Annotated in this window: 97 protein-coding genes, 1 tRNA gene and 1 pseudogene (2 of these 99 only partly in view); 43 read left to right on the top strand and 56 right to left on the bottom strand. The window is 50.5% G+C overall.

Features of this window, described 5'->3' with window-relative positions:
- The 7 genes from DZK30_RS12465 to ruvC form a co-directional block, all read right to left on the bottom strand.
- Positions 1-861: the 5' portion of a PKD domain-containing protein gene (locus DZK30_RS12465; protein WP_118974456.1), read on the bottom strand. It extends 1,494 nt beyond the left edge of the window; only the first 861 of its 2,355 coding nucleotides appear in the window; its start codon is at positions 859-861; its stop codon lies off the left edge, out of view.
- A 54-nt stretch (positions 862-915) separates the two neighbouring features.
- A complete protein-coding gene (locus DZK30_RS12460; protein ID WP_118974455.1) occupies positions 916-1,314 on the bottom strand; it encodes a hypothetical protein in 399 nt (132 codons plus the stop codon).
- Between the two features lie 192 nt (positions 1,315-1,506).
- On the bottom strand, positions 1,507-1,803 hold the full coding sequence (locus DZK30_RS12455; RefSeq protein WP_118974454.1) for a putative quinol monooxygenase: 297 nt from the start codon (positions 1,801-1,803) through the stop codon (positions 1,507-1,509).
- On the bottom strand, positions 1,800-2,582 hold the full coding sequence (locus DZK30_RS12450; protein WP_118974453.1) for an SAM hydrolase/SAM-dependent halogenase family protein: 783 nt from the start codon (positions 2,580-2,582) through the stop codon (positions 1,800-1,802). The genes DZK30_RS12455 and DZK30_RS12450 overlap by 4 nt, the downstream gene beginning before the upstream one ends.
- Before the next feature lie 70 nt (positions 2,583-2,652).
- Positions 2,653-4,014 carry an efflux RND transporter periplasmic adaptor subunit gene (locus DZK30_RS12445; protein WP_118974452.1) on the bottom strand — a complete coding sequence of 454 codons (1,362 nt, stop codon included), beginning with the start codon at positions 4,012-4,014 and terminating at the stop codon, positions 2,653-2,655.
- 90 nt (positions 4,015-4,104) lie between these two features.
- Complete coding sequence (gene metG, locus DZK30_RS12440; RefSeq protein ID WP_118974451.1) at positions 4,105-6,192, bottom strand: methionine--tRNA ligase; 2,088 nt, start codon at positions 6,190-6,192, stop codon at positions 4,105-4,107.
- Between the two features lie 126 nt (positions 6,193-6,318).
- Positions 6,319-6,888: a crossover junction endodeoxyribonuclease RuvC gene (ruvC, locus tag DZK30_RS12435; RefSeq protein WP_240432916.1), complete on the bottom strand. Its 570-nt coding sequence runs from the start codon at positions 6,886-6,888 to the stop codon at positions 6,319-6,321.
- Positions 6,889-6,923: 35 nt separating this feature from the next.
- Here ruvC and DZK30_RS12430 point away from each other — a divergent pair, with 35 nt between their 5' ends.
- Together DZK30_RS12430 and DZK30_RS12425 are read left to right on the top strand one after the other, a co-directional pair.
- Positions 6,924-7,886 carry a lysylphosphatidylglycerol synthase domain-containing protein gene (locus DZK30_RS12430; protein ID WP_118974450.1) on the top strand — a complete coding sequence of 321 codons (963 nt, stop codon included), beginning with the start codon at positions 6,924-6,926 and terminating at the stop codon, positions 7,884-7,886.
- 95 nt (positions 7,887-7,981) lie between these two features.
- The gene (locus DZK30_RS12425) at positions 7,982-10,246 is read left to right on the top strand and encodes a C25 family cysteine peptidase (protein ID WP_162903052.1); all 2,265 of its coding nucleotides are present in this window, start codon (positions 7,982-7,984) and stop codon (positions 10,244-10,246) included.
- Between the two features lie 122 nt (positions 10,247-10,368).
- On the opposite strand, the gene DZK30_RS12420 is transcribed toward DZK30_RS12425, so the two are convergent.
- Positions 10,369-11,139, bottom strand: coding sequence for a LuxR C-terminal-related transcriptional regulator (locus tag DZK30_RS12420; RefSeq protein ID WP_118974448.1), 771 nt, complete (start codon positions 11,137-11,139; stop codon positions 10,369-10,371).
- Positions 11,140-11,335: 196 nt separating this feature from the next.
- Between DZK30_RS12420 and DZK30_RS12415 the strand changes: the two genes are divergently transcribed.
- Complete coding sequence (locus DZK30_RS12415; protein ID WP_118974447.1) at positions 11,336-12,586, top strand: alpha/beta hydrolase family protein; 1,251 nt, start codon at positions 11,336-11,338, stop codon at positions 12,584-12,586.
- A 153-nt stretch (positions 12,587-12,739) separates the two neighbouring features.
- On the opposite strand, the gene DZK30_RS12410 is transcribed toward DZK30_RS12415, so the two are convergent.
- Together DZK30_RS12410 and DZK30_RS12405 are read right to left on the bottom strand one after the other, a co-directional pair.
- Positions 12,740-14,143, bottom strand: coding sequence for an MBL fold metallo-hydrolase (locus tag DZK30_RS12410; protein ID WP_118974446.1), 1,404 nt, complete (start codon positions 14,141-14,143; stop codon positions 12,740-12,742).
- A 107-nt stretch (positions 14,144-14,250) separates the two neighbouring features.
- Positions 14,251-15,012: a formyltransferase family protein gene (locus tag DZK30_RS12405; protein ID WP_118974445.1), complete on the bottom strand. Its 762-nt coding sequence runs from the start codon at positions 15,010-15,012 to the stop codon at positions 14,251-14,253.
- A gap of 209 nt (positions 15,013-15,221) precedes the next feature.
- On the opposite strand from DZK30_RS12405, the gene DZK30_RS12400 reads away from it, so the two are divergent.
- Together DZK30_RS12400 and DZK30_RS12395 are read left to right on the top strand one after the other, a co-directional pair.
- Entirely contained in the window at positions 15,222-15,806 is a 585-nt protein-coding gene (locus DZK30_RS12400; RefSeq protein WP_118974444.1) for a peroxiredoxin, read from the top strand.
- Positions 15,807-15,934: 128 nt separating this feature from the next.
- Positions 15,935-16,510, top strand: a complete 576-nt coding sequence (locus DZK30_RS12395; protein WP_118974443.1) for a carboxymuconolactone decarboxylase family protein — start codon at positions 15,935-15,937, stop codon at positions 16,508-16,510.
- Between the two features lie 141 nt (positions 16,511-16,651).
- On the opposite strand, the gene DZK30_RS12390 is transcribed toward DZK30_RS12395, so the two are convergent.
- Positions 16,652-17,371 carry a pyridoxine 5'-phosphate synthase gene (locus tag DZK30_RS12390; protein WP_118974442.1) on the bottom strand — a complete coding sequence of 240 codons (720 nt, stop codon included), beginning with the start codon at positions 17,369-17,371 and terminating at the stop codon, positions 16,652-16,654.
- Positions 17,372-17,494: 123 nt separating this feature from the next.
- The gene (locus DZK30_RS12385) at positions 17,495-17,992 is read right to left on the bottom strand and encodes an RNA polymerase sigma factor (protein WP_118974441.1); all 498 of its coding nucleotides are present in this window, start codon (positions 17,990-17,992) and stop codon (positions 17,495-17,497) included.
- A gap of 179 nt (positions 17,993-18,171) precedes the next feature.
- Between DZK30_RS12385 and DZK30_RS26585 the strand changes: the two are divergent.
- From DZK30_RS26585 to ruvB, 5 genes and pseudogenes are all read left to right on the top strand, one after another.
- A pseudogene (locus DZK30_RS26585) lies at positions 18,172-18,309 on the top strand (J domain-containing protein); the annotation flags it as partial.
- 177 nt (positions 18,310-18,486) lie between these two features.
- Positions 18,487-18,813, top strand: a complete 327-nt coding sequence (locus tag DZK30_RS26425; RefSeq protein ID WP_240432914.1) for a hypothetical protein — start codon at positions 18,487-18,489, stop codon at positions 18,811-18,813.
- A gap of 80 nt (positions 18,814-18,893) precedes the next feature.
- Positions 18,894-20,381, top strand: coding sequence for a glycoside hydrolase family 10 protein (locus DZK30_RS12375; protein ID WP_240432913.1), 1,488 nt, complete (start codon positions 18,894-18,896; stop codon positions 20,379-20,381).
- Between the two features lie 53 nt (positions 20,382-20,434).
- Positions 20,435-21,004, top strand: a complete 570-nt coding sequence (locus DZK30_RS12370) for a thymidine kinase (protein ID WP_118974440.1) — start codon at positions 20,435-20,437, stop codon at positions 21,002-21,004.
- A gap of 645 nt (positions 21,005-21,649) precedes the next feature.
- Positions 21,650-22,678 carry a Holliday junction branch migration DNA helicase RuvB gene (gene ruvB / locus DZK30_RS12365; RefSeq protein ID WP_118974439.1) on the top strand — a complete coding sequence of 343 codons (1,029 nt, stop codon included), beginning with the start codon at positions 21,650-21,652 and terminating at the stop codon, positions 22,676-22,678.
- Positions 22,679-22,757: 79 nt separating this feature from the next.
- On the opposite strand, the gene DZK30_RS12360 is transcribed toward ruvB, so the two are convergent.
- Entirely contained in the window at positions 22,758-23,255 is a 498-nt protein-coding gene (locus DZK30_RS12360) for a gliding motility lipoprotein GldH (RefSeq protein ID WP_118974438.1), read from the bottom strand.
- A gap of 24 nt (positions 23,256-23,279) precedes the next feature.
- Positions 23,280-24,170: a YicC/YloC family endoribonuclease gene (locus DZK30_RS12355; RefSeq protein WP_118974437.1), complete on the bottom strand. Its 891-nt coding sequence runs from the start codon at positions 24,168-24,170 to the stop codon at positions 23,280-23,282.
- A gap of 275 nt (positions 24,171-24,445) precedes the next feature.
- Here DZK30_RS12355 and DZK30_RS12350 point away from each other — a divergent pair, with 275 nt between their 5' ends.
- The 3 genes from DZK30_RS12350 (at position 24,446) to DZK30_RS12340 (ending at position 27,068) form a co-directional block, all read left to right on the top strand.
- Positions 24,446-25,078: a TylF/MycF/NovP-related O-methyltransferase gene (locus DZK30_RS12350; RefSeq protein ID WP_240432912.1), complete on the top strand. Its 633-nt coding sequence runs from the start codon at positions 24,446-24,448 to the stop codon at positions 25,076-25,078.
- A 102-nt stretch (positions 25,079-25,180) separates the two neighbouring features.
- A complete protein-coding gene (locus tag DZK30_RS12345) occupies positions 25,181-26,032 on the top strand; it encodes a hypothetical protein (protein ID WP_118974436.1) in 852 nt (283 codons plus the stop codon).
- A 136-nt stretch (positions 26,033-26,168) separates the two neighbouring features.
- Positions 26,169-27,068 carry a LysM peptidoglycan-binding domain-containing protein gene (locus DZK30_RS12340; protein WP_118974435.1) on the top strand — a complete coding sequence of 300 codons (900 nt, stop codon included), beginning with the start codon at positions 26,169-26,171 and terminating at the stop codon, positions 27,066-27,068.
- On the opposite strand, the gene DZK30_RS12335 is transcribed toward DZK30_RS12340, so the two are convergent.
- The 4 genes from DZK30_RS12335 to DZK30_RS12320 are packed head-to-tail and all read right to left on the bottom strand — an operon-like array spanning position 27,065 to position 34,919.
- Positions 27,065-29,695, bottom strand: coding sequence for a T9SS type B sorting domain-containing protein (locus DZK30_RS12335; protein WP_118974434.1), 2,631 nt, complete (start codon positions 29,693-29,695; stop codon positions 27,065-27,067). The genes DZK30_RS12340 and DZK30_RS12335 overlap by 4 nt on opposite strands.
- A 32-nt stretch (positions 29,696-29,727) precedes the next feature.
- Positions 29,728-30,321: a YceI family protein gene (locus tag DZK30_RS12330; protein ID WP_118974433.1), complete on the bottom strand. Its 594-nt coding sequence runs from the start codon at positions 30,319-30,321 to the stop codon at positions 29,728-29,730.
- A 19-nt stretch (positions 30,322-30,340) separates the two neighbouring features.
- Entirely contained in the window at positions 30,341-32,509 is a 2,169-nt protein-coding gene (locus DZK30_RS12325) for a gliding motility-associated C-terminal domain-containing protein (protein WP_118974432.1), read from the bottom strand.
- A gap of 37 nt (positions 32,510-32,546) precedes the next feature.
- Positions 32,547-34,919 (bottom strand): T9SS type A sorting domain-containing protein, encoded by a 2,373-nt coding sequence (locus tag DZK30_RS12320; RefSeq protein WP_118974431.1) that lies wholly within the window; start codon positions 34,917-34,919, stop codon positions 32,547-32,549.
- Positions 34,920-35,174: 255 nt separating this feature from the next.
- Between DZK30_RS12320 and DZK30_RS12315 the strand changes: the two genes are divergently transcribed.
- The 18 genes from DZK30_RS12315 to lipB all read left to right on the top strand — a co-directional run bounded on the left by DZK30_RS12315 (position 35,175) and on the right by lipB (position 51,377).
- Complete coding sequence (locus DZK30_RS12315; protein WP_118974430.1) at positions 35,175-37,262, top strand: tetratricopeptide repeat-containing sensor histidine kinase; 2,088 nt, start codon at positions 35,175-35,177, stop codon at positions 37,260-37,262.
- A gap of 2 nt (positions 37,263-37,264) precedes the next feature.
- Positions 37,265-37,906: a response regulator gene (locus DZK30_RS12310; RefSeq protein ID WP_162903051.1), complete on the top strand. Its 642-nt coding sequence runs from the start codon at positions 37,265-37,267 to the stop codon at positions 37,904-37,906.
- 85 nt (positions 37,907-37,991) lie between these two features.
- Positions 37,992-38,073 (top strand) — tRNA-Leu (locus DZK30_RS12305).
- A gap of 99 nt (positions 38,074-38,172) precedes the next feature.
- The gene (locus DZK30_RS12300; protein WP_118974428.1) at positions 38,173-39,546 is read left to right on the top strand and encodes a trigger factor; all 1,374 of its coding nucleotides are present in this window, start codon (positions 38,173-38,175) and stop codon (positions 39,544-39,546) included.
- Positions 39,547-40,053: 507 nt separating this feature from the next.
- The gene (locus DZK30_RS12295) at positions 40,054-41,472 is read left to right on the top strand and encodes a S41 family peptidase (RefSeq protein ID WP_162903050.1); all 1,419 of its coding nucleotides are present in this window, start codon (positions 40,054-40,056) and stop codon (positions 41,470-41,472) included.
- Complete coding sequence (locus tag DZK30_RS12290) at positions 41,469-42,536, top strand: sensor histidine kinase (protein WP_118974426.1); 1,068 nt, start codon at positions 41,469-41,471, stop codon at positions 42,534-42,536. Before DZK30_RS12295 ends, DZK30_RS12290 begins: the two co-directional genes overlap by 4 nt.
- Positions 42,537-42,547: 11 nt before the next feature.
- On the top strand, positions 42,548-43,255 hold the full coding sequence (locus DZK30_RS12285; protein WP_118974425.1) for a LytR/AlgR family response regulator transcription factor: 708 nt from the start codon (positions 42,548-42,550) through the stop codon (positions 43,253-43,255).
- 258 nt (positions 43,256-43,513) lie between these two features.
- On the top strand, positions 43,514-43,747 hold the full coding sequence (locus DZK30_RS25835) for a hypothetical protein (RefSeq protein ID WP_162903049.1): 234 nt from the start codon (positions 43,514-43,516) through the stop codon (positions 43,745-43,747).
- Between the two features lie 80 nt (positions 43,748-43,827).
- Positions 43,828-44,940, top strand: coding sequence for a hypothetical protein (locus tag DZK30_RS12280; protein ID WP_162903048.1), 1,113 nt, complete (start codon positions 43,828-43,830; stop codon positions 44,938-44,940).
- Positions 44,888-45,862 carry a grasp-with-spasm system ATP-grasp peptide maturase gene (gwsG, locus tag DZK30_RS12275; RefSeq protein WP_118974423.1) on the top strand — a complete coding sequence of 325 codons (975 nt, stop codon included), beginning with the start codon at positions 44,888-44,890 and terminating at the stop codon, positions 45,860-45,862. Before DZK30_RS12280 ends, gwsG begins: the two co-directional genes overlap by 53 nt.
- Positions 45,843-46,040, top strand: coding sequence for a hypothetical protein (locus DZK30_RS12270; RefSeq protein WP_118974422.1), 198 nt, complete (start codon positions 45,843-45,845; stop codon positions 46,038-46,040). The genes gwsG and DZK30_RS12270 overlap by 20 nt, the downstream gene beginning before the upstream one ends.
- The gene (gene gwsS / locus DZK30_RS12265; RefSeq protein ID WP_118974421.1) at positions 46,033-47,115 is read left to right on the top strand and encodes a grasp-with-spasm system SPASM domain peptide maturase; all 1,083 of its coding nucleotides are present in this window, start codon (positions 46,033-46,035) and stop codon (positions 47,113-47,115) included. The genes DZK30_RS12270 and gwsS overlap by 8 nt, the downstream gene beginning before the upstream one ends.
- A 145-nt stretch (positions 47,116-47,260) precedes the next feature.
- A complete protein-coding gene (locus tag DZK30_RS12260; protein WP_118974420.1) occupies positions 47,261-47,614 on the top strand; it encodes a hypothetical protein in 354 nt (117 codons plus the stop codon).
- Positions 47,615-47,744: 130 nt separating this feature from the next.
- Positions 47,745-48,086 (top strand): hypothetical protein, encoded by a 342-nt coding sequence (locus DZK30_RS12255; protein WP_118974419.1) that lies wholly within the window; start codon positions 47,745-47,747, stop codon positions 48,084-48,086.
- 645 nt (positions 48,087-48,731) lie between these two features.
- Positions 48,732-49,301: a Crp/Fnr family transcriptional regulator gene (locus DZK30_RS12250; RefSeq protein WP_205529426.1), complete on the top strand. Its 570-nt coding sequence runs from the start codon at positions 48,732-48,734 to the stop codon at positions 49,299-49,301.
- A gap of 75 nt (positions 49,302-49,376) precedes the next feature.
- Positions 49,377-49,808: an inner membrane protein YiaA gene (gene yiaA / locus DZK30_RS12245; RefSeq protein ID WP_118974418.1), complete on the top strand. Its 432-nt coding sequence runs from the start codon at positions 49,377-49,379 to the stop codon at positions 49,806-49,808.
- Positions 49,809-49,983: 175 nt separating this feature from the next.
- A complete protein-coding gene (locus tag DZK30_RS12240) occupies positions 49,984-50,493 on the top strand; it encodes a calcium-binding EGF-like domain-containing protein (RefSeq protein ID WP_118974417.1) in 510 nt (169 codons plus the stop codon).
- Positions 50,494-50,645: 152 nt separating this feature from the next.
- Entirely contained in the window at positions 50,646-51,377 is a 732-nt protein-coding gene (gene lipB / locus DZK30_RS12235) for a lipoyl(octanoyl) transferase LipB (RefSeq protein WP_118974695.1), read from the top strand.
- Between the two features lie 15 nt (positions 51,378-51,392).
- Here the strand turns inward: lipB and DZK30_RS12230 are convergent, their stop codons facing one another.
- From DZK30_RS12230 to proS, 14 genes are all read right to left on the bottom strand, one after another.
- Complete coding sequence (locus DZK30_RS12230) at positions 51,393-52,268, bottom strand: ChaN family lipoprotein (RefSeq protein WP_162903047.1); 876 nt, start codon at positions 52,266-52,268, stop codon at positions 51,393-51,395.
- A gap of 269 nt (positions 52,269-52,537) precedes the next feature.
- The gene (locus DZK30_RS12225) at positions 52,538-54,367 is read right to left on the bottom strand and encodes a cytochrome c oxidase subunit I (RefSeq protein WP_118974415.1); all 1,830 of its coding nucleotides are present in this window, start codon (positions 54,365-54,367) and stop codon (positions 52,538-52,540) included.
- A gap of 119 nt (positions 54,368-54,486) precedes the next feature.
- Positions 54,487-55,569, bottom strand: a complete 1,083-nt coding sequence (locus DZK30_RS12220) for a cytochrome c oxidase subunit II (RefSeq protein WP_118974414.1) — start codon at positions 55,567-55,569, stop codon at positions 54,487-54,489.
- A 93-nt stretch (positions 55,570-55,662) separates the two neighbouring features.
- Positions 55,663-56,871, bottom strand: a complete 1,209-nt coding sequence (locus DZK30_RS12215; RefSeq protein ID WP_118974413.1) for a quinol:cytochrome C oxidoreductase — start codon at positions 56,869-56,871, stop codon at positions 55,663-55,665.
- A gap of 79 nt (positions 56,872-56,950) precedes the next feature.
- A complete protein-coding gene (locus DZK30_RS12210) occupies positions 56,951-57,622 on the bottom strand; it encodes a c-type cytochrome (RefSeq protein ID WP_118974412.1) in 672 nt (223 codons plus the stop codon).
- 42 nt (positions 57,623-57,664) lie between these two features.
- Positions 57,665-58,249, bottom strand: coding sequence for a DUF3341 domain-containing protein (locus DZK30_RS12205; RefSeq protein ID WP_118974411.1), 585 nt, complete (start codon positions 58,247-58,249; stop codon positions 57,665-57,667).
- 76 nt (positions 58,250-58,325) lie between these two features.
- Positions 58,326-59,639, bottom strand: coding sequence for an NrfD/PsrC family molybdoenzyme membrane anchor subunit (nrfD, locus tag DZK30_RS12200; RefSeq protein WP_240432911.1), 1,314 nt, complete (start codon positions 59,637-59,639; stop codon positions 58,326-58,328).
- A gap of 210 nt (positions 59,640-59,849) precedes the next feature.
- The gene (locus DZK30_RS12195; RefSeq protein ID WP_118974409.1) at positions 59,850-62,987 is read right to left on the bottom strand and encodes a TAT-variant-translocated molybdopterin oxidoreductase; all 3,138 of its coding nucleotides are present in this window, start codon (positions 62,985-62,987) and stop codon (positions 59,850-59,852) included.
- 106 nt (positions 62,988-63,093) lie between these two features.
- A complete protein-coding gene (locus tag DZK30_RS12190; protein WP_240432910.1) occupies positions 63,094-64,368 on the bottom strand; it encodes a c-type cytochrome in 1,275 nt (424 codons plus the stop codon).
- Positions 64,369-64,622: 254 nt separating this feature from the next.
- Entirely contained in the window at positions 64,623-65,966 is a 1,344-nt protein-coding gene (gene tilS / locus DZK30_RS12185) for a tRNA lysidine(34) synthetase TilS (RefSeq protein WP_162903046.1), read from the bottom strand.
- Positions 65,967-66,040: 74 nt separating this feature from the next.
- Positions 66,041-68,338, bottom strand: coding sequence for a T9SS type B sorting domain-containing protein (locus DZK30_RS12180; RefSeq protein WP_118974407.1), 2,298 nt, complete (start codon positions 68,336-68,338; stop codon positions 66,041-66,043).
- A 90-nt stretch (positions 68,339-68,428) separates the two neighbouring features.
- A complete protein-coding gene (locus DZK30_RS12175; protein WP_118974406.1) occupies positions 68,429-69,310 on the bottom strand; it encodes a T9SS type A sorting domain-containing protein in 882 nt (293 codons plus the stop codon).
- Between the two features lie 197 nt (positions 69,311-69,507).
- The gene (locus tag DZK30_RS12170; RefSeq protein ID WP_118974405.1) at positions 69,508-71,451 is read right to left on the bottom strand and encodes a gliding motility-associated C-terminal domain-containing protein; all 1,944 of its coding nucleotides are present in this window, start codon (positions 71,449-71,451) and stop codon (positions 69,508-69,510) included.
- Between the two features lie 176 nt (positions 71,452-71,627).
- Positions 71,628-73,106 (bottom strand): proline--tRNA ligase, encoded by a 1,479-nt coding sequence (gene proS, locus DZK30_RS12165; RefSeq protein ID WP_118974404.1) that lies wholly within the window; start codon positions 73,104-73,106, stop codon positions 71,628-71,630.
- Positions 73,107-73,272: 166 nt separating this feature from the next.
- Here proS and DZK30_RS12160 point away from each other — a divergent pair, with 166 nt between their 5' ends.
- Entirely contained in the window at positions 73,273-74,499 is a 1,227-nt protein-coding gene (locus tag DZK30_RS12160) for a hypothetical protein (protein WP_118974403.1), read from the top strand.
- Positions 74,500-74,691: 192 nt separating this feature from the next.
- On the top strand, positions 74,692-78,009 hold the full coding sequence (locus tag DZK30_RS12155) for a vitamin B12-dependent ribonucleotide reductase (RefSeq protein ID WP_118974402.1): 3,318 nt from the start codon (positions 74,692-74,694) through the stop codon (positions 78,007-78,009).
- A gap of 58 nt (positions 78,010-78,067) precedes the next feature.
- Here DZK30_RS12155 and DZK30_RS12150 read toward each other — a convergent pair whose 3' ends face one another.
- The 6 genes from DZK30_RS12150 to DZK30_RS12125 form a co-directional block, all read right to left on the bottom strand.
- Positions 78,068-79,606 (bottom strand): c-type cytochrome, encoded by a 1,539-nt coding sequence (locus DZK30_RS12150; protein WP_118974401.1) that lies wholly within the window; start codon positions 79,604-79,606, stop codon positions 78,068-78,070.
- 36 nt (positions 79,607-79,642) lie between these two features.
- Positions 79,643-81,412 (bottom strand): amino acid permease, encoded by a 1,770-nt coding sequence (locus tag DZK30_RS12145; protein WP_118974400.1) that lies wholly within the window; start codon positions 81,410-81,412, stop codon positions 79,643-79,645.
- A 104-nt stretch (positions 81,413-81,516) separates the two neighbouring features.
- Positions 81,517-81,984, bottom strand: a complete 468-nt coding sequence (locus tag DZK30_RS12140; protein WP_118974399.1) for an RDD family protein — start codon at positions 81,982-81,984, stop codon at positions 81,517-81,519.
- Positions 81,985-82,026: 42 nt separating this feature from the next.
- Positions 82,027-82,827, bottom strand: a complete 801-nt coding sequence (locus DZK30_RS12135) for a T9SS type A sorting domain-containing protein (protein ID WP_118974398.1) — start codon at positions 82,825-82,827, stop codon at positions 82,027-82,029.
- Between the two features lie 115 nt (positions 82,828-82,942).
- Entirely contained in the window at positions 82,943-83,698 is a 756-nt protein-coding gene (locus tag DZK30_RS12130; protein ID WP_118974397.1) for a hypothetical protein, read from the bottom strand.
- Positions 83,699-83,761: 63 nt separating this feature from the next.
- Entirely contained in the window at positions 83,762-85,045 is a 1,284-nt protein-coding gene (locus DZK30_RS12125) for an immunoglobulin domain-containing protein (protein ID WP_118974396.1), read from the bottom strand.
- A gap of 426 nt (positions 85,046-85,471) precedes the next feature.
- On the opposite strand from DZK30_RS12125, the gene DZK30_RS12120 reads away from it, so the two are divergent.
- The 5 genes from DZK30_RS12120 (at position 85,472) to DZK30_RS12100 (ending at position 91,502) form a co-directional block, all read left to right on the top strand.
- Positions 85,472-87,157 carry a sensor histidine kinase gene (locus tag DZK30_RS12120; protein WP_118974395.1) on the top strand — a complete coding sequence of 562 codons (1,686 nt, stop codon included), beginning with the start codon at positions 85,472-85,474 and terminating at the stop codon, positions 87,155-87,157.
- Positions 87,158-87,209: 52 nt separating this feature from the next.
- Positions 87,210-87,932, top strand: coding sequence for a LytR/AlgR family response regulator transcription factor (locus tag DZK30_RS12115; RefSeq protein WP_118974394.1), 723 nt, complete (start codon positions 87,210-87,212; stop codon positions 87,930-87,932).
- A gap of 235 nt (positions 87,933-88,167) precedes the next feature.
- A complete protein-coding gene (gene hutH, locus DZK30_RS12110) occupies positions 88,168-89,643 on the top strand; it encodes a histidine ammonia-lyase (RefSeq protein ID WP_118974393.1) in 1,476 nt (491 codons plus the stop codon).
- Between the two features lie 35 nt (positions 89,644-89,678).
- Complete coding sequence (locus DZK30_RS12105; RefSeq protein WP_118974392.1) at positions 89,679-90,962, top strand: UDP-N-acetylmuramoyl-tripeptide--D-alanyl-D-alanine ligase; 1,284 nt, start codon at positions 89,679-89,681, stop codon at positions 90,960-90,962.
- A gap of 15 nt (positions 90,963-90,977) precedes the next feature.
- A complete protein-coding gene (locus DZK30_RS12100; protein WP_118974391.1) occupies positions 90,978-91,502 on the top strand; it encodes a hypothetical protein in 525 nt (174 codons plus the stop codon).
- Between the two features lie 24 nt (positions 91,503-91,526).
- On the opposite strand, the gene DZK30_RS12095 is transcribed toward DZK30_RS12100, so the two are convergent.
- The 4 genes from DZK30_RS12095 to DZK30_RS12080 all read right to left on the bottom strand — a co-directional run bounded on the left by DZK30_RS12095 (position 91,527) and on the right by DZK30_RS12080 (position 95,846).
- Complete coding sequence (locus DZK30_RS12095) at positions 91,527-92,183, bottom strand: VIT1/CCC1 transporter family protein (RefSeq protein WP_118974390.1); 657 nt, start codon at positions 92,181-92,183, stop codon at positions 91,527-91,529.
- Positions 92,184-92,230: 47 nt separating this feature from the next.
- Positions 92,231-92,965 carry a sterol desaturase family protein gene (locus tag DZK30_RS12090; protein WP_118974389.1) on the bottom strand — a complete coding sequence of 245 codons (735 nt, stop codon included), beginning with the start codon at positions 92,963-92,965 and terminating at the stop codon, positions 92,231-92,233.
- 178 nt (positions 92,966-93,143) lie between these two features.
- On the bottom strand, positions 93,144-94,376 hold the full coding sequence (rocD, locus tag DZK30_RS12085) for an ornithine--oxo-acid transaminase (RefSeq protein WP_118974388.1): 1,233 nt from the start codon (positions 94,374-94,376) through the stop codon (positions 93,144-93,146).
- 138 nt (positions 94,377-94,514) lie between these two features.
- Positions 94,515-95,846, bottom strand: a complete 1,332-nt coding sequence (locus DZK30_RS12080) for a glycosyl hydrolase family 28-related protein (RefSeq protein WP_162903045.1) — start codon at positions 95,844-95,846, stop codon at positions 94,515-94,517.
- Positions 95,847-96,305: 459 nt separating this feature from the next.
- On the opposite strand from DZK30_RS12080, the gene DZK30_RS12075 reads away from it, so the two are divergent.
- Positions 96,306-96,722: a nucleoside-diphosphate kinase gene (locus DZK30_RS12075; RefSeq protein WP_118974693.1), complete on the top strand. Its 417-nt coding sequence runs from the start codon at positions 96,306-96,308 to the stop codon at positions 96,720-96,722.
- A 248-nt stretch (positions 96,723-96,970) separates the two neighbouring features.
- Here DZK30_RS12075 and DZK30_RS12070 read toward each other — a convergent pair whose 3' ends face one another.
- Genes DZK30_RS12070 through DZK30_RS12060 form a run of 3 tightly spaced genes read right to left on the bottom strand, consistent with a single transcriptional unit; the run spans position 96,971 to position 99,465 of the window.
- Positions 96,971-97,684 carry an SIMPL domain-containing protein gene (locus DZK30_RS12070; protein WP_162903044.1) on the bottom strand — a complete coding sequence of 238 codons (714 nt, stop codon included), beginning with the start codon at positions 97,682-97,684 and terminating at the stop codon, positions 96,971-96,973.
- 32 nt (positions 97,685-97,716) lie between these two features.
- Complete coding sequence (locus tag DZK30_RS12065; protein ID WP_118974385.1) at positions 97,717-98,274, bottom strand: rhodanese-like domain-containing protein; 558 nt, start codon at positions 98,272-98,274, stop codon at positions 97,717-97,719.
- Between the two features lie 21 nt (positions 98,275-98,295).
- A complete protein-coding gene (locus DZK30_RS12060) occupies positions 98,296-99,465 on the bottom strand; it encodes a vWA domain-containing protein (protein WP_118974384.1) in 1,170 nt (389 codons plus the stop codon).
- 141 nt (positions 99,466-99,606) lie between these two features.
- On the opposite strand from DZK30_RS12060, the gene DZK30_RS26265 reads away from it, so the two are divergent.
- The gene (locus DZK30_RS26265) at positions 99,607-101,421 is read left to right on the top strand and encodes a tetratricopeptide repeat-containing sensor histidine kinase (RefSeq protein ID WP_205529425.1); all 1,815 of its coding nucleotides are present in this window, start codon (positions 99,607-99,609) and stop codon (positions 101,419-101,421) included.
- The gene (locus tag DZK30_RS12050) at positions 101,418-102,173 is read left to right on the top strand and encodes a LytR/AlgR family response regulator transcription factor (protein WP_118974383.1); all 756 of its coding nucleotides are present in this window, start codon (positions 101,418-101,420) and stop codon (positions 102,171-102,173) included. The genes DZK30_RS26265 and DZK30_RS12050 overlap by 4 nt, the downstream gene beginning before the upstream one ends.
- A gap of 154 nt (positions 102,174-102,327) precedes the next feature.
- On the opposite strand, the gene DZK30_RS12045 is transcribed toward DZK30_RS12050, so the two are convergent.
- The gene (locus DZK30_RS12045) at positions 102,328-104,352 is read right to left on the bottom strand and encodes a S9 family peptidase (RefSeq protein ID WP_118974382.1); all 2,025 of its coding nucleotides are present in this window, start codon (positions 104,350-104,352) and stop codon (positions 102,328-102,330) included.
- 102 nt (positions 104,353-104,454) lie between these two features.
- Positions 104,455-104,805, bottom strand: coding sequence for an ArsC family reductase (locus DZK30_RS12040; protein WP_118974381.1), 351 nt, complete (start codon positions 104,803-104,805; stop codon positions 104,455-104,457).
- A 198-nt stretch (positions 104,806-105,003) separates the two neighbouring features.
- Here DZK30_RS12040 and nadB point away from each other — a divergent pair, with 198 nt between their 5' ends.
- Both nadB and DZK30_RS12030 read left to right on the top strand, forming a co-directional pair.
- Positions 105,004-106,602: an L-aspartate oxidase gene (gene nadB / locus DZK30_RS12035; protein WP_118974380.1), complete on the top strand. Its 1,599-nt coding sequence runs from the start codon at positions 105,004-105,006 to the stop codon at positions 106,600-106,602.
- A gap of 187 nt (positions 106,603-106,789) precedes the next feature.
- Positions 106,790-107,212, top strand: a complete 423-nt coding sequence (locus DZK30_RS12030; protein WP_118974379.1) for a hypothetical protein — start codon at positions 106,790-106,792, stop codon at positions 107,210-107,212.
- Between the two features lie 108 nt (positions 107,213-107,320).
- Here DZK30_RS12030 and DZK30_RS12025 read toward each other — a convergent pair whose 3' ends face one another.
- The 9 genes from DZK30_RS12025 to DZK30_RS11980 form a co-directional block, all read right to left on the bottom strand.
- Positions 107,321-108,487 carry a 3-hydroxyacyl-CoA dehydrogenase NAD-binding domain-containing protein gene (locus DZK30_RS12025; RefSeq protein WP_118974691.1) on the bottom strand — a complete coding sequence of 389 codons (1,167 nt, stop codon included), beginning with the start codon at positions 108,485-108,487 and terminating at the stop codon, positions 107,321-107,323.
- 111 nt (positions 108,488-108,598) lie between these two features.
- A complete protein-coding gene (gene dcd / locus DZK30_RS12020; protein WP_118974378.1) occupies positions 108,599-109,135 on the bottom strand; it encodes a dCTP deaminase in 537 nt (178 codons plus the stop codon).
- Positions 109,136-109,198: 63 nt separating this feature from the next.
- Positions 109,199-109,717: a hypothetical protein gene (locus tag DZK30_RS12015; RefSeq protein WP_118974377.1), complete on the bottom strand. Its 519-nt coding sequence runs from the start codon at positions 109,715-109,717 to the stop codon at positions 109,199-109,201.
- A gap of 77 nt (positions 109,718-109,794) precedes the next feature.
- Positions 109,795-110,751, bottom strand: coding sequence for an ion channel (locus tag DZK30_RS12010; protein ID WP_118974376.1), 957 nt, complete (start codon positions 110,749-110,751; stop codon positions 109,795-109,797).
- A gap of 43 nt (positions 110,752-110,794) precedes the next feature.
- Positions 110,795-111,388 carry a GNAT family N-acetyltransferase gene (locus DZK30_RS12005; RefSeq protein WP_118974375.1) on the bottom strand — a complete coding sequence of 198 codons (594 nt, stop codon included), beginning with the start codon at positions 111,386-111,388 and terminating at the stop codon, positions 110,795-110,797.
- A gap of 144 nt (positions 111,389-111,532) precedes the next feature.
- Positions 111,533-112,309, bottom strand: coding sequence for a (Fe-S)-binding protein (locus DZK30_RS12000; RefSeq protein ID WP_118974374.1), 777 nt, complete (start codon positions 112,307-112,309; stop codon positions 111,533-111,535).
- A gap of 140 nt (positions 112,310-112,449) precedes the next feature.
- Positions 112,450-112,821: a four helix bundle protein gene (locus DZK30_RS11995; RefSeq protein WP_118974373.1), complete on the bottom strand. Its 372-nt coding sequence runs from the start codon at positions 112,819-112,821 to the stop codon at positions 112,450-112,452.
- Between the two features lie 191 nt (positions 112,822-113,012).
- Positions 113,013-114,341, bottom strand: a complete 1,329-nt coding sequence (locus tag DZK30_RS11990; protein ID WP_118974372.1) for a (Fe-S)-binding protein — start codon at positions 114,339-114,341, stop codon at positions 113,013-113,015.
- A 241-nt stretch (positions 114,342-114,582) separates the two neighbouring features.
- Positions 114,583-115,343, bottom strand: partial view of an FAD-dependent oxidoreductase gene (locus DZK30_RS11980; protein ID WP_118974370.1) — the 3' portion only. It continues 595 nt past the right edge of the window; the window shows 761 of its 1,356 coding nt (coding positions 596-1,356); the start codon falls outside the window, past its right edge; the stop codon is at positions 114,583-114,585.

Raw genomic sequence — 115,343 nt, 5'->3', positions numbered from 1 at the left:
ATCGGTGCTGGCCTTACAGGTATCGTCCTCGTCTGATACGGCAGTTACATTGAAGGTGAAGTTGCCTGGCGTGGTAGGATGGAACGTTACATTCCGCCCGCTGGCAGCGAAGCCGTTGGGTCCCGTCCAATAGTAAGTAAATGAGGTAGTCGTATCGCTATTGGCAGCTGTAAGCTGGATCGGGTCGCCAAAACATTTAGGTCCGTTATTGCTGGCGCTGAGGCCACACACGATACCGCAGTCGGCCGAGCCGGTGCCGGCGGTCTGGCTGAAGGCGATGGTGCCCGGCTGATTGGAATAGTTGGTCAGGATAAGGATATACACCTCGCCAGCTACTGCAGCCGGCGGTGTGGTACCACCCGGAGGAAAGGGTGGAAGCCCCTGGCCTACCTGGCTGCCGCCCGGAAGGCCCAAACCGGCTACCTCGGTTACGCCACCACCATCGTAGCTGGCTTGTATGGGGGCGGCTCCGGCCATAATCGCCGCACAGCCTGTGGCCAGGTCGGTAAAAGGTCCCCACATGGCAAAGTCCACATCTATTCCGCCACCACCGCCATTAGTCTGATTGATCGTAAGCTGTATCGTGCCCGAAGTGCCTATCTGCATCCAATACCATACCGGATTGGGCTGAGATAGCAGCACCGTACCGTAATTGACCGGCGGAGCAGGAGGCGCGGCAAAAACGTTACCGCTGGAATTGGGGAAGGTATAGCTGCTGTCGCTGCAAAACGGGTTAGCATCACAGGGAGAAAGGACGGTAGGCTGCGCCCAGGTTTTTGTTCCTATCGACAGAAAAAGCAACATAAAGAGCAGGCTGCTGCAAATTTTGCCGGTAAGCTTGTGTAATTTATTGGAAGTCATCTAAAGAAAATTAAAACGACAATAAAAAAGATTTATGCTACAAATCAGGGCGCCTTATGGTTTGGGATGTACCAGGATCACATAATTGCTGTTATCAACCCTGTATTTGGTGTCCACTTTGGGATAATAATTGAGAAAATATTTCAGTGGATTGAAATGGGAAGGACTAAAGTTGCTTTCGTCCCGGGTCATTTGCGGGTTGCACTTATTCTTGAGCATTACCGTAGAAAGCCTGGAATAGCTCTCCTGAGCGGCCTGCGGCTCGGTGATAACCGATATCCGGCTGATAATCTCCGCATAGTCAGGGATGTAGGAAGGTCCTGCGAAGATGGTGCAATTGGCAAAAACCTCGTCGGCGTAAGCTTTTGCTTTAACCAGATCCGGAGCAGCAGTGGTCTGGGCATAACTGCCATAGCTGAGCGCAGATAGCAGTACAAACAGCACTTTTTTCATATTAAAAGCTTGATTCTATAGTAAATACAACAATAGCAGCCGCAGGGCTGCGGTTGGTAACAGGACATTCTCATAGACCCTTTCTCAACCCAAAAGGCTGGGTAAGTGTTTAAAAAAATCCTTTGATTCGCAAATATAACCAATCTCGATTAAAAGCCCTACGCGTATTTAACGTTTTGGTAATAGCGCCGTTCAGGGGAGAATATGGCGTTGCGTTAGGCTCCAGGCCTGCGCTTTGTCTGCAAATAGTGCACGGGTATGGCCCCAGGTATCTTTAAAAAAGGCAGAAAAGCGGTAGTGGTCCAACGCGGCTTCATTGGTCCAGTGACTATAGGTAAAAAACACGGTCTCGCTACCGGCCTCCTGCCATAGCTCCAGGTGCCGGCAACCTTCAAAATGCCGGATCTGCTCTTTTCGCTCCTCAAAAAGCGCCAGAAAGGCGGGAACAGCCTCTGGCCGGAAGGTCATTTTTACAATACGGACGATCATAGAAACTCAATCTTTATATTCTGGTAAATCAGCTGGCGTTCGTTATGCAGGCGCAGTCCCAGCAGCGAGGAGGCTTTACCCTGGTTGATCGCGATCTCCATATACCCGGCGCTGTTGAAAAGGCATAGCTTTTCACTTACCGGCACATCGGAATAGTCGTTGCTGATATGGGTAAGAATGTCCCTTATGATCTGGATACGGAACTTTCGACCGCGACGCTGGGCCTCAAACTCATCGCGGGTAAGGTTAATGACCACATTTTCGTAGCGATCGATATGGATCACCTGGCACTCTATTGAATTATCTTTTACCACAGCCTGCAGCCGTGCCGGATGTACTTTGGGCGTCACGGTACTGAGGCCGGCTATATTAAAATCATTTTGTTCCAGCCCTGCAATAAAGTCGGCGGCGAGGGTCAGCCATTCCAGGTAGGAGCCCACGATACGGTCGTGCACATGTACCTTGCCCAGCCGGGCATTGAAGGTAAGCGGCAGCAGCCCGTTGTCGGCGCTGACGATATACTGGTTGTCGATTTCCGTCACGAGGAGCGATGCCGGGTTCCGGTGCATAATATCGAAGAGGGATAAATGCACGGTGCGGGCCGGGAAATTGGCGTAGGCGCTCTTCAGCAGGTAGCTGCACTGCAGCAGGTGAAACGGCTCTACTTCGTGATTGAGATCGATCAGCCGTGCCACCGGTAAACGTTGTAGTAAAACACCTTTCGCTACGCCTACAAAATTATCCTGGTATCCAAAATCTGACAAAAGGGTTATGATCATCTGAAGATAGCAATGAGATGGCAACCGGCGCCGTACCGGCGGCGGTTGCTATCTGGTTAGCATCGGTAAATTATTCTTCTTTCACTTCGTAAAGCTGGTTGCGCGGCACCACCTTTACTTTCGACTTGTCCTGGAGGGTACGGGCCACCACGCCGTAGGGAGCAACAATAACCACATCCCCTTTCTTCAGGCCCGAAGTGACCTGTATAAATTCGTTGTTCTGTATACCGGTCTTCACATCACGCAGGATCACTGTTTTACTGTCTTTATTATAGACAAATAATACCTGGCGTATATCGTTGCTCACATCGGTCATTGATGAGGCATTCTTTTTCTTCAGGGAATCGGGCAAGTCGCGCGTCGTTACCGCATTGATGGGCACAGAAAGGATACCGTTCTCTTTGCGGGTCTGTATCTCCACACCGGCGCTCATTCCTGGCTTGAAAGGGAATTGGCCCTTGCCCAACTCTGTACGCAGGCCAGCGTAAGATTCGGGCAATATAAAGATGTGCACGGTATAATTGGTTACCTGGTCGGTAGAAGAGCTGGTTGCGGCCGTAGTTGTAGCAGAATTCAATTGTACGCTCGACACCGATATCTTGGATACGATGCCTTTAAATTTACGTCCCCTGAAGGCATCCACTTCGATTAAGCTGGTGTCGCCAACGCTCACCTTAGGAATATCCGTTTCGCTCACATCGACGCGAACCTCCATACGGCCCAGGTTGGCAATGGTAAGGATCTGCGTACCGTCCATCTGTGCGGTACCGACCACCCGCTCCCCTTTTTTGACGAGCAGTTGGGAAATGATGCCGGAGGTCGGTGCGGTAATGGTGGTACGGCGAAGATTTTCCTGGGCCTGGGTCAGATTGGCCTGGGCACCCGTCACACCATAGTTACCACCGGCGACATTGGCTTGCGTCGCCTCGTAGTTCGCTTTGGCCGACAAGTAGTCGGCCTCCGCCTGCTCGTATTCCATCCTGCTGATCACCTTGCCGGTAAACAGCTCTTTGTTGCGGTCAAAGTTGGCTTTGGTCCGCTCCATCTGTGCTTTGGCCTGGGCTACCAGCTCCCTGGCGTTGTTCACGCCGGCACGGCTCTGGAACATGGAGGCCTCAGCCTGTGTTACTGCTGAATTGTAGATGATCGGGTTGATCTTGATCAGCAGCTGCCCCTTCACTACAGAGTCGCCTTCCAATACCGGCAGCTCAACGATCTCGCCACTGACATCTGGTTTTATCTTTACTTCCGTTTCCGGGTATATTTTGCCGCTGGCGCTTACCGTTTCGATAATCGTCCTGTCATTGGCGGTATCCACGGCCACGCGGGTACCTTCGCCGCCGCCAAGCGCCCCTGTGCCTTTGAGCACCAACAACAGAATAACGATAAGGATCAGGATGCCGGTAAGCCACCACAGGGTTTTCTTTTTCATAAAGAAAAGAAGGATGAATTGGGTTAAAAGTACTGATTTATATGATTCTGAATATGAATATAGTATGCTTTGCGGTAACGCAGCAGCCTGTTACCGCACCTCGCTGCCGGCCTCAACAGCCTCAACGGGCGCTACAAATACCAGCTTGCCGGTAACATCTTCCGCCATCAGGATCATACCGGCGCTTTCGATGCCTTTCATCTTACGTGGCGCCAGGTTGACCACTACGGTCACCTGCTTCCCGACAATGGCCTCCGGTGCATAATGCTGGGCGATGCCCGATACGATCGTTCTCTTTTCGGTTCCCATATCTACTTCCAGCCGGAGCAATTTGTCGGCCTTCGGCACCTTTTCGGCTGCCAGTATTGTTCCGGCACGCAGCTCGACCTTTGCAAAATCATCGAAGGCGATCAATGGTTTCGGTTCGGCAGCCACGGCCTGCGGCGGAGCAGGCTGGGCGGCTTTCACCGCTGCGCTGCGTGCTTCAAGCTTTTGCTTTTGCTGCTCTACTTCTTCATTCTCGACCTTACGGAATAGTAGTTCCGGCGCGCGCAAGGGATAGCCTGTACGCAGCAGGTCCATTTTACCGGCATGCTCCCAGTCCAGCATTTTATCCACCACTTTCAGCAGGTGGCATATTTTCCGGGCGGTAAAGGGCAGGAAAGGATGGGACAGGATGGCCAGGTTAGCGGTCAGCTGCAGGCATATATGCAGGCAGTTGTCGATCAGCAGCTGGTTCTCAGCCTGCATTTCCGGTGTTTTGGAGAGGTTCCAGGGCGCTACCTCCTGCAGGTATTTGTTCCCTTTGCCAGCCAGCTCGATCACTTCAAATAAAGCATCTCTGAATTTGTATCCTTCGATCAGCTCTTCTACTTTCTTTTTGGAGGCCATGATCTCCCGGATCAGCTCCAGATCGCGCTCCTCCTTTACTTCATCATGGAATGCCGGCACCCGTCCGCCACACAGCTTATGCATCAGCACCATGGCCCGGTTCACAAAATTGCCGAACTTGGCCACCAACTCGCTGTTGTGCCGATCCTGGAAGTCCTTCCAGGTAAAGTCATTGTCTTTGGTCTCGGGAGCATTGGCGCAGAGCACATAGCGCAGCGTATCCTCCATTCCCGGGAAATCTTCCACATACTCATGCACCCACACCGCCCAATCGCGTGATGTGGATACCTTCTCTCCCTCGATATTGAGGAACTCATTGGCCGGCACATTGTCGGGCAGCACAAAGCCGCCATGCGCCTTTAGCATAGCGGGGAAAATGATGCAATGGAATACGATATTGTCTTTTCCTATAAAGTGGACCAGCTTGGTATCGTCCTGCTTCCAGTAGTCATCCCATCCCTGCGGCAGCAGCTCCTTGGTGGCGCTGATATAGCCGATGGGTGCATCAAACCATACATACAGCACCTTGCCTTCGGCATCTTCCAGCGGTACGGGTACACCCCAGTTGCTGTCGCGAGTCATGGCACGGGGCTGGAGGCCACTATCGAGCCAGCTTTTACATTGACCGTATACATTAGGTTTCCACTCGTCTTTTTTTCCCTCTACGATCCATTCTTTAAGAAAGGCCTCATAATGATTGAGGGGAAAATACCAATGCTTGGTAGCCCTTTTTACCGGGACGGCATTGCTCAGCGCGCTCCTTGGATTCTTTAGCTGTTCGGGTGAAAGCGAAGAGCCACACCGTTCGCACTGATCGCCGTAGGCATTCTCATTACCACACACGGGACAGGTACCAATAATATAACGATCGGCCAGGAACATCTTCTTTTCCTCGTCGTAGTATTGCTGTGTTTCCCGCTCCTCGAACAAGCCCTCGTCGTAAAGCTTTTTAAAGAAAGCCTGCGAGGTTTGGGCATGCACTTTAGAAGAGGTACGGGAGTAGATATCGAAGGATATGCCCATTTTGCCGAAGCTCTCGGAGATCAGCGCATGATATTTGTCTACCACATCCTGTGGTGTAACACCTTCTTTCATGGCGCGGATCGTAATGGGCACGCCATGCTCGTCGCTGCCGCAAATAAATTGCACATCGCGACGCTGCGCGCGCTGGTAACGCACATAAATATCTGCCGGCAGGTAACAGCCCGCCAGGTGTCCTATATGAACAGGCCCGTTGGCATAAGGCAATGCCGCCGTGACCAGAATTCTTTTATAATCTTTAGCCATAGTATTTTTACAGTCAGCAAAAATCGGAATTAATTAATTAAAACCGCAACAAGAGGGGGATTATGTATCTTTCTGCCAGAAAGGGTAAGCCTGACAGCTGCTCTACGGGCATTCAGGCAGGTAGTTTTATTTAATCCTGTCCGGATTAGCCTCCAAAAAGGCCGCCCAGCCCTTAGCACGTTTACCGGATGAAGCAGGCTTCTGCCTGCCGGCATCCAAACCGGACCGGCATTCAAAATGATGACAAAGCGCCGCGGCCACGGCGTCGGTCGCATCGAGAAAACCGGGATCTTCCTTAAAGACCAGTTGGTGCTGCAACATTTTCCATACCTGCTCTTTCGAAGCGTTGCCATTGCCGGTGATCACCTGCTTGATCTTACGCGGGGCATATTCGACCGTAGGGCTGCCGTGTGCCATGGCAGCTGCCATAGCTACTCCCTGAGCCCGGCCCAGCTTGAGCATACTTTGCACATTCTTGCCAAAGAAAGGCGCTTCCAGCGCAACCACTTCCGGCCGGTGGATCTGCACCAATGCGCTTACCCTTTCGAAGATGAAATGCAGGCGTTCGGAGTGGTCTTTGTACTTAGACAAGTGCAACACACCCATTTCGACAAGGGAAAGGTTACTTTTGTCGGCGGAAATGATACCGTATCCCATAAGGAGGGTACCCGGGTCAATACCAAGGATGATCGACAAGACAAATGGTTTAGGCCAGAAAGCAATACAATTACGTGAACAAAATTACCAAAAAAAAGTGGCTTAATTACGTGCTCGCCCCTGCCCTGATGCTCCTGTTGCTCTGGCTCATCTACCGGCAGATACAGGCCAAAGGGGATTTCACCGGGCAATGGGCCGACTTTAAACGGCACTGGCAGGAGGGTAGCAAGTTCCTGCTGCTGGCTGTGATGCTATTGGCGCCAGCCAATTGGATGCTTGAGGCTGCCAAGTGGAAAATGCTGCTGCAGAAGATAGAGCCGGTGCCCTTTCGCAAGGCCTTCGCTTCGACACTCACCGGCATTGCCTTTTCGCTGGTCACGCCCAATAAGATCGGCGACTTTGCCGGACGTATCCTTTATCTCGACGACAAGAACAAGCTGCGTGCCGCCATTGCCACACTTATCAGCAACCTGTCGCAAACCCTCATTACTTACGGCTTCGGCATCGCAGGGCTTGTTTATTTTAACTTTACCTATCCAGGCAGCTGGCCACGGATAGCCCTGGGCGCTGCATTGCTTTCCGCTGCTTTGCTGCTGCTGCTGTACCTGCGTATTGACCGCGTTGCGGGCTGGGCCGAGCACCGCCCCTGGCTGCGCAAGGTCATCGTGTCGGTGCGCATTCTGAAAAGGTATTCCCGCAAAGAACTGCTGCAGCTGCTGGCCATCTCCTTTATCCGCTTTTGCGTATACAACCTCCAGTTCCTGCTGCTGGCCAATGTGCTGGGCGCCGGTCTGCCCTGGGGCGCGGGCTTCCTGTTGTCGGGACTTATGTTCTGGCTCATTACGGTGATCCCCTCGTTTTTCCTGGCCGACCTGGGTGTGAGGGGTTATATCGCAGGCTTACTGTTTACCGACACCGGCCTTGCCGCCAACAGTATGGCCGTGCTGGCCGGCAGCTATATGATCTGGCTGCTCAACCTGGTAGTACCGGCCATTATCGGTAGCCTGCTGCTGATCACGATCCGCATCGCGCGCTAACCCTTTCATGTGATTTTATGCGTTTTCGCGGCGCCAATCATATATTTCTTTCAAAAATGCATATTTTTAAACTTCAAACCTGAAAGCTTATGCATATGCGTCTTTATTTGCTGTCTTGCCTGCTCCTGTCTTTATTTTCCTTCACAATGCATGGGCAGCAAGCCGCCGGCGATGTGGTGCTGGGAGAAGGCGCCACCAGGATTACTGCCACTACGGTAAGCCCTGGCCTGCTAAGAATAGAGCTGTATACCGGTAAGGTAACGCTTCGCTACGACGAAGCATCCGGCGCTTATCTCGCCGGCCTTGATAAAGGTGTAAAGTTGCTGAAGCAGGGCGCCCCCGACCTCCAACGGCTTAGCTACGCGATACAAATACCTTCGGGCAAACAAGCGGAGGTGAACCTGCTCCAGTCCGAGACCAAAACATACGAAGGCTATCTGCTGGCGCCTTCCCTCGGCAATATCAGCCGCGACCGCAAGCCCGGTCCAAGGGTACAGGGAGCCGAATACAGCCATAATGAGAACTATCCTGCTTCGACCATGGCGCTGGGCCCCGTTTACCAGGTGCGTGAGCAATATGGCCAGGCGCTGGCTATAGCCCCGCTGCAATACAATCCGGTAACCCGTAAACTTACGGTACATACCCACATGATCATTGAAGTGCGCTTTGCCGAACCGGGACAAAAAAAAAGCGCCGCAAGCGCTGAATGGGAAAGCATCTTCAGGAATCATTTTCTTAATTACGGACAGGAACCGGCCAGTACACAGGAGACCCGCTTTGCCGCTATTCCGGCCAGTGGCCGCATGCTGATTGTTACACCGGACAAGTACCTCGAAACCCTGGCGCCCTTTATCCGCTGGAAAAACATGCTGGGCATCCGTACCCACATATTAAAGACAGATACCTTAACCGGCGGCCCTTCTGCCGCCAACATACAACAGTATATCAAGCGCCAGTACATTCCGTTTAACCTGAGCTATGTGGTGCTCGTGGGCGACAATACCGACATCGCTCCCATGCATGCGGCCAACCTGGCAGGGCCTTCCGACGCCGCTTTCGGCTATGTATCGGGCAATGATCATTATCCCGACCTTATGGTCGGCCGCCTTTCTGCCAATACCAATAATGAGCTTAAAGTACAACTGGACCGTATCCTGGCTTATGAAAAGACACCTGTCCAGAACCAGCCCTGGTACAAATATGCGGCCGGTGTAGCTTCCAACGAAGGGCCGGGCGACAATAATGAATTTGATTGGGAACACATGCGCAATATCCGCAGCAAGCTGATGAATGCAACCGGCGCTTATACGCAGGTAGCCGAACTGTATGATGGCAGCCATGGTGGCGCCGATGCCGCCGGCGACCCCAATGCCGGCAACCTGAAAGATCAGCTGAATGCCGGCACAACGATCGTCAATTATTGCGGTCATGGCTCCTACGATTTCCTGGTGACCTCCGGCTTCAGCGTCGGTGATGTACCACAACTTACCAACGATAATGGCGCCTGGCCGCTGGTATGGGGCGTAGCCTGCGTTTCCGGCGAGTTTGAAAACCAGACCTGCCTCGGCGAACAATTGCTGCGCCAGGCGCATGCCACATCCGGTAAGCCGACCGGCGCTATCGCGGCTTTCTTCAGCACCATCAACCAGTATTGGGATCCGCCCATGCTCGCCCAGGACGCCTATGTCGACCTGCTTACAGATGGAACAGATACCAGGCAAAAACCCATCGGATCGCTCACTACCACCAGCGTAATGGCCATGAACGATGCCTATGCCAGCGGTGGCGAAGATATGACCGATACCTGGGTGCTTTTTGGCGACCCATCGGTGAAGCTGCATACCAAGGCCCCGGCTTCCCTTGTCGTTACCCACCCGGCAACCATTAACCGCAATGCGACCCAGCTTGACCTGAATATCAATGTCGCCGGCGCCAAAGCAGTGCTTTACTATCCCGATAGTATTCTTTCCGTTGCAACCGCTGCGGGTGGCAGCAGCACGCATGCTTTCCAGGCCCTTACTGTACTGGATACAATATGGGTAACCGTTTCGGCCGATGACTATAAACCCTATACCGGCTTTATCAGGGTGATCGATGGCGTAGGCGTTGACGAAACAAAGCAGCAACAGGAATCCGTTTACTTATACCCAAACCCGGCAAGCACTATGCTGAATATTGCACAGCTGAAAGAAGATTGCCATTACTCCTGCTATAGCGCTACCGGGGTCTTGATACGGGAAGGCATCGTAAAACCGGGACATAGTGCCATAAGCCTTTCAGCACTAGCTAACGGCACCTATTTCCTGCGGCTGGCTGGCAAGCAGACAACGGCCAGTCTTCCTTTCCAGGTGATGCGGTAAGCTTCTCGTATCGGAAGAATGTCAGCAAAAAATGACGGCAAGGCAACACTATCGTAGCAACAAGCGCTATACAAAAATGAGTTGCATGTACTGGCAGTTGGCATATCCGTACAATCACCAGCTCAACCGAGCAGTCCCCTGTCCCGGCCTGCATTGATAGCTTCTATCGCATTACCCGCGCCCAGCTTGGCCAGTATGCGCTGCCGGTGTGTATGTACGGTATGAATGCTGATCCCCAGGTGAGCGGCGATCTCCTTGCACAGGCAGCCGTTATGCATCAGCTTCAGGATGGCGTGCTCCCGCCGCGTGAGCTGGGCTTCCGGCGCTGCCGACAGATGAGGGACGACCTCACCGCTCCTCGAATTGACTACCCAGCCTTTCACACCTGAGGCGCCGGCCCTACCGGGCAAAAGATCCAGTATACTCAATGCCAGCCAGGGATTACCCCTACTGTCCAGCTCCAGTAGCTGCCAACGTTCGGTCACCAGTACATAGCCGGCCGTACTGGTCGCCAACCGGTATTCGCTAAGGAGCTTATAGTCCTTCCGGTATTGCTCTTTTATACCATTAAGGAATTTCAGCGTATCGACGCAAAGGCGCATCAAAGCGGGGTAATCATCTGCATGTACCAGCCCGTACAGCTGCCCGCTGCCCGTCGTGCGGCTATGGGGATCCAGGCCTGTTATGTCGCGAAAATTGGCAGAGGCATATACATAAGCCCCCAGCTGAATATCAAAGATCAAAATGCAATAGTTACCAACCTCCGACAGGTAAGCGAGGTAGCCCAGGTGATGATCCAGCCGGCTGTTATCCCGGCTTCCTGCCGTCCATTGCTGTTGTCGTCGCATCAACCGGTATTGCAGATGCAACGCATCCATTTCTTCTTTTTCCATAAGGCACTGTAATGGTAGTTCAGTATTGCTCGCTGCATCGGCCTGGGTTTACTTTGTATTGATAAGATAACGGAACTGCCACTTCCCCTCATTAGCGTTTTGCCAAAACATCTGCTTTTTATCTCTGCTTAAACAATGCCCATGATCTGAATTTTAAAGCATAGCATTTGGTATATAACGTCTAAAAAGGAACAAGATGAGAAAGATAAAAAAAGAGAGCGGGAACAGGGAACAACAGCAATCCTGGTATCCCCTTGGCATTTTTGAGAACCCGGTGCTGGAAAGTGTTTTTCTTTTCTACCTGGGCAGTGCCTGGCAACGCCTGTCCGACATTGGAGAATGCTTCGATACTGCCAGCCGTATCGATGAAAGCAGGGAGGGCAGCTGGGCCGAAGAATGGGTCAAAACCGGCGACCGGCTGAATGCCCTGGGCCATTCCTGCCTTCAAAAGCATCATCGGCTTACCGCCGGTGAGTCGTACCTGAGGGCGGCTACCTATTACCGGGCAGCGCTTCACCACCACCCCGACCCCACTGCCCCAGAAGTAAAGCAACTGACACTTAAAGAGATCAAAAACTTCAAAGATGCCATGCAATACCTGGATATCCCGGTGGAGGCGGTCGAGATCCCTTATGAGCGTACCCACATTCCGGGATACTGGTTCAAATCGCAGGTGAAGGGTCGTAAAAAGAACCCGGTGCTGATTTTCCATTCGGGAAGGGATTCCTGGGCCGAGGATTATTTATGGATCGCGCAGCAGGCCACCCTCCGGGGATACCATTGCCTGCTGTTCGACGGCCCGGGACAGGGCAAGCTGCTACGATTACAAAACCTCCCCTTCCGCTATGATTGGGAAAAGGTAGTAGGCCCTGTGGTGGACTTTGTGATCAAAGACAGGAGCGTGGACAAAGAACGGATCGCCCTTACCGGCTTCAGCATGGGCGGCTTCCTGGCGCCGCGGGCCGCGACGGCCGAGAAACGCATTAAACTATGCATCGCTAATCCCGGTGTGCTCAGCTGGGTAGATGGTGTGTATACCTTCCTCAACCAGTTGAACCCAGAGCTGATGCAGCTCTTTCACGATGGTGCATATGAGCGATTCGACAAGGAAATGGCCGCCTACATGGAGACGAATGCTTTCTTCCGCTGGGGTATCGCCGATACTATGTGGAAGCACGGCGCCCGCACACCCTCGGAGATGATGCAAATGCTCCAGGAGTATACGATAGAGGATAAGGTAAGACAGATTAAATGCCGTATGCTGGTGATTGATGGCATGGGCGAGGAATACTCGGCAGGCCAGGCCAGGAAGCTTTATGATGCGCTTCGTTGTCCCAAGGATTTTATCCTGTTCACCGAGGAGGATACCGGCTTTCTTCATTGTCAGCCGGGTGCTTTATCTATATCCTATACCCGTATCTTCAACTGGCTGGACGATCATTTGTAATGCTGGTATGCTAACTGCAAAAGCCCGTCGCTGCGTGCTCCGGGCTTCTTGCAGTTAGCCTGCTGTTAATCCGGGTGGGCAACTATGATGGCTGCCAGGGCAAAAAAAAGCCGCTCCTGCAGAGAGCGGCAAATTCATTTGATTGAGCAGGGATCAGGCTCCCGCGGCCGAGGGCTTCACCACGGGCATTCCTTTCACTTCTTTCATCTTGCCAAAGCCGCCCAGCACATTACGCAGATTGTGAAAGCCTTCGCGTTTCATGAGCGAACAGGCGATCACGCTACGGTAGCCACCCGCGCAGTGTACGTAGAGATTGGCATCATCATCGATCTGCGCCATATGCAGGGGATTGCCCAGCTCGCTGAGCGGAATATTTTCGGCGCCTTTTACATGCCCGCTTTCAAATTCAGAAGGCTTACGTACATCTATCACCTGAAGCTTGTTGTCGAAAGGGATATCCATCGCCAGTTCTTCGGGCTCTACGTCTATAATAAGGTCGATTGTTTTACCGGCTTGCTGCCAGGCATCAAAGCCGCCGTCGAGGTATCCGGCTATCTTATCGAGACCAACCCGGGCCAGCCGGATCACGGTTTCCTCTTCTTTGCCCGCTTCGGTTACCAGCACCAGTTCCTTATCGAATGGCAGCAGGCTTCCTGCCCATTCGGCAAAGCGTCCGTCGAGACCGATACTGATGGATTCGGGCACAAAGCCTTCTGTAAACAGGGAAGAAGGGCGACTGTCCAGTATCCAGGCGCCGGCTTTTGCTTTCTCTTCAAACGCTTCCACGCTCAGCGCCTGCAGCGCCCCCGCCCTCACTTTATCCAGGCTTTCGTAGCCCTGCGCATTGAGCTGCGCATTGATGGGGAAATAGGCCGGTGGTGTATTGAGCCCCGAGGTTACTTCAGTAACAAAGTCTTCGCGGCTCTGCTCTTTCAGGGCATAGTTCGTTGCTTTTTGCGTAGCTATTGTGCTGAAGGTCTCCTTACCCAGGTTTTTGCCACAGGCCGAACCGGGACCGTGCGCCGGGTATACGATCACATGGTCGGGTAAGGTCCTGATCTTGTTGTTCAGCGAATCGTACAGCATTGAAGCCAGCTGCTCCTTGCTCAGGTTGCCGCTGAACAGGTCGGGGCGGCCTACGTCCCCCACAAATAAGGTATCGCCTGTAAACACACAGTGCTCGCGGCCTTCCTCATCAAACAGCAGGTAGCAGGTACTTTCGAGGGTATGTCCCGGTGTATGCAGTGCTTTCAGCCTGAGGTTGCCCACGCTGAATATTTCACCATCTGTAGCCAAGTGAAATTTGAAAGCAGCATTGGTTTGCGGACCATACACGATCGTTGCCCCGGTGGCCCTGGCCAGATCCAGGTGGCCGCTCACAAAATCGGCATGAAAATGGGTCTCGAAAATATATTTGATCTTCGCGTTGTGCTTTGCTGCGAGGTCGACATAGGCCTCGATATCACGTAAAGGGTCTACCACTGCCGCTTCGCCATCATCGGCGATGAAATAGGCGGCCTCGCTGAGACAATTAGTATATAGTTGTTCTACGATCATAAAATATCGGTTGTAGCGGCAAATAGCTTACCGGCAATCCATAAAGCAAAATTAAGCATATTCGCCGGCAAGGGGGTTAATAAGCGCATAGACAAAGCAAATGAAGTTTAATTGCCACCATGCGCTTCATTTTCCAGCGAAAAGTGCACCTTTTTACCGTCAATGAGTAGGTACGGCGGCTCAAATCCCGGCATATAAGTAGCCCGGATGGTCTTTTGGACCAATGCCGCCCCTTTCCCAAGGTCAATTTGCTTCAGCGCACCGATCTCCTCTCTGAAATGCAGGCTGGTAGACCGGAACCTGGCCAGTTCCGATTGCGGCGTACGCTTGTAATCGCCGTCAAGCAAAGGTTTTAGCGATTCGCGAAATAAAGAAAGGGCGGCACTGAACGTAAGCTCATACAGGTCGTTTACCCAACAATTTTCAGGAACAGAAAACCGTTGCTCAAACAGCACATCACCGTGATCGATGCGGGTATCGATGGCATGGAGGGTTGCGCCAAACTCGGTGGCTTCGTCCATGATGGCAAAGGAAAACTGGTTGCAGCCCCTGTACTCCGGAAGCGGCGCCAGGTGCAGGTTTACAGCAATCCTTTTCGCTTTTTGAATATGAGCAGCCTTAAGTAGCTCATGATGCTGTACAGAATAAATAATATCGCATTCCGGCAGCTCATCCAGCGAAGATAATAGTGGTATATCATACTGTGCCGCCAGGCCGGCCAGGTCGTTGCCAACGGCGCCAAATTCTTTACGCATGCGGGTACGCACTGCCACGATCTCCAGGCCAAGCGCATCTTTCTTTTCCAGCAGATACTGCAGGCATTGATAGCCTATGGGTTTGGAGCCCAGGAACACCATACGGATTGACATGCCGCAAATGTAGGAATTCGCCGCGAGGAACGGAGCGGCATCTCTAGGAGTTTCCAATTAAGAAAATATCATGGTAAAGTCAAAAAGAGCATTGAAAATCCCTATTTTTTAATAGTCAAAATTGTGAGGGTATAACAAAAAGGATGGCGACCTTTGCTCCGCAAAAAACAAAAGATCATTTATTCAAAATCAAAAATTAAAAAAAAGCGATGAGCAACAAAACAGTTTCTGTAGGCAGCCAATTCCCTGAGTTTAAGAAAAAGGCAGTAGTAGCATCTGCATTGAATGCCGATGCACCAGGCAAAGAATTCACAGAGCTTACCAACGCGATCCATACCGAAGGCGGTAATTGGATGGTAATGTTCTGGTGGCCGAAGGATTTCACCTTCGTATGCCCAACCGAAATCGCCGCTTTCAACAACGCATATGGTGAATTTGCAGACAGGGATACTGTATTGATCGGCGCTTCTACCGATTCAGAATTTGTACACCTGGCCTGGAGAAGAGAGAACAACGACCTGCGCGACCTGAAATTCCCCATGCTGGCCGATACTTCCAAGTCACTGGCCGAGGAGCTGGGCATCCTTGAAGCCAATGAAAAGATCGCTTACCGCGCTACTTTTATCGTAGATCCCCAAGGCATTATCCGTTGGGTAAACGTAAACGACCTGAGCGTAGGCCGCAATGTAGAAGAAGTGCTGCGTGTGCTGGATGCCCTCCAAACCGATGAGCTGTGCCCTTGCAACTGGAAAAAAGGTGAAGAAACCCTGACTGCCCAGCTGCAGGAAGCTTAATTTATTTTTTCCGGGATGTGAATACCGTACCCTGTGCGGGATTCACATCTCTTCCTTCACCCGGATACAAGCCGCCGCCCGGCATTTCTTTTGCTTGTATTGTTTACCCATTTAATACTGACCATTATATGAATGAGACCATCCAGAATCTCTATACTGATCTGCATATCCCTGCCGGTCATCAAAGCGCAGGGCTGGAAAAGCTGGCCGCTGCCGATAACCGCTTCTTAAAGGACCTGAAGCTCAATATTGGCGCCGTGCTGAAAAGCCCCAATATGGACAAGAAAGAAGCCGTACTGCTGGCTTTGTCTGTAGCCGTAAATGAAAGATCGGAGGTGCTGATCGCCGCATTGGAAAGCCTGGCCCGCCAGGAAGGCGCTGACGATGCCGCCATTGCAGAAATACATGCCTGTACCGCCTTGATGAATACCAACAATGTCTTCTACCGTTTCCGCCACTACCTCCCGCAAAACCAGTACTATAACAATACGCCGGCAGGCCTGCGTATGAGCATCATGATGAATCCCGTGCTGGGCAAGGGTCTTTTTGAGCTAGTGAGCCTCGTGGTTTCTGCATTGAACGGATGTGAGCTATGCGTTACCTCGCACGAGGCGTCTGTAAAACAGCATGGCGCCAGCGAAGCCCGCATCTACGATGCGATACGGCTGGGTTCTGTATTCAAAAGTCTTGTGGTATTGCTGTAACTACGATCGTTGAGGGGCTAACAGATTTATTGGTCCTGTAGAGAGGTTGCATGCATTTATGTTGCATCTGTAGAGACGTTGCGCGTATTATGTTTTGCCCCTGTAGAGACGTTGCATGCAACGTCTCTACAGGGGCAAATGTTATTGCAACAGCCGTTTATACAATTGTACCGTATTCTGTAGACCATAATACAGCGCATCGCTGATGAGGGCGTGACCTATGGATACCTCGTCGAGATTGGGCAATTGCTGCGCCAGAAATTGCAGGTTGTCCAGGTCAAGGTCGTGTCCGGCATTAAGCCCCAGCCCTACCCTGGCTGCCTCCTGCGCCGCAGCTACATAATCCTTTGCCGCGGCATCCCTGTCCTTGTGGTAATCGCGGGCATAAGCTTCGGTGTACAGCTCCACGCGGTCGGTGCCGCAATCTTTTGCACCGGCGACCATGGCGGCCACGGGGTCAACGAAAATGGATACCCTTATCCCTTTTTCTTTAAACAGGGCTATGGTCTTCTTCAGGTAGCCGGCTTCCTTTATGGTATCCCATCCATGATTGGATGTAAGCTGGTCGCGGCTATCGGGCACCAGGGTTACCTGCGCCGGCAACGTTTCCAATACCAGCTGCACAAAACTCTCTTCTACGGGATTGCCTTCGATATTAAGCTCTGTAGCGATCACCTTTTTCAGTTCCCGTACATCGGCATAGCGTATATGGCGTTCGTCGGGACGGGGGTGCACCGTGATCCCGTCGGCGCCGAAACGTTCGATATCCAGCGCGGCTTTGATCACATCGGGATTATTGCCACCGCGGCTGTTGCGCAGCGTGGCTATCTTGTTTATATTGACTGAAAGTTTTGCAGGCATAGCATTCCTATTTGGAACAAAATTAAGTAAAGCGGAGGACTGCATTTCCTATTGGGCACATAGATAAAAAAACTGCCAGCCTTACGGGGCTGGCAGCATCGGATACAGGTATTCACTTATCACTTATCTTGTCAATTTGCTGGCCAGCATCTTCCTGGCGAAGTGGATACGGCTCTTGATGGTACCCAGCGGCTCCTGGAGCGTATCGGCAATTTCCTGGTATTTGTAGCCAAGATAATGCAACTCAAAAGAAAGCCTGAATATATCGGGCAGGCGGTTGATCGCCGCTTTGATCTCGCGGATACCGGCATTAATAATACCATCGTTGTGCGCTACTTTATCGGTTTGGTACAGGAAGTAATCCTGGGGCACATCTGAGGTCACCTTAGTGAACTTCTTCTTGCGACGATAGTTATTGATAAAGATATTGCGCATGATGGTATACAACCATGCTTTGATATTGGTCCCGGTCTGGTACTTTTCCCGGTTGGCCATGGCCCGATACAAAGTTTCCTGGATGAGGTCCTTTGCCTCTTCGGTATCATGGGTAAGCGAAACAGCTACCGGCTGAAGGAAATCGCTGTTGCTGATGAGCATGTCGTTAAAAGCTTTTTCTGTCATGATATATCGGTTTTGATTGCTGATGTAAAATTACTGTGCTTTGCCACAAAAAAGCCTCATTATCTGATATTTGTGCCTTCATAAACACATTTTTAAACTATTCTTTAGCTTTGGGCAATATATTACCCATATTCCCGGTGAATTCCACAATAAATTCCACAACAATTCATTAATTATCAATCATAAAAGATCATTATCAAACCTTAGAAATAGGTCCGGAGGCCGGAACGGAAGAGATCAAAAAGGCTTTCCGGAAGCTGGCGCATGAATTTCACCCCGACAAGAACCCTTCCAATGTTTTTGCCGAAGCTCGTTTCCGCGAGATACACGAAGCGTACACCATACTGTCCAACGAAGGGAAAAAGGCTCTGTACGACTACGAACGGTGGCTTTCGGGCCGGTTTTCGAAGCAGGCTGCGGTCATTACACCAGACTATCTTTACCTTGAGCTCCAAAAGCTCAACGCGCATATCGCCCAGGTAGACATTCACCGGATGAACAAGCAATTGCTGCATCAGTACCTGCTTTTTTTGTTTTCAGATGATAAGATCGGGATCATACAGTTGAAAGCGGCGGAAGCAACCCGTTCCGGGCTCATCGAAGAGGCGACGAAAGCATCGGTACATCTTCCATCCTATTATGCAGGGGAAATACTGGAACGGCTGTTGCTCGTAGCTGCCAGCGAAGAAGAACGCAGCGCGTTGCAGGCAATGCTGACCGGCATAATGCGCAAAGCCCGTTGGCAAAAGCTTTTTCCCTGGCTGGCTGCCCTGGCGGCTGCCTTACTGTGCATTGCCATGTATTGGTTCGGCAGGAAATAAAATGTTGATAAAAATAAGGAGCGCCTCCCTGTATCAGATCGCATATATTATCTTTGCCCCGAACCGTAAACAAAGACACATTGCGTTATATCTGCTTCCTGCTTATGCTCCTGATGGGCTTTCCCCTGTTGCTTCAGGCAAAGCCCGATGCACCCAAAAGAGAAATGCGGGCCGTATGGATCGCTACAGTAGGTAATATCGACTGGCCCTCGCGACCAGGCTTGTCGGCCCAGCAGCAGCAGCAGGAATTCGTTAACCAGCTTAATTTTTTTCAGCGGAACGGGTTCAATACGGTAGTGGTGCAGGTGCGGCCTGCCGCTGACGCTTTTTATCCTTCGCCTTATGAACCATGGAGCAAATACCTGACGGGTAAGCAGGGACAACCGCCTTTCCCCCAATACGACCCGCTGGAATTCATGATCAATGAAACGCATAAGCGCAATATGGAATTCCATGCCTGGTTCAATCCTTACCGCGCTCTCGTCAACAGCAGCAGCAATCCCAATCCGCCGGGACATGCCACCCGCCAGCATCCCGACTGGATCATCAGCTATGACGGCAAATCTTATTTCGATCCCGGCAATCCCGATGCCCGCGAGTATATCCTGAAGGTGATCCTGGATGTAGTAAAGCGCTACGATATCGACGCCGTACATATCGACGATTACTTTTATCCCTATCCGGCCGGCCGGCCTTTCCCCGACCAGGCCAGCTATACCCGCTACAACAATGGGCAAAGCAGGGAAGACTGGCGCCGCGACAATGTGAACCTGTTTGTATCGCAGCTCAATACCAATATAAAAAAAGAAAAGTCCTGGGTCAAGTTCGGTGTGAGCCCTTTCGGGATATGGCGCAATATCAAGGACGATCCGGAGGGATCCAACACACGCGGCTCCAGCTGCTACGACGACCTGTATTCCGATATACGCCTCTGGATCGACCGGAAGTGGGTAGATTATGTGGCGCCGCAGCTCTACTGGGAACATGGCCACAGAGCGGCGCCTTATGATGTGCTACTGCCCTGGTGGAAGGGGCATAGCGGCCAGCGGCAGCTGTACATAGGGTTGGGCGTTTACCGTATGCTGAATGCTACGGCTTATCCCTGGAACAGCCCCAATGAAATATTGAAGCAGATACGCGCAGCACGCCAGGCCGGCACCGATGGCTTTATTTTCTACAGCTCCTCCAGCTTCAATAAGATCAAGCCGGGACTGGCCGACAGCCTGCAGCAGCACTATTTTGGCACGATCGCCATTCCACCGGCTATGCCCTGGCTCGATCATACGGCGCCTGCAGCGCCCGTACTCTCTGTATCGGGCACCAATAGCGGCGCCTTGCTGCAATGGGAACGCAGCGGCAATCGCGAGCCACAACGATACCTGGTATACCGCTTCGACGAAGATGAAAAAACGGACCTGAGCGATGCGGGTCATATTATTGCGCTCACAAAGAACAATACCTTCCTGGACAAGGACGGCGCCAAAGGTTGTCGCTATATCGTTACGGCGCTCGACCGGCTCTGGAACGAGAGCGCGCCCAGCAATACTGCTACGGCCGCTACACCCTGATGGAAAAAAACTGCGGCAACCATTGCCGGCAATAACCCTATTTTTGCAGCCAGATGTTTATAGAACCTTTTAAGACCGGAGTTGACTCGGGCTGGATTGAAGTGATCTGCGGCTCTATGTTTTCCGGTAAAACGGAAGAGCTGATCCGCCGGCTGAAGCGTGCGCAAATCGCCAATCAGCGTATCGAGATCTTCAAACCTGCCATCGATACCCGCTACCATGAAACGGACGTGGTATCGCACGACGAAAGCCGTATCCGCTCTACACCGGTAACAGCTTCACAGAATATATTATTGCTGGCCGAAGATGCCGAAGTGATCGCTATCGATGAAGCCCAGTTTTTCGACGCCGAGCTGCCCAATGTGGCCGAGACCCTGGCCTCCAAAGGCATGCGGGTGATCGTGGCCGGCCTGGACATGGATTTCCAGGGCCAGCCTTTCGGCCCTGTACCGGCCCTGCTGGCCAAGGCCGATTACATTACCAAGCTCCATGCCATTTGCGTAGTCTGTGGCAATATCGCCAATTATTCTTACCGCACCAGCGCCGAAGCAGGCCGCCTGGTGCTGGGCGAAAAAGACAAATATGAGCCCCGTTGCCGTAAGTGTTATCATAAGGGTGGCTAGATGTGAGATATTAGATGTTAGACGTTAGATATTAGATGTTAGATATTAGACGTTGGATATTAGATGTGAGATTCGGGTATTAGGTATTAGGTATCAAGTATTAGGTATTAAGTATCAAGTACAAGGTAGCGGGTAGCCATGCAGTGGCATGAATAAGTGTAAGTGATTAAGTATTTTGAATTCTTGCTACAAGGTACTTAGGCAAGCATTTTTAAGGAGAGCGATGTGGTTAACCGCTGAGGGCGCTAGGTTGTACGCAAGGACACAAAGAATCGACATGAAATGCTTCATTTGGAAATCTTTCCAGCTAAAGGATATTACCGGCAACTAATAAACCGATCTGATCATCCACACCTTTCAACGAGAATTAAAGTTCTAAGAATACCTCTTTTTTTCTCTAAACAACCTTGGATTCCTGCCACCTGAATCCTGATAGCTTACCCACATTGCCTTATACGCAATACCGACACCTGACATGGTTCCTGATTCTTAATACTTGGTTCCTGATACCTAATACTTGATACTTAATACTTCATACCTGATACCTGGTACTTAATACTTGATACCTAATACCTAGTACTTGATACCTGGTACTTAATACCGGAACTTGATACTTCATACCCGATTCCCCATTAATTTTACCTTATGGAACCATCGCACATCCGTCCGAAAGACAGCCTTAGTTCGGGAGAGAAGGAATACGAGAATAGCATCAGGCCGCAATCGATCGAGGACTTTTCCGGTCAGCCGCAGCTGATCGAGAACCTGCGCATCTTTATTAAGGCGGCTAATATGCGGGGCGAAGCGCTGGATCATGTGCTGTTTCATGGCCCTCCGGGGCTAGGTAAGACCACCCTGTCCCGCATTGTCGCTAATGAGCTGGGCGCCAGTATTAAGGAGACCAGCGGCCCTGTGCTGGAGAAGCCCGGCGACCTGGCCGGACTGCTCACCAACCTGGAAAGCCGCAGTGTGCTCTTCATCGACGAGATCCACAGATTGGGCGTTGTGGTGGAGGAATACCTTTACGCGGCCATGGAGGATTATAAGATCGATCTGATGATCGAAAGCGGTCCCAACGCCCGCAGCATACAGATCAACCTCAATCCTTTTACCCTCATCGGCGCTACTACCCGGTCGGGCTTGCTGACCGCTCCGCTGCTCTCGCGCTTCGGCATCAAATCACGACTCGACTATTACCCACAGGAGGTGCTGCAGAAGATCATTACCCGTTCGGCAGCGCTCATCCAGGTCAGGATCACGTCGGAAGCAGCCGGGGAGATCGCTCGTCGCAGTCGGGGCACGCCCCGTATTGCCAACGGCCTCCTGCGCCGTATGCGCGACTTTGCCCAGGTGCTGGGCAATGGCGTGATCGACCTGGGCATTACCGAACATAGCCTTAAAGCGCTTAATGTAGACGCCAGCGGTCTTGATGATATGGACAATCGCATCCTCAGCACCCTGATCGAGAAATTCAAAGGCGGCCCTGTAGGCATCAGCAATATTGCTACAGCGGTAGGCGAAGAAGCCGGCACTATCGAAGAGGTATACGAACCCTTCCTCATCCAGGAGGGCTACATTATGCGTACGCCAAGAGGAAGAGAAGCCACCGAAAAAGCCTACCGGCACCTGGGTAAGGACAAGGGGCCTCAGGGCGCCGTGCAAATGCTGTTTTAACCCATAGCAGCATATATTCCATAAAGAAGCGGTCGCAGCTGGTGATAGCTGCGACCGTTTTTGTGAGTATAAAATAAGATTAATGCCGTTCTATCTTTTCAATGATCAAGCCCACATTGAGCACCGAGGGTAATGGATTGCTGCGCATGATCTGCTCGATCTTGAATTCGTAGCGGCCGGGCTTATTTAGCTTCGGCGTTTCCTTCAGGTTGAAGGGTATTTTGTGCTCCCAGATACCGCCCATACCCCGTCCCAGCCATTCTCCTTTGGGGTCGGCAAGGTCCTTTTCGATCCTTACGCCTTCGCTAAAGGTGGTATCGCCTGGGGCTTTCACTTTAAGACTGAGCCAAAGGTTGGCATTGGGATAGCCTTCGTCGTGGCGTACCAGCAGGTAAAAACGATACAGCGATTGCGTATCGCTGATATCTACAGCAAAAACCGGTTGAAATTTATAATCCCATTTGGCCCCAGGAATCGATTCCTGCTTCTGGTAATACGAAGATTTCACGCCACAGGAAGCAGCCGTTAATAATAAAGCTATGGCGCCAAGAACAAAGGAAGCAAAATGTTTTTTCATGTTTCGTTTTACGGTCCCGGTAGGTTACAATACGTTTAATACCTGCTCCTTGGCCTTTTCCAGGTTGTCTTTCATATTCACTACGATTTTCTGGATATCGGCATCGTTGGCCTTCGATCCCAACGTATTGATCTCGCGGCCGATCTCCTGCAGCACAAAACCCAGCTTTTTGCCAATGCCATCGGCCTGCCCATTGCCTGCCAGCTCGGCAAAATAGGTGCAATGCGTACGCAGGCGCTGCTTTTCCTCGGAGAAGTCGATCTTTTCGATATAGTAGATGAGCTCCTGCTCGAGGCGGTTCATATCGATCCGCTCCTTATCCGTCCATTCGGCCAGGGAACCGTTGATGCGCTGCCGGATACGCTCAATTCTTGCCGGCTCATACTGCTCCACTTCTTTCAGCAAGGCTTCTATGCCATTGATATTGGCCAGAAGGTCTTTCTCTATCGCCTTTCCTTCTTCTTCCCGGTGTACGCTGAGGCGTTCGGCTGCTTCCGTGATCAGCTGCCTGATCTCCAGCCATTCGGGTTCGGGCAGGGTATCCATGTCTGCGGCTACCACTTCGGGCATACGCATTAATGTTGCCAGTACATGTTCGGGATGACCGTCCATTTCGAGTTTCAGCTCTGCCGCAATGCCGCTCATGGCCTGGTAATAATAGCGTGCCAGATCGGCGTTGACCTGCATGGGCTTGCCCGCGCCTTCCTGCTTCACCGTAACCGACAGGTCCACGGTGCCTCTCTTCAGGATACGCATCAGCTCGTTGCGGATATCGGCCTCATAGGCTTTCAACAAGGGGGTAATACGGCTGTTGAGCTCAAACTGCTTCCCGTTGAGGGATTTCACTTCTACAATTACCTGCCGGTTGCCTGCCCTGCCTTCGGCACGGCCGTAGCCTGTCATGGAAAATATCATTCAATATTTTTTTAAAAATTGCTCTGCCAAACGCAGGATTTAAGCAGGGTTGGCTGTACCGCCCATAACTATGAGCGAGATACAACGACTTGTTCTTTTTAGCAACCCTGCCACATTTTACTGCGGATAATCCTTATCCGTAAATCTGTAAAAAGATGCAATTTAGTCACTAACCGTCAATCCAACCGAATTTTATTAATATTGCTTGCTACAACCGCTTCTTTATGTTTCAGGCCATTGGTAAAGGAATTAATTATTTTTTAGGAAAAAGACTTTTGCAGAAATCCAAAATGGCCATTGCGCCCTCATTAGCTTACCTGTCCAGGACCAGGGAAATTGATACCAGGTATTACGACTATATACGGCTGTCCACCCTTGAGCTGATCAGCGATGAGATCAACCACAGGAACATACCCGGCAGCGTGGCGGAAATAGGTGTTTTCAAAGGAAAGTTCGCCCGTTACCTGAATTACTATTTCCCCGATCGCGACCTGTACCTGTTCGACACATTCGAAGGTTTCGACAACAGGGACAAAAAGAAGGAGCTGAAGGAAAATTATTCAGCTGCCGATCAGGACTTTTCGGGTACCTCTGTACAGCAGGTTCTGGCGATCATGCCCCATCCCGAGAAATGCATCGTTAAAAAGGGCTATTTTCCCGGAACAGCAAGCGATGTCAACGAGACCTTTGCTTTTGTAAGTCTCGATACCGATCTCTACGAGCCTATTTATAACGGGTTGGTCTTTTTCTATCCCCGGCTTAATGCCGGAGGCTATATTATGGTCCACGACTTCAACAATGAAGGCTATAAAGGTGTCAGGGACGCGGTAATCCGGTTCTGCACGGAGCAAAAAATTGGGTATACACCACTCCCCGACAAAGCGGGGTCGGTTGTTATCGCTAAATAAACCGCCGGCGACTAAAATTTAAAAATAGCGTTAAATGATACTATTATATTGATCCTCAACCATAATAATCATTTAGCTTTAGGCCTCCAAAATCCAACATGTATGAACTTGAAATCGATAACAACAACTGCGGCATCTGCTGCATTGCTCGCATTTACTGCCTGTAACAACAATACGACCGAAAACGCATCCGCTTCGGATACGACCAAGGTGGAAACCACAACCACGACCACAACAGCCCCTTCCGGTCCCATTACTATCGCGCCGGTAACCGGATCGCCAGAGTTTCCCGATGCCCAGCTGGGCGTCAAGAACGTAAAGGCCGAGCTGCAGGGCACCGATTCCGTAAAGATCACGATCGACTACGATGTAAAGAATTATGAGCTAAAAAGCCAGACTGGCGATGCGGCTTCCAAGAATTGCAACAACTCCAAAGATGGACAGCACATTCATTTCATCCTCGACAACCAGCCTTATGTGGCCCTTTACGAACCCAAACGCACCTTTACGGTACCCGTTAAATCGGAGCATTACCTGATGTCGTTCCTGTCCCGCTCTTACCACGAGTCGATCAAAACGCCCAAAGCCGGTGTACTGTATCACTTCTCTGTGGATGAAAAGGGAAAGCTGACCAAAATGGATATTCCCAAAACACCGATGATCTTCTATAGCCGGCCCAAGGGCGAATACCTGGGCGCCGATACCAAGAACCTGCTGCTGGACTTCTACGTGTACAACACTACCCTGGCGCCCGATGGCAACAAGGTAAAGGTAGACGTGAATGGCACTAATTTTGATATCGATAAATGGCAGCCTTACTTTATCCAGAACGCGCCCATGGGCGATGTGACCGTAAAAGTGCAGCTGGTCGATAAGGACGGCAAAAACATTGAGGGTGTCAACACCTCGGTAAGCCGTACAGCCAAGCTTGCTGCACAGGAGCCGATGAAATAAACCTTTCCCGGTTTTTCCGAAAAGCAAAAACGGTTAAGGTGCTCCGGCGCCTTAACCGTTTTTTTTAACATAGTCTATACCGGTTTCCATCCTGCGTCCTGTCCCGGGATGCTAACTTTACCGATCGATCGCGCTTATGAAAAAAAGATTGCTGTTGCTGCTCGCCAGTCTTGTCGCACTGTGTGCACAGGCCCAGGACACCTTGTGGGTGAAGCAAAAAGAGGGTATGCCCTATCTGCTGCACCGGGTAAAGAGCGGAGAGACTTTATTTATGCTCTCGAAGAAATTTTCCGTTCCGCCGGCCGTGCTTGCCGACGTGAATCGTGTAAACTACCAGGATGGCCTCCCCGAAGGATCGAAATTCAGGATACCTATCGACGACTATAATTTTATCCGTATCGAAAGCGTGGTCAAAAGCAAGCCTGTCTTTTATAAAGTGGGCGATGAAGACGACCTGCACAGCATAAGCCGTATGATGGGTGTGTCGCAAAGCGCCATCCAGCGCTGGAACCACAGTAACACACCTGAGATTGAAAAAGGAGCCGTACTCCAGGTCGGGTGGATTGCCTACGATAATGAGCAAAAGCCCTTTGCCGCAAAGGACACCCCGCACAGCCCGGTCGTCGCGGCGAAACCGGTAGTTCAGTCGCCGCCGGCTCGTACAACTGTGCGTGATACCGTGAAGGCGGTACCGGAAAAAGATACTGCTGAAGAAATGGTATCCGCATTTGAACAGTTGTACCAGGAACAGGTACGGGGCATATCAACGAATGAAGAGTCGGGCGCGGCGGTCTTCTATCCCCTGCGTACCAAAGCGGCGCCCGGCGTATACTATGCCTTTCACAACAGCGCCAGCAAAGGAACCATACTGCAGATCACCAACCCAGCCTCGGGGAAAACGATCTATGCCAAGGTCATCGGTATTGTGCCCAACCTCAAGGAATACCATAACAGCATTATCGGTCTCAGCGGCAATGCGGCACAAGCGCTGGGTGCCCGTGAGCGGCGCATGTTCTGCAAGATCAGGTACCGCTAGCGGATCAGGGTCACATTGCCCTCGTATCGCTCGCGGATAGCGCCGTCCAGCATTACTTCCATACGATAAAGGTATACTCCTTCCGGCTGCTCTTTACCATTAAAGCGTCCGTCCCAGCCCCTGCCGTTGGTCGCCGTGGTTTCAAATATCAGCTGTCCCCAACGGTTATAGATGCTCATGCTAAAGCCCGTCAGCTTTGCACTCAGGAGCGAACGTGGGAAAAAATAATCGTTGACACCATCGCCGTTGGGAGTAAAAGCATTGGGAATATCGATGTAGCAATCCTTCTTCACTTCGACCGCTTCCGATGCCGTACAGCCAAAGCTATTGGTGAGCGTAAGCCCGTAGCGCCCCTGATGCCGTACCTCAATAGTTTCTGCATGCTCACCGGAGCTCCAGTCAAAATGATAGACATCCGGTATATTAACGGCGTGATTGGCCAGCAGCAAGGGCTTTCCTCCCAGGCACAGCACAGAATCGGGTCCCAGATCAACCAGGGGCAGGGCGTGGACGGTAACGGAATCCATAGCGTGTACATCGGGGCAAGCCCTGAAATGCGCTGTAAGCAGCACGGGATACAGTCCCGGCCTGTCAAATGCTTTGGACATCACTCCGGGCGCTGCAGCTATCCTGCTATCCGTTCCGAAACGCCAGTCCAGACCTGTGGCTGTGCTATCAACCAGGGGTGTGAACAGGATGCTTTCGCCGGTACAAATGCTGTTCTTATCCTTGGTGAGCGCGATGCCCGTTACCGGCTGATCGACCTGGACCAGCTTTTGTAAGGTATCGGCGCAAATGCTTCCCTGGCCCTGCAAGGTCACTTCGTAGCTGCCGGCAGCGCTGTAGGTATGCACAGGAGCAGCCAGGCTGCTTTGCTGTCCGTCGCCGAAATCCCACAACCATAGGGTGAAATGATTATCGGAAGTATTCCGGAACGTCAGCTGGTCTCCCAGGCAGACGACGGTATCTACCGTAAAAGTTACGTTATGCTCTTCTTCATCTATATAAACGGGCAGTACCGTATCGCAACCGGCAGCGGTAACCAGGTGCACTGTATAATATCCTGCTGGTACCTGCGACAGGGTATCTCCGGTACCCACAACGGTGTGACTACCGTTTTGCCAGGTACAGGCTATAGTGCTGGTATCCCAGCTGGTATTGACCACCCAGGCTTTTCCATTGGCGGCGCCTTTACAGCTATTGACCGTTTGCACAAAAGGCAATGCGCCCAGGGGAAAAGATACGCTGAAGGAATCGGTGTAAAAACGGCAGGGATTACCGGTATGGTAGCTTACCCAGTAATTGCCCGGCGCCGATACTGATATCTGCGGCGTGGTGGCGCCTGTGCTCCAATGGTAAGCCCAGGCCGTGGTTGTATTGCCCGCATGCAGGATAGCATTTTGTGCAAAACATTGTCCTGTCACCGCTTTCGGAGGCGATATAAGAGAGTCTACTTCCTGTTCCACGACCACGTTGGGCAGGCCCAGGGCCGTAGTGGTCCCGGGCGCCAGGGTAATCGTATTCGGCGTTAAGCCGCAGGCAGCGCCGGCCAGACCGGGATTGGCAATCACGCCCAACTGTGTGGGGCTACAGTTGAAATATATCTTGCCGTCGGGCGCCCGTTTCAGGTGTGTTAGCCAATTCGGCGTACCGACAGCCACCTCAGAGGCTATGATGGCTGCAGGCGTACCCAGGCTCAGATCGAACTGGTATATTCTGCCATCGCTACTCAGGTAATACAGCTTGCTGTTATCGGGAGAAAAACAAGTACCATAAGCATTCTTATTAGCATCCAGCACCAGGTCGTTGCTAATGGCGCCCGTAGCCGCATCGAAGGCAGCCAGGTGAAGACCGAAAGCCGGATTGGCCAAAAGTACAGGAATGCCTGAAGCCGAAATCCATTTACGATTGGGGGAAACGGCAAAATTCCCTATTCCCTGATCTGCCATGGCGGTATTGGAGATCACGGGCGTGGTCTGCAGGCCTGCCGTTGTGATCTCGAATACCTTGTAGCGGGTTTGCGTCAGCACGCTGGTAATGACCCAGATGTTGCAGCGATCGCCAGCGACCGCAGTCATTTTTTCCGTAAGCCCCGAATCGACGAATATACCTTTACGGCCAGGCATTACATCGCCCAAGCCGCCATTAAGGCTCATGTCTACAATGCTGTAGTAAAGCCGCCCACGCTGCATCCCGCCCATCTCGAAGGCGGTAAGCGAAAAGACATAGTATTTCCCGGCGCTATCCGGCATGGGTACGATAAGGGCACCCTGGCTGGTACTCGAAGTGATTATTGCTGTATCCAGGCCCGGTGGCGATATGCCTGTAAGGTTGTGCCCATTGGGCATACGTGTCTGGTCGCGCGCCCATACGTCTGTACCGTTGGTGTAGAACAGCAGCTGGCCTGTGGGATCGCATACCGAAGCGTTGGCCTCGCCAAAGCCTTCCATCCCCGTTTGAATGGGAACAGGCGCCCCGCTGCTGAAATCCAGGCCGGCATGGGTACCGAAAGCCCATACCTGCTCCCTTTGCGCTTGCGAAGGAAAAGCAGCCGGTATAAGGATCAGCAGGGTCAACGTGATCCTTATAGCCAGACCGCCGCACTTTGTTCTCGTTATTTTTTTCATGGTGATCGTTGCCTATCTTTCCTTGATGTGTATTAACCTTTCCGTGCTTTGCGAACCATTTGAGCGCTTACCGATATCTTCATATCCTTATAGTAAAACCGGGTGATGGATTCGGGTATCCGTACTTTGTAGTCATGCGGGTCGATCATAAATTCGCTGCTTACCGCCGCTACGCCATCTTTCATGGTAACCGTACCTTTCACCGTGATCGTCTTTACCACGTCGTGCATACTGAGCTTACCCTCACAGGTAATCTCATAAGTGCCGTCCTTTGACGGATCTATCTTTTTCAACGCTGCGGATGTGCCATTAAATGTTGCGACCGGATAGCGCTCGCTGTCGAAGTAGTAATGGTGAAAACGATAAGTAGCCCCCTCCCGCATCAGCTGGGGCATATCGGTAGCCGTGATGGCAAATCCCGCCACATAAACCGTAAATCTTAGGGTGCCTTTATCCAGGTCCAGATTGCCTGCCAGGGAGTCGTTGTCGGCGGTTACCTCCGATGCCGGCGCGATAATGGCAAAATGTACTTTACCGTCTCGCAACTGGTATTGCTGAGCGGGAACCTTGCTGCATAAGGGTAGCAGCGCGCCCAGAAGAATCATTATTTTCAGGATCAGTTTCATAGCTGTCTTTTTTGGAGGGCTAACGGATGAGGTTAAGGTCGCCTTTCTTGTATTCGCTTATATTCCGCACGCCTCCCGTGTACTTCAGCTCGTACATATAGGTCCCGACCTCCGAGGGCTGGCCGTTGAATTGTCCATCCCAGCCTTGCTCCGGTTTTGCGCTGAAGAAAACCCGCTGCCCGAAGCGGTTGTATACGGCCAGGGAATAATTGCTTACCGGACAATCGGCCGCCAGCACGGGTTTGAACCAATCATTCACACCGTCTGCATTTGGCGAAAAAGCATTAGGCACCAGGGGCTGGCAGGCGCAATAGCCCATACCGATGTGGACCTCGTCGCGGCCCACGCATTTGCCGGCGGTTACTTTTACGCTGTAAGTGCCGGTATCTGTTGCCGTAATGGTTTGACCGGTAGCGCCGGTGTTCCAGCTGGCATTCCCGCCAGGTGGTATATTGGCTTTCAGTGTTACGTTCACCGGATCTCCGCGACAGATGATCTTATCCTCGCCCAGGTCCTGCTGCACGTCAGAGAAAGTGATGCCGATCGTATCGGTTAGCGTGCAGTTAGCCGCAAAGGTCACCTTGACCCAGTACTGTCCATCCTGCGTTACCCGGAAGCTATTGCCGGTGCTGCCATCCTGCCAGAGGAAGGACTGCACCTGACCTTTTGTACCGGCTTGCAACACCAGGGGAGGCGCTTTGCAGATCACCGTATCGCGGGGACCCAGACCAGCGCCTGCTTCATTAAGCCTATAGGGCTTGATATAGGTATGGCAGCCATCGTTATAGGTTACTTTGCATTGCCCGGAGCTGTAAAAGTTATGCATGCTATCGGCCACCCCATCGTTCCACACATAATCGTTATAGCCCGCAGGGGCATGCAGCGTGATCTTCCTGAAAAAGCAGGTATCCGTCATGGGCAGGGTCAGGGTATCCGGGGGGAAGGTGTAGACCACATCGTTACCGATGGGGTAGCAAAGGTCGCCCAGAGGATAACCGGCCGGTAAAAAGGGTGTAGTGACCGATGGTGCAAAGCCGCAGGCTGCGCCCGCGAGATTGGGGCGGCTGAAATATCCACGAAAAGCCGAAAGAAAGACAGTATCCCCTCTGCGACGCAAGGAGCCGCCGGTATAGGGTATCAGGTAACGGGAAGCAATAATGGAAGTAGGCACGCCACTGCTCAGATCATGCTGGCACAGATAGCCACAATTGCTGGAATCGATCATACCCGTGATGAGCGCGCTATACAATTTTGAATTATCGGGAGAAAAACAGACCCCTTCGGCCATCGAAGTATCGGTCAGCACCATGTTGTTGGACAATATGCCGGTCTCGGGGTCAAAATCGGCTACCTGGACGCCAATGGTCCCATAGAAACCAAAACCGAAACCCGATATCTCCAGCCCGTTGTTGCTGGCCATAGCTACTTTCTTGCGGTTGGGCGAAACGGCCAGCGCCCCCGCAGTAAAGGACTGGAGGCCGGTGATGCCGGGCATCAGTGTCGATACCACCGGCGTGGTATCGATACCGGCAGTGGTAATGTGAAAGGCTTTTACATCGGGCAGATCTACGGGATGAGTCAACAGCCATATATCACAATTGTTGCCGGGCACAACTGCCATCATATCGCCCAGGGGGCCATGCGCCGCTATAATATTTCTCTTTCCCGGCACGATGGCTCCCAGACCATTGTCCAGGTTCATATCGATAACCGAATAGGTGAGGTTATAATCAAAGCCGCCCGGAGGAAGCGTAGGAAGAGGACCGCCGCCAATAGACAAAGAGATACCGCCCTGCTTGATGTAAAAGAGGTAATACTTGCTGGTATCGTTGATAAAGGGTACGATGCAAATATTCTGCATCGAAAGGCCGGCGCCGCCCAGCCCTATACCATCGGGCATGAGCTGGTGGTTACGATTCCAGCAGTTGAAGCCATTGGTATAAAACAGGAGCTGTCCTGTACGAGGGTGGCATACCGATACATTGCCCATGGTACCCATCGGCATAGACGAGGGTAACATCGTGGCCGGGCTGGTATTGAAGCTAATACCTTTGGTCGCCAGCATCCAGATGCTGTTGGCCTTTTTAAATGGTGGCAGCTGTGTAAAATCCTGCGCCCACAGACCTCCGTAGAAGAGGAGACACAACAGGACCAACGCCAACCGGGAGAAAATTCCTTTCTGTTTCATAATATTTTCCGTTGAATGTCCCTGAAAGCGGGAAGGTTTAGTATTTGACCAGCTTCGCTTTTGAGGCCCTGCTTCCCTCGGCCAGCTCAACAAAATAGATGCCCGGCGGCAGGCCGGCCGTACTGATCCGGAACGATCGTCCGCTAAGCTGCTGCTGTAGCAATACCGTTTTTCCCATAATATCGGTCAGCCTTAAGGAAGCATGATCCAACACCTGCGCGGCTTCAATAAACAATACATCTTTTACCGGGTTGGGGTATAGTTTCACCCGGTTGCCTGATGGCGTACGGATCGAAGTACCAGCGCCTACCTGGTAACATGCCGATGTATCGCTGCAGCCACCCACTGTGATCACCAGGGCATAGCTGCCGTCCTCTACCGGTGTAAATTGTTGCGTTGTCGCTCCGGGCACCGGGCTGTTGTCGTTGCAATCGATCCAGCGATAGTGATCTCCATCCGTACTGAGTGCGCTGAGCATTCTGCCCGAAAGGCTTACCGAAGTATCCGGCTTATTAACGAGGAGATTAAGTACCAGTACACTGTCGCAGCCGGCAGTATTGGTATAGATCTGGGTATAGACGCCGCTTTCGGTATAGGTATTGCTGTTGAGCACATATTGCTTGCAGCCTGTATCGGCCAGTTGCACGGTATCGCCACGGATCACAAGATGCAGCACCGATACGCTGTCGCAACCACCGCTGCTGGTGTAAAACTGGCTATAAGAGCCGCTGGTAGTATACACCTGGCCGTTAAAGGTATACGGACCGCAGGAAGAATCCCGGCTTACCCTGGAGGCAATAGGACATACCGGCGACAACTTCACGATAAAATTGCTGCAGGGCACGATCGCAGTAAGATTACTGACACCCGGCCCTGGATCAAAGTCCACGGTGTTTTTGAAAGCCGAAGAGGCATATACATCGCCACGGTCGTCTACGCTGATATCGGGGCATAAGGCTTTGTAGGTAGGTACCTCCAGGAATTGATTCCGGATGTCCTTGGCCCATTCGAAGTCACCGGCAGCGCTCAGCTTCAGCAGGTAGATGTCTGCGCTGTCTGGAACGGCGGTAAGATTGAAGGTGCCCGGGCCGGGATCGAAATCGGCGGTCTCGATAAAGGTACCCATCGCATACACCGCGCCGGTCTTGTCTGTGGCAATGCTTAATCCGCGTCCGTTATCCAGCGTAGCGTTCATATAGGTATTGGTGATTACGCCGCCATAGGAGCGTACCCAGATAAAATGGCCTCCCGGATCCAGCTTCAGCACATAGCCGTCGTAAGCCGCGTAATATGGAATACCCGAGGAGCTTCCCGCGTTCAGGCCGGTCACATTAAACACATTGGCAGGGCCAGGATCGAGGTTAAAATCTACTGTGCCGTAAAAGCCGCCTGTAACCAATATATTGCCGGTAACGTCTGTCACTATGTCCTGGCACCATACCCTGCCGGTGCTTTGTACTTCATGCGCCCATTGAAAAACGCCATTGGTATTCAGCTTCACGATATACCCGCCCAGGCTGTTTACAGAGTTGTAAGTACCTGGCCCCGGGTCGAGGTCCAGGGTACCGAAGTAGCCACCGGTGAAATAAATATTGGCCTGGGCGTCAATGGCCAGGCTCTCCACACCGCATTCCGCATCGCAATACATATCGCCACCCCAAAGAAAATTGCCCGACGCATCCAGCTTGGCAACAAATGCATTCATACAATTGCTGCAGGGGTTGGCTACAGTATACATCGCCGTACCCGGTCCGGGATCAAGATCGATACCACCATTGAACTGCCCCGCGAAATAGACATTGCCGGCATCATCGACCGCAAGCCCTTTCAGGTAGTTCAGCGAATTAAGGCTTACGCCTCCCAACGCTCCGTCAAACTGCTTGGCCCATACATAGCCGCCACTACCGTCCAGTTTCACGATAAACAAGCTGTTATTGTCGGCATTGGTACCGATCTGGGTGCCGGGGCCGGGATCATAATCGATAGTGCTGGTATCATTCAGCCTTCCCGCTACATACACTGCCCCTTTTTTATCGATGGTGATCACGGTTGCCGAGGCGCCATATCCGGTTGTGGTGCGCAGGCTCTTTGCCCATACCAGATTACCCGCTGCATTGATCTTGGTGATATAGATGCTGCTGCGGATCCCGGTGGCAGACAGGTTGACGACGCCCGGTCCCGGGTCAAAATCGACCGTTCCAAAGAACCGGCCTGCAGTATAGACATTGCCCATAGAATCGACGGTAGTAACGTGATCCTTATTGAGCATAGCGTTCATATAGGCGGCGTTGCCGTCGGGATTGTCGATCCCACGGGCCCAGCTGAAATTGACGGCCTGAGCGCGGGCGGGCGCCAGGTCCTGCAGGCTGTAGCACAGCAACCATAAAAGAGACAGGTATAATTTTCTCATGCAGATTAAATTTTTATTGTAAATCTTGCCTGGTTAATGGTGTGGTGGTTTACTCCGGGGGAACGGTGCGTTATTCTTGCCTGCCGGTCGCCCGGCCTCACTTTTTACACTGTTTTACCCGTCTTCATTCCCTGAAGGGAGCAAAACGGGACGGTACTTACAAATCTATATTTGTTCCACATTTTTTATTAATTTACAACTACGTAATTTCATGAGATTACGTAGTTATACTTAGCCGCGACGCAGGATCAACTTATGGGGAAATTGAGGCTCTTATTATTGCTTTTACCGGCGCTGCTCCCGTTCGTAGCCAATGGACAGGAGTTCTTTTCCCGGCTGGGCAACCCGCCCGAAACGCCCTTGGATTATATGGACTCTATTGCCATATACCGCATTCTTGACCGGGGATACAAGTTGCAAAACAGCGATAAGACGCCTGACAGCGCCATGGTCTATTACAAGGCGGCCATGCGTGAAGCCCAGCTGCGGCGACAACCACAGCACCGGGCGCGCATTCTTACCTACATGGCCACCTGGTATATCAAAAAGGCCGACTATCCATCCGCTATCCGTTTCATGAGCCTGTCGGCCGAAGCTTATCTGCAAAAGGGCGAGTATCCCTTCAAGCAGTACTTTTCGCTGTCGGGCATGTATGCCCAGATCGGCGCCTACGACCAGGCGATCGACCTCTACCACAAAGTTGCTGCAAGAACACCCAGGAGCACGGTCGACAGCTATTACTACTATCTTACCTTTACCAATGCGGCAGGAGCCTATTGGGAGAACGGGCAGGCCGATTCCGCAACCAAGCTGTATTATCGAATCCTGTCGGATGTACGCCGGGCCGATACCAATCATGCCGTATTCATAAGAGCCTATACCGGCCTGGCCAATATCCAGATGCGCCTGGAGCAGTGGGACAAGGTCTGGCCGCTTGTAGACAAGGCCATCGCCCTGGCCAAACATCGCGGCGATTCTTCCGAGATCATCAATACGATCGCTAACAAGGGCACTATCTTTTACCAGAAAAAGCAGTACAAAGAAGCCAAAGCGTATCATTACCAGGCCCTGGCTTATGCCTATCGTAAAAACGATTCGCATCTTATTTATGCCAGCGCATTCATTCTGGGCGCCATACTTGCCAAAGAAGGCCGGTTCCCTGAAGCCCAGCGCATGGCCCGTGAAGCCTACAACAAGGCGGCCGGCGTCAACTCCACCACCGAATGGCTCAGCTCCTCGTACCTCATGGGCTGTGTGTATACCCATACCGGTCAATATGCCATAGCCAAACGCTACCTGCTACCGGCAATTGCCTATGCCGAGCGATACAACAACCTCATCAACGCCGGCGACGGCTACGACCACCTGAGCACCATCTACGCCGGCCTGGGGCTATACAAGAAGGCGCTGTACTATAAAGAACGCCAGCTGAAAATACAGGATAGCTTCACGGGCAGCAACAATGCCGGTCGTATTGCTGAAGTGGAAATGAAATTCAAAACAGCAGAAAAAGATAAGCTGATCGCCCAAAAGGAGCTTCAGCTGGCTACGGAACGCAACCGCCTGCGGGAAAAAAACATCTGGATCGGCGGCCTGGCCTCGGGAGGCCTGCTGCTGGCCTTTATCCTGGCAGCCTTGTACAGCCGTAAACAACATAGGGAAAAGCTGCACCGGGTGCTTATCCTCAATATGGAAAAAGACACCGAGATTCTGGCGCTGAAAGCCAAGATGGAAGGCGAAGAAGGTGAGCGGTCGCGACTCGCGCGGGATCTTCACGATGGGGTCGTGGTCAAGTTCTCGGCAGTAAAGATGAACCTGAGCATATTGCCGGAGCGCCATCTCAGCCTCCGGGACTCCGGCGATTTTCACCAGATCATAAGCCGCCTGGACGAGGCCACTACAGAGCTCAGGACCACGGCGCACAACCTGCTGCCCGATACCCTGCTGGAAGGTGGATTGTCGGAAGCTGTCTATTATTTCTGTAAAAACGTACAGCACAGCGGCCTTGATATCGATCTGCAGTATACCGATATTCCCCGCTTTGAGCCGGGATTTGAACTGTCGGTATACCGTATCGTACAGGAGCTGGTACAGAATGTGCTGAAGCATGCTGCGGCCACGCAGGCTATGGTCCAGATGATCTATAATGAGGCCCTGCTCAACATTACCGTCGAAGACAACGGAAAAGGATTTGTTCCCGGAGCCGGCGGCGGGGAAGGCATAGGCCTGCGCAATCTCCGTTCACGTACCGCTTCGCTCAATGGCTATATGGATCTGCGCAGCAATCCCGGCCAGGGTACTTCGGTCTATCTTGAATTCACCATCCATAAAATAACCCAATGATCATGCCCATCACAGTTGCGATTACCGACGATCACCCACTTGCTATAGAAGGCCTGCAAAATATGTTGCTGTCGGCCCCCTCTATACAGGTAAAAGGCACTTACAATTCGGCGGCAGAACTGATGGAAGGCCTTGCCGGCACGCAGCCCGATGTATTGCTGCTCGATATCCTGCTACCCGACCAGAAGGGTACAGAGCTTGTGCCCGTCATACGCAGGCTATATCCTGCAGTAAATATCATTGCCCTTACCAGCCTCGACGCGCCTATGTATGTACGGTCTATGATAAGGCAAGGCTGCAGGGGCTATGTGCTGAAAAATACGGACAAGCTATCGCTGGTATATGCCATTGAACAGGTGTACCAAGGACAAGAGTATATCGAGCCTTCGCTCAAGGAACAAATGTTTTACAATGTATTGCACCAGAAAAAGCATACACCCGGCCGCTCCCCCAACCTCACCAGCCGCGAAAAGGAGATCCTGCAGCTGATCGTGGCCGAGCTGACGAGCCAGCAGATCGCCGATAAGCTGTTCCTGAGCCTGCGCACGGTAGAAACACATCGCTTTAACTTGCATAAGAAATTGGAAGTCAATAACAATGTAGGCCTGGCCAAAGCGGCCATGCTGCTAGGGCTGGCAGAATGATGCGCGGCCGGGAACCTTTAAAAAAATTCTTCTATATGCTTGATTTTCCAAGAATATCCGTACTTTTGCACTCCTTTTTTGAGGCGCGGGTGTGGTGAAATTGGTAGACACGCTAGACTTAGGATCTAGTGCCGCGAGGCTTGGGGGTTCGAGTCCCTCCACCCGCACTAAGATAAAAAGCCCCGCAGAAAGCGGGGTTTTTGTTTTTTCTTGGCAGTGATTTTTTTGATAACTAGTAGCAAGACAACCTTTTAAAAATTATAAACATGGCAACGGTAACTCGTGAATCCATCGGTAACCTCCACGATAAACTGGTGGTAAAAATTACCAAAGAAGATTACCTCCCTTCTTTTGAAAGTGCTTTGAAAAAATATGGCAAAAACGCCAACATTCCCGGCTTCCGTAAAGGCAATGTGCCTAGCGGCATGGTGCGGAAAATGTACGGACAGTCTGTATTCGTGGAAGAAGTGCTGAACAGCGCCAACCGCGAGCTGCAAAACTACCTGTCGGAGCATAAGCCGGAGATCTTTGCACAGCCCGTTGCTATGGAAAACCGGGACCTGAAATTCGACATGAACCAGCCCGATGATTTTCATTTCTTTTTCGAGATCGGCCTTAAGCCCGACTTTGAAGTAACCCCGCTGAACAAAAAAGGCAGCGTGACCCGTTACAAGATCAAAGTAAGCGACAAGCTGGTGGAAGATGAAGCCGATAACATCAGCCGTCGTGCCGGCAAAGTCGAAAATCCCGAATCATTTGAGAAGGATACCGATATCGTATACGCTAGCTATGAAGCCAGCGACGCCGAAGGTAATGTAGCCGAAGACGCCGCAAAAACGGAAGATGTGGTTACCCTGGAGCAGATGCCCAAGCAATTGGCCGAAAAGCTGAAAGGTATCCAGCCCGGCGGTACTATCGTATTCCAACCTGCTGAAGTATGCACTGCAGAAGAGTTGCCCGAATTTATGAAAAGCGCGCTGCATAAGGCCGACGATGCCGAGGCGCCCAACCAATACTACAGGCTTACCCTAACCAAGATCGGTCGCCTGATCCCCCGCGAGATGAACGAAGAATTCTATGCCGAGGCCTTCCCCGGTGCAGAGATCAAAGACGAAGCGGGCTTTAAGGAAAGAATAAAGGAAGAGCTGGAGAAAGAAACCAACCGCATCGCTAACGAGCGCATCCAGAACGAGCTGTTTGAAATGCTGGTACACGAAACCCCGCTCAACCTGCCCGTTGATTTCCTTAAGCTGTGGCTGAAAAGAGGTGGTGAGAAAGAGAAGAGCGACGAAGAAGTGGAAAAAGAATACCCTTCCTTCGACCACCAGTTGCGCTGGACGCTTATCTCCGACAAGCTGATCCGCGACAACGATATCCAGGTATCTTATGAAGAGGTAATGAACGATGTTAAGGCCAAAGTAATGTCTTATTTCGGTCTTAAATCCGAAGAAGATGCCCCCTGGCTGGAGTCTTACATGGAAAAAATGTCGAAAGAGGAAAAGACGATGGACGAGACTTACCGCCGCCTGTTGTTCGACAAGCTGTTTGCCAAACTGGAAGAACAACTGGAAGTGAAGCAGGAAGAAGTAAGCGAGGAAGAATTCTCCAATCTCGCCTCCGCGCACCACCATCATCATTAATCGGCAATACTACAATATACCAGCAAGAGGCTGTCCTATGGGCGGCCTCTTCTTTTTTGCGGGATATGATGTTGTCGCAGAAAGCGGCTATTCGACCAGCCTGGATCTGACCTCTTGCCAGAAATGGTTCCGGTATCACGACGGATCAATTACTACATGTTCCGTCCTCCACAAACGCCCTTTTATCCCCCAAAAAGGCACAGAGTAAATCTTTTTTTTGCCATCGATTTCAAATCGTTATTACTTCGTCAGTATATCTTTTTTAACATCAAAAAAAACAAAAATGGAAGAAGCACAGAATAAGCGGATTAAAATCGAGCTAAAAAAAGCTATTATTGTACAGCTTTCCCCTCGGCATCTAGGTCAACTCAATGGTGGAGGCCCAAAGGGAGAGGATGACATCCTTAAGCTTACCAAAACCTGTAAGGATTGCAAAACAAAGTTTACATGCGGCGTCTGTACCACAGCTTGGCTGACCTGCTCGCCCGAGTAGTAAATCGGATTTCTATGAAAAGGACAAAACTGATTATCGCGCTTTGTTTATTAGCTTTTAGTAAGGTGAGGGCCCAGGATTGCATTTGCGAAGACAATATGGTGGCCCTTATAAAAGACATCGAGTCCAACTATGTCGGCCTTGACGATAAGGTCAAGGCCGACAATCTCGACCTATACAGCAAGTTAAAGAAAGAACTTAAGGCCAAGAGTAAGAAGTCAAAAGACTATAACTGTTATCTGCTCCTGAAACGCTACATACAGTTCTTTGATGATCCGCATATGTCGATAGGCATCTACAAATCCGAGAAAGCTGATGTCGATTTGATAAATAAAATGTTTAAGGACATTAAAGTATTGCCTATAAACGAAGATGAACTAAAAATCTATTTTACATCTGGCAAACTCGATAATGTCGAAGGCATTTGGGAGAATCCATCACTTAAATACCGGGTGGCGATCTTCAAGGACAAAGAAAAGAATGGATCATTTACTGGGGTTACTTTTGGTAGCGACGGTATCTATTGGAAAAACCATCAACTGAAGATGGAAATCACCAAAAAAGAAGGGCTGTATACGGTCGGTTATTTCAGGAATGATCACCTTCCTGAATATAGAAGCCTTAGATTCGAGCTGGGAAATATGATCATTGCAGGCTTCGGAACATGGAAACGAATACTTCCGTCGAACAATGTCTCAGATATCATCAATCAGCCAGTCCGCTTTTCAAGGATTTCGGACAGTACCTGCCTTCTATCGATTAGCAACTTTTTAGTTGGCAATAAGTCGGCGATAGATAGCGTAGTCGGTGCCAACATGGGGACTATCAGTAAGTCAAAATATTTCCTGATCGACCTAAGAAACAACGGTGGAGGGCATACTGTAAGTGCAGACACATTATTGCCAATCATTTCATCTGGTCCGATAAGACGCGATGGTATGTATGTCAAAGCCTCTCCTGATAATATTAAAATGTACGAAAAGGTCATGCTAACTCCGGGCTTTTCGGAAGAGGAAAAAACATACTTCCTGGGATTGATAGAAAAGATGAAAAAAAATGTTGGCAAACTGATCAAAACTTCCGAACCGGATACGATAAGCATTGGAAGTGATTACCCGTATCCTCAAAAAGTAGGGATACTCATCAATGATGGCACTATGAGCGCAGCAGAAATGTTTTTGATATGGGCACGGCAAAGCAATAAAGTTACCATCTTCGGAACTCATTCCCGCGGGGCCTTGGACTATGCAGAAATAGGCGATGTAAGGGAACTACCTTGCCCATACCTAAAATACACTTGTCCGATGGGCACTACAGAGCATAAATTTTATCCTTTTATTGACAACGTAGGCATAAAACCAGACATAGAAATAGGAGAAGAAATAGGTGACTGGCCCAGCTATATGATAGAGTACTATGCATCGCATCAATGAAGATCAATGCAAGACATATAAACTGGAAAATTGCCGGAGTGCATCTGGCCTTTTGGAGCTGTTATGTCACTATGAACCATTTCATCAATATGGTTCAAAATCCGGGAATCGAAATGTTCTTCATCGATTCGATAGGTAAGTATTTTGTTGCGGCTTTTGTCTTCTACATCACTGCCTATTTCATACTACCCACTTTTTGGAGAACAAAGAAATATTTCTTCGCCGGGTTATGCATTGCGTTAATGTGTCCCCTTTCCTTTCTTCTGAAAAAGATTCTTTACTTTAAGCTCTTCATTCATTTTGGCTATCCCGAACTTCCCTACACCAACGCCCAGTTCTTTTTTCTGAATATATGGTGGTGGACGCAGTACACACTGTTCGCCTTCGGATTCTGGTTTGCCAAAGAAAGCCTCAGGAAGGAAAAAAAACTTAGAATAAAGGAACAACAACAGCTTGTTATTGAGAAGGAGAGACTTGCGCTTGAAATTGCCAAGTTAAAAGCACAGATAAACCCACATTTTTTGTTCAATACATTAGGATTCTTTCACAATAGGATGCTAACCAAGGACCCACCACTTGCTGATGGCTTAATCTCTCTAACAGAGATCATGCGATCTTCTATCCGCCAGGCTGACAACGATGGACTTGTTCCGTTGGCCGAGGAAGCAACAAACATCGAAAATCTAATTTCTATCTATAAGCTTCGATATGATAGAACAGTCTTTATATCGTTTGAAAACGTGATCCAAGACAGTCAACTAAAAATTCTTCCCCATATCCTAATTACCTTAGTTGAAAATGCGCTGAAACATGGTGAGCTTCACAATCCTGGTAGCCCGTTGTTGATAACGCTAAAGTTACAGGACGGCAATATGATGTTTACTACTAGAAATAGGAAAAAAATCGGCCCTAAAGAACGATCCTTCGGAATCGGAACAAAGTACATTATATCGCAGCTGAAAGAGATGTATCAGGAAAGATACAAATTAGAAGTAAATGACGACGCAGATACTTACAAGGTAATGCTAAGTATAGAAATCCAGGCCCTCACTGAGGCTTCCTAATTCAACAAGGTATGATAAGGTGCTTTATTACAGACGACGAAGCCTACGCGGTCAATACGCTAAAGACCTATATTGAGCAGACTCCCGGCCTTGGGTGGGTGGGAAGTGCCAACGATGGTTTCAGCGCACTGGATTTCATCAGGAATAATCAAGTAGACCTTCTTTTTTTGGATATACAGATGCCCCATATATCCGGGATCGAAGTACTGAAGTTGGTTGATGTTCCAGTTATCCTTACAACTGCTTATACAGAATATGCTATAGAAGGGTTTGATCACGGCGTTGTCGACTACTTGCTAAAGCCGATAGGCTACTCACGATTTTTAAAGGCCATACAGAAAGCTGCCTTGTGGCTGGAACGAGCTGCGGTAAACAAAGTGGATACTGAAAAAGAATATCTATTCATTAAGGGCGAACACAAGGGCAAGCAGATAAAAATCGAATTTGGCAACATTATCTTCATCGAGAGCGCAAGGAACAATATTATTTTCCATTGTGAGGGCGCAAAGTTTACTGCTAAAATGCCGCTTAAAGAGATTGAAGGCCAGTTACCGAAACAACTCTTTTTGAGAGTTCATAACTCATACATTATTTCCATAAAAAAAGTGGTTGCTATTGAGGGCAATCTCGCTGTGCTAAAACGGCTGAGTAGCGATGGGATACGCATACCAGTCAGCCCCTCTTACCGAGAACAGTTTATACGGACAGTCACTACCTGAATCTTGCTGTATACCGTGCCATCCTCCGAACCTGATTAATTGCATCTCCAATACTTGTTTGTGTCCTAAGAAGTTGTAGTAGCCATCCCTTTCATACTACATTTGATTATTCGGTCGCGACGGATTGCGGTTTTGCCTGGATGATCCAAAGAAAACAAACAGGGACAGGAGGACACACTTATAACCTGGATAAAACGGTGTACGCTGAAACAGCTCCATGGCGGCGAGACAGGGGTCAACATAAAATCCGAAATTGATATGAAATTTGAATCGTTGAAGTCTTCAAAATTTGAAGCATTATCCAACACTGCAATCCAGCATGTTTTTGGTGGCGACGGAGCGACACCGACCAACTCAACATTGGCAGGGAAAGGCTGGTGTGAGACAAAAACAGGGGCTGGCCAAAGACCGGACGGCCAGGCATCCTGGTCATCAGATGTAATATATACGGACGGAAATGGAAATCGCGTTGGCATGGAAACAACGAAATAGTTAATTCTGTAAACGGATTACAGATTAGTGCAGCCGGGATAGTATCCTATCCCGGCCTTTTACTAAAAAACCAAATGCTTATGTTTAGAATGACAGCGCTCATGTTGCTTGGCGCCATTTTTTTTAGTTGCAAAACGTTCGCCAACAAGATTACAGATTATTTTCAATTGGTGAACGAGGCTGAACTATTAATCTGCGATGGGCATGTGAAAAGCGCCATAGAGCATTATGACCGGGCTTTTGAGTTGCAAGTTTCGCCCTTTGGAAAGGATGTGTACAACGCCTGGTTATGCGCCTATATGCTGGACGATACCGCTAGATTTTCCCAATTCAGTATAATATTGATCCGGCGGGGTGCTTTCTTGCATGAATCAACCCATGAAAATATTCTCAACCAGGTTTCAGGCGGCCCTAAAGTAGAAAAGTTTTCCGCCATTTGGCGTAGGTTAAAAGCCGAAACGCCATCGGAAGTGGATACCGTTTATCGGCAGCAACTGGTAAATATATTTGACCGGGACCAGGCTGTGCGGCACTATTTTATTGATAAATACAAAAACCAGTATAACATTGGCGGCAGGGATTCTCTCAATGTCTTCGATTCACTTAACACTATGCATCTAAAGCATTTGATGCAAGAGAAAGGCTTCCCTACCGAAGACAGGGTTGGCTTTGATAATCACTTCCCGGGAAATCCGGCTATTTACGATATTCCCCTCATGCATGACCGCTCATGGACGAACCGCCGGACCATGGATACCCTTTTGTATAACAACATCCTAAAAGGCAACTGTTCTCCACAAGATTATGCGTATTATAAGTGGCAAAGCCTTGGCATATTTAAAGACTCCATTGCGAAATACCAGGTTAATCCTTACACGAACTATGGCGCATACAGATCAGACATTATCGATAATCACATCTACATAGCCCAACTAACCTTCCGGGACACTACCGTTATTGATGCAGCCCGGAAAAGTATCCACCTCGAAACGGTAAAAGAGATGTGTGTCAAAATACAATATCAATTCGAGCATATGTATTTTAAGTTCTGGAATCCAAATGTTTTCATGTATTCAGATGGCCTTCCCGATAATGTTAAAGAAAATATCGAGAAGCATGCTATTTCAAAATCAGCATTAGATGGTTTTAATATTATCAGCAAGCAACGATGTAAGTACGGACTACGTCATTGAGTGGTTCCGACATTACAAGATTCCCTGTATCCGCTTAAATGAAAGGGACACCGGCAATATTCTTGCTTCTGTGGAATTCAGAAATGGCAAACAATTCATAGCGCTTAACATCAAGGGACAACCTATCTCTATGGATGACATAACCGGTGTTTGGTTTAGAAGGAGTACAATAACCTTCACTTCCGCGCTTTCTGCACATAGGAAAAAGGAGGATGCTCTAGCCTGGCAAATAGCGGCATTATTGGATAGGGAGAATAGAGTGCTCACTGAGTTTATTGCTACTAAACTGTCGACGATAAATGCCCTGAATAACCAACTGAACTACAATACAAACAAACTCCTGACTTTAATGTATGCGCAGGAAGTCGGTCTGAAAATTCCGCATACCTTGATCGCAACCGTTAAAGATGATATTCGCAACAAGCTGGGTAATGCAGATTCAGAAATTATTACAAAGCCAATACAGGATATATTCTGGTTGAATTATAGTGGCACTTCCAGAGCGCAATATACCGCTGCGCTCAGCGAATATTCCCAAATACCGGATCGGTTTTACTACTCTCTGTTCCAGGAAAGGATCGAAAAAAAGTATGAACTGCGCATTTTCTTTATAGAAGAGAAATTCTATGCCTGTGCAATATTTTCGAAAGCTACGGAGGGAAGAAATGTATACCAGGATGGCAAAATGGTGCGTATGGTACCGTTTTCAATAAGCAATACCTTAAAGGAACAACTGGTCCGGCTTAGTAGCCTATGTAAGCTAAATTCAGGTAGTGTTGATTTGATGGTAGACAAACAAGGGGATTGTTATTTTTTGGAAATAAACCCTGTGGGTCAATTCGGGTATATTAGTAAAGAATGCAATTATCATCTGGATCAAAAAATTGCTAAATTCTTCCAACATGAACCTGTTCAACAATGAAGAGCTGAAATATCTACCTGTCAATTGCGCACTATTCCCGCTCATTGATGACGGCGATAGCAAAGTACAACCATCCCCTAAATTAATTGACTCCCCATACCATCAAAACGACCAGATGGAGATCGCAGGTAATTTCTACAAGTCCGTTACCCGCATGATTGTGCTCAAACATGAATAAACCTTCACGATATTTAAGACTTTATAGTTGTTGCCACTTTATAAAAGGTGCAAACAGAACATTATTACTGGACAGTCAAAGGCAGCAGTACTTTTTTGTACCAAATGCTATGCAAATATTTATTGATTTTGCGCATGGTCAGGAGCTTTCTAAAGCATTAGGTGCGCTTGAAGAGGAGGATAAAGCAGTTGCAGAAGAGTACATCGATTTTTTATTGACCAATGAACTTGCCTTCTATTGCAGCTCGCTTGAAGAATACAATTCCTTTCCCGCTATAGATACAAGTTGGGATGATGCGGCTTCCATAACCAATGCTGTATTTGAAATTGATGATCCCAATAACATTACTCATATACTAAAAAGCATTAGCGATCTATACATTCCTTGTGTCCAGCTAATCATTCATTTTTCCATTGATAATCTTGAGGTATTCAGTAAACAGATCAAAATGTTTAATGATGTCTCTAATAAAACCTTGCAAATTCTCTTTCGTAATCATGGTGAATTTAGCATCGGCGATCTTTTAGCATTTTCGGCAGCCCATCCCAAAATTGAGCTTATGATTGCCTTCGGCTCCAAAGAGAATTTATGGCAAGAGACAAATAATACTTCAATCATTTTAAGTACTCAAAATGATTATGGTTCTGATTATTGCGGGATAGTACAAGCAGCGTATTTCAATTTCAAATTAAGTCACTACACCGAATCCCTCGCGCACAATACCTGCCTCAACCGCAAGATCAGTATCGATACAAAAGGCAATATCAAGAACTGTCCTTCGATGAAGGAAAGCTTTGGTCACATCAGCAATACTACCTTAGCGGAAGCCATTGAAAAGTCCAGTTTCAAAAACTACTGGAACATTACCAAAGATCAGGTATCTGTATGCCGCGATTGCGAATTCAGGCATATCTGTACCGATTGCAGAGCTTATCTCGACAATCCCGATGATCCATACAGCAAACCCCTGAAATGCGGCTATAATCCCTATACCTGTGAATGGGAGGAGTGGAGCACACACCCGATGAAGCGACAAGCCATCCAACACTATCAACTCAATTTTTTAAACGCCTAACCTCATCTGGCTTTCCATACGGGCGCAGCATTTTTGCGTTATTTTTACGCTGCATTAAAACGGCCATGGAAAGATTGTTGCAGCGTCTTACAGACATGCATTATATAATCACGGGAACCGTCACAATTCCAACAAATCAATAATAATGAAGAAGATACTTGTGTTCTCTTTTGCGGCAATAGGTTGCAGCTCTTGTTGGCTCTTTGAAAAGAATGTGATTTACGTTGAGAATAACTCATCAAGCTCTATCGACAGTTTGATCATCGATGCCAATGGCACTTTGGTAAAGTTCTATAACATACCCGCCGGCAAGAAAGCGGAAAAGACTATAGAACCGCCTTTAAAGAGTAACCGCGATATAACAATGACGCCCGTTTTCTTTATTCAAGGTCAAAAAATCGATGGCACTTTACTTTATAATGACTTAACCGGAACGTATGGGTCGTACAAGCTTACCTTAAGTAAAAAGCTTGAAGTGACTTGGGAAATGGTTAGATAAGATAGCTAAGATACACTGGATGCAGTAAAAATTCTTGCTAAAAAATGGCCATGGCTCAATATAAATCGGAACTCAATTGTCTGTAAAAAAATTTCTGGCACAACCGTCTTACTCCTACCAACCAATAGCCATGCGTTACACTATCGTAATACTATTGCTGGCTTTTACAAGCTGCAACCTGCGTCTATCAAACGCTATCGTTATTCAAAACAATTCCGGCCAATTTATTGACAGCGTGCTTATAAATGCTAATGGCTCTGTGATTAAGTTTTATAAAATCCAATCCGGAGCGATTAGTGAAAGAAAAGTATCACTTGGCGAAATAAAAGGAGGACATGACATACAAATGACACCTCTTATTTACCTGAATCATGATTCAGACTACTTTTACAACGATCTAACTGGTTTTGAAGGGAAATACGAAATGGTGATAGACAAGCAACTGAAGGTGAAATGGCATTGGACATATTGAATCCAAATCAATGTCGTTTAGTTAAGAAACAGGGTATTTGTAGCATTTTAAAATTTCGTCCCGCGAGGGTAATCTCATGAGCTGAGGGAATAGCTTTCTTCTGACCTATACAAATATCCTTTTTCAACGGGAAGAGATCCTTCCCGTCGCAAGCTGCGCAAGCTTCGGATCAGGATGACAGTATGATGTTTACAGTCTGAGCAAGCACAAAATCATAAACATCATACTGTCATCCTGAGGTTTGCGGGCGCCATCAAAGCATCTCAATACCGTTGAGGAAGTTAAGACATTGCCCTAATAGGTGCAGCTGATCAAGGTCGGTTGTTGGCTACCGGCATATCCCTTTCGCGGTCAATACTTCTAAGTGTGGCATTTCACGCTAATTCTTTGCGTCCTCTGCGTACAACTTAGCGTCCTTCGCGGTTAACTACATGCCTTTTTCCTTAAATGTTTAACTGAACGACATTGAGCATCCAAATAATAAAGGCCTGGATAATACCGGACCTGGTAACTCAGCACTATGAAAATTATGCGTATCCCGGTATTACACTTGCACCAGGTGTTATATTTAAACGCTTAACCCCGTCTGGCTTTCCATACGGGTGCAGCATTTTTGCGTTATTTTTACGCTGCATTAAAACGGCCATGGAAAGATTATTGCAGCACCTTACAGATATGCATCATATCGACGAAGCGCTCCGGGATGATCTGCGGAACAGCTTCCGGGAACTAAGGATACCTAAAGGCGAATTCCTCATCAGGGAAGGCCGGATATGCCGCCACCTCTACTTCCTGGAACAGGGATGTCTCAGGGGATTCTATAACCTGGATGGCAGGGAGGTTACCCACTGGTTTGGCTTTGAAAATGATTTCGTTACTTCCTTTCATAGCTTTACTACCCGGGAACCCGCTATTGAAAGCATTCAGCTGCTTGAAGACTGCATCTTGTGGGAGATTCCAAAGAGCAAGCTGGATGAGCTGCTGGCGGCACATCACAAAGCAGAACGCCTGCTGCGCATGGCTTACGAAAAGTACTATATCCGTCTGGAGGAACGGTACGTCAACGCCCAGTTCAAAACGGCTCCGGAGCTGTACGGACGCCTCCTGGAGCGTATGCCGCACATTATCGAGCGGGTGCCGCTGGGCTATATCGCATCGTACCTGGGCATGTCGCAGGAGACCCTGAGCCGGGCCCGCGGCCGGCTTTCACGTTGAGCTCCGTTTTTGACCAATGTCAAAAGATATGCTTTTCGCTGTTGATAGCTTTGTATCTATAAAGAAGTAAATGCTATGCAACAAAAAACCTCCCTGCAGCCCTCTGCCGCTTTTATGGCGGCTTCCTGGGTCGCCCTCCTTGCCGGTATCGTCGCCTTCCTCATCGGTTTATGGAACGCCGATATGCTGCTGAATGAAAAAGGATACTACTTTACGGTGCTCATGTTTGGCCTGTTTTCCGCCATTTCCGTGCAAAAGGCCGTGCGGGACCAGCTGGAAGGCATCCCGGTCACCAATATCTATTATGGCCTGTCCTGGTTCTGCCTTATCTTATGTATCGTATTGCTCACTGTAGGCTTGTGGAATGCCGGGCTGAGCAAGAGCGAAAAAGGCTTCTATGCCATGTCGTTCGTATTAAGCTTGTTCGGCGCCATTGCCGTGCAGAAGAACACCCGGGATATGAAGTCGGCCACAACAAGCGCCCCTCCCGAAAATGATCGTCCTTAACGCCCCTTAACCCTCGTCATCTCATCGAAGCTGCTCCCCACCGGACAGCTTCTTTTTTTTGTAGCGAGCCCTAAATAAATTGGCTTTCCCCTTGTCTTTTCATTTTATTTTGTATCTTAACAGCCTATTTCATCCTAAACCGTCCTTCTTCTATAAGAAAATTTTACAGTGTAATATGAAAAATTGGAAATCCATACTTGTTACCGTTTTCAGCTTTTTTGCCATTGCCAGTATGGTGCTGTTCAACTCCTGCGTAAAAGACCCCTGTAGCGATCTGGCCTGTAAGAATGGCGGTAGCTGCAGCGACGGCTATTGCCAATGTCCTACCGGCTTTGAAGGCGCCGAATGTGAGATCAAAACTGCCAGCCGCTTTATCGGCAAATGGGCCGGCAGCACCCGTTGCAACAATTTCCCCATCATCAGCGATACGGTAGATGTTTCGCTGGTAAGCGAGCCCGACCAGGTATTGCTGAAGCTAGGCGCCGGTAATACAGCTTTGCTGGGCTATAAAGGCACTGCAGAAACACCCGAGACCCGCTTCTACACCTACAACGACGATGACGTAGAGATCAATGCTTATATGCGTGTAGACGGCGGCTTGCTGCAGCTATACATGCAAACGCTTAATAAGAAGGTGAGCACCCGCCAGAATTGCTATTTCTCCGGCCTGCGCATCAGCCAATAATTATCGGCAAGACCAATCGGACTATAGAGCAGAGCCGACCGGAAAACCGGTCGGCTCTGTTTACATTTGTAACGAGGCTGCCCATAGAGCGATAAGCGGCCCTGCCATTTTTATCGTAATTTTGCATGCTGGCAAACGGCCAGTTGACGCTTATGAATACTGTGCTATTAAAAGACCTGGGTACGATAGAGTATGGCGAAGCCTGGACCCTGCAGGAGCAATACATGAAAGAGGGTCTCGATATTAAGTCAGCGCGCTTCCGCCAGGAAGCAGCTGCCTTTGCGCAAACGATCCCTCATTACCTGTTCCTGTGCCAGCACCCGCATGTCTATACCCTGGGAAAAAGCGGTATCGAAGAAAACCTGTTGATCAACGACCAGCGGATGAAAGACCTGGACGTACGCTTCTACAAGACCAATCGCGGCGGCGATATCACTTATCACGGACCGGGACAGATGGTCGCCTACCCGGTGCTGGACCTGGAGCAATTCTTTACCGACCTGGGCCGGTACATGCGTACCCTTGAGGAGGCGATCATTCTTACACTGCAGGAATATGGCATCGTATCGGGAAGGTTGCCCGGCTCCACGGGCGTGTGGCTGGAAGCCGACACGTCACAGGCACGCAAAATATGCGCTATGGGTGTGAAAAGCAGCCGCTGGATCACGATACATGGCCTGGCGCTCAATGTCAATACCGATCTGCAATACTTCAATTATATTGTTCCCTGCGGCATTACCGATAAAGGCGTGACCAGCATGGAACGGGAGCTGGGCCGGAAAGTTGATGAAGAAGAGGTAAAAAGGATCTTCGCGCAACAATTTGCCAAAGCATTCGAAGCGGCGCTGGTCCCGGCATCCGGTAGCATGGTCAGCGCTTCTTAAAGCGGGGAGCAGCGCCTACTGCGCCTCCTCAGGCTTTCCGCTGGTGATGAGGATATAGTCGCCCTGGGCAGCATATCGGTTCCAGTCAGGCGCAGCGAAATCCGATGCCGCAAAGCTGCTGATCGTCGTTACTTTCTTTTTATAATTACGCTCGAGCCGCTGCACCAATCCCAGGTGATAATCGCTGTGAAAGCGTCCGTTGAACATCAGCACAACGCCTTTTTTATACTGCTTGAGCGCCTCTGCAATAGACCAGGACATGGTGGCATCCCAAAAGCTCTGCGACTGGAACAGGTGCATGCCGGGCGTCGTATGACCACCCATAGCCTCCAGGAATTTATCGTAATAGGGCCCGGTAACCGTATCAACCGGTAAGGGAGCGATATACTGCTGTTTTACTTCCTTGCTCAAACCCTCGAGGGCGCTCAGTCCGTTACGGGTCACCATATTGGTATAGCGGGAAGGTGCATTGGCCGCAATTACACGCAGGTGCTTTTCTTTGGCAAATTCCACCGCCGGCTTATAATCGGTTTTATAGCTGTCCCAGGCCCTTGCCTCCTTTACAAAATTCTTCTCGCTGATGAGGCCGGCCAGGTACTCGTCGAGGATATACTGAACATCGCGGTGAAACATCTCCATAGCCAGCATTACTGCATTACCCTGCTTTGCGTAAAGCGCCTCCAATACCTTCTTCTCCATCAGGTGCCCGATGGAGTCGTCGTGCTGCTCACCAAATACCAGCACTTCGCCGCTACCGATACCCGCTGCTATGGCTTCGATGGTCGTCTCCTTTTTCAACCGGGCATCGTAGAGCTTATAATCGACGCCGGGCACCTGGGTAACGCCACAGTAAGCTGTCATCAGCAGTATCGGGAGCAAAAGAAAACGCATTATAAAAGGATTTAGGCCGCAAAGGTAGGCCTTAAAAGGGGCTTGGGGGCCGAATGTCAGCAAGTATTTACAAAGAACTGACGATCCCGATATAGGAAACATTACCCAAATTCGTCTTGATAACGGCTGCTGAGCCCGTCGAAGCACCAATTATAGCTACCCTTTACTTTCTCGACAAGCTCAAGGACCGGAGATTGTTTCGTTTCCTGTATCAGGATAGTCCTATACAAAGAAAAGCGCCGTCCTGCGGACGGCGCTCATTATCGTGACTAATGTTCTTCTTCACCGGGTTTCAGCGGTATATTTTGAGGGACGAAGTCGTTACCCTGACCATCATCTTTATAATCGTAAGGCCAGCGGTATACTTCGGGAATATCGCCTTCCCAGTTGCCGTGACCCGGATGTATGGGCGTAGTCCATTCCAGTGTAGTAGAACCCCAGGGATTGGGATTGGTAACCCGGCGTCCCTTAAAGATGCTCATAAAGAAGTTGAACACGAAAAGCAGTTGTGTAAAGAATACGACGATCACCACTACGCTGATAAAGGCGTTGAGATGCCCGAATTGCTTGAACGATTCCCAAGCGCTGTAATCGTAGTAACGACGCGGCATACCGGCAAATCCTTCATAGTGCATGGGCCAGAAGATAAGGTAAGCACCGGCCAGTGTAATGAAGAAGTGGATATAGCCCAGAGTATTGTTCATGAAGCGGCCAAACATCTTGGGGAACCAGTGGTAAATACCGGCAAACATACCGAAGAAGGCGCTCACACCCATTACCAGGTGGAAGTGTGCAATAACGAAGTAAGTATCGTGCAGGTGAATATCCAGTGCCGAGTTACCCAGGAAGATACCGGTAAGACCACCGGAGATGAACAGGGAAACAAAACCCAGCGCAAACATCATAGGTACGGTAAACTTAAGATTACCTCTCCAGATAGTGGTGAGCCAGTTGAATACCTTGATCGCCGACGGGATCGCAATCAATAGCGTCAGCAATACGAAGATACCACCGAGGAAGGGGCTCATACCGGTCACGAACATATGGTGCGCCCATACAACGAAGGCCAGGGCGGTGATACCGGTAAGTGAAATGATCATGGCCAGGTAACCGAAGATAGGCTTACGGCTATGCGTAGACAGTATCTCGGAGGCCATACCCATACCCGGCAGCATCACGATGTACACCTCGGGGTGCCCCAGGAACCAGAATAAGTGCTGGTATAGTACGGCAGAGCCGCCGATGTGGGACAACGCTTTACCACCGATAAAGATCTCGGAAAGATAAAAGCTGGTACCGAAGTGACGATCAAAGATCAGCAGTACAAATCCGGATAACAGTACGGGGAAAGACAGTACACCCAGGACGGCTGTAAAGAACAAGGCCCAGATGGTCAGCGGCAGACGGGTCATCTTCATGCCCTTCGTCCGCATATTGAGGATGGTAGTGATATAGTTGAGACCGGCCAGCAGTTGCGATACTACGAAGAGGGCCATACTGATGAGCCATAGATCCATACCAAGCCCCGAGCCCAATGATGCTTCTTTAAGAGCACTCAATGGCGGATAGGTCGTCCAGCCACCGGCTGCAGGACCCGTTTGTACAAACAGCGAAGCAAACATGATGACACTGGATATAAAGAAGAACCAGTAAGACAGCATGTTCATGAAAGGCGAAGCCATATCACGGGCGCCGATCTGCAATGGTATAAGGAAGTTACTGAAGGTACCACTCAAACCGGCGGTCAATACGAAGAACACCAGAATGGTACCGTGCATGGTTACCAAAGCGTAGTAGAACTCGGGCGTGAGTTTACCGCCTTTGGCCCAATGTCCGAGGAATTTTTCCATGATGGGGAAAGTATCTTCGGGGAAACCCAGCTGCAGACGGAAGAATACGGAGAATAACGCGCCGATCACAGCCCATATGATACCACTGATCAGGTACTGCTTGGCAATCACTTTGTGATCCTGGCTGAAGATCCACTTTTGGATAAAGTGCTGCTCATGGTGTTCATGGCCGTGCGCATGCGCATGTCCGTGTGAATCCAGGTGAGCGTGCGCTGCGTGCGCTTGTCCGGTTGTTGCTTCGTGACTCATTGTATTTTATATTTCCGGCCCTTTGATCAAGGGGCAATCAATTTGTAAAAGAAAAGCGGGTACTACTCCATTGTGGAAACACCTGCAAAATTAGGGCTTCCTGCCGGTTTACCGGTCTTTTAATTGTGCGCTGTCGTGCCGTCGGCAGCTTTATGGGCTGTCGAATCAGTTGCCGGTGCAGTAGGCGCAGCGCCTTCAGCAGGTACAGCCGTTTCGGGTGTAGCAGCCTTTTGAACGTTAGCATAATAAGCCGGCTGTTTTGCCATCCACTCTTTAAATTCCTGTCCTGTCTGCACGATCACGGTACCCCTCATAGAATAGTGACCTTTGCCACACATCTGGTCGCAGGATATTTCATATACAAAGTTCGGATTGTGCGTCTTCGCCTTCATCTCATCGGTCGTGAACTTAGGCGTAAACCACATCGTGGTGGTAATACCGGGTACCGCATCCATTTTCATACGGAAGTGAGGAAGACCCACGTCATGGATCACATCGCGGCTATTGATCACCAGGTGAACCGGCAAGTCCTTAATGATATGCATTTCACCATTTTCCACAATGATGTCGTCTTTTGCAGCAGGATCGTTCCAATCCAGACCCATTACATTGTTCGCGTCGTTCATCAGGCGGAAGTCCGTCTTACCCAGCACGCCATCGGCGCCGGGGTAGCGGATCAGCCAGTTAAACTGCTTACCCATTACCTGTACTACCATAGCGTTGTCGGGTGCTTTGTCGGTAATGGTAAACCAGTTTTTCAGACCAATAACCACCAGAACAACCAGGGCAAGCGCCGGAACAGTAGTCCACAGTACTTCAAGGCGGTTGTTGTGCGAGTAGAAGAAAGCTTTACGGTTTTCTGTAGACTGGTAACGGTAGATAAAATAAAACAGGAGGAGCTGTGTTACAAAGAATACGAAGCCTGTCAGGACCAGGGTCACGATCAGCATGGTATCATAATGATCGCCCTGAACAGAAGCGGATTCCGGCAGCATTTTGTCGATCAGGGATTCGTGGCATTTAAAAATGCCGATCATACCCAGGACAAAAAAGGCAACCATCAACCAGGCCATAAGGCGGTTGGTCTGTGACTTTACCTTCTCTTCTCCACGAAGAATGGTTGCTAATTCGCTGGCTTTTGCAATCTGATAAATGACGATAAAAACCAGAACAACTAAGGCGGTAACAATTAATCCCGACATTGCTTATTTATTTTATATACTCCGGCCTTTGGAAAAGGCAGTTTTTTGTTTAAATGTTTTCTTTCCATAGGTTACCGGCAAAGCCGGCAACAGCTAGCTGACGTGGATCAGGGTCTCTTTCAGGAACGGGTTATTTACCAGCACCAGACCTGTCTTGGCCAGGGTCCTTGAAACCACCAGGATCATCAGGCCTATAAAGCCGCAGGCAATACCCAGCTCGTACCAGTTCAGGTGCCAGTGCTGCTGCAGGGGCCCGGGCATGGTCATCACATAAAAGTCAATCCAGTGTCCGAAAATGATCGTCATCGCCATAAACACAACCGTGAAATAATTACGCTTGCTCGGGCGGGTCATCAGGATCAGGATAGGTAATACAAAGTTCAGAATCAGATTGGCCCAGAAGAAGAAGGCATAAGGTCCCTGCATACGGATCTTGAAATAAGTCGTTTCTTCAGGGATATTGGCATACCAGATGAGCATGAACTGTGCAAACCACAGGTAAGTCCAGAAAATGCTGAAGGCGAACATGAATTTACCCAGATCGTGCATGTGCTCTTTGTTCACAAACTCCAGGTTGCCACGATTCTTCAGGTATACGGTCCACAGCAGGATCAATGCCATACCGCTTACGAAGGAGCTTGCAAATACATACCAGCTGAACAAAGTGGAATACCAGTGGGCATCAATGCTCATGATCCAGAACCAGGGTGTAGTGCTCATCATCGTGAGGGCATACACAAACAGGAAGGCGCCGCTCATAGCAACCATTTTCCAATAGATCTTGGTGCTGTTACGGGGTGCTATATCTTCAGCGAGGGACATCGCGCGGAATTTGATACCAAACCAGCTCCACAGACCTATAGTCACGATAGAGAAACCGGCGAACATACCTTTATTAAGGAAGGTTGCTTTTCCTTCCAGCACCTTATCCCCGTGAGGGTGTACCCAATGATACACAGGATTGTGCTCGCCGATACCAAATACGATCGAGAACAACACCACAAGGGCGACAAGGCCGAAGACCCATACATTGGCGCCTATCGCTTCCGGAACACGGCGATAGGCCACGATCCATCCACCTTGTGCCAGGCCGGCAGCGGCTTGTATAAAGATGGACGCTGAGCTGATGAACAGGAAGAACACACTGTTTTGCAACAGTACGGTCCAAAAGCGCGCCTGCTCATACTCGTTGCCGCTGAGCAGACCAGCAAAACCACCGACCAGTGCTGCTACACCGATAAGCAGCAATACAATGCCGGTAGTCTTTAATCGGGATGGTACTTCAAAACGATCCGTAATCATAATTGTAATCCTTAAAGGAGCATTTTATTATTTGATGTAATAATGCCGTTTTCGGGCGGCGAGGTACTCGGTACCGTACTTATTTCTTATTGTTAACCGTGTCTTTAACACCTCCGGCTACTAAACTTACCGGAGCAGCAGCTGCTGCTGTATCCTTGCTGTTGAGTGCCATGGTAAAAGGGGCGCCACCATTCTCAGACTGTATCTTCTTAATGTAGGCAATCACCATCCAACGCTGATGTACGTCCAGCTGAGCGGCATAGGAGCCCATCATATTTTTTCCGTACATAATCGCGTGGTACATTTTGCCTGCAGGCATCACCAGGTAAGCCGCACCCGACTTCAGATTGGCCGGCATAGAGGCAAACTTGCCGCTGGCATACAAGGGACCATTACCGTCGAGATCGGTACCATGACAAATGCCGCAATAGATATTGAAGAGGCGCTTTCCTTCCTCCATTTCCTTATCGGAAAATTTGTAAGGAGATTGTAAGGCATTATAGGCATTGGTATCCACTTCAGTAAGGTGATCGGGTAAGGCATGCCCACGGGCAATAGTGCCTGTCACCGGCGCCTGGCTGGTAAGCCCGTTATGCGTTACGGGGTTGGCGGTGTAAGCATCGTAAGCCCTGGAATAGGTCATATCCGGAGCATAGGTCTTACCCGGGTTACGGCGGATATTACCACTGTTACAGGCTGCGAACAGCGCCGCACCAGCTACCATTAATGTTACTAAATATTTTTTCTTCATGTTTATGATTCAATAATAGGCTGCGCCCATCAGCAAATTTTACTATGCAAGTTGTTTTTGGTTCTGATACGCTTCTTCCTTGTGCCACCAGCCGTACCACCAGCCTTCTTCGGCTATCTGTACGTCGGTTTCCACAGCGCCGGTCGTCTTCAGAAAATCAACGATCTCTCCTTCTGAAGCGGGATCGGTGATCTCCATCACGATCACAAACAGATCGTCGGACTGACGGGGATGGAATACGTGCTTCTTCACACCCGGCATGATCTGGTTGAGGTAACAATAAGTAAGCACCATACCTACTGCTGCAAACATTACCGTCAACTCAAAAGTGATCGGAATGAATGCGGGCAATGCGAAGAAGGGCTTGCCACCGTAGTTGATCGACCAGTCTTTGGTAAAGATCCAGCTCATAAAGCCCAGGGCCGTAGCGGTGCCGGTAATACCATAGCAGAAACCGGCGATGTGCAGGTCTGTTTCTTTTTGTCCCAGCGCTACATCCAGCCCGTGCACCGGAAAGGGAGTATAAACATCGTGCAGTTTGTAACCGCTGTTGCGTACTTTATCTACTGCGGGAAACAGAACCGCTTCGTCGTCGTAACAAGCTACTGCAAATTTTTTAACAGCCATTTTTTATCAATTCAAAAGTCAGAAAGCAAAAGTCAAAAAAACAAGTTGTTTCAACTTTTTAATTTTAATTTCTTGATTAATGTGCGTGCTCCGCTACGTGAATAAATTCTTCAACGGTCTTTTCATCCAGGGCCTGCATTTCGCGCTTGTAATTGTCGCCTGAAGTCTTCAGGGTAAATTTGATCTCCGCAATAGCCACTACAGGGAAATATTTGGCAAACAGGAAGAAGCAGGTAAAGAACAATCCGAAAGTACCGATATAGAAGCCCATCTCTGTCCAGGTAGGGCTATAGTAAGTCCAGCTGGAAGGCAGGTAATCACGATAAAGAGAAGTTACGATGATCACGAAACGTTCGAACCACATACCGATATTTACCACGATAGACAGGATGAACGTAAACACGATGTTACGACGCAGCTTCTTGAACCAGAAGAACTGAGGCGATACCACGTTACAAGACATCATCGCCCAATAGCTCCACCAGTAGGGTCCGAGTACACGCCATTTGAAGGCTTGTTGCTCGTAAACCACCTGGCTGTACCAGGCCATAAACAATTCTGTAAGATAAGCGACACCTACAATAGATCCGGTAAGTACAATTACCTTATTCATGGCCTCGATGTGACCAATGGTAATATAGTCTTCGAGGCGGAAGATCTTACGCACCAGCACCAGCAGGGTATTTACCATTGCAAAGCCGGAGAATACCGCACCCGCAACGAAGTAAGGCGGGAAGATGGTCGCATGCCAGCCCGGAATAACCGAGGTGGCAAAGTCAAAAGATACGATTGTGTGTACTGAAAGTACCAGGGGTGTAGACAAGCCGGCGAGCACCAGGGAAAGGGCCTCGAAGCGCTGCCAGTTCTTGGCGGTACCGGTCCAGCCAAAGGAAGCAACGCCGTAAAGTCTTTTACGCAGCTTGGTCTTGGCCCTGTCGCGGATAGTAGCAAAGTCGGGCACCAGGCCTGAATACCAGAACAACAGGGAAACGGTAAAGTAAGTAGAGATTGCAAATACGTCCCAAAGCAGGGCAGAGTTAAAGTTGGGCCACAAGGCACCGCGGGAGTTGGGCAAAGGCAGTACATAGAAAGCGTTCCATACACGCCCCATGTGGAAGATGGGAAACTGGCCCGCACACATTACCGCAAAGATGGTCATCGCTTCCGCAGCACGGTTTACCCCGGTACGCCATCCCTGGCGGAACAGCAGGAGGATCGCCGAGATAAGGGTACCGGCGTGACCAATACCTACCCACCATACGAAGTTGGTGATATCCCAACCCCAGCCTACCGTACGGTTAATGCCCCAGGTACCGATACCCCAGTAAACTTCCCAGGTTACGGAAAAAGCACCAAAGCCCAGCAGCAGCAATGAGAAGATGAATCCCATATACCAAAGTCTTGTAGGCTTCTGTTCTATCGGGCGGCAGATATCCTCAGTTACCTGAGCGTATGTCTTATTGCCGTTAATCAAGGGCTCCCGAACAAACGATTCGTATTTAAGATGCATAACGTGTAATTATTGGATGGCAGATTTGTAAGCTACAAAAACAGATCCAAGTTTTTATTCTGAATGATAATGACTGTTAAACCCTGAAAATTAAATATGCTGTTTGTACATTTCGTCAGTTTCGCCACCGGCCACGATCGCATTGGTATTACGGATCTTGGAGAGATAGTTTACATTGGGCAGCACGTGCAGCTGCTCCAGCATGTAGAACACACGCTCCTTGTTGTCTTCGTACCGTACTTTATAGATCTCGCTTTCTTTATCGTTTACATTACCAAAAGTGATGCAGTTAGAGGCGCAGGCCACCTGACAGGCAGTCTTGGCGGCGCCATCCTTCATCGGATGACCTTCTTTCTTGGCAACCAGCTTAGCATCCTGCAGGCGTTGTACGCAGAAAGAACATTTCTCCATTACACCACGGCTACGAACGGTTACATCGGGGTTCAGCACCATACGGGTAAGGTCGTCGTTGATATCGTCACGCTGACCATCTTCGTAAAGGTTGTCGGCAAAGCTGTCGGCTCCGTTAAAGTCGAACCAGTTGAAACGACGTACTTTATAAGGGCAGTTATTGGCGCAATATTTCGTACCGATACAACGGTTATAGGCCATTTGGTTCAGACCCTCGCTACTGTGGTTGGTCGCCGATACGGGACATACATTCTCACAAGGCGCATTATCGCAGTGTTGGCACATAACAGGCTGGAATACCGCCTGGATGCTGTCCGGATCGGCTGGGTTACCGCTAAAGTAACGGTCGATACGGAGCCAGCTCATCTCCTGCGACTTCAGCACTTCGTGCTTACCTACTACAGATATGTTATTTTCTGCCTGGCAAGCCACAACGCAGGCAGCGCAACCGGTACAGGTATTCAGGTCAATCGACATACCCCATTTGATACCGGGTTTCTCGTGCACGGGATACATGGTACCATTCTTCTCAAACGCTTTCTCATCCAGGTCTCCGTTGGGATCTTCGGGATGATGACCTTCCCAATGCAGATGGGTATAGTGTTCCAACTCTTTCTTACGCTCCTCGATCAGCTCGCGGGGATTCTCTTTGAAGCTGGCCAGGGTATATTCGCGCAGGATAGGACGATCTTCATAGCTATGGTGCGTCTGTGTGATTGCTATAGGATATAAATCGCTTGTCTTCTCGATGGCAGCTTCGTTGGCATAGTCAAAAGTCTGACCATTAAAGGTTACCAGCGGATAAGTATTTTTACCGTTTACTGAAGCACGGCCTACTTTGATATCGCGTCCGTAACCCACAGCCACAGCAATCACGTCGTTGTGCATACCAGGCACGACTACTATAGGTAAGGCAACCTCTTTGTTACCTACTTTTACCTTTACGATGCGCTTTTCCCGCACTACCTGGTTGATACCGGTCAGCTCTGCGTCAAACTGCTCTTTAGCTGTTTTGGGCGACATACAAACGAAGTTGTCCCAGGTAGCTTTAGTAACGGGATCGGGCATTTCCTGCAGCCAGGGGTTGTTGCTCCAGGCGCCGCCATAACCCAATCCAAGCGATTCGTAAACGATCACTTCGTACTTGCCGCCTTTTTTGGCAGAAGCTTTAGCGATCGCGTCCTCAACATTGCCGCTGAAGGAAGCACCGCCGATCGCCGGAGTAGCAGGCTCTGCAACACCATCCTGCAGTGCTTTATCAAAATTGGCCTGGCCGCCCAGCTTGGACACCCAGAACTGATTGTATATATCGTGGTACGCTTCGCTTGCACCGGACCATTTCAGCAAGCTATCCTGGAAGGCACGCGTCTTGAACAGGGGTGCAATCGTAGGCTGGATAAAGCTGTAGTAGCCCACCCGCGGCTCTGCATCACCCCAGCTTTCCAGCCAATGATGATCGGGGACCGCATAAGTACAAAGCTGTGTGGTCTCATCCATCCTGTCGTTGAACGAAACGGAGGCCTTCGCTTTAGGCAGTGCTTTTTTGAATTTTTCGCTATCGAAGTAATCGTAAGCAGGGTTTACGCCGTGGAACAGTACTGTACCTACTTGTCCGGCATCCAGGGCATTCACAAAGCTCACCATATCGCCATCAATACCTTGCTTGGCATTAGTAGTAGCGCTCCAGTCGATAGTGGTGCCGTTGGCGCCTATTGCGCTGTTGATCGCATTCACGATCACCTGCACATTCACATCGTTGCTGCCGCAGACTACGAGACCGTTGCCTTTCTTCAGATCGGCAGCGGCTGCTTTAACCAGCTTGTCTACATTGGCAGAACCCGTGCTGACAGCTGCGCCGCCGGTAATTGCCCGGTAAAGCGCTGCGGCAACTTTACCATATTCAGAAGGCTTGCAGGTAGCGCGCTCATCGGCATTGGCGCCGGTAAGGCTCATCATCCCTTCCACCTGGTAGTGCTTGCTCATTACCGCGTTCTTCGCGTCTTTGCCCAGCACTTTACGGGTAGTGGTGAAGGCGGCAGAGTATTCAACTGCGCTCAGCCAGCTGCCGAGGAAGTCGGCGCCGATGCTGAATACTGTCTGTACTTTGTCAAAATGATAGCCGGGCAGCGCACGCTTGCCATAGCTCATTTCATTGGCCAGCAGCATGCCGGAATAAGATACCGGATCGTACTGGATATGTTTGGCTCCCGGGTATTTGGCCAGGAAGCGGTTGATCACATCTTTGGTAGTGGGGCTCACAATAGAACCGGTAACCAGATAATGGGCGCCACCGGAAGAAAGGGCTTGCGCAATAGGCGTATCCACTTTCTCAAAGGTATCTACCGACTTGCCGGAAACATATGGCTGGCGGAGACGGGCTTTATCGTACAGGCTCAAAGTAGCCGCAATTACCCGGGCATTGATACCGCCCTTGGTAACGGTAGAGAGTGTGTTGGGCTCGATCATGATCGGGCGGCCGTCACGGGTCTTTACAATTACGGAAACAGATTCACCGTTATCTACAAATGTGGAAGCGTAGTAGTTGGGTACACTGGGCGTCAGCAGCTCTGCATCGGGTCTTATCGCATAAGGAATGGCCTTGCGCACGGGCATCTCACAGCTTGCCGCTACCGTAGCAGCAAGGGTACTGAAACCCAGGAATTTCAGGAAGTCCCTCCTGGGGGTAGTCGCATCCAGCAGTTTGTCGCTCAAGCCTAAAACGGGCAGATCATTCTGAAATTCGTTTTCGATGATCTGCTGATGCTCCGGAGTTTGCTCCAGTTCTTCTAAACCCTTCCAGTATTGTTTTTGACTCATAAGTCTGATGTGAATAATATGATATGTGGAGATGTGAAAGCGATTTGTTCACATGCCTCACCTTAATGCTTGTTTACAATCGTACTCGGCAATCTTCAACAGGAGATTAGTAGTGACATTTCTGACACTCGGTTCCACCCAGCTCAGCCTCGGTTACTTTCTCACGCTTGCCGGATTTGATCTCATCATGGTATTTCTGGAATATGCTGTAGTAATCGTTCTCTTTGAACTGTACGGCGGTCTGGCGGTGACAGTTGATACACCAGCCCATAGATAGATCCGAAGCCTGGTGTACTTCATCCATTTCCTGGATCGCTCCGTGGCAGCTCTGGCACTGTACTTTACCTACGGCTACGTGCTGGCTATGGTTGAAGTAAACGTGATCGGGCAGGTTGTGGATCTTGATCCACTCGATCGGCGTGGCTTTGATATTGCCGGCAGCATCGCGGATATATTGCTTCTTCTCAGCATCCCAACCGGCCGCCTTATACAGCTTGTGGATCTCTTCGGTGCCATTCACCTCTTTGCCTTCGTAAGTAACCAGCTTCTCTTCTCCAGTGTACTCAGATATCTGCTTGTGACAGTTCATACATACGTTGGTCGAAGGGATCATTGCCTGGCGGCTCTTCTCGGCGCCTGCATGGCAATACAGACAGTTGATCTGGTTAACGCCGGCGTGCACTTTATGCGAGTAAAAGATCGGTTGCTTCGGCATGTAGTTCTGTTGACGGCCGGTATTCACCGCGCCATTTACGATCCAGTAGCCGGCAAGGCACATAAGGATAATGCTGACAATGGCTATGGTTACTTTGCTGCGGAACAGCGGTGTCTCATTTTTGGTAGGCAGGCCTTGCTTATCGTTGGCTACTTTATTCAGCGTCTTGTTTACACGGGTCAGGATGAAGATCAGCAGCGCCAGGCCAAGCGTAATGATCGTATACAGCCAAGTATTGTCTTTTTCTTCACCACCGCCACCACCGCCGGTAGGCGTGGTTTCAGGCTTCTTATCAGGAACGCTGTTTACATAGGTTACGATCGCGTCGATCTCCTGTGTGGTCAGGTTGGGGAAGGCGGTCATCGCCGTCTTGTTCCACTTATTGTAAAGATCATTAGCGTATTTGTCGCCGCTGGCGATCACTTTAGCAGAACCGTGTACCCAGTTGTGCAACCAGTCTTTGCTCGGCACACGCTTATCCACACCCTTCAGAGCCGGACCAGTCGCGTCTTTGATGGGGTTGTGACAGCTGGCGCAATTGGCCTGGAACAGGGCTTTACCGTCCTGGGCAGATGCGGAACCAACAGAAATAAGAGTGAAAATGAGGGCAAGAGCACAGAAAGTTACCTGCCTGAAAAATGATTTTGACCTGAAATATAGAGACACGTGTAAACTATTTTTTTATTTTACGATCCTTTTTAGGCTAATGTGGGGGCAAAAGTACAACACGAACGTCAAAGTTTCTACACATTCGTTAAAAAAAATTTTTCAGTACTGGCGCGGGTTTCAGCGTTTTTAATTGTCATTTTGAATATGTGTTTGTCACGATTCTGTCATCAAAACGTCGCCTCATTGTCATTTTAGCGTCTCCAAACTGTCATTTTTTTCCGCCGCCGAAGACAGGGACCCAAAAAGCAGCTTTACCGGGGTTTCACCGAAAAATAACAGCAGTTCACCGTTTGTTCCGTTACCCGGAAACGGTCGTCGGCACGCCGGCCCACCACCCAAACGATCTTCTTGTTGCTTTCCAGCACCCATACCTTTTCTTTTTCATGTAAAGGCACCTTTTGTTCGATCAGGTAACGGCTTACTTTTTTCTTTTTGCGCAGCTTGCCCAGGGGGTAAAAGTAATCGCCAGTCTTCCAGGGTCGCAGCACAAGCGGGAAATGCAGCATTCCGGCATCCACGCATAGTTGCTCCGGTTCCAGCTTGCGGATGGCGGCCATCTCTTCCTCACCCCCAAAAGTATTGGTACGGACGGTAAGGGTATAGCCGGGGGCATCGACGCTCGCCTCCCCTGCTTCTATTAATATATGTGTGCTTGCTTCGGCCTGCTGCGCCGTAATGATGAGAAAATTGCGGTTGCGGATAATACGGTAGTCGGGAGCAGCCACATAACGGCCGCTCTCCGCATCGAGCAGGTGCAGGATATCGGTCAGTTGCGCAGCATGAAAACCGAAAGACTTAACCAGCTCCCACAATATGGTCGCCAGTGGCTGCACCTGCCGCAGCTTTAGCACGGGCAGGTACCAATCCTGGCCACGCTGCCCGATCAGCTTCTTCCGGTAGCGTTCAATGGATTCCTGGTACAGCAACTCGGCCTCACGCAAACGGAGCGTATTGCCTGCCAGCTGATCAACAGCCCGGGGAAATATCTTTTCAATTGCAGGCAACAGGTGCTGCCTTACCGCATTGCGGGTATAATCATCTTTACTGTTACTGCTGTCTTCGCGCCAGACCAGCTCTTGCTCCCGGGCGTACTGCTCCAGCTCGGCGCGGGTAAAGGCCAGCAGCGGACGGATAATCTTGCCCTGCTGCGGCAAAATACCATGCAAACCAGTAATCCCGGTTCCCCTGAAAAAATTGATCAGCAGGGTCTCCACCGAATCCTGCCGGTGATGGGCCGTAGCCACCAGGTCGAAGCCCAGCTCTTGCCGGAGGGTTTCAAACCATCCGTACCGCAACTCACGGGCCAGCTCCTGCAGGTTGCCCCCCTGCGCTTCCAGCAAAGCTGGCGTATCGAACTGCTGTACATAAACAGGAATAGCCATTGCAGCTGCCCAGGACCGTACCAACGCTTCATCTGCATCCGATTCGACGCCCCTAAGGCCAAAGTTACAATGCGCTATAGCCATTGCTATCCCCGATTGCTGCAGGAGCAGGGCCAGGGTCATGCTGTCCAGGCCACCGCTTACCGCTACCAGGATCTTTTTATGTTGCCACTGTTGCCCGGCAACGATGTTCTGCAGGCGCTTAAGGATCATAAATAAAAAAGCCGGACCTTCCGGCCCGGCAAATTTAGAATGGTTCTGCGGATAACCGCGTTTTATTTTAAGCACTACCGCAGCAGTATAATATCGCCCTTTTTCTCATAGTTGTTACCATCGGTGCAGGAATACTTGATATAGTACATATAGGTATCCAGCGCTGCAGGCTGTCCGTTGCTATAAGTGCCATCCCAGCCCTTTTCGATATTCGTGTTGTCATATACCAGCTTACCCAGGCGGTTGAATACTTTCATCGTGACGATTACCTGTCCCAATTGGAGCGTAGGATTGAAATAGTCGTTTACGCCATCCATATTGGGTGAAAATGCTGTAGGCATAAATACTTCGCAGCAGGGCCGGGTATTCATCATCATCGTATCCGAATCCTGGCAGCCGTATTTATTATATACGGTAAGTGTTACCGGTCCGCTATACGCAATCGTGCCCTTTACTGTACGGGCTTCCGCTTCACCAAACAGGCGGAAGAATTTTTCGGGGGCCCAGCGGTAGATATAGCGATCGCCTTCCTGCGCTTCCAGCGTGACCGTATCGCCCATACAGATATTGTTCTCACTCACGGATGTGATACGCGCTTCCGCCGCGGGATACAGCTCCAGTTTGATCCGTTTGGAAGTATCGCGACAGCCTCTATCTGTAACGGCAATTACCTTGTATATGCCGGCATTGCTGGCCGCATAGGCGGGTCCTGTTTCGCCGGCAATGGCTTCATCGTCTTTCAGCCATTGATAGGTCGTACTGCTTTCGGGCAGGGCCAGGGAGAGCAGGGTCTTGTTGCCCGGGCAGATGCCCGCTGCATTCCCGCCATTCAGTAGCATATTGGGCAGGGGATTCACTTTAAGGTTCAGCACCTTTACACTGTCGCATCCATATACCGATTTAAACGTCGTATCATAAATGCCGGTCTTGTAATAGAGATTGCCAAAGAACTCGTAAGTCTCCCCATTACAGATCTGGATCGTATCGGTGCTGCCCGAAGTGTAAGCCTCATGTATCGTAATGGTATAGGCAATGGTCTGGGTTACCCTTACCGGACAACCATCATCTCTAAGGGTAACAAAGAAAATATAATCGCCGGGAGCGTAACCACCAATATCCCAGCTGAAGTGCATTACAGGATTAGGCGTTCCGTTGCTGGTTACCGGCGCGGTCGCTCCTTCGGGCAGGTTGGTTGCAAAGATGTTGATATTGTCGCCGTCGGGATCGTTGCCCTGCAGGTCAAAAGCCACATTGCCGTTGATCCCCTGGCATACATTGATCCTGGTGGGATCGGCGGGGTCAACATTGCCATTGTTGATATTGGTCACCGGCCCTTGCGGACCCTGGTTGGGACAGTTGTCCAATATAATAAAGGTCATTTCGCGCATGCTGGTGCCTACCAGCTTGCCTTCGCGGTATTCGCTTACCTGCTGTACCACGCAGGCATTGACCAAAGCATTGGGTGTAAAGGAAGTTTGGCCCGTAACGGAGCTGAAGCTGAACGAGCCCGGCGCGGCAGCAATGGGAGCGGTACCCATCAGCGGCGCTACATAGTTACAGTTCGTATAAGTACCATTGGCCATTACCGGTGTATTCAGCGCGGGGATCAGGGCAAAAGAAAGTGAATCGCCGTCATTGTCAATCGCCGCCAGGTTAAATGTGGTAGGCTGGTTGATACAGAAAAAGGGCGTAGGATCGGATGTAAACGAGGGTGAATTGTTTTTACCGGTAGTGTCGTAAGGAGGGAAAACCGGTACATAGTTGCCGGCATCGTCCTGGTAATAGCCTACCGGATCGGGAATAATGGGGATTGTATTATTGAGCGTAGCATAGATGCACATCGTACCAGTGCCGGAAAGATTATTGATGAGCCCGCTGCGCCCTGCAGTGTTGTTGAAATGATCGCCTTCAAAATTAAAACGCCAGTTGGAAGAGGTATCGGGAAGCGTAACCGTGCCTTCAAAAGTAAATTTCATAACACCGGGATAATCTCCCTTGGGCACAGAACATTGGGTATTGTTGGCTTCGTCGGGGCACACGGGTGTAATTTCCTCCTGGTAGTTCACCGCTACCGGATCGAGAAATATAGCCCCCCCGGGACCTGAGCCCAACGATTGGTGTACGCCGTTCTTATAGATCTCGATCACTACCCTGGGCGTGGCCGGTGGCACCAGCGTGCTGAACGACCCGGATGAGGCCAGGCTGCAATCGGCAAAGAAAACAAAAGTTAGTTTATAGGTTTGCGCACTGCCCGACGCCGATACGAATTGGTAGCGAAGCTCGGAACCCAATATGTGGTTAGCGTGGGAAAGGCCTGCATGCCACAGCAGAAAAAAGAGGAGCAGAAAAGAGGAATAGTAGCGCTTTTTCATAGTTCTTTTATTAAAATGACCATCGGTGCAGATGGGGTGTTTGGATAGATATGTAATTTAATCCGGTGCAGGTAGCAACCCGTCCGGTTATTAATGGATCAGGGCAAACCTGCCGCTGGCATATTGCCGGCCATCGTAGATCTCAAGAAGATATAGTCCTTCATTGAGGCCGGCGGCGGCGAGATCAACCGATAGTTGCTGGCTGCCGGCCGCGCCGGCGCGTTGCTGAAGGTGCAGCGCCACGTGTCCTGTTATGCTTCTGATGGTAATGTCTAGAGGGGCGAAAGCCTGGGCAGTGTTAAAGTTGAAGCTGATCTTATCGCTGGCCGGATTGGGGAATAGCGTCAGGGGAAGCCTTTCGCCCCGGCGCAGCAGCTCCCCGATCGATACCGGATCACAACCCCATACGATCTTTTTAACCGCCCAGTTATTGTCCGTGTTATTATCATCATTCTGCAGGTCATCGGGGCCATCGCCGGCTCCCAGCACATGCACAAAAAAACCGTAGGCGGTATCGGCGGTATAAGGCGGCGCAAGGTATTTGATCGTGCCATTCTGATAGGCAGTCCAGTCGAGCAATATACCGATATCGTTGACCGGGCGGTCGCTCTCCCTGTTCAGGTAATCCGGCGCTTCCACATTTTCCTGTATCAGCAGCTTTTGTATCCAGTAGCTGCCGGGACCGGTCCCCAGGCTATCCTGTTCATGTGGCGTAAGAAAACGGCTCATCGAGTTCAGATACCAGATTTCGGTATTCTCGTACACCGTGGCCGGACCGTAGGAGCCCATGCTCCATACTCCTTTGGGCCCCCGGTCGGTAGTCGTATCACCGAATATTTTGCCCGGGCAAAGATTGGGGTGGGCATCCATATCGATCTCGGCGAAGAGATCAATATTTTGCGCCTGCGCAGCCTGGATTATGGTAAGGAACAATAAAGAAAAACAAGAGGCATAATGTCGAATTCTATTCATCGGCAATTAAATTGGGACAGTTTTGTAATTGTTTGGTTCTGGCGAATATACCCATTCTACCTCAAAAAAGACACCCGTTTATCAAATTAGGAAAGGATAATTTGTATATAATTTTCACTTTAATCTATATTAATTTATGAATGACAGAGGGCTTTCCGTATGGAAAGCCCTCTGTCATTCTGATATAAATAATTGCTTTAACGGAGCACTGTTACCGACTCTTTCTTCTCGTAAAGTTTGCCATCGGCACAGGTGTACTTCATCAGGTACATATAAACTTCTGCTGCAGCATCGCTGCCGTTTTTGTAGCGACCGTCCCAGCCTTTCTTGATATTGGTATTGTTATATACCAGCTTACCATAGCGGTCATAAATCTGCAGGGATACGAGAACCTGGCCGGGCTGCAGCTGCGGGTTGAAGTAATCATTCAGTCCGTCACCGTTTGGAGAGAAGGCATTGGGTGCAAATACCTCGCAGCAGGGTTTGGTTCGTACCAGCGTGGTATCGGTAATATAACAGCCGTATTTGTTGTATACAGTCAGCACTACCTCGGTAGGCTCCAGGAATACGCCTCTCACTTTAGACCCGTCGGATCCCGATTCGAAGCGGAAAGGTTTCTCTGGCGACCAGCGGTAATCGTAGTAGTCTCCGGCTGCAATATTGCCGGGAATGGCCTTCAGCTCCAAAGTATCATAAGCGCATATCACTTCATCCTTAAGCGGCTCTATCTTCGCCTCCGGAGATGGGTTAATGGTAACGGTTACCTTCTGCGAGGTGAGTGAGCAGTTCTTATCGGTGGTCGCTGTCACATCGTAGACACCGGGGGCCGTTACCGTATACTTGGGCAGGGTCGCGCCCGAAATAGGGTTGCCATCTCTGTTCCACTGATAGGTCGTAGTGGGCCCGGGATTGGCAAGCGCCAGCACCGCACTATCCGATCCGCAAAGACCGATGGTGGCGGAGAAATTGCTCATAGTCATATCGGGCAGCGGGTTTACTTTCAGCTCCAGCCGCAGCAAGCTATCGCAGCCCAGGGCGGTATGAAGCAAGGTATCGTAATTGCCCGCCAGGAAGTAGTTGCGGCCGAACCAGCTATAGGTAGTGCCGGCGCAAATTTCCACACGGGTCGTGTCGTAAGAAGTACCGAAGTGCACTCTTACGGTATCGGTGAAGATACGGAGACCGGGGTCACAGCCGGCATTACCCGTAAAGTTCACTACATAATAGTTGATATTGGCATTAGTCGTTACAGAAACACAGGAACCGGTTCCGATGGGCAGGTTGGGATCAGTCTCTGTATACCACTTAAGGTCGGGTGAGCTTATGGAATCGATGATCAGCCAGGGATTAAATGCAATAGGGTTCATGCTATAGGTCGCCGAGCCGGTAGGTGTGTACAGCATACCATCGTTGGTCACGCCGGTCACACCCCAGTTTGTGGCAGAGACTGCGGGATCACGATTCGGCGGATAGAACGAGGCCGTACCATTGTCGTTACGCAAACCCTGAACCACCTGACCGTAGTAAGTAGGACCGGAAGCGCTGGGGCACATACTTGCAATAGGTATTGGCGGCAGATTGGTGGTATACATCTCAACATTATTGCTGCCCTCGTACAGGATCACCTGGCTGGTCACGATAAAGTTTTTACAGGTACCGCTGAATACCGGCACCCGGCACCATTCCACCACAAAACGCTTGGCGCCTGTCTGACCGATCCGCTGGTAGCGAATCAGACCTTCAGTAGGTGAGGGAAGCAAGTCCTCAAAAGTCACCATTACGGAATTGTTAGCCTGGGTCACACCATTAAAGCCCATTACAGAAGCTTGCCCCCAATACCAGTTAGCACCGTTTTGATCCGCCATCGTAGTATCGAAAGTCAGCATACCGTTACCCGATATGATACATTTGTTATACACTTTCCCGAAATAAGTAAAATCGAAGCCTAAAGGGATCACTTTACTGTATTTATCATCGACAGTAATATTCGTCGCCTGCCCGGTCAGACTGGCACACATGGTCAAAGGCTGTCCCGGACAGGTTGTCGTATCCGAATATTGAAGCGCGATCTGGGCATGCAACCGCGCTATACCACAGGTAAAGAGAACTGCTAAAAGAAATAGTACTTTGAACCCCTTCATATCTATTGTAATTAAAAAATGAGCGTTGAAGTTATGAAATTTGACAGAAAGACAACATTGTCCGGTTGTAAAATAATAAGACTCCTATCAAAAATCTAGGGTTGGGTAAAAAAGGATTTTTTTTCCCTTCCTATATTGAACTAACCTTCAATTACTCATGATGATATGGCAGGTTATCAATAGGCTTTGGCAAACAGCACTCTTTCCCTGGACGGCTTCCCGGTAAGGATGCATTTTCCCTCTTCCTGTTCGTTATTCAATGGTATACAACGTATGGTGGCTTTTGTTTTGGTCTTGATCTCCTCTTCTGTTTCCGGCGTACCGTCCCAATGGGCAGCAATGAATCCGCCTTTTTCTTCCAGCACTCGCTCAAAATCGGCCCAGGTATCCACTTTCGTAATATGCTCGTCCCGGTAAGATCTGGCTTTGTTGAACATCGCCGTTTGTATCTCTTCCAAAAGAGCAGCCACATGACCGGCAAGGCCATCCAGCGCTACGGTCTGTTTCTCCTTAGTATCCCTGCGCGCTACCTCAGCCTGGTTATTTTCGATATCCCTTAACCCCAGAGCAATACGCACCGGTACGCCCTGCAGTTCGTACTGGGCAAATTTCCAGCCCGGACGGTTGCTATCGTCATTGTCAAATTTGACTGAAATACCCTTCGCTTTTAGTTCTTTGACGAGGCCGGCCACTTTTTCGTCAATTATCGCCTTGGACTCCGGCCCTTTATACACCGGCACGATGACCACCTGCAAGGGTGCGATCCTTGGCGGCAACACCAGGCCGTTATCGTCGCTGTGCGCCATTACCAGCGCACCGATGAGGCGGGTGCTCACACCCCAACTGGTCGCCCACACGTATTCGAGCTTATTTTCTTTATCGGCAAATTTTACGTCGAAAGCCTTGGCAAAATTTTGTCCCAGGAAGTGGGAAGTGCCTGCCTGCAACGCCTTGCCATCCTGCATCAGCGCCTCGATGCAATAGGTATCTTCCGCACCGGCAAAACGCTCATTGGCCGATTTCACACCCTTTACAACGGGCAGCGCCATGTATTCCTCCGCAAAAGTGGCGTATACCTCCAGCATTTTGCGCGTTTCTTCCAGGGCTTCTTCGCTGGTCGCATGCGCGGTATGCCCTTCCTGCCACAGGAACTCGGCTGTACGCAGGAACAGGCGGGTGCGCATTTCCCATCGCACCACATTGGCCCACTGGTTGATGAGTATAGGCAGGTCGCGGTACGATTGTATCCAACCTTTGTAGGTATTCCAGATAATGGCTTCCGAAGTGGGTCGTACCACCAGCTCCTCTTCGAGGCGGGCTTCAGGATCCACGATCAGCTTGCCTTTATGCTCAGGGTCGGTCTTCAGGCGGTAATGCGTTACCACAGCGCATTCCTTGGCAAATCCTTCCGCATTCTTTTCCTCCGCTTCAAATAAGCTTTTGGGTACGAATAGGGGGAAATAGGCATTCTGGTGGCCGGTTTCTTTAAACATCCTGTCGAGCTGATCCCGCATATTTTCCCAGAGGGCAAAACCGTAGGGCCTGATCACCATGCAGCCTCTTACCGCCGAATAGTCGGCCAGCTCGCCTTTTAAAACCAGGTCGTTGTACCACTGGGAATAATCCTGTTCCCGGCTTGTAATTTCTTTACTCATGCAATTAAACCTTATTGATTAGTTAATGTCTATATTCCTATACAAGAAGTGTACTACCGAATTGCCGCAAATGTAGTATTTTTGGATACAAAAGAAGGTATTCAGACTGGCATAAGGTCTTTAACTTTTTGGAGAAACAACATTAGGAAATTCAAAATACGCTCACATGAAACGCTTAATTTTTGCCAGCCTTGTCGTGGCGCTGTTCTCCGGCACTGTTGCTTTTGCCCAAAGCAATGGCAGCTATGTGGATGACGTCTATTACAACGGCTCACAGGCACAGAAGGATGCAAAAGCCGACGCCAAGAAGCAAAAGAAACAGCAGGAGGCGCAGCAGGGTGACGCTGAGTATTACAGCAGCACCAACGGCTACAACGATGGCGGCTACAACAACAACGGCAATGCCCAGGTGTACAACAACTCCTACGGCAACGACGATGATGCTTATATCGATTACGACGACGATTCTTACACTTCCCGTATCCGCAGGTTCTACTATCCCATGAGCTCTGTAGGTTATTGGGGTGGTGTATATAGTCCCTTTTGGTACGATCCGTTCTATTCAAACCCTTACTACGGCTGGGGTGGCTGGTATACGCCAGGCTTTAGCGTAGGTATGGGCTGGGGTTGGGGCGGTGGCCCTTACTGGAGCAACTGCTGGGGTATCAATACCTGGTTTGGCTACGGCGGCTTTGGTTCCTGGTACTACCCTTATGGTGGCTGGGGCTGGGGCGGAGGCTATGGTCTCGGCTACTGGAACGGTTACTATGCAGGCGCCAACGATGGTCGCTACGGCTATTATGGCCGTACCGTGAACTATGGTCCCCGCGGAGCCCGTAATGGTATGCTCAGCGCTGGCGCTTACGGCCGTGCCAGCAATATGCGCGCCATGAACACCAACAACGGCGGTACCGTGATGCAGCCCATGAGAGGCCGTGCCGGAAATGCCGTAATGAACCGCGATAACGCCGTAAACCTCAATGGCGCCACCATGAACAGGGGCGGCATGCAGGTGGGCGACCAGCGGGTAAGGATGAACGGCAACCAACGTGCATTTGAAAATAACAACCAGGCCATCAGGCTCAACGATCGTGGCGCGGCCGAGATCAACCAGGGAGCCGTAAACGGCGGCAGGTCTCAGATGCAGGAAGCAGCACCGGTACGGCGCAATGGTTTCTTCGGCAATATGTTCCGGGGCAATCCAGAGAATATGAACCGCGGTGGTGGCATGGAACGTGCCCAGCCCTCACGCAGCTACAACGCAGAACGGGCACAACCTTCGCGTAGCTTCAGCAGCCCGGCGCCTTCACGCAGCTTTAGTAGCCCTTCACCGGCACGTAGCAGCGGTAGCTTCAATGGTGGTGGCGCCCGTATGAGCGGCGGTCGCAGATAAAAACGATTTAAATACAGAGAGAAAAACCACGCTTCACGGCGTGGTTTTTTTTATAAAAATGACCTTAAATGTTCAGGGACAATAGCGGAAAATTTATCCACAGACCTGTGGATATTTAAAAAACACTTTTCCTTAATACATGATCTAACTTCGTTATTGCCCGCAACAATTAATGCTAAAATCGCGCTCCTCATGAGTAAATCCAAGACAACCCATAAAGGCCAGGGCCTCTCTTTCCAACGCCACTATACCCGGGAAGATATCCCTGTCTTTGACCTCTTTCAATATGATTACCGTACCTCAGTGATCCGGAATCCTAACGGGGAAAAGGTATTCGAAATGACCGACGTGGAAGTCCCTGCCCACTGGTCTCAGATCGCTACCGACATCCTTGCCCAAAAATATTTCCGTAAAGCTGGCGTGCCGCAGCCCGACGGCAGCCTTGGCCGCGAAACTTCCATTAAGCAGGTAGCGCATCGCCTCGCCGAATGCTGGCGCAGTTGGGGCTGGCAATATGGCTATTTTGCCTCGGAGCAGGATGCGACCATTTTTTATGATGAGCTGGTGTATAGCATTTTGCAGCAAAACTGCGCGCCTAACTCACCCCAATGGTTCAATACCGGCCTGTACAACAGCTACGGCATCAACGGAAAAGCCCAGGGACATTTTTTCATAGATCCGGTTACCGGTAAGCTGGAACGCTCTACCAATGCGTACGAGCGCCCGCAACCGCATGCCTGCTTTATCCTCAGCGTTGAGGACGACCTGGTAAATGAAGGCGGCATTATGGACCTGTGGACCAGGGAAGCACGCATTTTCAAGTATGGCAGCGGTGTAGGCACCAATTACTCCAATATACGTGCCGATGGAGAAAAGCTGAGCGGCGGCGGTACTTCCAGCGGCCTCATGAGCTTCCTGAAGATCGGCGACCGCGCTGCCGGCGCCATTAAAAGCGGTGGTACTACCCGCCGGGCAGCCAAAATGGTATGCCTCGACCTGGATCACCCCGAAGTGATCGATTTCATCGACTGGAAAGTAGAGGAAGAGAAGAAAGTAGCAGCCTTGATCGCTGCAGGCTATGCCTCCGACTATGAAGGAGAGGCATACCGCACCGTCTCCGGTCAGAACTCAAACAATTCGGTAAGGGTACCCAATGCTTTTTTCCATAAGCTGATCAATAACGAGGACTGGGCGCTCACCGCCCGTACCGACGGCCGTGTGATGCGTACCATTCCTGCCAGGGAAATGTGGGAAAAGATATCCTACGCCGCCTGGCGTTGCGCCGATCCCGGCACCCAATACGACAGCACCATCAACGAATGGCATACCTGTCCCGAAGGCGGAGCAATAAGGGCTTCCAACCCCTGCAGCGAATACATGTTCCTCGACAATACAGCCTGCAACCTGGCATCGCTTAACCTGCGTCGCTTCTTCGACGAGGAAAGCAGCACCTTCGATGTGGCCGGCTTTGAATATATGGTGCGCCTGTGGACGGTAGTGCTGGAAATATCGGTGCTCATGGCCCAATTCCCCTCTCCCGAAGTAGCGCAGCTCAGCTACGACTACCGTACCCTGGGCCTGGGCTACGCCAACCTGGGCTCTATGCTGATGGTGAGTGGTATTGCCTACGACAGCGATGAAGCACGGGCTATCGCTGGCGCAGTAACCGCGATCATGAACGGCGTGGCCTACAAGACCTCGGCCGAAATGGCCCAACACCTTGGCGCCTTTTCCCGGTACGAAGAAAATAAAAAGCACATGCTGCGGGTGATGCGCAACCATCGTGCGGCAGCCTACGATGCAGGCGATGCCTATGAAGGCCTTGAGATCAAACCCATGGGCATTAACGCCCGCTATTGCCCCGATTACCTGCTGCGCGCAGCAACCAAGGCATGGGACGAAGCGGTGCAGATGGGAGAGCAATACGGCTATCGCAATGCACAGGCCACGGTAATTGCACCCACCGGGACTATAGGCCTGGTGATGGACTGCGACACCACGGGCGTCGAGCCCGATTTTGCGCTCGTAAAATTCAAAAAGCTGAGCGGCGGCGGCTATTTCAAGATCATCAATCAATCCATACCTACCGCGCTACGCAAGCTGGGCTATAAACCCGAAGAAGCAGACGCTATCGTTAAATATGCCAAAGGGCATGGCACCTTTGCCGGCGCACCGTTCATCAATCACCAGTCGCTGAGCGAAAAGGGATTGATCGCTGAAGAGCTGAAGAAGCTGGATACTGCTGTGGAAAGTGCTTTTGAGATAGGCTTTGTGTTCAACGCCTATACCTTGGGCGAAGAGTGTCTGCAGCGGCTGGGCTTCAGGCCGGAACAGTATTTCGATTACAACTTTAGCCTGCTGGAAGCCCTGGGCTTTACCGAGCAGGAAATAGAAGCCGCCAACGATTACGTATGCGGCACTATGATGATCGAAGGCGCGCCCAACCTGAAGCCGGAGCACCTGCCTGTATTTGACTGCGCCAACAAATGCGGTCGTAAGGGTGAGCGATTTATCCATGCGCATGGTCACATCCGTATGATGGCGGCGACACAGCCGTTTATCAGCGGCGCCATATCCAAGACCATTAACCTGCCACACGAAGCTACTGTAGAAGAGATCAAGGACTGCTACTTCCTGAGCTGGGAGCTGGGCATTAAGGCCTGCGCCCTGTACCGCGACGGCTCCAAACTAAGCCAGCCCCTGAGCAACAAAAGCGATAAGAAAAAGAAAGAAGAAACACCCGCCGAAACACCTGTGGCCACTACCGGAAGCCATATCGTGGACATGAGCCAGCTGACTATCGAAGATCTGCTGGAAGAAGTGAACAAGCGTGTACAAGACAGCCCCGATACCCAGCTGAAGCGCCAGCTGTCGCGTATTGTGGAACGCAAAACCTTGCCGGCCAAACGTCGCGGCTATACCTACAAAGCCAAGGTAGGCGGGCAACCCCTGTTCCTGCGTACCGGGGAATACAGCGACGGCACACTGGGCGAGATATTCATCGATATGGCGAAAGAGGGCGCTACCATGCGTAGCCTGCTCAACAGCTTTGCCATCGCCGTTTCGGTAGGTATGCAGTATGGCGTACCGCTGGAAGAATATGTAGACAAATTCATCTTCACCCGTTTTGAACCCAGTGGTATTGTCGAACACCCCAATATCAAGACTGCAACTTCGGTGCTGGACTTTGTGTTCAGGGCCCTGGCCTACGAATACCTTGACCGGGAAGACCTGGTGCATGTTACCGACGAAGAGAAGCTGCCGCACCATACCGACACTACCGCCGGCCAGCAACTGTCGCAGGTAAGGATCACGGCGCCGCAGCAGGCCCTTGTACCACAAAAAGTAAAGGCCGTAGCACCCAAGCCTGTTATCGCTGATGCAGATACCAAAAAGCTGATGGGCACCAGCGCCGATGCCCCGGCCTGCAGCAATTGCGGCAATATTACCCTGCGCAACGGCACTTGCTACATGTGCCCCAACTGCGGCACGACCACCGGCTGCAGCTAACCGATACTTTTAGTTTGTGTTTGCTTATAAGAAAGGCGCCTTCTCCAGGCGCCTTATTTTATCTATTTATTTCCCAATTGATGCCCGTCCGGACACTATCCGACGGTTCCTCGTGGGATATACAACCACAATCGGAGCCTTTTGGTTTCAACGATTCCACATCCTTCAACCGCTTGTCGAGCTTCCTGATCGAACCGGCATTACGGGAATCGTTGGCTTCGATCGTCAGCCCTTCGAAGGAAAACGTTTTGATCTTCCTGTTCATTTCTTCTTTACTGGTGATAACAGGAACAACGGCAATATCATTATTCCTGCCTGTAACAAACCGTGTCAGCCCGAAGGTAATATGGTCGTCCTTTTCTGTAAAAGACATGATATAAGCTTCTTTACCCTGGGGCAGCGGCACCCGGCCATCGTCGGCATAAAAACCATAAACCGATTCCTCTCCTTTCAGCAAGCCGCCGTCGACAAATATTCTTGCTGAAGGAATAATAATATAGACGTTGGCATGCTCCCGGAAATTTCCTTCCAGCCTTACTTTCAGCAGGCTGGGTTCAAAGCCCGGCAGCTCCTTGGTGAAAATATCAACGTTGTACCAGCCAAATACTTTAATATCGAACTGGTAATAAGTGCTGAAGTCCGCCTTGGGCACAACCACATTTTCCTGCGTCACAAAGGCATGATAAAGGGTGTCGCTGTAATGGTACTGTACTTCGGGGCCGTTCTGTATTACCAGGCCATTCCGCTCTTCTTCCAATGCTGCCCTTAGCTTATAGTAGACGGCACAGCTATCCAGGCTGGCCCTAAAATCGGGGTAGTCGGCAGGGTTCAGGTGTTTGCTTTCTTCATCAAGATACCGGTACAAGCTTTCCAGCTCTGCATCGGTAAGCGAGGGAAAGGCCGTCATTGCTGTCTTGTTCCAGCGCTCGTAGAGGCAATTAGCCAGCGGGTCCCCGTCGGCAATCAGCTTAGCGCTGTTGTGGATGAATTGCTTTAGCCATTTCGGGTCGCGGCGCCGGGGAATAAAAGCCAATGAAGGACCTGTAAGATCTTTATCCGGGCCGTGGCAGGAGCGGCAACTGCTCTGGAATATGGCCTTCCCGGCAGCAATGGTATCGAAAATTTTCGGCGCTGCCAGCGGCTGCGGGTCTACCCAATCGACATGACCGTTTTTGTCTTCATTACCTTTAAACAGCTGCATATTACGCGTTGCATTAGCAGAGGGTATCTTAACCTGGAGCGCTTTTACGATGTGTGCCTCTTTATCTTCAGCCTTGATACTGATCATGCCGCCACTGCTCAACGGCCGGTCCCCGCTTTTCGTCATCAGCCCGGCCCTCACTATATCTTCCATGCTATAGGCCTCCTTGATGGCCAGCCGCGTTGTTTTCTTATTGCCCGATACAATGGCGCCTGCGACAATCCTGATCTCGGCGCCTTTCGCCGTATGCAGCAAGGTGTCGCGGCTAAGGTCTATATCGTAGTAGTCGGTTTCGAGATTACCGGTATTTAACCAAGATGGCAGTAAAGCGCCATCTTCCGTACAGCCTGAACCCAGGCACAAACATAAAAGAAGTGGTAACAGGTATTTTTTCATGGATCAGCGTTTCTACTCCAGATGCAGGTAACAAACCTATTCCACAACCTTCTCCCGGTTTAATTTGCTATTTCTGTAGCCGTATGCAAAATAGACGACCAGGCCCAGGCCCAGCCAACCAATAAACCAGACCCAGTTGTTTTTGCTCATTCCGGTAAGCAGGTAGCTGCAGGTAATGATGCCCATCAGTGGGATGAGGGAATATTTTTTAATAAAGGAAAGGAACGCCAACACTATCGCAAATGTCCAGAACAGGATAAGGGAGAGCTGCGGCAGGGCCAGGTCCCAGAAGCTTTGCTTTCCCTGCACATATTCTGCTACGCCGGTATAATCGAAGTGCAGTATATCGCTGAAATAAGCCGGGTTGAGCAACCAGGCAAGGAGTATGGCAAGGACCACGATCGGAGGAAAAATAAAACGCCCGTTGATATAAGGAAGCTGGAAACGCCCGGCCACCTTTTCTTTGCGGGGAATGAGCAATACCCCACCGCATACCAGCACAAAGGCAAACAAGGTTGCGATGCTGGTAAAGTCCAGCACAAAGGTCTTATCGGTAAATAGAATAGGGATACCGACTACAAGCCCCGTTACGATAGTGGAAAAAGAAGGTGTCTTGTGCCGGGGATGGATCCGTTGAAATATCCCCGGGAGCAACCCGTCGCGACTCATACTCATCCATATACGCGGCTGGCCCATCTGGAATACCAGCAATACGCTGGTCATGGCAATTACGGCTGTAATGGCCACAAAAAATTGCATCCAGCCTACATTGAGGTGCTCCGGCTCAAAGATGAAGGCCAAAGGATCGCCAACACCGTCGAAGCTGCGGTAATCTACCGCCCCGGTGAGCACCAGGGTAAGCAGAATGTAGATAATGGTGCACAATACCAGCGACAGGATCATCCCCCGGGGCAGGTCGCGTTGCGGGTTCTTGCTTTCTTCGGCCAGCACACTTACTGCATCGAAGCCGATATAGGCGAAGAAGACACCGCTTACCGCCATCATGACGGCGCCGAAGCCGTTGGGCATAAAGGAACGTCCCCCGGCCTTTCCCGGTGGCGTCCAGTTGGCGGTAAGCCCGTGCGAGAAGACCAGGTAACCGCCGACTATGATGATCAGCACTACCACCGCAAGCTTCAGCACTACCATCAGGTTGCTGAAATTCCGGCTTTCCTTTACGCCTACGAAAACCAGGTAGGTGATCAATACATTGATGATAAGTGCAGGCACATCCAGGATCATGCGCAAGCCGGCCACCACCGGCGCCTGGTTCCAGGCTTCCAGTAATTCCTTATTGCTGGTACCCCGCTCCACCGCATGCTTCGCCTCCATATAGCTGGTCGACAGGTATGCGGGTACATGAATATGCATCTTACCCAGCAATGATGTAAAGTAGTCGCTCCAGCTGTAGGCTACGTAGATATTACCAATGGAATATTCCATAATCAGCGCCCAGCCGATCATCCAGGCAAACAGTTCCCCGAAGCTAGCGTAGGAATAGGTATACGCGCTGCCGGCCACGGGTATGCGGCTGGCAAACTCGGAATAGCACATAGCGGTGAAGGCGCAGGCAATAGCGGTGATTATGAAAAGGATGACGACCCCTGGTCCGCCATGAAAGATCGCACCACCCAGGCTGCTGAAGCTCCCCGCACCCAGGATAGCAGCGATCCCGAAAAAGGTAAGATCCCGTACGGTGAGCACCCGCTTGAGGGCGGTGCTATGCCCCTCCCCATCGCTCATACCTTGCTCGGCATCATTGATTATAGTGTCAATAGACTTCTTCCGGAATAATGGATGCGGCATACCAAGGTCGATTTGGGGCTAAAAATAGAAAAAGAAGTTCCATTTGCAGTCAAAAGGAACTTCTTTTACTTATGAGGCCTTTCCTAAAAGGCACTGGTATTGTTTTAGCTGGCGCGGCTATCCACGATCAGGGTACCGGCTATTTTGTCGTGGAGGGCTTGCTTCTTATCGTCCCACAGCATCATGAGATAGCCGATGAGGAGAATGATTGCGGATATCCACTTGGCAAAGTGCCGTCCTGTGGCTCTTCCGAAAGAAATACGATTGCCCTCCATATCGGTGACTTTGAGGTTCATGGCCTTCTTACCCAGGGTCGCCTGCCGGGGACCGCTTTCCTGCAGCGCGTAGTAGAGCCAGCCGGCAGCGGTCTGTAATAGCTTTGCCAGCAGCACATTGCCGGTAAGACCGGCTGATCGCTGGAAAGGGCCGATGCCCAGGGGCAGGCCGATCAATGTGTTGATGACGATAATGATAAGGCCGTCGATAAAAGCAGCCGCAAACCGCTCCCAGAAAGTGCCATACACGACCTGCTTTTCGGGGAAAATCTCGGAATAGAATTGATCTTCTTGCATTTTTTTTGGGGCCAAAGATAAAAATTGCGGCAATATCACATATTATTTCTTATGTATTTTTATCGTACACCCGCTGCCGTCTTTCTCGAGCAGATCTACGATATAGATACCCTGGGCGTAAGTGCTGATATCGATATCGAATGCCGTTTTATCTACCAGCGTGCGGTACATTTCTCTTCCTGTAGCATCGTATATTTTCAGGGCATAGATGCGTTTATTGTTGACCGTGACGTGCAGGATCTGGTCTACGGGATTGGGATACAAGATCGCGCAGTCAATAATCAGCTCCAGGTATACCGTGGCCTCATTGGCCAGCCGGCCATCCACATCCCGCACCCTATAGGTAAAGCGGTCAGTGCCAATGGTAGTAGTCGAAGGCTTGTAGACGATGTATCCCTGTTTCCATGCTGTAAGCGTACCAATGGACGGAGGGGAAACAATGGTAAATGTATTCCGGTCGAAGGGAGCACACAGTGGCTGATCGTTGGCGAGGGCATCGAAAGATACGGGTTTGCCCAGTGGCACCAGGATATGGTCGTCGACCGTTTGCGGCGCCGTTACAAATACCCTGATATCGCCAGACTGATCCATACATACTGCTTTACCCGAATAAGCGCGGAGGTAAAACAAGCCACCTTCCAGGTATACCAGCGTGTCCTTATGCGCACCGGGGACAGGCACATCGTTGCGGAACCATTGCAGGCTATCGGCAAAGAGCACTTCGGCGCTCATGGTCACCGTATCGCCCACGCACATCGTCACCTCCTTGTCGGGAGTGCTTTGAGCGTGGCCGGCGTAGCAGCCAAGCAGCAATAGGTATAGACATAGCAGTCGGAACATCATGACTAGGTTGATCGGTTGAGACCCGGTAAGCTATCCGGAGTAAAGGGCGGCGACTACGGCAAAGCCGCCCCCTTTGCTCCGGGATCATTTTGTACAGCGAGGGCAGCCCAATGGACTACTGGAACGTAGTGGTAACGTTTACGTTCTGTATAGAGGGCTGCGGTGTAATATCGACGGTAATGCTCTTGGTTACCGTACAGGTACCCGTAGCCGAAGCACCCACACCCAGAGAATAAGTGCCGAGGCTATAGGCTACGGTATTGGAATAGGGATACGATCCGGGGCCTGCTGTAACCAAGGCCGATCCGGGCACCGTATAGGTTTGACCGGTAGGCGTACCTCCGGGCGTACCTGCAGGACTCGGCGGCGTATTTACCCAGGAATAAGCCAGGGATACATACGCGGGCATGCCCGTAAGCGTGGGCGGTGTGGCAGCATTGTTAGCAGTTACATTGCTCGCCAGCACGACATTGGTCGGTATGCTACCAACGCAATAGAATACCGCGCCGCTGTCGATCGCCACTTTAAAGGCGGGCAGGGCATAAACGATTTTATAAAACGTATCGGACGAACAGCTGGCACCGCCGGTAGAATCGGCGATCAGCTTATAGATGAGCCGTACAGGCGCCGCACCCGGCACGTTGGTTACACCGGCAGCGGTACCCGGTATGGTGTAGGAAGCGGCGGTACCCACCTGGGTATTGGTTTCATTCAGCCAGCGGAAAGTGTACCCGGTAGCATTTTGAGCAGTAAGCACTACCTGTGTACCGCTACACACATAAGAGGTGTCGTAGCGGGCGGCATGAAGGCCCAGCGTGCCCGTCAGCAGCAGCAGGATTACAATAAGCGGTTTGAGGATGTTCTTGTTCATAGACTTGTTTTTAGTTTGTGTTGGAAAAAGGTTGTCTTTGGATATTTATTGGTTTGGGATTATTTACTGGAATGTGGTCACCGGTGGCGGCGGATGCGGTGTCTGTTGTACGATCAGGTTGAAGGGATAGCTACGCGTGCAGGTATTCGCTCCTGTAAGCGTCAATGTCCCGGCATAAGACTGCGGCGTGGCATTTCCCGGCGCCACAATAGAGACAGGGCTTGCCGGGAAGGCAGTATTATTCACATTACCAAAACCCGCAGCCAAGGCTGTAGCACCCCACGCGATGCTATAGGAGACCGGGCCATTGAGCGCGGCGGTATAATTAAGCTGCGCCAGCGTTTTCGACTGGCACAAATAAATGGGTGTCGTGAACGTAATGCCGGGCAATGGCTTCACATTGACCTGCACCAGCGTGCGCAAGCTGCTGACACAACCCGAGGATGCCCTGTAGGCTTCCACATAATACCGCGTAGTATCGCTCAGCGCAGGCGTTGTGTAGGTGCTGCCGGTAAAAAAGCTGGTCCCCGATGCAGGCACGGTATACCAGCGATATACGACGCCCGTATCGGTACCGGAAACCGTGAGTGCTGTGGTCGCGCCGCTGCATATGGCCGGCACACCGGAAAAAGCAGGGGCCGCGGGTAGCGGGTTTACAACGACCGTAACGGCGGTACGCCCCGAGCGGTAAGCAGCGGCGGCGCTGCTTTCACAGCCTTCTACATAGTAAGTACGTGTGGCCGATAGTCCGCTTACAGCAAACGTAGTGCTGGTGCTGCCCTGCAGCTGGTTACCACCTGTAAGCGAATCGTACCAGCGGTAGGTATAGCCCACTTGCGGATTGCTGATCGTAAGCGTCGTCGCTACGCCACTGCAGATGGTTTGCCCGGCTACTGTGGGCGCTTTAATGAAGAAGGCATAGTACAATTTGGCCGAAAGTCCCAGCCCGAGTGTGGTATTGATCTGGAACAGCACGCCGTCATTGGGCTGTCCTGCCAGCCCGGGTACCGGCAGTACAACTTCGGTACTGGAATTATTGGCGCCGGCCAGCCCCAACAGGTCCAGCAGGGTGCTGCTTGTATAAGGCGGCCCTACCGGGTTGTTGATGCCACCATTCGTTCGTTGCAGCAGGATACTATTGGCCAGCCCCAGCAGTCCTCCATTGCCGCTGAAACGCACCATTAAGGGCGAGGTAGGTAAGGGTAAGGACCCCGCTTGTGTAAAACGCAGATTTTGCGTAGCAGAAACCAGGCCAAGGAGGCCGAGGCCCACACTGAGCGAGGAAAAATTGCTTGTATCAGCATCGGTAGCATTCGTAGCAAAAGTGACATTTGCCAGCAATGTCATTGCCGTAGCTGTTGTATCGGCATAGATCCTTTGCGCTTTTACTTTTTGAATTCCGCAGAGGGAACACAATAAAAACAACCCGCACGCGTATAGGAACGTTGCAGAATTGCTTTTAAGTTTAAAAAAGTAAAAGTTACCCATGCTTGCAGAATCCGGCGGCTTTTATTAATTTTGTTAAAGAAAACTATACGTTAGATGCAATAATGACTATCAAGTAGTAGTAATTATGATTTATAAATGCAAAAAAAATTTCTATTTTTTTAATTATTAATTACTTATAAAAAATCGTCATTTTACACTACAAAAATAGCAGCAGGTATTCATACGAAAAATCATTGCCCCTACCTTTGTGCATGAACAACAGATTTTTGTCCCTCAATAACAGATAGTTTAACCCAGATCAATAGCCCCACATTTATTGATATCGTGCTCCGAATACTGATCTTATCTGCATTATTACTGCTTTTTGCTCCACAGGCCCAAGCCCAGGAGGGAGCTTTATCGGAATATGCGAGGGATCAGCTTAAGGGTATTCCGCCGGAGCAACAGGATTCTTTCTATCTCGTACAAGGCAAGTATTACTACGCTTTTTATACCCGCGAAAGCTACCGGCGGGCCATGGAATGTTACCTGGAAGCATTACGGCTCGCCATTCAGTACAAGCATCAGTCGGTAATGCACCAATGTTATTTTGGCATCGGCTCGGTATATGATGCCAACAACAACCTGCTCCAGGCTGTACGCTATTATAAGATGCACTACGATGGCGTGCTGAAGGAGCGGCCATTTAACCCCTCCAATGTGCTGCGGGCTACTTATAATATTGCTGCGTCCTATGCCAGGGCCAGGGATACGGCCAATGCTGCTCATTACACGCTTAAGATGGGACAAATGCTGGATTGGCTCACCGATTCGACAGAGCGCCGCCGCTATAACCTGCTTACTGCGCACCTGTTTTCCGGCATCGGGCAGCAGGACGACTTCTCCCGCTATTTTGCCCTGATTAAGGACCGCGACGATTTCAGGGATGGAGAGTTGGCTTACGGCCGGCTGTTTGCAGAAGAAAAAAGCAAATACGCACTGCTTAACGGCCAGCGCGACCAGGTGATCCCCCCCTTGCTCAACGAGCTGGCCCATACCAGGGATTCGATACCGCTGCTCAATCTCTTGCACCAATCCTATGCACTGCTGGGGCAATACAAGGAGGCTTACGAGGTGGAGCAGTTGCTTGTCGACGCTGACATGCGCAGCATGGACCGTGCCACCTACGGCGATATCAATTATCGTCTGCTTGAGGCCGACAACCTGCTGAAACAACGGGAAAACACAGAGCTGCAACTCAATGAACAGGAGCTGAAGTGGCGTTCGTCCCTGCTTTATGTGCTGGCCGCACTGCTAACAACAGGCCTGGTGCTCACAGTTATCTTTTATCTGCGTTACCGCCAGCGCAGTCAGCGTACCGCAGCCAGGAACAAGGAGATACTGGCACACGACGAAAGCAATAGCCTGATGTTGAAAGAGATCCATCACAGGGTCAAAAACAACCTGCAGATCATCAGCAGCATGGTCGAAATACAGCTCAACAAACCGGAGAACGATCTCTATTTTTCTATGCAGGAGATCCAGACCAAAATGCGTACCCTGGCCATAGCGCATCAAATGATGTACGAAGGAACGGAAATGAAAGAGGTAGACATGCAAGACTACTTTGAGCATATGGTGGCTATGACGCTTGAACTCCTGGCGTCTTCATCCAACCCGGTTGAGCAACGGATAAGTATGCATGGCAACAGGCTGGAGCTGGAGAAGCTGATCACCCTGGCGCTGGCCGTGAACGAAATGCTGATTAACAGCGTTAAACATGTGCTGCCTTATGTAAGCGGCTGTTATATCGCTATGGAATGCCGTCTGATCGATGGCGAGTATCATTTTACTTATAGTGATAACGGGCCGGAAGCGGCGGATAGTAATGTCACCACAATGACCGGTACCGGTATCCGCCTGATCCACAGGCTCGCCAAGCAGATGGACGCTAAGATCATGGTGGAGAAAGAGCAGACCGGTAAAGTGCAATACCTGATGATATTCAGCAGAACCAATAAGAGCCAATAAAGCAGTATACAGAATACACGACGAACCATGACCAAAACCAAACCGGCACTTTATGAGAATCCTGATCCTGGAGGATGAAGCAATTATTGCTGAAAGCCTCTACCAATTGCTGAACTTGCTTGAATATTCCCCCTATGAGCCTGTAGACAACCCAGACGATGCTATTGCCATGATCCGCAGCTTTTTGCCCGATCTCGTGCTGCTGGACCTTAATCTCCGCAACGGCCGTTCGGGGTTGGAAGTAGCTGCCTACCTGCATGAGCAGAAGCTAAACATCCCGTTCATTGTACTGACGGCACATGGCGACGCGCATACGATCGCCACGGTAAAAAAATATCATCCCGCGGCTTTCCTGGTAAAGCCCTTTATGAGGGAATCGCTGTTTGCTGCGATCGAACTGGCCACTCCCGATATGGAAGAGGAAGCTGCAGAAGACATGGACCAGGATTGTGAGCTGTTCCTGAAAACGGGGACCCGTTACGAAAAACTGGACCTGCGGGAACTGGCCTATGTCAAAGCCAATGGTAAATACACCGAGCTGCATTTCACGTTCGGCAAAAGGCTTATCCGCATGCCGCTGTCTACCTTTATCCAGGAAAACAACAACGTGCAATTCCTGCGGGTACACAAAACCTATGCTGTGAATCCCGATTTCATTACCTCCTTCACGGCCGATGAGCTGTTGCTGACCAACAGCCGGATCCCGATAGGCCGGTTCTTCATGCCCGGTGTGAACAATTACCTGAGGACCCGCTCCTTTGGCAGAAAAAAATAAGTAGCATATCCCGATATAGGAAACATAGGCCGGAGCTGACCAGACTACGGTTGCTGAGCCTGTCGAAGCACCATTCCGTATGTCCTTTCGACATGCTTGAGGACCAGAGGGCGTTTTGGTTTCTGATATCGGGATACTCACTAAAAATAAATTGGTACCAGATGATTACAGCAGGAGGCCAGCTCTTAAATGAAAGAGAATAGATTTATCTTTGCGCTCCTATAATGACGCATTTATGGAACTACCCGGGCATTTTAAGATAGCCGACCTCAAACAAGTACTGAACAATAAAATATCCCTTACTTCCCTGGACCTAGAAAAGGTGCGGGCCAACAGGAATTACCTTGATAATAAAATTGCCGGCGGCGGTACCTTTTATGGTATCAATACAGGCTTCGGTTCGCTCTGCAATGTACGGATCGACGACGATCAGCTGAAAGCGCTGCAGGAGAACCTGGTTACTTCACACTCCTGCGGCTTTGGCGACGAGGTCGCTGCTGAGATCGTAAAGCTGATGCTGCTCCTCAAGATCAGGGGCCTCGCCCAGGGCTTCAGCGGTATCCACGAGGATACCCTGCAACGCCTGGTCGCTTTTTACAATGAAGATATATTACCGGTAGTATACGAGCAGGGGTCGCTGGGCGCATCGGGCGATCTCGCGCCCCTGGCGCACCTAAGCCTCCCCTTGCTGGGCAAAGGAGAAGTGCGCTGGCAAAACAAGAAAGCCGCTGCTGCAGACGCCCTGACACAGCATGGCATGGCGCCCCTGGCATTGCATGCCAAAGAAGGCCTGGCCCTGCTTAACGGCACCCAATTTATGAGCAGCTATGCCAGCTGGGCACTCCTGCAGGCAGACCGCCTGCAGCGCTGGGCCGACGTGATCGCTGCGCTCTCCCTTGAAGCTTTCGATGGAAAAGCCGAACCGTTTTCCCACCCGATCCACCGGGTACGGCCGCATGCCGGCCAGATCGAAACGGCCGCAGCCGTACGTGCGCTCCTGCAGGGAAGCGCACTGCAGCAAAATATCAAAACACAGGTGCAGGACCCCTACTCTTTCCGCTGCGTGCCGCAGGTACACGGTGCTACAAAAGATGTGATCCGCCATATTACAGAGATTGTGGAAACCGAGATCAACTCGGTGACCGACAACCCTATCGTATTTGAAGAAGAAGATCTTATTCTCAGCGGCGGCAATTTCCACGGACAGCCCCTGGCGCTGCACCTGGATTTCTTTGCTATTGCCATGGCAGAGCTGGCCAACATATCGGAGCGCAGGACTTACCTGCTGGTGAGCGGACAGCGCGGCCTACCACCCTTCCTGGCACAAAACCCGGGATTGCACAGCGGCTTTATGATCGCGCAATACACAGCAGCGGCGATCGTAAGTCAGAACAAACAACTGTGTACGCCGGCATCGGTGGACAGCATCGTAAGCAGCAATGGCCAGGAAGACCATGTGAGCATGGGCGCCAATGCCGCGACCAAGCTGAAAAAGGTGATTGAAAATGTGCAGCGCGTGCTGGCGATAGAGTTGCTGTGCGCCGCACAGGCCATGGACTTCCGCCGGCCGGGCCTGAGCGCGCCAGGTCTTGAGCGCCTGTTGTCGGCCTTCCGGGAACAGGTATCCTTTAACGATGCGGATAGGGTGCTACACGAAGATATGGTGAAGGCAGAACGCTTCCTTGACCAGGACGCTGATCTGCTGCTCTAACCCGCCTGGCGGTTGTTCCACTCAAAACGAGATTTATGTCTATCGAAGAATTATATGAGCTGTACCGGAAGTATCCGGTTGTCCAGACCGACAGCCGGAAGGTGACGACGGGAGCGCTTTTCTTTGCTTTAAAAGGCGACAATTTCAACGGTAATGCCTTCGCAGCGCAAGCGCTGGCTGATGGCGCCGCCTATGCCATTGTGGACGAGGTCGCTTATGTAGCAAACGACCGCTACATACTGGTCGACGATGTGTTGACCACACTACAGCAACTTGCCCACCATCACCGCCTACAGCTAAACATACCGGTGATAGGCGTGACCGGCTCCAATGGCAAGACCACAACAAAGGAGCTGCTCATCGCCGTGCTTTCGCGCCGGTACAAGACATACGCTACGGAGGGCAACCTCAACAACCATATCGGCGTTCCCCTTACACTACTGAAGATAAGACCCGATGCCGAAATGGCTATCATCGAAATGGGCGCCAACCACATAGGCGAAATTGCAGCCTATTGCCGCATCGCCAACCCGGACCACGGGCTGATCACCAATTGCGGCAAAGCACACCTGGAAGGCTTCGGCAGCATTGAAGGGGTACGCAAGGCGAAAGGCGAGCTGTACGACCATTTACGTGCCTTCCAGGGCACCATATTCCGCAATGCCGACCTTGACTACCTCAGGGAGATGGCGAAGGGTATCGACAAGCAAATTACTTATGGTACTGCCAATGCGCAGATCATTGGCAAGGCTATCGGGGAAGACGCTCTACTCCGGGTGGTCCTGCTGACGGCAAAGCTGGAAACAGAGATTCGGACACAGCTGGTAGGCGCCTACAACCTGCCCAATGTATTGGCCGCTGTAGCCGTGGGCCACCATTTTAATGTTCCTGTTGAAGAGATCAAAGCCGCACTGGAAGAATATTTGCCCTCCAACAGCCGTTCGCAATGGTTGGAAAAAGGTGATAATAAGATCATTCTCGACGCTTATAATGCCAATCCTTCCAGCATGAAGCTCGCAGTTGAGAACCTGGCCGCGTTATCAGGCAACAATAAATGGCTGCTACTGGGCGCCATGAAGGAAATGGGGCAGGAATCAGCAGCAGAGCACCAGGCCCTGGTCGACCTCATAGCCACACACGGCTTTCAGAACGTCATCCTTACCGGTCCTGAGTTTAAGGACACCCGGCATAGCTACCTTTGGTTTTCCGACTCGGAACAGGTGCGCGATCACCTGCTGCAGCAACCCATACACCAGGCATTGGTATTGATCAAGGGCTCCAGGGGTTCCCGGATGGAGCTAGTGCTGGAGGCATTTTAAATTGATGTAAACAATATGAAGCTATTTTCCTTTTTATGCTTATGTCTTGCGGGATATCTCCCGGCGGCATTTGCCCAACACAAAGTAAAGCTGGACGAACGCGCCAGTGTAGTATTCCCCGGCAAGACACAGGAAATGCAGGGCGCTACCGGCCCTATTACCTTCAGCACACTGGACCAGGAGCAAAAGATAACGGGAATGGCTACCGTGATCGATGCGACGCAGTTTGGCGTGGATTCTTCTACGATCGCAGCCAATTACAACAACAGTGGTTTCATAGAGCTGATCCTGCAGGGCCTGCTGGGGCAATATCCCGGGGTAGAAGTAGTGTCGCGGAAGAAGATCGCGCGCGGCAACCAGATGGGCTACGAACTGGTGCTGCAAAAGGACAAGCCGGATGAAACGGTGCCCTATAAGAACCTTTATGCGCAGGTGTATTTTGCAGGCGCTAATATTTATGCGCTGACCGTGCTTGCTGAAGAAGGCGCCGATGCTACTAAGGAGAAAGATCAGTTTTTCAGCTCGTTGAAGATAGACTGATCCGACGTCGAATATAAGACTGCTTTATTTACGGTGCAGCAGCAACAGCATGATCGCCACTACTGCCAGGCTGACGATCATGCCGGAAAGGGCCTGTACCAGGGCATAACGTAAAGGATGCTTTCCCATCGCCCGGCCCTTATACCAGCCGGTGAAGAACAACAGCAGCCATACGACACTATATGCCGGCCATGCCGAAGGCCATATAGCGCATAGGGCAGCAAAACACAACGACACCAATAGGCCGCCGCAAAGAAAACCGCCGGCAGTCTGCAATCCGCTGTTGCGCGCCCTACCTGCATCGTAGGTTTCCCAACCCAGACCGTGTTCCTGTATTTCCCGGAGCCATTGCTCACGTTCTTCGGCCATCTTGTCCTTTACATCGGCCGTAAGCTGCGGATCGATGCCGATCGTATGCATCAGCGACAATTCTTCTTCTGCCTCGGCAATACCCAGGCCAGGATGATGATGATTGATTTCTTCCTTTTCACCAAGCATCCGGGCCAGGCCAAAAGCCAGGGCGCCCAGCAAAGCGGCGCCTATACCGGCATACAAGGTACCCGCTACCGATTGGGTCAGTAGCTGCGCCGCCACAACTACCGTGAAGGACAGCTGCATGCCATCGGACATTCCGGTTGTGACGTTAACGAGGAACAAAGAGGATCTTTTCCCGGTGGCCATAGGACAAAGATAACCTTTGGCCGCGCAATTTGTTTATCGCCAAACCTTCATTCCGCTGTAGTCTCCTCTTTATGCACATCCCGGAAACGGATCATGTCCAGCAATCGTTGCTCTTTTGCATTATCGAAGCCGCAGGTCGACCGGAATTCCCTGGGGTTTTCATAGGTGCCGAACAGCATATCCCACCATACAATATCACCGTAATTGTTGCTATGCTTTTCGTGCTCATGGTGGATCCGGTGCATCTCCGGGCGTTGGAAAATATAGCCTACCCAGCGGGGCGTCTTGACATTGGTATGGTAAAAAAACTCACCAAGCGCAGTGCACAACGTATAGATGCCGCCAGCCTCCATATTCAGACCAAGAAAGGTGTATACCAGCAAGCTGCCGATAATGGAGTTGACCGTCATTTCCAGCGGATGCTTATAAAAAGAAGTGATCACTTCCAGGCGTTGCGGACTGTGATGTATCTGGTGAAAGCCCCGCCAGAGCCAGTCGACCGTATGCCGCCAGCGATGCCACCAATAAAAGATAAAGGTGGCAATAAAGTAAGCGATGATACCACCGGCAGCGTCGGGTAGGTGCTTCGAAAGCCTGAACAGGGAAACCGCCGAAAGCCAGCGCTCCCAGGTATAGCCGGCAATCACAACTATAGTCAGCTGCACAAAGTTAACGGCCAGCACCCGAATCGTCCAGGTAGGGACCTCGGGCAACCGCCAACCCGGCCTGATCTTCTCCAGCAGGAAACAGAAAGCAAAAGCGATAAAAATAATGATCAACATAAAACGGGATTTGGTTGATCAATATTAGACGCAGCAGATGACTTATCTTTTGACAAAAGTCATAAAATAATGATGAGCAAATATACCGGCAGGTATTTCCAGTGCAGGAGAACGGATACATAAAAAGGGCTCCCACAGCGTTGCGCCGGGGAGCCTGAAAATATTTTATATAAGGATATTAAAGCGCCTGAAGGCTCTTTTCAATGATCGCAACGCAATCGTCGATCTGCTCTTGTGTAATTGTAAGCGGCGGTGCAAAACGGATCTTATCGCCGTGTGTGGGCTTGGCCAGCAGGCCGTTCTCCTTGAGCTGAAGGCAAAGATCCCAGGCGGCGTCGGGATTGTCGTGACGGATCACGATCGCGTTAAGCAATCCCTTACCACGCACCAGCGCAATACAAGGATGATGGAGCGCATTGAGCTTATCGCGGAAGTACTGGCCCAGTGTCGCCGCATTTTCGGCCATCTTTTCTTCTTTCAGCACTTCCAGTGCCACGATAGCCACCTTGCAGGCCAGTGGATTGCCGCCGTACGTAGAGCCATGATCGCCGGGCTTAATGGTCATCATGATCTCGTCATCGGCCAGCACAGCAGATACAGGTAACGTACCACCGCTGAGCGCCTTACCCAGGATCAGGATATCGGGACGTACATTCTCGTGGTCGCAAGCCAGCATTTTGCCTGTACGCGCCAGGCCGGTCTGTATCTCATCGGCCAGGAATAGCACGTTGGCGGCACGGCACATTTCCGCGGCTTTGGCCAGGTAACCCTCATCGGGCACCTTGACACCGGCTTCACCCTGTATGGGTTCTACCAGGAAGCCCGCTACATCGGGATCCTGCAACGCTTTTTCAAGCGCCTGGGTATCGTTGTAGGGAATGATCACATAACCTGGCATAAAGGGACCAAAGTCGTTGCGGGCCGAGGGATCGGTGCTGAAGGAAATTACATTGAGCGTGCGTCCGTGAAAATTGCCCTCCACGGTAATGATCTTCGCTTTATTTTCCGGCACGCCCTTTACCTGGTAAGCCCAGCGGCGGGCCAGCTTCAGCGCGGTCTCCACGGCTTCCACGCCGGTATTCATCGGCAATACCTTGTCGTAGCCGAAATATTTCGTAATGTATTCGGCATATTCACCCAGCAGGTTGCTGTGAAATGCCCGTGATGTGAGCGTCAGCTTCTGCGCCTGCTCTATAAAAGCTTTAATGATCTTCGGATGGCAATGTCCCTGGTTCACAGCCGAGTAGCCGGACAGGAAATCGTAATAGCGTTTACCTTCCACATCCCACATGAACACGCCTTCGGCGCGTTCGATCACTACGGGCAGCGGGTGGTAATTGTGCGCGCCGTATTGTTCTTCCTTGTCGATATAGGCCTGTGTTACAGGGGCCATGTGCGTCGTATCTTGCATAGTGCAAAGATAATATTTATTCCGGAGAAGGCAGGTAATGGCTCCTTTACAGCCTGCGATAAGGGCCCTGGTCCTATAAAGCCGGCAGCAGGGCCATCGCTCTGCTGCCAGACAAAATCACTTTATTCTTCGTGAAAATCAAAATGTAGTGATGTTAAACCTGAAGATACGCGTGCCTACATTGATCGCGGTACCGGTAGTGTTGGTAATATTAAGCACGATCGTATCGAGCGTAAACTGATGTATGGAAGTATTCCATAACAGCCCGGGAGGCACGGTATAAGAAACAATCGCCGATTGCACCACATCGCCCCACTCGCTCACCTTAATACTGGGCGGAGTAGTGACTGAGAATGTCACAGTACTGTTGGCTGGAATGACGCCTACAGCGATCTCATCGCTAAATTTATAGGCTGTTTCCACCTCTTTTCCGTTGATCATCATACCTGCGTCGATATAACCGGTGCCATCGCAGAGCACTTTATGCACCACTCCTTTCTTTGGATTGGCGTTAATTACAGGCTCCTTCCACCAGGGCGATGTTCCCAGCCGGGAGGTAATGTTCTCAATCCGGTACAGGTTTGTATCCGGAATATCAAATTCCGTGTCCACACTGAGGAACATAAGGTTAAGGAAAGTGAACCGGCCGGAAAGCGTAGGATCCAACTGCTTTATACCATTGGTGCAATCATAGATAAAGGAATCTTGCATCAGCACTTCACAATTGCCGGCCGCCAATCCCAGAACGGTTTCACTCGTCTCAAAATGGCAGTCGCGGATATTCATATAGCCGGCAGTCTTAATTGAAACGCCATTTAGGTATTTGTACTGCACCGGGTCGGTTCCTGGTATCGCCACCTTATCTCCAATCGCTTCGATATCCGTATTGGAAATAAAGAAGCTGATTGAATCTTTTTCATCGATGCCGATCTCTGTACAACCTCTTATATTACCGTTAATAATAGAAGTCGCATTGCTGCCGCCACGGAATTTGGCGCCGATCTTACAATTGGTGATAGAAAAGTCACTGAACTTGGACAATACAGCTGTAACGGCGTTGATACCGATGTCGAAGCTCTGAATCAAAAAGCGACTGAGAAAATAGAAATTTCCTTCGGGTATATCTATACCTATAGAATTGTAACCGGAACCGGAAAGCCCCGGCCCATTGATCGTCAACTCTTCCACAACGGCAAAAGAAAAGTCGTGAAAGCCTGTAGCGGCGGGATTCAGCTTCAGACCACTTCCTGCAAACTGCAGAGCTGTCGTCTGGATGCCATCGCCTTTAATACCAATAAAGGGCTTTTTGATCTCCAGCTGTTGATGGATCACATAGGTGCCCGAAGGACAATAGAGGTATCCTTTCTCATACACATTATTCAGGTCGTTGAGCGCGTTAACAAAGGCCGGCGTGTCGTCTGTCAGGCCATCGCCTATAGCGCCGTAATCTTTTACATTTAAAACTGCCATGATGTTTTGGTTCGGTTTTATGGATGGAATAAACATTAGTGACTATCCGGATATAGGGAACATGATACAATTTGCTTCCGGCTAACGGTTGCTGAGCTTGTCGAAGCACCATCTTTGTCCTTTCGACAAGCTCAAGGACCGGCTTTGTTTCCTATATCCGGATACTCAGATAAACATTTATAGCTGGCCAGCTATGGCACAAATATCAGCGATGAGTAAGCCGGGACATGGCGGAGGCCATTGGTGTTCCCGATGAAGCCTGTAAAACCGGTCGCCGTTCCTGTATTTACTGGCAAAGACTTTCAATATATGCTTATTCATCCTTGATCAGGTGTGCCAGTGATCGGTTGCAACGCCTCCTGAAGCATGTTCAAAAAAATATATACAAAAGAAAAGATCGATTTTCCAATGGAAAGAATAATGCTTATTTTTGCGGCGCAAATCCAAAAACAAAAGAAAATGTCCAACAGAACATTCACAATGATCAAGCCCGATGCCGTATCTTCCAACTATATCGGTGGTATCCTTGATAAGATCAATGGCGGCGGCTTCAGGATCGTTGCTATGAAATACACCCAGCTGAGCAAAGAGCAGGCGGGTAAATTCTATGAAGTACACAAAGAGCGCCCTTTCTACGGCGAGCTGGTTGACTTTATGAGCAGCGGCCCCATTGTTGCTGCCATCCTCGAAAAAGAAAATGCAGTAGCCGATTTCCGCACACTGATTGGTGCGACCAATCCTGCTGACGCAGCAGAAGGCACGATCCGTAAGCAATACGCCAAATCTATAGGTGAAAATGCTGTACACGGTTCCGATAGCGATGAGAATGCCAGGATCGAAGGCGACTTCTTTTTTAGCATGACCGAACGTTTCTAAGCCGAGCACTACGATAACGAAGCCTCTTTCCTTCAACCGGAAAGAGGCTTCTTCTTTAAAGGTTAATACAGCTCACTTTGCTGAAGACGGCGTGTTACGTCTTCAGGCAAGGCCATCAGACGCAACTGGGTTATATAGGGGCACTAAGAGAGCTTGTTCAAAGCCTTTCCCGGGCACAAAAATTAATTCGGGGTAAGGGTTGAAAGGGTAATCCGATAGATTCAGGGTTAATTAAAGTTAAACCGCAGCTAATGGATCTGGAACCTGACATAGACCGAAGCGCTCAGCTTCATTTTCTCAAAACGCAGATCGTCTCTCAGCCCCAGGTTATAGCCATTTTCACTGTGCTGTTCCTGGTAGCCGCTTTTATGCTGTACGTTTACGATGCCCTGGTCAAAGCCACTGTTATCCCTTTCCTGCACAATAAGCGCTTTGCCCGTCTGTTGTCCTATTGCGGCCAGCAAATAGTCAGACTTTGCCCTGGCCGCTTTAATCGCTTCAATACGCATTACCTTCCTTATGCTATCCATTGCTGAATAGTCCACACGCTGTATCCCCGCATTCCGGATATCCAGCTTATCCAGTTCGAGAAATACCCGCGCTACCTCTTTCACCTGGCTTACCATCAGGGTAAATGTTTTTGAGGTCAGCACTTCATCCTTGCTCCGCTTAATGCGCACATAGCCGGCATCAGCATCGGCCAGGTACAGGTTGTTGAGATGGATCCCGGCATCTTTGAACGCCGTCATCATCTGCTCTTCCTGTACTTCAATGCCGACCTTTTCTCTTTTATCATACTTTTCCTGAAGGGTAATACGGATATAGATCTCGTCGGGAACGAGCTCCTTTTCCACCACCCCAGTAACATCGATATAGGGTTTATCCTCTGTAACGGCAATTGCCTGGCCCCATACAGGGTGCATAGCGAAGAGCAGTATTATCGCCACAAGGCTTTTTTTCATGTAGTACATTGTTGTTATTTGCTTGATTAAGTTTACTCATGATCCGGCACGTCTGTCCCTTCGAATACAAGCTTACTATTCCATACAGGAACCAGATCGGCGAGCTCGTAGACATTGGTATAACCGTAGCCGTAAAGATTAATATAGGTAGGGATATTCAAAGCCAGCGTAACCGGTTTTGTTTTTGGTCCGGCAAGCGCAGGCACTACAGCTTTGGTAGCAAAGGCCCTCAGATCACCATCGATATTGTTGTTGCAATAGATCAGGATCCGGGTATCGACATCGGGTATCAAGGCTGCGAGGTTCTCCTGGGTGAAATCGGAAAAGGTGAGATGTATCGCTCCTTTGATATGTTTTCTGCGGTACATGGCATCCGAACGGGTATCTAATAGAACAACTCCTTTCTCCCGGCTCATTTCCAGGAATTGATCCAGCCCGACAAGCCGTTTTTCCCTATGCGGCTTTACCGCTTTTACCAATGCTTCGTAATCATCGAAGCTCACCTTTGCCGCCGGCAATGCCTGCGCAGAAGCTTCACTATACATACCCGTCAACAAACAGGCAATGAGGACAGAACGGATGGTTTTCATAAAGTGTTGTTGCGTTAAGCATTATTGGGCGGCCACATAGCCCTTGGTCCTGGCCAATTCGAGAATGGTGTTGTTGATCGCAGCGCCAAGGTCGTCTTCACCGCTTTCCTTTTCTAGTGCTTTGTCGATATAAGCCTGTCGTTCCTTGCCCAGCGCCGCAATCTCTTTTTGCAATTCATCTCTTTCTTTAGCCTTCGCGGCAATGATCGTGGCAGCTTCTGCCTTACTCTTGCCTTTCAGTTCCTGCGGCATTTCCTCCTGCGACAGCTTGTCCAAAGCCCGTTTGTCATCTTTTACCTTGTCCACGATATCCCATTCCGCATTCTTATACATCGCCTTCGATTTGCTTACGGCACGCTCTGTATAATTTGCTGCGGAAAGCGTACGCGCATTGGCATCCTGTTGCGCCTGGCTGCTCTTTCTCGCTGCACCGGCCGCACCATACCCGATATAGGTCCTGTTCATCTTTTCGTTGCAGGCTTCTATCCGCTTGTCGTAAGGGGTTTCCACAAACCTCACTTTACGGTCCGGATCAATATTGAAATATTTGCCTTTCCCTTTTTCTGCCCCGTCCTTCCACCAGGTATCAATGCCTTCTTCCCTGTTGCCGCAAAAGATCGTATTGACATAAATATCCCGGGTTATGGCGTCGCTGATCATTTCCTTATAGCTGATGCTTCCCTGGTTGAAAGGCTCGTTGCCGGCGATGTAGATGAGCTTCATATCGGCGGCGCGGCCGCTCCACCGGAGCTTCTTCACCGCCTGTCCGATTACGGCGCCGCAATACTCGTTGCCGCCGTTGGTCCTCAGGGCAAACAGCTTTTCCGAGATGAGGTCCAGGTCGCTGGTAAGCGGTGTTACCTGGCGTATATAGTTCTCTTCAGCCGGCAGCCCGTCGTTACCATACTCGTACAAGGCAATTTCCACTACCGGGGCCTTACCCTTGTATTTCAGGGTTGTCAGCGTATTGACAATATTCCACAGGCGTGACTTGGCCTGGTCGATAAGGCCGTCCATACTGTTGGATGTATCGAGCAGTAAAGCCACCTGCACACGCGTGTTATCCGCGTCGGAAACCTTGTGCTCTGTTTGCGGGTCGGCAGCCCCGGCAGCCGATCCGGGCTTCGCACTACAGCGGGCAAAGAGGCCGGATGATAACAGCAATACGCCGGCCAACAAGATCGTTCTCATATTCTTTATTTTTTGTACAGCACAAATGTATCCCCGTCTGTAGCCCTCGGGGGCCACACTTGGTGAAACCGGCTTGCCACTGGGTGAAATCTTAGGTTATCCTTTTCAAAATGGCTTATTTTACATTATAATCCACGAGTAATGTATCGCGTTTTGAAGCTGCTTTTATTGCTATTCCTCTATGTGCCGGGCATGACCGCCCGTGCACAGGATACCTTGCAGCAGCAAAACAGTAAGAAGGGCAAGTCTTATAAGCTGCGACAAGCTTCGGAAGAGCTGAGCCAGTCTCTTTCCGAGGCTAACGATCTGAAGGCAGCCAGGCAATACGAAACGCTGGCGCAGGCCTTCCTGGACCAGGGCGATAATGCCCGTGCCGAAGAGCAGCTGGAAAAAGCAAAAGCAATATACAGCCGCCTGAAAAAGACCGCGGAGTTCGCCGCTGTCAGCCGCAAGCTGGCCCAATCGCAGGAAGCGCAGCAGAAAATAGCCCCGGCGATCGCCAATTACCAGTCGGCGGCAGGCAATGCGTCGGACCAGAACATTTCCCGTGTGAACAGCAACGATATCAAGCGGCTGCAAACGGCCAATGATCCGCAGGTGCAACAGGAGCTGGTACAATCCAATATCGGCATACTGGAAAAAAACGGCTCCCGGGAAGAGGTCGCCGGCGCCTACCGGCAGCTGGCCGAAAGCCAGCTACAGCAAAAGGATACCCGCGGCGCTGCAGAAAGCTACCGGAAAGCCGTGGCCACGACGGGCGATCCGGGTACGGCAACCCAACTACAGAAGAAGATAACCGATGCTTATGTTGCCGATAACCAGCTGGACAAGGCTATTGCGCTAAGTGAATCCAGCCTGGCCGGCGCCAGGACTGGTGGCGACATGGAGCAACAGATCGACCAGCTGCGGGAGCTGGCATTGCTTTATGCACGACAACACGATTCGGCCCGTACAGAATCGCTGCTGCTTGAGGCTTACCGGCTGGCGCTACTGCAGGGCTATACACTAAAAGCAAAAGATTGCCTCATGGCCCTGATCCAATACTATGAGGACAGAAAGGATCACGGCCGCAGCCTGGCGCTGTCCAGGACCTTCCTGGGCCGCCTGGATACGCTGATCCGCGCCGACAGCTCGCTGGTGGATAATAAGCTCTTCGAGATCACAGCCGGGAAGATCAGAGAACTGGAAAAAGAACGCCTGCTGCAACAAGAGCTCATCAGCCGGAAGAACCGCTTCAACTACTTCCTCATCGGCTCCATAGCTGCCATGCTCGTGTTGCTTTTTCTCATCGTCCGTTCCTGGCTGGCCATCAGGACCAAGAACAAAAGAATAGCGCTGCAATCGTTGCGGAGGGAAATGAACCCGCATTTTATCTTCAACAGCCTTAATAGCGTCAATCAATACATAGCGGAGAATAACGAGCTGGAGGCCAATAAGTACCTGACTTCTTACTCAGGGCTTATGCGTAATGTGATGGAACATTCCAACAAGGACTTTGTGTCCCTGAGTACCGAAATAGAGCAGCTGCGTCAATACCTGGACCTGGAACACCTCCGTTTCCGCGACCAGTTTGAATATCGCCTGGACCTGGACGAGACCCTGGATGCAGATGCTACACTGGTTCCCAATATGCTGATACAACCGCACCTGGAAAACGCCATATGGCACGGTCTCCGGTATAAGGAAGGCAAAGGCCTACTTGTATTACAGTTCACCAAAAAGGAAAAATCGTTGAAGGTGATCATAACAGACGACGGCATCGGCCTAAAGGAAAGCAGTGCGCTAAAGACCCGCAATCAGAAAGCCCACCAATCCCGGGGCCTTACCAATACTGCCGAGCGCATCAGCTTACTGAACAACCTGTACCGGACACGCATCGATATGCGTATAGAAGAGCGCGCAGATACAACCGGCACCCGTGTAACGCTAACACTACCCTTAATGTTGAAACAATGAGCCCGACCGGAAAGATCAAAGCGGTACTGGTAGAAGATGAGGCGGCGGCTATGGCCGCCCTGCAAAGCTATATCCAGAAATTTTGCCCGCAGGTGCAGATCTGTGGCACGGCGCAGAATAGCCGGGAAGCCATAAGTGTGCTGCACGAAATACAACCAGAGCTTGTGTTCCTGGATGTGGAAATGCCCTTTGGCAATGCGTTCGATGTGCTGGACGCTTGCCAGGACCTTCAGTTTGAGACGATATTTGTGACCGCCTTTTCGGAATATTCCCTGAAAGCGCTGAACCAAAGCGCCGCCTATTATCTGCTGAAACCGGTGAGTATAGAAGAGCTGATCCTTGCTGTGACCAAGGTACAGCAACAACTCCAGCAGCAGCGGTTGTTCAATCGTAACCAGATCATTGTAGCCAATGCCCGCGAGACCAAGCCCGAAAAGCAGCAGGTGATCTTACCCACACTGGACGGCTTTGATGTAGTGAAGATGGAAGAGATCGTACGGCTCAAGGGCAATGGCAATTTCACCGATGTCTTTCTTGCAGATGGCCGTAAGAAAATGGTTTGCCGCTTTCTCAAACATTTTACCGAAATATTACCACATCCCTTTTTGCGCGTACACAAATCACATGTGATCAACATTCACTTCGTGAAATCTTATCACAAAGGAACAGGCGGCTACCTCACACTACAGGATGGCACAGAGGTGGAGGTTTCAGCAGCTTACAAAGATCAGTTGCTGGAGGCTTTCCGCTAAGCTATGGTAGCATCCCGGTAGCCATGCCTGTGAGCTGCCGCCATATATAGCCCCGGCCGGATCGTGTAGTCAGGTAAGGACCTATCGTTGCACTGGTGCTAACAAAAAGTCCTGCAACTGAGACAGCGCAGGACCTTTTGAACGGAGAACAATTTTACAAGGTCTCCTTCAGCCATTTGAAAAACTCGCGCTGCCACACAAGGCCGTTATGGGCATGCAGCACCCAATGGTTCTCGTTGGGAATATACAGCAGTTTGCTCTTGATACCCTTTAACTGAGCGGCCTGGAAGGCTTCCAGTCCCTGCTCAATGGGCACCCTGAAATCGATACCACCCTGAATGATCATGATAGGTGTGTTCCATTGGTCGATGTAATTGGAAGGGTTGAATTGATCATAGCTTTTAGGGATGGGCTTGTTCCAATAATTGCCACCCAGGTCCCAGTTGGCAAACCAGAGCTCTTCTGTAGTGCCATACCAGCTTTTCATATCAAATAACCCGTCGTGGGCAATGAAGCTCTTAAAGCGGTTATTGTGGATACCCGCCAGCATATACACGCTGTAGCCGCCATAGCTGGCGCCCACGCAACCCAGACGGTTCTTGTCTACATAAGCTTCTTTGGCCACATCGTCGATCGCAGCCAGGTAATCGTTCATCGGCTGTCCGCCCCAATCTTTTGCGATCGCCTCGTTCCATTGTACACCCCAGCCAGGCATGCCGCGACGGTTAGGTGCGACTACGATATAGCCATTGGCTGCCATCAGCTGGAAGTTCCAGCGCACGCTGTAAAACTGCGACAGCGCCGATTCCGGTCCGCCCTGGCAATACAGCAAGGTAGGATATTTCTTAGCAGGATCGAAGTTGGGCGGGTAGATCACCCATACACCCATTTGCTTGCCATCGGTAGTGGTAACCATACGCAGCTTGGTCTCGCTTAGCTTCAGCTTGCTGTACACAACATCGTTGGCATGGGTAATCGCCTTCATGCTACCATCTTTCATATCTGTAAGGAACAGCTCCGTGGCATGGTTCATATCTGTACGGGACACGATCAGGTTGTTGCCCTGCTGGCCCGCAATGCCGGTCACGTCAAATATGCCTTTCGTGATCTGTTCGACCACCGGCATCATCTTTACCATTACATTGCCCGGCACATTAACCGAGAAGAGCTGCTGTGTGCCTTTGGTCGCCGCATTGAAATAGATCTTATCTCCCTTTGGGCTCCATACAAAGCCCCCATCGACCGTTTCGTCCCAGCCGGCTGTAAGGTTCAGCTTTGCTTTGGTCGCCAGGTCCATAACGACCACATCGTTCTTATCGGCCTCGTAGCCGTCGCGCTTCATACTCAGCCAGGCGATCTTCTTCCCGTCGGGACTGAAGGAAGGGGCAACATCGTAGCCCATCATGCCTTCGGTTAGGTCATTGGTTTTAGCATCGCCTATATCGTAAGTGTACAAGTCTGTATTGGTGCTTTGGGCATAAGCCTTACCCGTCTTCTTTTTGCATACATACACGACTGTTTTGCTATCAGAGCTGAATACAAAATCTTCCGCACCGCCAAAAGGCTTCTGCGGACAGTCGTAAGGCTCACCGGCCATAATGTCTTTTACCGGCGTACGGGGATTGTCGACGCTGGCCAGGAAAACATGCGATACCTTTCCGTCGTTCCAGGCATCCCAGTGCCGGTAATTGAGATCGGTATACACCTGCGCCGTGCTGTTGCCCACATCGCTGTAGATCTCTTTACCCAGCACCTTTTCAGCAGGCACAGGCCTCGAGAACGCTATCCATTTACCATCGGGCGATACCTTCATGTTCTCGGCCTCCTGCATCTGGGTGGAGATCGCGGTCCAGGTGCTGCCGTTATCTGTGCTTCTGAACAATTCGTCGCCTTTGCTGGCGTACATACCGTTTTTATCCCACTGAACGAAGCTCCTGCCGTTAAGCGCTTCCGTAGTGCTCACCTGGTTGCTTTCAAGGTTAAGCAAGTAATAAGTGCTATTGCTTTTCTCAGTAGCCAGATCAGTTTTGGCTACCTTATACAGAAGCGTTTTGCCATCGGGGCTCATGCTCACCGCAGATACGCGGCCCAGGCTCCACAACAGTTCAGGGGTCATCACACCCTGCGCCTTTACAGCGAAAGGCAGGCAGGACAGAAACAGTAAGAAGATCTTTTTCATTCGTGCGTGTTTTTGTTTTGAATGTTCCGGCGGTATAGCTACTCTTTCCGGATTGGTCCCGGCCAGAGCTGAGATCCGGCCACCGGCGCCGTTAAGGTCATTTTAAAGAAATACTTGTTCATACACCGCCTCATCAAAGCGAACGGCGACTACTTTGTCGTCCAATTCGATTACCGGCCGTTTAATGACGCTGGTGTGATGGAGCATCAGGTCGATGGCAGCGGCCTGCGTGGTAATGCTGTTTTGCGTCGTCTCATCGAGATCGCGCCAGGTGGTTCCTTTCTTATTGATAAGATTTTCCCAGCCCAGCTGCTTGCTCCAGCGGCTTAGCTTCGCTTTGCTGATACCCGCTTTTTTATAGTCGTGAAATTCGTAGCCTATTTGATGCTTATCGAGCCAGGTCCTGGCTTTTTGTACTGAATTGCAATTGGGGATACCGTAAAGAATATACATTGTTGTGTTTAAGGACATGAATATACCAATCCGGCAAAAATAACCATTACCGGCGATTTCACCCGCCCCGTCTATTTGTAAAACAATTGTCAATCTGTAACCCGCCTGAGCCGAATAAACTATATTCGCAGGGTAATGAAATGCCGGAGAAAGCGGCAGCGGCCGGCAGCTCTATTGATCGTCTATTTTTGATCACCTATGCCACAAACAGATTTCCTCGTCATTGGCTCAGGCATCGCCGGCCTGACCTTCGCGGTAAAGACCGCCCAGCAATTCCCGGACAAAACGATCACTATCCTGACCAAGGCTTTTGCCGATGAAACCAATACCAAGTATGCCCAGGGCGGCATTGCCGTAGTGAACGACGATGAGCACGACAGCTTTGAGAAGCATATACGGGATACATTGATTGCGGGCGATGGTCTGTGCAACGAGGAGATCGTGCGCATGGTGGTTACCGAAGGCCGCCAGCGCGTGGAAGAGATCATCAACTGGGGCACACGCTTCGACAAGGATGAAGAGGGAGATTACCTGCGGGGAAAAGAAGGTGGACATTCCGAATTCCGGATCCTGCACCACAAGGACATTACCGGCTTCGAGATCGAACGCTCACTGCTGGCCGAAGCGGCCAGGCACAAGAATATAGTGGTCAACAACCACTGGTTCGTGGCCGATATCATTACCCAGCATCACCTGGGCTACCTGGTATCGAAGTCGACGGCAGATATCGAGTGCTACGGCGTGTATGTGCTGAACATGCATACCGGCGAGATAGAGAAGCTGATGGCCAGGGTAACATTAATGGCTTCTGGCGGCTGCGGCCAGGTATACCGCACCACTACCAATCCCAGGATCGCCACGGGCGACGGCATTGCCATGGTATACCGCGCCAAGGGGCGTATCGAGAATATGGAATTTATCCAATTCCATCCGACGGCCTTGTTCGAAGCAGGCGTAAGCCCCTCTTTCCTTATTACGGAAGCAGTACGCGGCGATGGCGGTATCCTGCGCAACAAAGATGGCGAGGCCTTTATGACCCGCTATGATGAACGCAAAGACCTTGCTCCGCGCGACATTGTTGCAAGGGCTATTGATAGTGAAATGAAGCGCACCGGTACTGAGCATGTGTACCTGGACTGCCGTCATATGGACAAGGAAAAATTCCTGCATCATTTTCCCAATATCTATGAACGCTGCCTGAAATCGGGCATTGACGCGCTGACCCAACTGATACCCGTTGCGCCTGCCGCCCATTATTCCTGCGGCGGCATTAAGGTCGACGAGCACGGGCGCACATCGATCATGAATTTGTATGCCTGCGGCGAGTGCTCCAGCACAGGCCTGCACGGCGCCAACCGCCTGGCCAGCAATTCGCTCCTGGAAGCGCTGGTATTTGCCCACCGATGCCATATCGACACGGTAAACCGCATCGATCAACTCAGCTTTAAGGAGGAGATACCGGAATGGAATGCCGCCGGTACTACGGAGCCCCGCGAAATGATCCTGATCACACAAAGCCTGAAGGAGCTGCAATCAGTGATGAGCGACTATGTGGGCATTGTACGCAACGACGTCCGCCTGGAACGTGCTATGCGCCGGCTCGATCTGTTGCACGAAGAAACAGAACGGCTATATGAAGCCACTACTTTATCGCCACAGCTGGCCGAGCTGCGCAACCTCATCACGATCGGCTACCTCATTGTTAAGGGTGCCCAGTTCCGAAAAGAAAGCCGGGGCCTTCATTTCAATACCGACTATCCGCAGCATAGTAACCGCGTGGAAAACATGGTATTGTAGCTACAATAACGCTTTTTGCATTTTCTTTAACTATAGCGCCTTAATAGCTAAGGCTCAATGGCGCTCTGCTACGCCATCGGTCTCCGGAGGCATCACCGGTACGACCTCCGGTCAATGTTGGCCCGGTCTTTGATCCGGTTATCCTGAATCCCTTTCATATTGTTCATCCCTTAAAAAGAGAAAAGCTATGAAAAAGACAGGATCTATCGCTCTGGCTGCCGCTGCAGCAACAACACTTTGCCTGTTGGGCTCCTGTAAAAAGGACAAAGAAGAAAACCTGATCATCGGGCAATGGCAGGTGCAGTATACCGGCGCCGATGATAATAGTAACGGCATATTGGAAGAAAGCGAAAAAGTTATGATACCAGATACCGCTCGCTTTACCTTCAACTTCAAGGAAGGCGGCGCCGGGGAAACGATATTGGTACCTTCCCTCAATAGCCGCACAGCGATAACCGTTCCTTTTACCTGGTCGAAAAATGCTTCCACGGTAACGGTTACGGCCAACAATGAAACCAATGTGGTTACACTACTTACACTGGATAGAAGCGTATTCTACGGCGTTTACGGCGAAGGTAAGGACAGGACATGGCTTTATGCCGTCCGATGATATTCAATGAAAATGTCCATGGTACAGAGGCTACAATGCAATCCCTGTACCACGGGCAGGATCATGCATAAGACCGCACCTCATAGCCTTTAAGCCATTAAACTGCTTTTAAAAGAATTTGCGCCCTTCGATGCCCATCCGGCGCAGCAGGGCGCTGGCACGGTAGCGGTCTTCCCGGTAGGTGTTGTATAAGGCGTCGAGCCCGGCCAGCACATAGTCGGCACCCAGCTCATCGCACCATTGCAGCAATCCCTTGGGATAGTTTACGCCTTTGGTCATAGCCAGCTCTATATCGGGCGCCGAGGCTACCTGCCATTGTACAGCGTCAACCGCTTCGTTGATCAGCATAAACAGTATCCGCTCAGTGATCTTCCTGCCGGCCGCCTCATCCTTTTGTGGTTCGGGCTGCACGACACCTTCTGCATAGCTGTAAAAGCCCCGGCCCGATTTCCGCCCCAGCCAGCCGGCTTCCAGCAAACGTTTCTGCGAGAAAGAAGGCTTATAACGGGGATCATAAAAAAAAGACTGGAATACGGTCTCGGTTACCACGTAATTGACATCGTGCCCTATATAATCCATCAGTGTGAAGGGACCCATTTTAAACCCCGCCAGGCTGGTCATGGCCCAATCGATGGTGGCCATACCGGCAATACCCTCTTCGTAGATACGCAGGGCTTCGCCATAAAAAGGCCTGGCCACGCGGTTCACGATAAAACCCGGTGTATCGCGGGCGATCACAGGCGCTTTGCCCCATTGTGTCATCAGATCCTTGATCTGCTCCGGCAGCCCGGCCCTGGTCTGTACGGCGGGGATAACCTCTACCAGCGCCATTAACGGCGCAGGGTTGAAGAAATGGATGCCCAGCACCCGTTCCGGCTGCGCACAGGCCGATGCTATGGAAGCAATCGACAGCGAGGAGGTATTGGAAGCAAGGATGCAGTCTGTGCTCACGACTTGCTCCAGGCCGGCAAATACTTTTTTCTTCACTTCAAGGTTTTCCACGATGGCTTCGATCACCAGACCACAACCGGCCAAAGCCCCGTTGTCGGCGGTAAAAGACAAACGGTCGATCACCGCCTGCGCATCGGGCAGCTTACCTTTTTCCTGCAGCTTCAGCAAGGTAGCAGCGAGATGCTGCTTGCTTTTTTCAAGTGCAGCGGGGTTGCTGTCCAATACGATGACATCATGTCCGGCCACTGCCGCCACCTGGGCGATACCGCTGCCCATAGCGCCGCTGCCAATAATACCTACGGGAAAACGCTGGTCTGTTTGCATAGCTTTATTTCGATTGTGCGCAAAAATAGCAATTGTTTTCAGGCCCGGGAAAGAAAAAGGCCTGCCGGATACCATCGTATCCCGGCAGGCCTCCATTCCCGGATGGAAAGATCAGAACTTGTTCTTCCACATCATACTTTCTACCGGCTTTATCGTGCGCTCGGTATATTTTGCATTTTGCTTGGTATTATATTTATGCTCGACCTCGCCATCCAGCGGAAAATAGATCAGCTGGCCTATCGGCATACTCTTGTAAATACGCACGGGATGTACGCAGGAAATCTCGAGTGTCCAGGTATTACAGAATCCCACATCGCCTTTACCGGCTGTAGCATGGATGTCGATACCCAGACGGCCGGTCGACGACTTCCCTTCCAGGAAAGGCACATGAGCATGCGTTTCGGTATATTCCTGTGTTACGCCCAGGTATAGCACGCCAGGCTGTAACACATAGCCCTCTTCGGGGATCTCGAAATGCCGGATGCGGTTGTGCTGCCGCGCATCGAGCACCTGGTCTTCGTATACAGCGAGGTGCTGACCCAGGTGTACATCGTAGGAATTGCTGCCCAGGTATTGCCTGTCGTAAGGTTCAATAACAATAGTGCCTTTTTCTATCTCTTCAAGGATACGCAGGTCGGAAAGGATCATGAATTTGTAATTAAAAATATTGTGTTGCTGCGCAAAAATAGAAAAACCGGGGATATATCCGCATCAATTGTTGACCGGTAGCTGTATACGGTCGCGTAGCCAACTGTAGTTGAGCGGTTGCAGCCAATTACTAAGCATCTCTGCCTTAGTGGCCACCAGGTTGTTGAACAGCAAGGTATCGCCATTAATATACCCCTTGTCGATAGCGTATTGCACCTGGCTCATGGGCAGCACTTCCGGCTGTTCCTTCACCAGGAAGGTGATTGAAAGGCGATCGAAGAGATTCACTTCATACTGACGTTCGATGCTTTTGATCACCCTGACGGAGCTGTCGGTACTGCAGCCGCTTACGCCCACCTCTGTTTCATCGGCCATCAGCACGATAAAACGGCGGAACAGCAGCTTCGCCCATCCTTTGACCGGTGCGCCATGGGCCTGCCATTGGGCGTAGAAATGGTGCAGCTGCTCATCGATTTCGCGCTCTTCTTTTTCGCTGAAGAGACGGCTGCTCTGGTAGATCCATACCCGTGATTGGTCGGCAAAACCGGACGGCAATAGGCCGGCTATATTGTAATGATCCATAGTGCAAAGTTAATTAAAAGAAAGGGCTGCACCACTATCGCAGCTATCGATAAAAACATGTTGCGCATAGCCGTAGCTCACATGTGCTCGAAGGTATTGAGCTTGTGCAGTTCAAGAATGGTGGTCCGGCCGTCTTCGCTCTCGCGGTACATGGGTACAAAACGGGCATTAAAACGGATCTCATCGTAGGTGTAGGAGGTGCGCTGCAATACCTGGCTGGCATAAACATCGTCGTATCCCTTCACATGTACATATATCTCCACGTCCGCCGTTTTATAATCCTCTTCCAGCAGTCCCAGCAGCGGACTTTGCCCGTCGATCGGATGTACGACCGTCCAGTTCATCATCAGAGTGTCGACGCGCGGCCGTTCGAGGGGCAAGGTATAGAATTTATATTCCGTCGCCCCTTTTTCGTTTTGCTGGAGCAGGGCCACGGTTACGATCACCTCGGCATTGGTAATGTTGTGGCGGTCCTTGAAGGAAGCAATGCGGAACATCAAAGCCGTTTTGTCCTGGAAAGGCCCCACTAAGGCATGATCACTGAAGATGAGATGCGACTGCGGTTTGGAGAAGCGGCCATAGAAAAGACCTGTGGCAATAGCAAAAGAAAGAAAGCCCATCATCGCCTCCAGGGCGGCAACCAGGTTGACCCCGTCACCAATGGGATTGACACGGCCGTAGCCTACGGTAGTAAAGGTCTCCGTGCTGAAGAAATAAAGCTCCTTGAACTGTTGCCAGCGCGTATGCCCGATCACGCCCTGGAAATCGGATACGCCCAGCGCCAGGTATAGCATGGTAAAAAGGAGATTGGCACCCAGGAAAAAGAGGAGCAATACGATAATGAACTTCCAGCGGGGCAGATGCAGCAAGGTCTGGTAAATGCTGAACCTGCGGAGAAAGGGGATGCCTTCTTTCCGCAGATTGTAGCTGCCGTCCTTGTTGATAAAACGGCCGCCATAGCCGCTGGCACCGGCGCCAAAACCGGTATCATTATTGGCTTTCGAAGACGTATTGATCCGTTTGAGCAAAGACATATTCTCTTTTTTTAGATCAAAATTCTGTAAAAGGCGGCAGAGTTCAATACCAGTCGGTAAAGTATTTTGCAAAAACCCGGTCCTTGATCCCCGGCCATTCCTCGATGAGGATACTGTAGTAAACGGTATTGCGAAGCGTCCCGTCATCATTCACCATATGATGCCGCGCCAGGCCCTCGTATTGGCCGCCGATGGCCTCAATGGCACGGCGGGAGCGGGTATTCAGTTCATTGGTCTTGATCTCGACACGGTTGACGTCCAGTGTAGTGAAAGCATATTCCAGCATCAGGTATTTCATGGCCCGGTTGAGGCCAGTACGGTGAAACCGCTCATCGACCCAGGTCCAGCCGATTTCGGCCCTTTTGTTCTTTTCATCGATATTACCCAAGCGTGTAGAACCGGCTACGGCATTATTGGCCTTGTCGATCACCAGGAAGGGAATAGAACGCTGCGCATCACGATCGGCTATGGCCTGCGCCACGAAGCGGGCCAGGTCTTCTTCGGTGTAAATGAAGGCGGACATATACCGGTACAGTTCCGGTTGCGCCATGGCGATCGGTTTCAGCAACGCTACATCTTCCTGCTGCAAGGGACGGAGCAAGGCGCGGTTATTTTCGAGGGTAGGATGAAAGTCCATGTGGGTTGGCCATTATTGAGCGGGTAAAGATAGCGTCTACCACCAATACAAACTTTCAATGTCGTTTTAAAAGATTATGAAAAAACCTGTAAAGCGCTGGGCCTTACAGGTTTTATAACGTATTACCGGGAATATAAGCAGAAGTTAAAGCGAGCGGGCCACCATCTCGGCAATATCCAGCACCTGTACCTGCTCTTCCTGCTCTTTGTTCTTCACGCCATCCATTAGCATGGTGGTGCAAAAGGGGCAATTAGCGGCGATCACCGTAGCGCCTGTGGCGAGCGCCTCTTCTGTGCGCTCGATGTTGATCCTTTTGTTACCAGGCTCATCTTCTTTGAACATTTGCGCCCCACCGGCGCCACAGCACAGGCCATTGGTCTTACAGCGTTTCATTTCGACCAGTTCCACATCCATGGCTTCCAGCACGGCCCGTGGCGCTTCGTAGATATTGTTGGCACGCCCCAGGTAGCAGCTATCGTGATAAGTGATCTTTTTTCCCTTGAAGGCGCCGCCTTCTTTCATCACGATCCGGCCTTCGGCAATCAGCTGATTGATAAACGTGGTATGGTGAATGACATCGTATTCCCCACCCAATGCAGGATATTCATTCTTAAAAATGTTGAAACAATGCGGACAGGCGGTTACGATCTTTTTGATGCCATACCCGTTCAGCAGCTGAATATTGTTATAGGCCATCATCTGGAAAAGGAACTCGTTGCCCGAGCGCCGTGCCGGATCTCCGGTACACATTTCCTCTTTACCCAGTATAGCGAAGGACACGCCTACTTTATCCAATATCTGCGCAAATGCCTTTGTGATACGCTGCGCCCGCTGGTCAAAGCTTCCTGCACAACCTACCCAAAACAATACTTCCGGTTGTGCTCCCTCGGCCATAAATTCGGCCATTGTTTTTATATGCATTCCGTTTTATTTAAGTTGGCAAGTTGAAGCCGCAATCAACAGTAAGCCATAACATCTAAAGTCTATTACCACCATTACGGCATTTAGTTGGCAATTTTTAGTTGGCGACTACAATTGCCAACTATTAAAATCTCAGGGTACTATCGGCTGCCGCGATACTTTCCGGGGTTGTTTACCATATGTGCAAGCAGGCGACCAATCTCCTCGTTTGCCGAAATAAACTCCCTATGGCAATGTTCGTCGATATAACCACAGCCCAATGCAAAATCCAACCAAACCGATGTTTCCGCATTTTCCATATCAGCATCCGACGCTTTAGCTACGAAATGCGCGGGATAAAGGCGTTTCCGGTATCCTTCGGCAATATTGCTGCATACCGATCTTGAGCTTCGCCTGATCTGGCTTGTCAAACCATACTTTTCATCAACAGGAAAACCTTTGGTTATTGCAAAGATCGACATTGCCAGATCAAAAGCTTTCTTGTAAACAATCAATTCTTTAAAAGAGCCCATAGCTTCATTTTTTGAAACATAGGCGACAATTGGTTTGCGTTTACTATTCCGGATTCAAACTACTTTTAATTGTCAATATTCATGGGCGATTGCCAATTATCTCCATTGCAAACTGCCAATTCACTAACAGCCCGTTTTCATCTTCACCATTTCATTGTCAATTGCCAACTGCAAATTGCCAACTCCTATAACTATCCTTCCGCCAGCTCCTGGGCCCACTTGTCGCGATCGTCGGGGCTGAATTTCCAGGGCGCCATGTTGTTCTCAATATTGCCAAACATCATGTTCCACTCCTGTGGCGCGTTGCTTTCTTCCATCACGAGGTTGCGACGCAACTGCAGGATAATGGAAAGGGGATCGATGCTCACAGGACAGGCTTCTACACAGGCATTGCAGGTAGTACAGGCCCTTAGCTCTTCCGTAGTGATATAGTCGTGCAGCAGCGACTTACCATCGTCAACAAATTCCTTGTTCTTATCAATATTACGACCCATTTCCTCCACACGGTCCCGGGTGTCCATCATGATCTTCCTGGGCGACAACTTTTTACCTGTGATATTGGCCGGACAGACGGCCGTGCAACGGCCGCACTCGGTGCAACTATAGGCATCCATCAGGTTCTTCCAGCTCAGATCGGTTACTTCTTTGGCGCCGAAGCGATGTGGCTCTGCCGAAGCGGCGTCCGCCGGGGCTTTATCAGGCTCCATCATGTACAGCACTTCATTCTGGATGTCCTTCATATTCTCCATTTTCCCCTGGGGCACCAATTTTGCAAAATAGGCGTTGGGAAAGGCCAGAACGATATGAAGATGCTTGGAATAAGGCAAATAGTTGAGGAAAGCAAAGATACCGGCGATATGCAGCCACCAGCAACTACGCTCCAGCACAACGAGGCTGGTCTCGCTCATGCCCGAAAACAAAGGCGCCAGTAGGCCAGATACCCAAAAAGAGCTACCTGTATTATAGTAATGATGCGACCCTATTTGCTGCAGGTTATAATCGGCGGCGTTCATGGTCAGCAGCAGCCCCATTAATATGATTTCCGTAGCCAGGATGGCATTGGCATCTGTTTTAGGCCAACCATCCAGCTCTCCCTGATTCAGTCGTTTCAATTTCAGCACATTACGGCGTACGAGAAAAATAGCACAGGAGATGAGCACCAGCGCTGCCAGGATCTCGAAACAGCCGATAAGCACATTGTACAAGCCACCCAGGTAGGGAGCAAACAACCGGTGTGTACCAAAAATGCCGTCCAGTATAATCTCCAGGATCTCGATGTTGATGATCACAAAACCTGCATACACAAAGAAATGCAGGATAGCAGGTGTCATGCGCTTGAACATTTTCTTTTGTCCGAAAGCCAGCAGCAGCACATTGCGCCAGCGGGCTGAAGGATTGTCGTTGATCCTGGTATCTTTACCCAATTTAATATTACGGCGTATCTCGCGCACTTTACGGGCAAACAGAATAACAGCCGCAGCGGCCAGGAGCACAAACAGGATTTGCTGAACGATTTGCATGAATCGATATATTTTCAACTATTTACAGAAGAGAAAAACCGCTCTGGAAACAGCTGCCGGGAAAAAGAGTTCGGAATGTGCGCAGCCGAAAATGAACAAACGTTCAGCGCGCAACAACACTGCGAAAATACATTGTTTGCTGTTAAAAATGCAGGATTGTCATGAATTCGTAAAAATTCACGGTACCGGGAATGGTAAGCTTATACCCGCATTATGTCCTGGCTATCGGTGCAAATAACCGTCATACCATAGCCTCGTATGCCTTCAGCCAGCCTTCAAGCCGTTCACAGAATTCGGGACGTTCTATATTGCTGAAAAAATCGCCCTCGGCCTGGATATGCCCGAGTAAAATGTCCTGGGCCTTGGTACAGTGTAAAGCATAGGCATATGGGGTATGACTGAACGATACCATTTCATACACCGAGTTGAAGCGTCCGGGATAGCGTTTGCCCAGCTCCTTTTCGATCTTTTTCCGCTCCAGGAACAAGGGATCGGAGACCTTATCGCGCATTTCGATAAAATTGTTCAGGGCCAGGTCGGCCACTGCATCCGCGTTCGGTTTTCTTTGCTTTTCGAGCTCGGCAAGGATCGTTTCCCAGTCATCGCCATATTGTTCCATCAGGCCTTCCAGGGCCGAGCAATCTTCAAATCCGGCGTTCATACCCTGTCCGTAAAAAGGAACGATAGCATGGGCCGCATCGCCGATCAGGCAACTCTTGTCCTGGTATTTCCAGGGAAAAATACGGGTAGTGATGAGCGAAGAAACCGGATTGTTCAGAAAGTCCTCGACCAGGGTGGGCATTAAGGGCACAGCGTCGGGAAACTGCCGGCCGAAAAAATCCCGTACATCCGCCGCCGTCTTTATAGAAGCGAAGGAAGGATCGCCTTCGAAGGGAAAGAACAGGGTGCAGGTGAAGCTGCCGTCGATATTGGGCAGGGCGATCATCATATAATTGTGCCGCGGCCAGATGTGCAGGGCATTCTTTTCAATAGGCCAGCTAC

The sequence above is a fragment of the Taibaiella koreensis genome (assembly GCF_003545715.1).
GTDB classification, from domain to species: domain Bacteria; phylum Bacteroidota; class Bacteroidia; order Chitinophagales; family Chitinophagaceae; genus Taibaiella; species Taibaiella koreensis.
Note: the sequence above shows the minus strand (reverse complement) of the source record. Positions and strands in the feature narration are given on the sequence as shown.

Excerpts from the sequence above, each read along its gene's own strand:
- DZK30_RS12460 (WP_118974455.1), bottom strand. The coding sequence starts at position 1,314 with ATGAAAAAAGTGCTGTTTGTACTGCTATCTGCGCTCAGCTATGGCAGT.
- DZK30_RS12455 (WP_118974454.1), bottom strand. The coding sequence starts at position 1,803 with ATGATCGTCCGTATTGTAAAAATGACCTTCCGGCCAGAGGCTGTTCCC.
- DZK30_RS12450 (WP_118974453.1), bottom strand. The coding sequence starts at position 2,582 with ATGATCATAACCCTTTTGTCAGATTTTGGATACCAGGATAATTTTGTA.
- DZK30_RS12445 (WP_118974452.1), bottom strand. The coding sequence starts at position 4,014 with ATGAAAAAGAAAACCCTGTGGTGGCTTACCGGCATCCTGATCCTTATC.
- metG (WP_118974451.1), bottom strand. The coding sequence starts at position 6,192 with ATGGCTAAAGATTATAAAAGAATTCTGGTCACGGCGGCATTGCCTTAT.
- DZK30_RS12425 (WP_162903052.1), top strand. The coding sequence starts at position 7,982 with ATGCGTCTTTATTTGCTGTCTTGCCTGCTCCTGTCTTTATTTTCCTTC.
- DZK30_RS12420 (WP_118974448.1), bottom strand. The coding sequence starts at position 11,139 with ATGGAAAAAGAAGAAATGGATGCGTTGCATCTGCAATACCGGTTGATG.
- DZK30_RS12415 (WP_118974447.1), top strand. The coding sequence starts at position 11,336 with ATGAGAAAGATAAAAAAAGAGAGCGGGAACAGGGAACAACAGCAATCC.
- DZK30_RS12410 (WP_118974446.1), bottom strand. The coding sequence starts at position 14,143 with ATGATCGTAGAACAACTATATACTAATTGTCTCAGCGAGGCCGCCTAT.
- DZK30_RS12405 (WP_118974445.1), bottom strand. The coding sequence starts at position 15,012 with ATGTCAATCCGTATGGTGTTCCTGGGCTCCAAACCCATAGGCTATCAA.
- DZK30_RS12400 (WP_118974444.1), top strand. The coding sequence starts at position 15,222 with ATGAGCAACAAAACAGTTTCTGTAGGCAGCCAATTCCCTGAGTTTAAG.
- DZK30_RS12395 (WP_118974443.1), top strand. The coding sequence starts at position 15,935 with ATGAATGAGACCATCCAGAATCTCTATACTGATCTGCATATCCCTGCC.
- DZK30_RS12390 (WP_118974442.1), bottom strand. The coding sequence starts at position 17,371 with ATGCCTGCAAAACTTTCAGTCAATATAAACAAGATAGCCACGCTGCGC.
- DZK30_RS12385 (WP_118974441.1), bottom strand. The coding sequence starts at position 17,992 with ATGACAGAAAAAGCTTTTAACGACATGCTCATCAGCAACAGCGATTTC.
- DZK30_RS26425 (WP_240432914.1), top strand. The coding sequence starts at position 18,487 with ATGAACAAGCAATTGCTGCATCAGTACCTGCTTTTTTTGTTTTCAGAT.
- DZK30_RS12370 (WP_118974440.1), top strand. The coding sequence starts at position 20,435 with ATGTTTATAGAACCTTTTAAGACCGGAGTTGACTCGGGCTGGATTGAA.
- ruvB (WP_118974439.1), top strand. The coding sequence starts at position 21,650 with ATGGAACCATCGCACATCCGTCCGAAAGACAGCCTTAGTTCGGGAGAG.
- DZK30_RS12360 (WP_118974438.1), bottom strand. The coding sequence starts at position 23,255 with ATGAAAAAACATTTTGCTTCCTTTGTTCTTGGCGCCATAGCTTTATTA.
- DZK30_RS12355 (WP_118974437.1), bottom strand. The coding sequence starts at position 24,170 with ATGATATTTTCCATGACAGGCTACGGCCGTGCCGAAGGCAGGGCAGGC.
- DZK30_RS12345 (WP_118974436.1), top strand. The coding sequence starts at position 25,181 with ATGAACTTGAAATCGATAACAACAACTGCGGCATCTGCTGCATTGCTC.
- DZK30_RS12340 (WP_118974435.1), top strand. The coding sequence starts at position 26,169 with ATGAAAAAAAGATTGCTGTTGCTGCTCGCCAGTCTTGTCGCACTGTGT.
- DZK30_RS12335 (WP_118974434.1), bottom strand. The coding sequence starts at position 29,695 with ATGAAAAAAATAACGAGAACAAAGTGCGGCGGTCTGGCTATAAGGATC.
- DZK30_RS12330 (WP_118974433.1), bottom strand. The coding sequence starts at position 30,321 with ATGAAACTGATCCTGAAAATAATGATTCTTCTGGGCGCGCTGCTACCC.
- DZK30_RS12325 (WP_118974432.1), bottom strand. The coding sequence starts at position 32,509 with ATGAAACAGAAAGGAATTTTCTCCCGGTTGGCGTTGGTCCTGTTGTGT.
- DZK30_RS12320 (WP_118974431.1), bottom strand. The coding sequence starts at position 34,919 with ATGAGAAAATTATACCTGTCTCTTTTATGGTTGCTGTGCTACAGCCTG.
- DZK30_RS12315 (WP_118974430.1), top strand. The coding sequence starts at position 35,175 with ATGGGGAAATTGAGGCTCTTATTATTGCTTTTACCGGCGCTGCTCCCG.
- DZK30_RS12310 (WP_162903051.1), top strand. The coding sequence starts at position 37,265 with ATGCCCATCACAGTTGCGATTACCGACGATCACCCACTTGCTATAGAA.
- DZK30_RS12300 (WP_118974428.1), top strand. The coding sequence starts at position 38,173 with ATGGCAACGGTAACTCGTGAATCCATCGGTAACCTCCACGATAAACTG.
- DZK30_RS12295 (WP_162903050.1), top strand. The coding sequence starts at position 40,054 with ATGAAAAGGACAAAACTGATTATCGCGCTTTGTTTATTAGCTTTTAGT.
- DZK30_RS12290 (WP_118974426.1), top strand. The coding sequence starts at position 41,469 with ATGAAGATCAATGCAAGACATATAAACTGGAAAATTGCCGGAGTGCAT.
- DZK30_RS12285 (WP_118974425.1), top strand. The coding sequence starts at position 42,548 with ATGATAAGGTGCTTTATTACAGACGACGAAGCCTACGCGGTCAATACG.
- DZK30_RS25835 (WP_162903049.1), top strand. The coding sequence starts at position 43,514 with ATGAAATTTGAATCGTTGAAGTCTTCAAAATTTGAAGCATTATCCAAC.
- DZK30_RS12280 (WP_162903048.1), top strand. The coding sequence starts at position 43,828 with ATGTTTAGAATGACAGCGCTCATGTTGCTTGGCGCCATTTTTTTTAGT.
- gwsG (WP_118974423.1), top strand. The coding sequence starts at position 44,888 with ATGGTTTTAATATTATCAGCAAGCAACGATGTAAGTACGGACTACGTC.
- DZK30_RS12270 (WP_118974422.1), top strand. The coding sequence starts at position 45,843 with ATGAACCTGTTCAACAATGAAGAGCTGAAATATCTACCTGTCAATTGC.
- gwsS (WP_118974421.1), top strand. The coding sequence starts at position 46,033 with ATGAATAAACCTTCACGATATTTAAGACTTTATAGTTGTTGCCACTTT.
- DZK30_RS12260 (WP_118974420.1), top strand. The coding sequence starts at position 47,261 with ATGAAGAAGATACTTGTGTTCTCTTTTGCGGCAATAGGTTGCAGCTCT.
- DZK30_RS12255 (WP_118974419.1), top strand. The coding sequence starts at position 47,745 with ATGCGTTACACTATCGTAATACTATTGCTGGCTTTTACAAGCTGCAAC.
- DZK30_RS12250 (WP_205529426.1), top strand. The coding sequence starts at position 48,732 with ATGGAAAGATTATTGCAGCACCTTACAGATATGCATCATATCGACGAA.
- yiaA (WP_118974418.1), top strand. The coding sequence starts at position 49,377 with ATGCAACAAAAAACCTCCCTGCAGCCCTCTGCCGCTTTTATGGCGGCT.
- DZK30_RS12240 (WP_118974417.1), top strand. The coding sequence starts at position 49,984 with ATGAAAAATTGGAAATCCATACTTGTTACCGTTTTCAGCTTTTTTGCC.
- lipB (WP_118974695.1), top strand. The coding sequence starts at position 50,646 with ATGAATACTGTGCTATTAAAAGACCTGGGTACGATAGAGTATGGCGAA.
- DZK30_RS12230 (WP_162903047.1), bottom strand. The coding sequence starts at position 52,268 with ATGCGTTTTCTTTTGCTCCCGATACTGCTGATGACAGCTTACTGTGGC.
- DZK30_RS12225 (WP_118974415.1), bottom strand. The coding sequence starts at position 54,367 with ATGAGTCACGAAGCAACAACCGGACAAGCGCACGCAGCGCACGCTCAC.
- DZK30_RS12220 (WP_118974414.1), bottom strand. The coding sequence starts at position 55,569 with ATGTCGGGATTAATTGTTACCGCCTTAGTTGTTCTGGTTTTTATCGTC.
- DZK30_RS12215 (WP_118974413.1), bottom strand. The coding sequence starts at position 56,871 with ATGATTACGGATCGTTTTGAAGTACCATCCCGATTAAAGACTACCGGC.
- DZK30_RS12210 (WP_118974412.1), bottom strand. The coding sequence starts at position 57,622 with ATGAAGAAAAAATATTTAGTAACATTAATGGTAGCTGGTGCGGCGCTG.
- DZK30_RS12205 (WP_118974411.1), bottom strand. The coding sequence starts at position 58,249 with ATGGCTGTTAAAAAATTTGCAGTAGCTTGTTACGACGACGAAGCGGTT.
- nrfD (WP_240432911.1), bottom strand. The coding sequence starts at position 59,639 with ATGGGATTCATCTTCTCATTGCTGCTGCTGGGCTTTGGTGCTTTTTCC.
- DZK30_RS12195 (WP_118974409.1), bottom strand. The coding sequence starts at position 62,987 with ATGAGTCAAAAACAATACTGGAAGGGTTTAGAAGAACTGGAGCAAACT.
- tilS (WP_162903046.1), bottom strand. The coding sequence starts at position 65,966 with ATGATCCTTAAGCGCCTGCAGAACATCGTTGCCGGGCAACAGTGGCAA.
- DZK30_RS12180 (WP_118974407.1), bottom strand. The coding sequence starts at position 68,338 with ATGAAAAAGCGCTACTATTCCTCTTTTCTGCTCCTCTTTTTTCTGCTG.
- DZK30_RS12175 (WP_118974406.1), bottom strand. The coding sequence starts at position 69,310 with ATGAATAGAATTCGACATTATGCCTCTTGTTTTTCTTTATTGTTCCTT.
- DZK30_RS12170 (WP_118974405.1), bottom strand. The coding sequence starts at position 71,451 with ATGAAGGGGTTCAAAGTACTATTTCTTTTAGCAGTTCTCTTTACCTGT.
- proS (WP_118974404.1), bottom strand. The coding sequence starts at position 73,106 with ATGAGTAAAGAAATTACAAGCCGGGAACAGGATTATTCCCAGTGGTAC.
- DZK30_RS12160 (WP_118974403.1), top strand. The coding sequence starts at position 73,273 with ATGAAACGCTTAATTTTTGCCAGCCTTGTCGTGGCGCTGTTCTCCGGC.
- DZK30_RS12155 (WP_118974402.1), top strand. The coding sequence starts at position 74,692 with ATGAGTAAATCCAAGACAACCCATAAAGGCCAGGGCCTCTCTTTCCAA.
- DZK30_RS12150 (WP_118974401.1), bottom strand. The coding sequence starts at position 79,606 with ATGAAAAAATACCTGTTACCACTTCTTTTATGTTTGTGCCTGGGTTCA.
- DZK30_RS12145 (WP_118974400.1), bottom strand. The coding sequence starts at position 81,412 with ATGCCGCATCCATTATTCCGGAAGAAGTCTATTGACACTATAATCAAT.
- DZK30_RS12140 (WP_118974399.1), bottom strand. The coding sequence starts at position 81,984 with ATGCAAGAAGATCAATTCTATTCCGAGATTTTCCCCGAAAAGCAGGTC.
- DZK30_RS12135 (WP_118974398.1), bottom strand. The coding sequence starts at position 82,827 with ATGATGTTCCGACTGCTATGTCTATACCTATTGCTGCTTGGCTGCTAC.
- DZK30_RS12130 (WP_118974397.1), bottom strand. The coding sequence starts at position 83,698 with ATGAACAAGAACATCCTCAAACCGCTTATTGTAATCCTGCTGCTGCTG.
- DZK30_RS12125 (WP_118974396.1), bottom strand. The coding sequence starts at position 85,045 with ATGACATTGCTGGCAAATGTCACTTTTGCTACGAATGCTACCGATGCT.
- DZK30_RS12115 (WP_118974394.1), top strand. The coding sequence starts at position 87,210 with ATGAGAATCCTGATCCTGGAGGATGAAGCAATTATTGCTGAAAGCCTC.
- hutH (WP_118974393.1), top strand. The coding sequence starts at position 88,168 with ATGGAACTACCCGGGCATTTTAAGATAGCCGACCTCAAACAAGTACTG.
- DZK30_RS12105 (WP_118974392.1), top strand. The coding sequence starts at position 89,679 with ATGTCTATCGAAGAATTATATGAGCTGTACCGGAAGTATCCGGTTGTC.
- DZK30_RS12100 (WP_118974391.1), top strand. The coding sequence starts at position 90,978 with ATGAAGCTATTTTCCTTTTTATGCTTATGTCTTGCGGGATATCTCCCG.
- DZK30_RS12095 (WP_118974390.1), bottom strand. The coding sequence starts at position 92,183 with ATGGCCACCGGGAAAAGATCCTCTTTGTTCCTCGTTAACGTCACAACC.
- DZK30_RS12090 (WP_118974389.1), bottom strand. The coding sequence starts at position 92,965 with ATGTTGATCATTATTTTTATCGCTTTTGCTTTCTGTTTCCTGCTGGAG.
- rocD (WP_118974388.1), bottom strand. The coding sequence starts at position 94,376 with ATGCAAGATACGACGCACATGGCCCCTGTAACACAGGCCTATATCGAC.
- DZK30_RS12080 (WP_162903045.1), bottom strand. The coding sequence starts at position 95,846 with ATGGCAGTTTTAAATGTAAAAGATTACGGCGCTATAGGCGATGGCCTG.
- DZK30_RS12075 (WP_118974693.1), top strand. The coding sequence starts at position 96,306 with ATGTCCAACAGAACATTCACAATGATCAAGCCCGATGCCGTATCTTCC.
- DZK30_RS12070 (WP_162903044.1), bottom strand. The coding sequence starts at position 97,684 with ATGAAAAAAAGCCTTGTGGCGATAATACTGCTCTTCGCTATGCACCCT.
- DZK30_RS12065 (WP_118974385.1), bottom strand. The coding sequence starts at position 98,274 with ATGAAAACCATCCGTTCTGTCCTCATTGCCTGTTTGTTGACGGGTATG.
- DZK30_RS12060 (WP_118974384.1), bottom strand. The coding sequence starts at position 99,465 with ATGAGAACGATCTTGTTGGCCGGCGTATTGCTGTTATCATCCGGCCTC.
- DZK30_RS26265 (WP_205529425.1), top strand. The coding sequence starts at position 99,607 with ATGTATCGCGTTTTGAAGCTGCTTTTATTGCTATTCCTCTATGTGCCG.
- DZK30_RS12050 (WP_118974383.1), top strand. The coding sequence starts at position 101,418 with ATGAGCCCGACCGGAAAGATCAAAGCGGTACTGGTAGAAGATGAGGCG.
- DZK30_RS12045 (WP_118974382.1), bottom strand. The coding sequence starts at position 104,352 with ATGAAAAAGATCTTCTTACTGTTTCTGTCCTGCCTGCCTTTCGCTGTA.
- DZK30_RS12040 (WP_118974381.1), bottom strand. The coding sequence starts at position 104,805 with ATGTATATTCTTTACGGTATCCCCAATTGCAATTCAGTACAAAAAGCC.
- nadB (WP_118974380.1), top strand. The coding sequence starts at position 105,004 with ATGCCACAAACAGATTTCCTCGTCATTGGCTCAGGCATCGCCGGCCTG.
- DZK30_RS12030 (WP_118974379.1), top strand. The coding sequence starts at position 106,790 with ATGAAAAAGACAGGATCTATCGCTCTGGCTGCCGCTGCAGCAACAACA.
- DZK30_RS12025 (WP_118974691.1), bottom strand. The coding sequence starts at position 108,487 with ATGCAAACAGACCAGCGTTTTCCCGTAGGTATTATTGGCAGCGGCGCT.
- dcd (WP_118974378.1), bottom strand. The coding sequence starts at position 109,135 with ATGATCCTTTCCGACCTGCGTATCCTTGAAGAGATAGAAAAAGGCACT.
- DZK30_RS12015 (WP_118974377.1), bottom strand. The coding sequence starts at position 109,717 with ATGGATCATTACAATATAGCCGGCCTATTGCCGTCCGGTTTTGCCGAC.
- DZK30_RS12010 (WP_118974376.1), bottom strand. The coding sequence starts at position 110,751 with ATGTCTTTGCTCAAACGGATCAATACGTCTTCGAAAGCCAATAATGAT.
- DZK30_RS12005 (WP_118974375.1), bottom strand. The coding sequence starts at position 111,388 with ATGGACTTTCATCCTACCCTCGAAAATAACCGCGCCTTGCTCCGTCCC.
- DZK30_RS12000 (WP_118974374.1), bottom strand. The coding sequence starts at position 112,309 with ATGCATATAAAAACAATGGCCGAATTTATGGCCGAGGGAGCACAACCG.
- DZK30_RS11995 (WP_118974373.1), bottom strand. The coding sequence starts at position 112,821 with ATGGGCTCTTTTAAAGAATTGATTGTTTACAAGAAAGCTTTTGATCTG.
- DZK30_RS11990 (WP_118974372.1), bottom strand. The coding sequence starts at position 114,341 with ATGCAAATCGTTCAGCAAATCCTGTTTGTGCTCCTGGCCGCTGCGGCT.